General features: G+C 44.3%; 71 protein-coding genes (1 of these 71 running past the window's edge). 47 read left to right on the top strand and 24 right to left on the bottom strand.

Annotated elements, in window-relative coordinates:
- Together vmeY and vmeZ are read left to right on the top strand one after the other, a co-directional pair.
- Positions 1-1,098: the 3' portion of a multidrug efflux RND transporter periplasmic adaptor subunit VmeY gene (vmeY, locus tag R7O03_RS00355; protein WP_054574704.1), read on the top strand. 30 nt of this gene lie to the left of the window's left edge; 1,098 of the gene's 1,128 nt are visible here — the last part of the coding sequence; its start codon lies beyond the left edge, outside the window; the stop codon is at positions 1,096-1,098.
- A gap of 8 nt (positions 1,099-1,106) precedes the next feature.
- Positions 1,107-4,259, top strand: coding sequence for a multidrug efflux RND transporter permease subunit VmeZ (gene vmeZ, locus R7O03_RS00350; RefSeq protein WP_017635194.1), 3,153 nt, complete (start codon positions 1,107-1,109; stop codon positions 4,257-4,259).
- A gap of 89 nt (positions 4,260-4,348) precedes the next feature.
- Here the strand turns inward: vmeZ and R7O03_RS00345 are convergent, their stop codons facing one another.
- Positions 4,349-6,118: a methyl-accepting chemotaxis protein gene (locus tag R7O03_RS00345; protein ID WP_262628466.1), complete on the bottom strand. Its 1,770-nt coding sequence runs from the start codon at positions 6,116-6,118 to the stop codon at positions 4,349-4,351.
- A 100-nt stretch (positions 6,119-6,218) separates the two neighbouring features.
- Entirely contained in the window at positions 6,219-6,632 is a 414-nt protein-coding gene (gene arfB, locus R7O03_RS00340) for an alternative ribosome rescue aminoacyl-tRNA hydrolase ArfB (protein ID WP_017635196.1), read from the bottom strand.
- A gap of 76 nt (positions 6,633-6,708) precedes the next feature.
- Here arfB and R7O03_RS00335 point away from each other — a divergent pair, with 76 nt between their 5' ends.
- Positions 6,709-7,311, top strand: coding sequence for a beta-phosphoglucomutase family hydrolase (locus R7O03_RS00335; RefSeq protein ID WP_017819896.1), 603 nt, complete (start codon positions 6,709-6,711; stop codon positions 7,309-7,311).
- 88 nt (positions 7,312-7,399) lie between these two features.
- Here R7O03_RS00335 and R7O03_RS00330 read toward each other — a convergent pair whose 3' ends face one another.
- A complete protein-coding gene (locus R7O03_RS00330; protein ID WP_005373499.1) occupies positions 7,400-8,392 on the bottom strand; it encodes an OmpA family protein in 993 nt (330 codons plus the stop codon).
- A 459-nt stretch (positions 8,393-8,851) separates the two neighbouring features.
- Between R7O03_RS00330 and aroG the strand changes: the two genes are divergently transcribed.
- The 3 genes from aroG (at position 8,852) to R7O03_RS00315 (ending at position 13,008) form a co-directional block, all read left to right on the top strand.
- Positions 8,852-9,904, top strand: a complete 1,053-nt coding sequence (aroG, locus tag R7O03_RS00325) for a 3-deoxy-7-phosphoheptulonate synthase AroG (RefSeq protein WP_005389030.1) — start codon at positions 8,852-8,854, stop codon at positions 9,902-9,904.
- 159 nt (positions 9,905-10,063) lie between these two features.
- Entirely contained in the window at positions 10,064-11,236 is a 1,173-nt protein-coding gene (locus tag R7O03_RS00320; RefSeq protein WP_165439081.1) for an MFS transporter, read from the top strand.
- A 209-nt stretch (positions 11,237-11,445) separates the two neighbouring features.
- Positions 11,446-13,008, top strand: coding sequence for a methyl-accepting chemotaxis protein (locus R7O03_RS00315; RefSeq protein WP_054574701.1), 1,563 nt, complete (start codon positions 11,446-11,448; stop codon positions 13,006-13,008).
- A gap of 141 nt (positions 13,009-13,149) precedes the next feature.
- Here the strand turns inward: R7O03_RS00315 and tkt are convergent, their stop codons facing one another.
- Both tkt and tal read right to left on the bottom strand, forming a co-directional pair.
- The gene (gene tkt / locus R7O03_RS00310; RefSeq protein ID WP_053349254.1) at positions 13,150-15,141 is read right to left on the bottom strand and encodes a transketolase; all 1,992 of its coding nucleotides are present in this window, start codon (positions 15,139-15,141) and stop codon (positions 13,150-13,152) included.
- Positions 15,142-15,266: 125 nt separating this feature from the next.
- Complete coding sequence (tal, locus tag R7O03_RS00305) at positions 15,267-16,217, bottom strand: transaldolase (protein ID WP_005373488.1); 951 nt, start codon at positions 16,215-16,217, stop codon at positions 15,267-15,269.
- Between the two features lie 466 nt (positions 16,218-16,683).
- Here tal and R7O03_RS00300 point away from each other — a divergent pair, with 466 nt between their 5' ends.
- Positions 16,684-17,685: a sugar-binding transcriptional regulator gene (locus R7O03_RS00300; protein ID WP_005387670.1), complete on the top strand. Its 1,002-nt coding sequence runs from the start codon at positions 16,684-16,686 to the stop codon at positions 17,683-17,685.
- A 165-nt stretch (positions 17,686-17,850) separates the two neighbouring features.
- On the opposite strand, the gene R7O03_RS00295 is transcribed toward R7O03_RS00300, so the two are convergent.
- The 5 genes from R7O03_RS00295 to moeA form a co-directional block, all read right to left on the bottom strand.
- Positions 17,851-18,681, bottom strand: coding sequence for a sulfurtransferase (locus tag R7O03_RS00295; RefSeq protein ID WP_318131271.1), 831 nt, complete (start codon positions 18,679-18,681; stop codon positions 17,851-17,853).
- Between the two features lie 129 nt (positions 18,682-18,810).
- Positions 18,811-19,311, bottom strand: coding sequence for a hypothetical protein (locus tag R7O03_RS00290; protein ID WP_137282758.1), 501 nt, complete (start codon positions 19,309-19,311; stop codon positions 18,811-18,813).
- Between the two features lie 12 nt (positions 19,312-19,323).
- Positions 19,324-21,429, bottom strand: coding sequence for an LruC domain-containing protein (locus R7O03_RS00285; protein ID WP_318131270.1), 2,106 nt, complete (start codon positions 21,427-21,429; stop codon positions 19,324-19,326).
- Positions 21,430-21,605: 176 nt separating this feature from the next.
- Positions 21,606-22,355 (bottom strand): molybdopterin-synthase adenylyltransferase MoeB, encoded by a 750-nt coding sequence (gene moeB, locus R7O03_RS00280; RefSeq protein WP_318131269.1) that lies wholly within the window; start codon positions 22,353-22,355, stop codon positions 21,606-21,608.
- Positions 22,356-22,364: 9 nt separating this feature from the next.
- On the bottom strand, positions 22,365-23,600 hold the full coding sequence (gene moeA / locus R7O03_RS00275; protein ID WP_318131267.1) for a molybdopterin molybdotransferase MoeA: 1,236 nt from the start codon (positions 23,598-23,600) through the stop codon (positions 22,365-22,367).
- 288 nt (positions 23,601-23,888) lie between these two features.
- Between moeA and folE the strand changes: the two genes are divergently transcribed.
- Positions 23,889-24,542: a GTP cyclohydrolase I FolE gene (gene folE / locus R7O03_RS00270; RefSeq protein WP_005373478.1), complete on the top strand. Its 654-nt coding sequence runs from the start codon at positions 23,889-23,891 to the stop codon at positions 24,540-24,542.
- Between the two features lie 45 nt (positions 24,543-24,587).
- Here the strand turns inward: folE and R7O03_RS00265 are convergent, their stop codons facing one another.
- Both R7O03_RS00265 and clcA read right to left on the bottom strand, forming a co-directional pair.
- Positions 24,588-25,535 carry a TDT family transporter gene (locus tag R7O03_RS00265; protein ID WP_005373475.1) on the bottom strand — a complete coding sequence of 316 codons (948 nt, stop codon included), beginning with the start codon at positions 25,533-25,535 and terminating at the stop codon, positions 24,588-24,590.
- 261 nt (positions 25,536-25,796) lie between these two features.
- On the bottom strand, positions 25,797-27,200 hold the full coding sequence (gene clcA, locus R7O03_RS00260; protein WP_005373473.1) for a H(+)/Cl(-) exchange transporter ClcA: 1,404 nt from the start codon (positions 27,198-27,200) through the stop codon (positions 25,797-25,799).
- 491 nt (positions 27,201-27,691) lie between these two features.
- On the opposite strand from clcA, the gene R7O03_RS00255 reads away from it, so the two are divergent.
- Positions 27,692-28,270 carry a hypothetical protein gene (locus R7O03_RS00255; protein ID WP_171346108.1) on the top strand — a complete coding sequence of 193 codons (579 nt, stop codon included), beginning with the start codon at positions 27,692-27,694 and terminating at the stop codon, positions 28,268-28,270.
- On the opposite strand, the gene R7O03_RS00250 is transcribed toward R7O03_RS00255, so the two are convergent.
- Entirely contained in the window at positions 28,251-28,664 is a 414-nt protein-coding gene (locus R7O03_RS00250) for a helix-turn-helix domain-containing protein (protein ID WP_005387686.1), read from the bottom strand. The genes R7O03_RS00255 and R7O03_RS00250 overlap by 20 nt on opposite strands.
- Positions 28,665-28,759: 95 nt before the next feature.
- Between R7O03_RS00250 and R7O03_RS00245 the strand changes: the two genes are divergently transcribed.
- From R7O03_RS00245 to R7O03_RS00225, 5 genes are all read left to right on the top strand, one after another.
- The gene (locus R7O03_RS00245) at positions 28,760-29,668 is read left to right on the top strand and encodes an aldo/keto reductase (RefSeq protein ID WP_005387688.1); all 909 of its coding nucleotides are present in this window, start codon (positions 28,760-28,762) and stop codon (positions 29,666-29,668) included.
- 367 nt (positions 29,669-30,035) lie between these two features.
- Positions 30,036-31,040 (top strand): response regulator, encoded by a 1,005-nt coding sequence (locus R7O03_RS00240; RefSeq protein ID WP_005373466.1) that lies wholly within the window; start codon positions 30,036-30,038, stop codon positions 31,038-31,040.
- Positions 31,040-31,477, top strand: coding sequence for a PAS domain-containing protein (locus R7O03_RS00235; protein ID WP_005373463.1), 438 nt, complete (start codon positions 31,040-31,042; stop codon positions 31,475-31,477). Before R7O03_RS00240 ends, R7O03_RS00235 begins: the two co-directional genes overlap by 1 nt.
- Before the next feature lie 86 nt (positions 31,478-31,563).
- The gene (locus R7O03_RS00230) at positions 31,564-33,105 is read left to right on the top strand and encodes an NAD(P)H-hydrate dehydratase (protein ID WP_206225650.1); all 1,542 of its coding nucleotides are present in this window, start codon (positions 31,564-31,566) and stop codon (positions 33,103-33,105) included.
- 436 nt (positions 33,106-33,541) lie between these two features.
- On the top strand, positions 33,542-34,585 hold the full coding sequence (locus R7O03_RS00225) for a GMP reductase (protein ID WP_005373458.1): 1,044 nt from the start codon (positions 33,542-33,544) through the stop codon (positions 34,583-34,585).
- A gap of 146 nt (positions 34,586-34,731) precedes the next feature.
- Here R7O03_RS00225 and R7O03_RS00220 read toward each other — a convergent pair whose 3' ends face one another.
- The 3 genes from R7O03_RS00220 to R7O03_RS00210 all read right to left on the bottom strand — a co-directional run bounded on the left by R7O03_RS00220 (position 34,732) and on the right by R7O03_RS00210 (position 38,566).
- Complete coding sequence (locus tag R7O03_RS00220) at positions 34,732-36,021, bottom strand: linear amide C-N hydrolase (RefSeq protein ID WP_017635214.1); 1,290 nt, start codon at positions 36,019-36,021, stop codon at positions 34,732-34,734.
- 439 nt (positions 36,022-36,460) lie between these two features.
- Positions 36,461-36,787 (bottom strand): hypothetical protein, encoded by a 327-nt coding sequence (locus R7O03_RS00215; protein WP_005373454.1) that lies wholly within the window; start codon positions 36,785-36,787, stop codon positions 36,461-36,463.
- 87 nt (positions 36,788-36,874) lie between these two features.
- Positions 36,875-38,566, bottom strand: coding sequence for an FAD-binding oxidoreductase (locus R7O03_RS00210; protein ID WP_005373452.1), 1,692 nt, complete (start codon positions 38,564-38,566; stop codon positions 36,875-36,877).
- 283 nt (positions 38,567-38,849) lie between these two features.
- On the opposite strand from R7O03_RS00210, the gene R7O03_RS00205 reads away from it, so the two are divergent.
- Positions 38,850-39,323: a DUF1842 domain-containing protein gene (locus R7O03_RS00205; protein WP_005373450.1), complete on the top strand. Its 474-nt coding sequence runs from the start codon at positions 38,850-38,852 to the stop codon at positions 39,321-39,323.
- A gap of 134 nt (positions 39,324-39,457) precedes the next feature.
- Here R7O03_RS00205 and R7O03_RS00200 read toward each other — a convergent pair whose 3' ends face one another.
- The gene (locus R7O03_RS00200) at positions 39,458-42,631 is read right to left on the bottom strand and encodes an AAA family ATPase (RefSeq protein WP_262631800.1); all 3,174 of its coding nucleotides are present in this window, start codon (positions 42,629-42,631) and stop codon (positions 39,458-39,460) included.
- Positions 42,632-43,498: 867 nt separating this feature from the next.
- Between R7O03_RS00200 and R7O03_RS00195 the strand changes: the two genes are divergently transcribed.
- The 4 genes from R7O03_RS00195 to R7O03_RS00180 all read left to right on the top strand — a co-directional run bounded on the left by R7O03_RS00195 (position 43,499) and on the right by R7O03_RS00180 (position 56,266).
- A complete protein-coding gene (locus R7O03_RS00195; RefSeq protein WP_053307255.1) occupies positions 43,499-44,797 on the top strand; it encodes a hypothetical protein in 1,299 nt (432 codons plus the stop codon).
- A 7-nt stretch (positions 44,798-44,804) separates the two neighbouring features.
- On the top strand, positions 44,805-45,752 hold the full coding sequence (locus R7O03_RS00190; RefSeq protein ID WP_224721233.1) for a formyltransferase family protein: 948 nt from the start codon (positions 44,805-44,807) through the stop codon (positions 45,750-45,752).
- Between the two features lie 146 nt (positions 45,753-45,898).
- Positions 45,899-46,513 carry a phage tail protein gene (locus R7O03_RS00185; RefSeq protein WP_262634895.1) on the top strand — a complete coding sequence of 205 codons (615 nt, stop codon included), beginning with the start codon at positions 45,899-45,901 and terminating at the stop codon, positions 46,511-46,513.
- Positions 46,514-46,633: 120 nt separating this feature from the next.
- Positions 46,634-56,266 (top strand): Ig-like domain-containing protein, encoded by a 9,633-nt coding sequence (locus R7O03_RS00180; RefSeq protein WP_318131263.1) that lies wholly within the window; start codon positions 46,634-46,636, stop codon positions 56,264-56,266.
- Positions 56,267-56,780: 514 nt separating this feature from the next.
- Here the strand turns inward: R7O03_RS00180 and R7O03_RS00175 are convergent.
- Positions 56,781-58,184: a PLP-dependent aminotransferase family protein gene (locus tag R7O03_RS00175; protein ID WP_005373437.1), complete on the bottom strand. Its 1,404-nt coding sequence runs from the start codon at positions 58,182-58,184 to the stop codon at positions 56,781-56,783.
- 360 nt (positions 58,185-58,544) lie between these two features.
- On the opposite strand from R7O03_RS00175, the gene ampC reads away from it, so the two are divergent.
- On the top strand, positions 58,545-59,696 hold the full coding sequence (gene ampC, locus R7O03_RS00170) for a class C beta-lactamase (protein WP_318131262.1): 1,152 nt from the start codon (positions 58,545-58,547) through the stop codon (positions 59,694-59,696).
- A 94-nt stretch (positions 59,697-59,790) separates the two neighbouring features.
- Positions 59,791-60,435 carry a CatB-related O-acetyltransferase gene (locus R7O03_RS00165; RefSeq protein WP_031781261.1) on the top strand — a complete coding sequence of 215 codons (645 nt, stop codon included), beginning with the start codon at positions 59,791-59,793 and terminating at the stop codon, positions 60,433-60,435.
- Between the two features lie 335 nt (positions 60,436-60,770).
- Here R7O03_RS00165 and R7O03_RS00160 read toward each other — a convergent pair whose 3' ends face one another.
- Positions 60,771-61,766 (bottom strand): M23 family metallopeptidase, encoded by a 996-nt coding sequence (locus R7O03_RS00160; RefSeq protein WP_318131260.1) that lies wholly within the window; start codon positions 61,764-61,766, stop codon positions 60,771-60,773.
- A 253-nt stretch (positions 61,767-62,019) separates the two neighbouring features.
- On the opposite strand from R7O03_RS00160, the gene R7O03_RS00155 reads away from it, so the two are divergent.
- The 4 genes from R7O03_RS00155 (at position 62,020) to R7O03_RS00140 (ending at position 80,872) form a co-directional block, all read left to right on the top strand.
- Positions 62,020-72,561, top strand: coding sequence for a tandem large repeat (locus R7O03_RS00155; RefSeq protein ID WP_318131259.1), 10,542 nt, complete (start codon positions 62,020-62,022; stop codon positions 72,559-72,561).
- A 767-nt stretch (positions 72,562-73,328) separates the two neighbouring features.
- Positions 73,329-75,041, top strand: a complete 1,713-nt coding sequence (locus tag R7O03_RS00150) for a hypothetical protein (RefSeq protein WP_262592103.1) — start codon at positions 73,329-73,331, stop codon at positions 75,039-75,041.
- A gap of 3 nt (positions 75,042-75,044) precedes the next feature.
- Positions 75,045-76,124 carry a hypothetical protein gene (locus tag R7O03_RS00145; RefSeq protein ID WP_053349232.1) on the top strand — a complete coding sequence of 360 codons (1,080 nt, stop codon included), beginning with the start codon at positions 75,045-75,047 and terminating at the stop codon, positions 76,122-76,124.
- The gene (locus R7O03_RS00140) at positions 76,124-80,872 is read left to right on the top strand and encodes an OmpA family protein (protein WP_318127429.1); all 4,749 of its coding nucleotides are present in this window, start codon (positions 76,124-76,126) and stop codon (positions 80,870-80,872) included. Before R7O03_RS00145 ends, R7O03_RS00140 begins: the two co-directional genes overlap by 1 nt.
- An 80-nt stretch (positions 80,873-80,952) precedes the next feature.
- Here R7O03_RS00140 and R7O03_RS00135 read toward each other — a convergent pair whose 3' ends face one another.
- A complete protein-coding gene (locus R7O03_RS00135) occupies positions 80,953-82,584 on the bottom strand; it encodes a sigma-54-dependent Fis family transcriptional regulator (RefSeq protein ID WP_054574684.1) in 1,632 nt (543 codons plus the stop codon).
- Positions 82,571-85,249, bottom strand: a complete 2,679-nt coding sequence (gene tssH, locus R7O03_RS00130) for a type VI secretion system ATPase TssH (protein ID WP_213966689.1) — start codon at positions 85,247-85,249, stop codon at positions 82,571-82,573. The genes R7O03_RS00135 and tssH overlap by 14 nt, the downstream gene beginning before the upstream one ends.
- Positions 85,250-85,705: 456 nt before the next feature.
- Here tssH and R7O03_RS00125 point away from each other — a divergent pair, with 456 nt between their 5' ends.
- The 13 genes from R7O03_RS00125 (at position 85,706) to tssG (ending at position 101,249) form a co-directional block, all read left to right on the top strand.
- Entirely contained in the window at positions 85,706-86,224 is a 519-nt protein-coding gene (locus tag R7O03_RS00125) for an Hcp family type VI secretion system effector (protein ID WP_005373415.1), read from the top strand.
- A gap of 72 nt (positions 86,225-86,296) precedes the next feature.
- Entirely contained in the window at positions 86,297-88,375 is a 2,079-nt protein-coding gene (gene tssI, locus R7O03_RS00120) for a type VI secretion system tip protein VgrG (RefSeq protein ID WP_262592105.1), read from the top strand.
- A gap of 2 nt (positions 88,376-88,377) precedes the next feature.
- Positions 88,378-88,860, top strand: coding sequence for a hypothetical protein (locus R7O03_RS00115; RefSeq protein ID WP_025767908.1), 483 nt, complete (start codon positions 88,378-88,380; stop codon positions 88,858-88,860).
- A 111-nt stretch (positions 88,861-88,971) separates the two neighbouring features.
- Positions 88,972-90,297, top strand: a complete 1,326-nt coding sequence (locus R7O03_RS00110; protein WP_253657229.1) for a hypothetical protein — start codon at positions 88,972-88,974, stop codon at positions 90,295-90,297.
- The gene (locus tag R7O03_RS00105; RefSeq protein WP_213914913.1) at positions 90,278-91,270 is read left to right on the top strand and encodes a DUF2169 domain-containing protein; all 993 of its coding nucleotides are present in this window, start codon (positions 90,278-90,280) and stop codon (positions 91,268-91,270) included. Before R7O03_RS00110 ends, R7O03_RS00105 begins: the two co-directional genes overlap by 20 nt.
- The gene (locus tag R7O03_RS00100; RefSeq protein ID WP_054577790.1) at positions 91,263-92,207 is read left to right on the top strand and encodes a hypothetical protein; all 945 of its coding nucleotides are present in this window, start codon (positions 91,263-91,265) and stop codon (positions 92,205-92,207) included. Before R7O03_RS00105 ends, R7O03_RS00100 begins: the two co-directional genes overlap by 8 nt.
- A gap of 237 nt (positions 92,208-92,444) precedes the next feature.
- Positions 92,445-94,445, top strand: coding sequence for a serine/threonine protein kinase (locus tag R7O03_RS00095; RefSeq protein ID WP_154204263.1), 2,001 nt, complete (start codon positions 92,445-92,447; stop codon positions 94,443-94,445).
- Positions 94,432-96,006: a type VI secretion system protein TssA gene (gene tssA / locus R7O03_RS00090; protein ID WP_154204264.1), complete on the top strand. Its 1,575-nt coding sequence runs from the start codon at positions 94,432-94,434 to the stop codon at positions 96,004-96,006. Before R7O03_RS00095 ends, tssA begins: the two co-directional genes overlap by 14 nt.
- Before the next feature lie 26 nt (positions 96,007-96,032).
- Positions 96,033-96,539 carry a type VI secretion system contractile sheath small subunit gene (gene tssB / locus R7O03_RS00085; RefSeq protein WP_005373381.1) on the top strand — a complete coding sequence of 169 codons (507 nt, stop codon included), beginning with the start codon at positions 96,033-96,035 and terminating at the stop codon, positions 96,537-96,539.
- 8 nt (positions 96,540-96,547) lie between these two features.
- Positions 96,548-98,023: a type VI secretion system contractile sheath large subunit gene (gene tssC, locus R7O03_RS00080; protein WP_005373378.1), complete on the top strand. Its 1,476-nt coding sequence runs from the start codon at positions 96,548-96,550 to the stop codon at positions 98,021-98,023.
- A gap of 61 nt (positions 98,024-98,084) precedes the next feature.
- Positions 98,085-98,495 carry a type VI secretion system baseplate subunit TssE gene (gene tssE / locus R7O03_RS00075; RefSeq protein ID WP_005373376.1) on the top strand — a complete coding sequence of 137 codons (411 nt, stop codon included), beginning with the start codon at positions 98,085-98,087 and terminating at the stop codon, positions 98,493-98,495.
- Positions 98,496-98,505: 10 nt separating this feature from the next.
- The gene (tssF, locus tag R7O03_RS00070) at positions 98,506-100,254 is read left to right on the top strand and encodes a type VI secretion system baseplate subunit TssF (RefSeq protein ID WP_017633756.1); all 1,749 of its coding nucleotides are present in this window, start codon (positions 98,506-98,508) and stop codon (positions 100,252-100,254) included.
- Positions 100,251-101,249 carry a type VI secretion system baseplate subunit TssG gene (gene tssG, locus R7O03_RS00065; protein WP_042523537.1) on the top strand — a complete coding sequence of 333 codons (999 nt, stop codon included), beginning with the start codon at positions 100,251-100,253 and terminating at the stop codon, positions 101,247-101,249. Before tssF ends, tssG begins: the two co-directional genes overlap by 4 nt.
- Before the next feature lie 54 nt (positions 101,250-101,303).
- On the opposite strand, the gene R7O03_RS00060 is transcribed toward tssG, so the two are convergent.
- Genes R7O03_RS00060 through R7O03_RS00050 form a run of 3 tightly spaced genes read right to left on the bottom strand, consistent with a single transcriptional unit; the run spans position 101,304 to position 106,518 of the window.
- The gene (locus tag R7O03_RS00060) at positions 101,304-101,756 is read right to left on the bottom strand and encodes an Lrp/AsnC family transcriptional regulator (protein WP_005373369.1); all 453 of its coding nucleotides are present in this window, start codon (positions 101,754-101,756) and stop codon (positions 101,304-101,306) included.
- Positions 101,757-101,787: 31 nt separating this feature from the next.
- Positions 101,788-105,177, bottom strand: a complete 3,390-nt coding sequence (gene tssM / locus R7O03_RS00055; protein WP_318131255.1) for a type VI secretion system membrane subunit TssM — start codon at positions 105,175-105,177, stop codon at positions 101,788-101,790.
- 27 nt (positions 105,178-105,204) lie between these two features.
- Complete coding sequence (locus R7O03_RS00050; protein ID WP_005386112.1) at positions 105,205-106,518, bottom strand: type VI secretion system ImpA family N-terminal domain-containing protein; 1,314 nt, start codon at positions 106,516-106,518, stop codon at positions 105,205-105,207.
- A gap of 503 nt (positions 106,519-107,021) precedes the next feature.
- Between R7O03_RS00050 and R7O03_RS00045 the strand changes: the two genes are divergently transcribed.
- The 9 genes from R7O03_RS00045 to R7O03_RS00005 all read left to right on the top strand — a co-directional run bounded on the left by R7O03_RS00045 (position 107,022) and on the right by R7O03_RS00005 (position 115,240).
- On the top strand, positions 107,022-107,621 hold the full coding sequence (locus R7O03_RS00045) for a hypothetical protein (protein ID WP_318131253.1): 600 nt from the start codon (positions 107,022-107,024) through the stop codon (positions 107,619-107,621).
- Positions 107,622-107,630: 9 nt separating this feature from the next.
- The gene (locus R7O03_RS00040) at positions 107,631-109,124 is read left to right on the top strand and encodes a type VI secretion system-associated FHA domain protein (protein WP_262634405.1); all 1,494 of its coding nucleotides are present in this window, start codon (positions 107,631-107,633) and stop codon (positions 109,122-109,124) included.
- A complete protein-coding gene (gene tssJ, locus R7O03_RS00035) occupies positions 109,117-109,617 on the top strand; it encodes a type VI secretion system lipoprotein TssJ (protein WP_005386118.1) in 501 nt (166 codons plus the stop codon). Before R7O03_RS00040 ends, tssJ begins: the two co-directional genes overlap by 8 nt.
- Before the next feature lie 11 nt (positions 109,618-109,628).
- Positions 109,629-110,954 carry a type VI secretion system baseplate subunit TssK gene (tssK, locus tag R7O03_RS00030; protein WP_005373357.1) on the top strand — a complete coding sequence of 442 codons (1,326 nt, stop codon included), beginning with the start codon at positions 109,629-109,631 and terminating at the stop codon, positions 110,952-110,954.
- Positions 110,951-111,742 carry a type IVB secretion system protein IcmH/DotU gene (icmH, locus tag R7O03_RS00025; RefSeq protein ID WP_005386120.1) on the top strand — a complete coding sequence of 264 codons (792 nt, stop codon included), beginning with the start codon at positions 110,951-110,953 and terminating at the stop codon, positions 111,740-111,742. Before tssK ends, icmH begins: the two co-directional genes overlap by 4 nt.
- 147 nt (positions 111,743-111,889) lie before the next feature.
- Positions 111,890-113,407: a PAAR-like domain-containing protein gene (locus R7O03_RS00020; protein ID WP_318131252.1), complete on the top strand. Its 1,518-nt coding sequence runs from the start codon at positions 111,890-111,892 to the stop codon at positions 113,405-113,407.
- Entirely contained in the window at positions 113,404-114,156 is a 753-nt protein-coding gene (locus R7O03_RS00015) for an AHH domain-containing protein (protein WP_033906417.1), read from the top strand. Before R7O03_RS00020 ends, R7O03_RS00015 begins: the two co-directional genes overlap by 4 nt.
- A 7-nt stretch (positions 114,157-114,163) precedes the next feature.
- Entirely contained in the window at positions 114,164-114,730 is a 567-nt protein-coding gene (locus R7O03_RS00010; RefSeq protein WP_047008198.1) for an imm11 family protein, read from the top strand.
- Between the two features lie 21 nt (positions 114,731-114,751).
- Positions 114,752-115,240, top strand: coding sequence for a hypothetical protein (locus tag R7O03_RS00005; protein WP_085569118.1), 489 nt, complete (start codon positions 114,752-114,754; stop codon positions 115,238-115,240).
- Positions 115,241-115,343 lie beyond the last annotated feature (103 nt).

Raw genomic sequence — 115,343 nt, 5'->3', positions numbered from 1 at the left:
GCGGCTACAGCAATCCTCGCTGGATGCGGGGAAGCTAATAATGCCCAAACGAAAGGTCAAGCGCCTCTCGTAGTGACTCAGGATGTCACGGTTATCGACTACCAACCGAGCAAGTCTTATATCGGTCGCATTGAAGCAGTAGAAGATACCAATATTACCGCGCAGATTTCTGGCTACTTAAAAGCTCGTCACTTTGAAGAGGGGCAAATGGTAGAAAAAGGGCAGCTCCTTTACTCTATCGAGCCATCTTCTTTTGAAGCCCAAGTCGCGAGTGCTAAAGCCGCACTTGCACAAGCTAAAGCGGCGCTAAAAAAAGCCGAATTAGATCATACTCGAGGTAAAAACTTGTTGCCTCGCGGTAGTATCTCTCAATCTGAGTTTGATGCTTTAACAGCTGCACTTCTTGGTGCGAGAGCAGAGCTAGAAGCGGCAAATGCTCAACTTAAACTTGCTGAAGTTAACCTTTCCTATACTCAAATCCGAGCACCTTTTAGCGGACGTATTAGTGATACCAAAGTGAGTACGGGTGATCTGGTTTCTCCGTCATCTGGCGTGCTGACAACTCTGGTGAGTTTAGATCCAGTTCATACCTCATTTAGTGTGAGTGAGCGTGAGCGTTTAGCTATGGGTATGGATCAAGTAAAAGGTGATGGCTCGGCTGAATCAAACCGCGTTGAAGTTCAGCTTGAACTGGAAAATGGACAGTTTTTTGAGCATCTCGGTAAGCTTGATTTCTTAGGTAATCGTATTGACACCAAAACGGGTACGATTGCTATGCGCGCGCTCGTTCCAAACCCAGATCAGAAGTTACTTCCGGGTCAGCACATCAAAGTGAACTTGAGAGATAAGAATACGAAGGACGTTATTGTTATTCCACGACGTGCCGTTCAAACTGACTTAGAAGGTGACTTTGTGATGGTGATGGCTGAGGGAAATGTCGCAGAGCGTCGTAACGTAGAGCTTGGCCCTCAGGTTGAACAAGGTATTATCATTCGAGAAGGGCTCGATCAGGAAGATACAGTTATTACACAAGGCCTACAACGTGTGCGTAATGGTGTAGAAGTGCGCCTTCAAGCACCTGCTGAAGATAAGCAGTAGGGGGCACTATGTTAAGTCGTTTCTTTATTCAGAGACCTAAATTCGCGCTGGTTATTTCGATCATATTAACGCTAGCCGGCGCGATCTCACTGGCGATTTTGCCAGTGGCGGAGTACCCACAGATAAGTCCGCCATCAGTCAGCGTTTCGGCTTACTACACTGGCGCGAGTGCAGAAGTTGTCGAGCAGGCCATTGCGGATCCCATAGAGACCTCAGTCAACGGCGTTGAGGATATGATATACATGTCTTCAAAGAGCGCGAACGATGGCTCTTACAGCCTAAACGTCACGTTCGATGTCGGCACCGATCCAGATATGGCGCAAGTTAACGTGCAAAACCGCGTGTCACAGATTGAGTCAAAACTGCCTCAAGAAGTTCGCATGGTTGGTGTGACGGTGAAAAAGCGTTCACCTGACTTGCTGATGGTGCTTAACTTCTATTCACCTGATGGCAAATACGATGATCAGTTCTTGATTAACTACATTAACTTGAATGTAAAAGATCAGTTGGCTCGTGCGAAAGGTATCAGTGAAGTTAACGTGATTGGTGGTGGCGAATACGCAATGCGTGTTTGGTTAGATCCTGAAAAAATGGCCAACCTTAAGCTAACCACGTCAGACGTATACGCTGCTTTGGCTGAACAGAACGTCCAAGTTGCGGCAGGGCGTGTAGGTGCAGCACCATACAACAATCCGCAAGAAGTTCAGTTTAACCTTGTGACCAAAGGTCGCTTGGAAAGCGTGAGTGAGTTTGAGAACGTAGTCCTTCGAGCTAATCCCAATGGCTCTACGGTTTATCTGAAAGATGTTGCTCGCGTTGAACTAGGCAAAAAGTTCTACGATGGTAACGGTAAGTTCCGTGGCCAGGACGCGTCAATCGTTGCGTTGTCTCTTCAATCGGATGCGAATGCGTTAGAAAGTGGTCAGGCCGTCATGGAGCTCCTTGAAGGCTTGAGCAAAAACTTCCCAGAGGGAATGGAATACGAGACCAGCTACGATACAACCGTGTTCGTATCTGAATCGATCAAAGGGGTAGTAAAAACACTGATTGAAGCGATTCTATTGGTGATTGCTGTAACTTACTTGTTCTTGGGTAGTGCGCGTGCAACGTTGATTCCTGTTGTCGCGATCCCCGTTTCTCTGATTGGTACGTTTGCCATCATGCAGGCAACGGGCTTCACCATTAATACGGTTACTTTGTTTGGCTTGATCCTTGCGATTGGTATCGTGGTGGACGATGCGATTCTGGTTATCGAAAACGTCGATACTACCATGGCGAAAGACCCAACCATTTCACCGCGTAAAGCGACGTTGCTAGCGATGAAAGAAGTCACGGGACCAATCATCACGTCGACCTTGGTTCTACTTGCGGTATTCATACCCGTCGCCATGCTGCCAGGTATCACCGGTATCATGTATCGCCAGTTCGCTTTGACCATCTGTATTTCGGTTGTGATTTCATCCATCAATGCATTGACGCTGTCCCCAGCACTTTGTTCTCTGGTATTGAAGCAGGGTGGGGGCAATACCGCTAACTGGTTCCAGGCTTTCAACCGAGGCTTAGAGCGCATCACTACGCGTTATGGCCAGATCGCTGGTTTCTTGGTGAAGAAGTCTTTACTGCTCGTGACGTTCTTTATAGTTGCTATCGCAGCGGTCACTTTCTTTGCGAAAACCACCTCTACAGCGTTTGTTCCTCAAGAAGATAAAGGCATTTTGCTGGTTAACGTACAGCTACCAGATTCAGCCTCTTTATCACGTACTGAAGAAGTCACCAATGATTTAATGAAAATGATCGGTGAAGAACCTGGTGTGGATGGTGTGACGGTTGCGAACGGTTACTCGTTTATGACAGGCGCAGCAGCATCAAACGGTGCTTCTGTATTTATCAAATTGCATGACTGGGATACTCGTAACTCGCTGCAAGGAGAGCACTCTGCTAATGCTATCGCGGCACGTATTAACGGTCGAGCGGCGACAGAGTTACCTCAAGCGGTTGTTTTTGCGATGGGACCACCAGCGGTTCCTGGTATGGGCGCTGCGTCTGGTTTTGAGTTTGTGCTTGAAGACACGCTAGGGCGAAGTCGTACCGACTTGTCGATGGTCATGGGAGAAATGATCCAAGCGGCTAACCAAGCGCCTGAAATTGCCTACACGTTTAGCACGTTCCGCGCGAATGTTCCGCACTACTACGTTGATATCGATCGTGAGAAAGCGCAGCAATTAGGTATTTCGCTGTCGTCTATTTTCCAAACCTTGCAAGGCAACTTAGGTTCGCTTTATGTGAATGACTTCACCATGTTTGGTAAGAACTTCCGCGTAACCATGCAAGCTGATAGTCAGCATCGTAGCAGCATGGAAGATCTAGAGCGTTTCCATGTTCGTTCTTCGAACGGTGATATGGTTCCGTTAAGTACGCTAGTGAGCTACGAGCAAGTGTTTGAGCCTGATGTGGCGTGGCGTTACAACATGTACCGCAGTGCTATCATTCAAGGCCAACCAGCTCCGGGTTACTCTAGTGGTGATGCGATTGCCGCAATGGAACGCGTTGCTGCGGAAGTTCTTCCGCAAGGGTACACGTATGAATGGACAGGTATGGCTTATCAGGAAGTGCTTGCGGGTAACCAAGCCATTTATGCGTTTGCGCTGGCTTTGATCTTCATTTACTTGTTTATGGTGGCTCAGTATGAGAGTTGGAGTATTCCACTGGCTATTATTTTGGTGGTCCCAGTAGCAACGTTAGGTTCCTTCCTTGCGTTGAATCTAACTGGCACGCCGCTTAACTTGTATGCCCAAATTGGTCTTGTCTTGCTCATAGCCTTGGCGGCGAAAAACGCAATTTTGATTGTGGAGTTCGCCAAGCAAGAGCGTGAAGAAAAAGATGCTGATATCGATAGTGCAGCGGTTAAAGGAGGCACGTTACGTTTCCGCGCTGTGAATATGACCTCTTGGTCATTTATCCTGGGTATCTTCCCGCTTATCTTTGCCGCTGGCGCGGGGCACGTGAGTCAAAACTCACTCGGCGTGTCGCTGATTGGTGGTCTATTGTGTGTGCTTCTAGCAGGTACATTCTTGATCCCAGGCTTCTACGCTCTGGTGCAAAGACAGCGTGAGAAAGTTCATGGCGGCAACACCAAGCTGGTTCCTCTTGATGATGAGTAATCACATCCGAAGTGCGCAGTAAGCACGAAGTGACAATTGAAAAAAAGCCCGAAGCAATGATTGCCTCGGGCTTTCTATTTTGAAAAGGGTTATTTTAGCGCAGTTTTGAATTGTGCAACGGCTTCATCCATATCATGAGCTTGAGCAGAGACAGAGTTCACTTCATGCAAGCATTCCTGAGCGGATTGCATGTTATTCTCAGATATTGCGTTTAGCTCGGTGATTGAACCGCTAACTTGGTTCATCACGATACCTTGTTCTTCAATTGCTGAAGCTATGCGCTCCGAATTACCTTGAATTGAATGCATGTCAGTAATGATCTGTTGCAGGCTAGAATCCAGTTTTTCAGAAGCATTAAGTGTTTGTTGCCCTTGATCGTTACATTGATCAATATCAGCAACAACTGTAGACATTTGAGTTTGAATGTCTGCAACGACCCGCGTGATTTCCTCTGTGGATTGATGAGTTCGGCTAGCTAGGGCGCGTACTTCATCGGCGACAACTGCAAACCCGCGGCCTTGTTCGCCTGCTCGCGCGGCTTCAATTGCTGCGTTGAGAGCTAGTAGGTTGGTTTGCTCTGCAATCTCTTGGATGATGTTCACGGCACCACCAATTTTATCTACATGCTGATTCAGCGAGCCAATCGACTGCTGGCTGTTTGATAAAATCGTGGTTAGTTGACCGATGTTGGTTACCGTCGCCTCAACAACTCCTCGACCTTGTTCGGCATTATTCGCTGCCTGATGTACGCCTTCTACCGCAACTGATGTGCTTTCAGAGATTTCACCTATTGTGGCAACCATTTGCTGAACTGCCGTCGCCATTGATGCAGTGTGGTCAGTTTGAGTGTGGAATTGCTCCATAACGCCTTCTAACTCACGATGCATATTATCGGTACTTGCAGTGAGTTGCGCCGATTTTTCTTGGGTACTACTAATTAGATGCTCAAGCTTATCCAATAGGTCATTGAGGTGATGACTGATATCAAATAGCTCGTCTTGACCTTTCAAATCAGATCGAAGTCCCATGTTGTTCGTTTCGCTGATACTTCGAATGGTGCCAAGTAAGCTATTCACTCGCGTATTGATTGAACGTGAAATTTGCCAAATCAATGCGAAAATAACGACTAAGATCAGAGCTGTAATGACCTGCTTGATGGTCGACATTTGTTCATCACGTTGTGCGGCAGCAGAGCTAAGGGCTGTGGAAAAGGTTTCAAATTGCTCTTCTACGGCATGGGATAATGCGCGAGTTTCACCGAGTAGGCCTTTGTCATAAGCAACCCCAACAACTTGCTTTTGGGCCGCCAATTGCTTACCTGTTTTGATAAGCTCCGGAGCATATTGCCCCTCAAGCAAGTCACTATTGAATAGTCCTGCTTTTACCACAGAGTCAAAACGGACTAATGCCAATAACTGCTGGTGGTCTGAACGTTGTTTAGCTTCTAATAGTGCTTGTTCGTAACCGGCGAGAAGCCCACTCTTTGAATCAAGCCCGTATCGTTGGTAAGCGCTGACCAGATTCTGAAAGCCCCTTTGGTATGCGAGCAAGTCTTGCTTAAATTGTTGACTGGAAGGTAATTCATTACTCTTGAGTATGTTCGCAAGCTCTTTTTCTGTGTCTATAAACTTGTCAACATTGGCGTCAAACTTATTTAGATATTTGTCATTACTACGCAGTAGGAAATCTTTTTCATTTCTGCGTAAGTTGAGTAAGCGTATTTCTAGATCACCAACGAGTTTGATGGCGTGATTAAGATCATTGCTCTTATTTTCAAAATGGGATGACGTACCCAAAAGGGCCACGATGCCTAAAATGGCGATAACTCCGAGGAAGTAGAGTTTTTGCCTAATAGTCATATTGTTGTTTCCTGAATAAGTAACTAAAAAGAGAAATCCAATGAGATTTCCAAGGGCTAGCAAACGTTGTTCAACTAACATGTCGAGAAAACGACATGCACTAATACAGCACTTTTTTACGTTGCTGTTTTTTCGCTCCGTGCTTGTTTTTTGTATCAAGTCGTCGGCGTTGAGAAGCGCGGGTTGGTTTCGTTTTAATACGCTTCTTCTCCTGTAAAGCGGCAGCTTTTATCAATGCTTGAAGCCGATTTAGGGCGTCTTCCTTATTTTGTTCTTGTGTCCGAAATTGTTGCGCTTTGATGATGATCACGCCATCTTTACTTATACGACTATCAGAAAGTGCAAGTAATCGCTCTTTGTAAAAGTCAGGTAAGCTTGAATGCCGGATATCAAAGCGCAGGTGTATAGCGGACGCTACCTTGTTAACGTTCTGGCCACCATTTCCTTGAGCTCTAATTGGGGATAATTGAATTTCCCACTCTTGAATTGTGACGGAGTTCGAAATTTTGAGCATGATAAGTAAATGCCGGTAAGGACGATTGAAAGAGCTGATAAATTAACATTACAGATGCACAAATAGAAGAAAAGACATGAGCACGATTGATTTTAGACCCTATGAGGGATTCATATTTGATATGGATGGTACTCTAATCGATACCATGCCAGCCCACTTGGCAGCTTGGCAAGCAACTGCTGAGCGTTTTGATTTTCCGTTTTGTCAGGAGTGGTTTCACAGTTTAGGAGGGATGCCGAGCTTTAAAATTGTTGAGGAACTAAATCGTGTGCATGAGCTTTCATTAGATCCTAAAACTGTCGCGACATTTAAAATGGAAACATTCGCTGCTATGGAGCTTCATGGTGACGTTATTCCTTGCACGAACATCGTGTTAGAGGAATATTTAGGCCATAAGAAAATTGCAGTCGGGACTGGCAGCCAACGAGAAAGTGCCATGCGCTTATTAAGCCATGCAGGTTTATTAGACAAGTTGGATGTTGTAGTAACCGCGAGTGATGTAGAGAACCATAAACCCTTTCCAGATACCTTTTTGGTGGCCGCGGAACAACTCGACTTGGAGGCGTCACAGTGTCTTGTGTTCGAGGATACTGAGTTGGGGAAGCGAGCGGCGCATGCAGCTGGTATGGATTGCGTTATGGTGCAAGATAATGAGTTGATCTTTTTCCCAAAACCATAGTGGCAATATCCCTTAATATGAGATCAAAATGGGGTGCAAATGCACCCCATTAATTTTTACCACATCATCGATCATGAATCATAGATGCTTATTCTGGTTGAACTAGCTCTTGGTATTCAAATGAAGGTACCACAACTTCTACGCGACGGTTTTTCTCACGACCTTCGCGAGTGCTGTTGTCAGCAACTGGGTTTTCTTCACCCATACCTTTAACTGTCAAACGATCTGAACCAATGCCAGCTGCGGTTAGGTAATCAGCAACAGATTGAGCACGACGCTCAGACAGTTTTTGGTTGTATGCCGCAGGGCCTGAGCTATCCGTGTAACCAGTAATCTCTACTTGAGCTTGAGGATATTCGTTCAAGAATGAAACAAAGTTGTCCAGACGTTCAGAAACGGACTCTGTTAACTTAGCACTATCGAATTCAAACGTACCTGTACCGTACTCTTCTTTGTGCACCTTGCTCATCATCACTGGTTCTGGATCTGGCTCGATCACTTCTTCCGTTACAACTGCTGCAACAACTGGAGCTGCTGCGAATTTGTAGTTAACACCGATACCAAAGAAGTTAGCATCCATGTCGTCCCACACGTCGTCAGACATATCTTGGTAGCGTTGGTATTCAGCGCGAACACTCCAGTTTCTATCGATCGAGTATTCAGCACCCAAAGAACCTGTTGGGACAAAGTCTGTTTCGTCATCAGACATCATGTAAGCACCACCGATCTTAGCAAATAGATTCCAAGAGTCGTTTAAGTGCCAGTTGAATTTAGGTGCAAGTGTTAAAGCCGTTAGATTGCCGTCAATCGTATTAATCGTATTAGCCCCTGACCTAGAGTTTCCTTCATAGTCGCCTAAGAAGTCTACGCCGTACTCTAGCCCGATGATATCGGTAAAGTCATAACCGATATGTAGTCCTGCACCGAACGCTTCATCATCACAAGGGCTATTTAGATAGCAAGCGTCGTCAAGTGTAGTCATGCCCACTTTGCCCCCGATGTACATTTCAGCTTGAGCAGAGTTTAAAAGCGCGCTACTACCAGCTACCACTGCTGCTACTGCAATTGCTACTTTGTTCATAATGTTTCCTTGTATTGATTGCATATTAACTTCTACTTCGTTTTATCAAAAAATTAGAAAAAACCAGCGTTTATAAGAAATTAGTTTAATATTCTAATCATTTCATATCAAGCAACAATATATTTGAACTTGATCAACATTTACTACCCAAAAATACCTCACAAACTTCTGATATTTCTTACATTGTAGTAAAGATTTTTTGGTGCATAAGAAAATTGATGATTATTTTGAACTTTTTTTCGTAAACTTTACTTTACATTGTGCGCGGTGGTTAACAGGTGGTTTTTATTTGCATTTATTTGCAAAAACTGATTGCAAGTCTACGCCTAAGCCGATAAGTTACTTAAACGCTAGACAGAAAATGACCACAGCCCTTGATGCTGCTCGCTTTGTGAACAATGTTGCAATGAGTTCAGTTGGTAAAAATGGGGTCGGAAATAAAACCAGGAAGTAGAAGTAATGTTTCAAACTGATGATGTAAGAATAAATAGAGTAAAAGAGTTATTGCCACCTGTTGCAGTATTAGAGAAGTTCCCAGCGACTGAAACCGCTTCTTCGACCACTTTTGATTGCCGTAACGCCATTCACAATATTCTTGAAGGAAAAGACGATCGATTACTCGTGATCGTTGGCCCGTGTTCTATTCACGATCCGGCTGCCGCGGTTGAGTACGGCAAAAAGCTAAAAGTACTACGTGATGAACTGGGCGAGCAGCTTGAGGTTGTTATGCGAGTTTATTTTGAAAAGCCGCGTACGACCGTTGGTTGGAAAGGCCTTATCAATGACCCTTACTTAAATGACACCTATAAGCTAAATGATGGTCTACGTATCGGACGTAAACTTCTTCTTGATCTAACCGATATGGGCTTGCCAACGGCAAGTGAATTCTTAGATATGATCACACCTCAGTACGTGGCGGATTTGATCAGTTGGGGCGCTATCGGTGCTCGTACGACAGAATCTCAGGTTCACCGCGAGCTAGCTTCTGGTCTTTCTTGTCCTGTAGGTTTCAAAAACGGTACTGACGGGAATATTAAAATAGCGAGCGACGCGATTCGTTCTGCAAGCGCTTCCCATCACTTCCTTTCAGTAACAAAATACGGTCATTCCGCGATCGTAGAAACCGCTGGTAATCCAGACTGCCATATTATTCTACGTGGCGGTAAAGAACCAAACTACAGTGCAGCACATGTAGCTCAAATTAAAGATGAGCTGGACACTGCAGGTCTGCCGAAAAAAGTGATGATTGATTTTAGCCATGCTAACAGCTCGAAGCAGTTCAAGCGTCAAATGCTGGTGTCTGATGATGTATCCGAGCAAATCTCTGGTGGCGAAGAAGCCATTTTTGGAGTGATGATCGAGTCTCATTTAGTTGAAGGTCGCCAAGACTTAGTGGATGGTAAAGCAGCCACTTATGGTCAGTCGATCACTGATGCATGTATTGGCTGGGAAGACACGGAAACGGTACTTCGTCAGCTTTCTGATGCAGTAAAAGCGCGCCGCAACAAGTAAGCTCAACAGAAAAACTTTTTAAAAGCGAAAAGTGAATAGTGAAGAGCCAGAGGTACTATGCCTCTGGCTCTTTTTGTTGAGAATTACTCTCATATCTTTCTATTGTTTCTGCTTTCCTATATGTTATCTGTATACGTTGTAACCAAAAGGAATTTGGAATTGAATCGTAATGTATGGCTTCTATCCCTCTGCCAAGCCTTATTAATGACAGGGAATATTTTACTCATATCTGTTATTGCCCTTATTGGCAAAACACTTGCGCCGTCATCAAGTTTTATCACATTACCAGTTGCATTGCAGTTTTTGGGACTGATGGCCGCGACAATTCCTGCGTCGCTAATTATGGGCAAGTTAGGGCGTCGCCTTGGTTTTAGCCTTGGTAATGTCATTGGCATTTTGGGTGCTAGTCTAGCGACGTATGCATTAAGTCAACAAAACTTCTATCTGTTCTGCATGTCTACGTTTTTGCTTGGTGTTGGTATAGGTTTCGGTACTCTATACAGGTTTGCTGCCATTGAAGTGTGTGAAGAGTCGGCAAGGCATAGGGCGATTTCGATATCTATGGCGGGTGGGGTGTTAGCGGCGATCCTTGGGCCTAATCTGGCCGTGTACTCGCAGCAGTGGTCAGATGATGGCTTATACATTAGTGCATTTGCTGTGCTTGTCGTGCTTTATATAACCGCGTTGGTTGTGCTACAAACCATTCGTTTTCCACCTGCACACACGCAGGCGCTACACGCTAAGGCGGATAAGCTGAGAATGATTATTCGTCGACCTAATTTCATGCTGGCCGTTATCGCGGCAATGGTTGCGTACGCGGTGATGAACATTTTAATGACAGCAACTCCTTTAGCGATGATTGGTTGTGGCTTTGATTTTGATAAAGCGGCGGGAGTGATCGAATGGCACGTGTTGGGTATGTTTGCGCCTGCGTTTGTCACGGGCCGTCTGATAGAGCGGTTTGGCGCTAAGAATATGATTTTGGCGGGTGGGTTGCTATTTGTTGCTTGTATTGGAATTAATATACATGGAGTGTCTATATGGCATTTTAGTCTTGCTTTAATCCTGTTAGGAATAGGGTGGAACTTTATGTTTATCGCAGCAACCGGGCTGTTTAGTCAAAGCTATGAAGCGAAAAACAGAAGCAAGGCTCAAGCGTTTAATGAATTCTTCGTGTTCAGTTGTGTCACCATCACCGCATTACTATCTGGTTGGCTTGAGTCTACCGTAGGTTGGCAGAATCTTAATCTGTATGTTCTTCCATTTGTGTTACTCGTTATCGCGATGTTTGCGTTAAAAACGAATAAAAAGCCAGAATCACAAACCGCTTAATTAAGTCTTAATATATAACCCGGCCTATCGTGTCGGGTTTGTTTATTAGCTCAAATCAACAATCTCCTCTTTATGTTTTTATCGATAATGTGAATTCCCACAATAAAAATGTCGATTTGATAAGACTTTTTATCTAACTTTTTGTAATAAAAATAAAAATCCTGTATATATCTTGCCGAAAATCAATAAAAACTAAAGAAGTTTCGTCTATGTCAGCCAATATTTCTCATAAAGCTCAAGAAACTCTCGTGAGGGAGTCTGAGGAACTCGTCTCAACAACGAACTTACAAGGTGTTATTACATATTGTAATGAAGCCTTTTGCCGCGTTGCTGAATACACTCACGAAGAACTTGTCGGTCAGAACCATAATATAGTTCGTCATAAAGATATGCCTAAAGCCGCTTTCGGTGATATGTGGGCACGCCTTAAACAAGGTAAAGCCTGGCGTGGAATGGTTAAGAATGCCACTAAGTCTGGCGGTTACTATTGGGTTGATGCTTATGTCACCCCTATCTACGAAGACAACCATGTTGTTGGGTATCAATCAGTGCGCGTGAAACCAAAGCGAGAGTGGGTTGATATTGCGACAAAAGCCTACAAAAGCATGCGTGCTGCAGAGAAGTCTGGCCGAACTTGGTCGTTGAAAATCAATGAAACCATTCGCTATGCGATTCTACTTGGTGCACTAACCGCACCTGCAACCGCATATGCGTTGTCTGTTGAAGGGCCGTTGGCTTGGCTTGCAAGTGCGTTACCTGCAAGTGTTCTAGCTCTGTTATTCCGCCAAGAGTTAATTGATACACCTCAGCAACTTAAAAAGTTACAAAAGCAATATGACAGCGTAAGTCGCTTGATCTATTCTGGTAACACGGCATTTTCGATTGCCGATTTCCATATCAAAATGCTATCCGCAAGAATTCGAACCGTGTTAGGAAGGATGACTGACTCCGCATTGCCTTTGCAGCATTGCGCCGAAGAGCTTAGTCAAACAACGGCAGAAGTCTCGGCTGCATTAAATCAGCAAAATACCGATATTCATCGTGTGCGAGATGCTACCCAAGAGGTGGAGTCGTCGGCAAATTCGGTTTCTTCGAGTACCAATGATGCCCATATGTTGATTGATGATACATTGAAGTCATGCTTGATGGCGAAGGAGACCATCGATCAAACGCACACCAATCTAGCGAAGTTAAGCCTTCAAGCTGAAAAAGCGACGGAAACGACGTATCAACTGAGTGATCAGGCGCAGAAGGTGAACCATTTGATGGAAGAGATTGGTGGGATCGCAGAGCAAACCAATTTACTGGCACTCAACGCGGCGATTGAAGCGGCAAGAGCAGGGGAGCAAGGTCGTGGTTTTGCTGTTGTAGCTGATGAGGTCCGCGCGCTTTCTGGGCGAACATCCAATGCAACTGAACAAATCCAAGCCTCTATCTCCACTATGTTGGCAACGATTCAAAGTTGGCAGAAAGATATTCTGGCAAACAAAGAGCAAACCGATGCCTGTTCTCAAGTAGCAGAACAAAGCGCGTTGCGTTTGTCTGAAGTTGAACAGATGATGCAAACCATGAGTGGGCTGATGGTTGATGTAGCAGAAGCGGCGAATAACCAGTTAAAGCTATCTAGTGATGTAAACCAGCACATTCATTCTATTGCTTCGACCGCAGAACAAAACTTGGCAGCAACACATTCAGTTGAGCAAAATAGCCGACAGTTGAAAGACCAAGTACAAGATTTCTATCAGCTCGCACTTCGATTTGAAGACAAATAGTCGTAACGAAAGTTGTGATGTTTATGTCCTGGCTGCGTTTATGCGAATAGGAGCCAGATAAAAGAAAGCCCCGCCATTGCTGGTGGGGCTTTTCAGTTTTCACATTCGCAATAGAGAAAACTGACTACCTTTTTACTGCAATTACGCGAGTAGCTCTTTTGCTGTGTTCACTACGTTTTCAGTTGTGAAACCAAACATTTTGAATAGTTCGCCAGCTGGTGCAGATTCACCGAATGAAGTCATACCGATGATGCGACCGTCGAAGCCTACGTACTTGTACCAGAAGTCAGCAATACCTGCTTCAATTGCGATACGTGCTGTTACGTCTGATGGCAGTACAGCTTCACGGTAAGCGGCGTCTTGTTTGTCGAATGCGTCTGTTGATGGCATTGAAACAACGCGTACTTTCTTACCTTCAGCAGTTAGCTGTGCTGCTGCTTCTACTGCTAGTTCAACTTCAGAACCTGTTGCGATAAGGATTAGCTCTGGCTTGCCTTCGCAATCTTTCAGAATGTAAGCACCTTTCGCGATGTCTGCTACTTGTTCTACTGTGCGCTCTTGTTGCGCAAGGTTTTGACGAGAGAAGATAAGTGCTGTCGGTGCATCTTTACGTTCAATCGCTAGTTTCCAAGCTACAGCGGACTCAACTTGGTCACATGGACGCCATGTGCTCATGTTTGGTGTTAGGCGTAGCGATGCCATTTGCTCAACTGGTTGGTGAGTTGGACCATCTTCGCCAAGACCGATAGAGTCATGCGTGTACACTTGGATGTTCTGAATTTTCATCAGTGCAGCCATACGCATTGCGTTACGTGCATACTCCATGAACATTAGGAATGTTGCGCCGTAAGGAACGAAACCACCGTGTAGCGCGATACCGTTCATGATCGCTGTCATACCGAATTCACGTACGCCGTAGTGGATGTAGTTACCAGAGAAGTCGCTTGCTTCTAGAGACTTAGAACCAGACCACATTGTTAGGTTAGAAGGTGCTAGGTCAGCAGAACCACCCATGAACTCTGGTAGTAGAGCACCAAATGCTTCTAGAGCATTTTGAGACGCTTTACGTGATGCAATGTTTGCTGGGTTAGCTTGAAGATCAGCAATGATTTGGCTTGCTTTCTCTTCCCACTGTGCAGGAAGCTCACCGTTTACGCGGCGTTTAAATTCAGCTGCCAGCTCAGGGTACGCTGCTTCATAAGCTGCAAATTTCTCGTTCCACGCTGCTTCCTTAGCTGCGCCTGTTTCTTTCGCTGACCATTCTGCGTAGACTTCTTGCGGAATTTCAAAAGGACCGTGCTCCCAACCTAGTTCTTTGCGTGTTGCTGCGATTTCTTCTGCACCTAGTGGCGCACCGTGACAATCGTGTGAACCAGATTTGTTTGGTGAACCAAAACCGATGATAGTCTTAGTACAGATAAGTGTAGGACGTGGATCCGCTTTCGCTGCTTCAATTGCTGCGTTGATTGCGTCAGCATCGTGACCATCGACTGCAGGGATTACGTGCCAACCGTAAGCTTCGAAACGCTTAGGTGTGTCGTCAGAGAACCAACCTTCAACGTGACCGTCGATAGAGATGCCGTTGTCATCCCAGAACGCGATCAGCTTGCCTAGACCTAGAGTACCTGCAAGAGAACATGCCTCGTGCGAAATACCTTCCATCAGACAGCCGTCGCCCATGAACACGTAAGTGAAGTGGTCAACGATGTCGTGGCCTTCTTTGTTGAATTGCGCTGCTAGCGCTTTTTCAGCTAGAGCCATACCAACCGCGTTAGTGATGCCTTGACCTAGCGGACCCGTTGTGGTCTCGATACCTGGCGCGTAACCGTACTCTGGGTGACCTGGGGTTTTTGAGTGAAGCTGACGGAAGTTTTTCAGATCGTCGATAGACAACTCGTAACCTGCAAGGTGCAGTAGAGAGTAAATCAGCATTGAGCCGTGGCCGTTAGACAGCACGAAACGGTCGCGGTCTGCCCACTCAGGGTTTGATGGGTTGTGGTTTAGATGAGAGCGCCAAAGAACTTCAGCGATGTCAGCCATACCCATAGGTGCACCTGGGTGACCAGAGTTAGCTTGTTGAACACCATCCATGCTTAGCGCACGGATTGCATTTGCTAGATGTTTACGATCCATAGTGATTACTTCTCGATATTTGATTTAAATAGAGGGAACTCGCCGAAACAAGTTCAAATAGAATTTTTTGAAAATAGTGCTGATGGTAAAAGCGAGTAGACGGGCTACTCGCTTTTGGTAAGCAATTAAAGCTTAGCTTCGATCATCGCTTCTAGTTTGCCTTGGTCAACGGCGAAGTTGCGGATACCTTCAGCCAGCTTCTCAACAGCCATTGGGTCTTGGTTATGTTCCCATAGGAACTCTGCGTGAGTCATTGGTGCTGGACGCTCAGCTGCGCCTTTAGAATCAACTAGTTTCTCAACTACTTCACCCTCAGCTGCTTCTAGTTCTGCAAGTAGAGCAGGAGCGATAGTTAGACGGTCACAACCAGCTAGTTCTAAGATCTCACCGATATTACGGAAGCTTGCGCCCATAACTACAGTTTTGTAGCCGTATTCTTTGTAGTAGTTGTAGATCTTAGTTACAGATAGTACGCCTGGATCTTCTTGAGCTTCGAAGTCACGGCCTTCTTTCGCTTTGTACCAGTCCATGATACGACCAACGAATGGCGAGATTAGGAATACACCCGCTTCTGCACAAGCACGTGCTTGAGCGAACGAGAAGAGAAGCGTTAGGTTACAGTTGATGCCTTCTTTTTCTAGGATCTCAGCTGCGCGAATGCCTTCCCAAGTTGAAGCCAGTTTGATAAGGATACGGTCGTTAGTGATGCCAGCATCGTTGTACATTTTCACTAGTTGACGAGCTTTCGCTACGCTGCCTTCCATATCGTAAGATAGACGAGCGTCTACTTCTGTAGAGATACGACCTGGGATAGTTTTTAGGATTTCTTTACCGATGTTTACTGCAAGCATGTCACAAGTATCTTGAACTTGTTGAGCTTTGTCGTTGCTCTGTGCTTTAGCGTATTCGATTGAAGCATCGATTAGAGGTGCGTACTCTGCGATTTGAGCGGCTTTAAGGATAAGAGAAGGGTTAGTTGTTGCGTCTTCTGGCTGATACTTTTTAATTGCATCAATCTCGCCAGTGTCTGCTACTACAGTCGTTAGTTTACGAAGTTGCTCTAACTTGTTGCTCATAATCGATCATCCTATTTAAATGGGCTTAAGCGTGATTTTTGTTATCACAGCTTGTGCATTTGCAAGCGAGTTAGCTAACCGTCTCATCGCATTTAATGAGACATCTGCTCAGCCAACTACGGAAAATTTCGTTACCGAACAAATGCTATGAACATTTGATCGATAGCTGAGTAAATGATGTGTCCATATTTATCCTATCTATGCTGAAAGTCAATCGCTGAAATGGACTTATAGTGAACTTCATCAACGTTTTTTTACTGTGTGTTTAGTGGTTAACCCAAATAAACGTTTGCCCTTATTGTTCAAAGCTTGAGCGTTGTCCAAGAGGGTAAAAAATTGTAGTGAGAAAATGTTATTGCGATGAGCAAATGTAGCGTTTAAATTGATAAAGAACATATGCTAAGTCAATGAGCATATGTTCACTTATTGCATACAATATCGATCCTCTTAAAGGGCGAGAGAAACCATGAGCAGTTCTAATCAAGATATTTCCATTGAAAACACGGATTTGTTGACAGAGATTTCCGTCGCGTATTATCAAGACGGTGCGACTCAGGAAGAGATATCGAGAAAATTTGCCATATCACGCGCAAAGGTCGGGCGAATGCTCAAGCAGGCGCGTGATGAAGGCATTGTTGAAATTACCGTTAAATACCATCCGGTGTTCAGCGCCAAGATTGAACAACGTTTGATCGAGCGATTCGGCGTTAAGCGCGCGCTGGTTGCTCTTGATCAACCGAATGAAGAAGCGCAACGACTACAGGTATCGGGATTGGTGTCCAATTATCTCACTAGCACGCTCAAAAACGGCATGGTGGTGACGGTCGGACAAGGGCGCAACGTGTCGTCTGTCGCTCACCATATTGGTGTTATTACGCCGCGTGACTGTAAATTTGTGTGTGGCATTGGTGGTATTCACCCGCGTGGCGGTATGTATAACGCCGACCATATTTGTCGTCAGTTGGCGAAGAAATATGGGGGAACCTCTGAAACCCTTTATGCGCCGGCATACGCAGAAAATAGAGAACAGAAGTTGGCCTTCATGCAAAATGCAACCGTGAAACAAACGCTCGACCTAGCACGTAAAGCCGATGTTGCTTTGGTTGGTATTGGTGACATGAGCGAAAACAGTTACATGGTCGACTTAGGTTGGTTTACGCCTGATGAAGTGGTTCAGTCGAGACTTCAACAAGGTGTGGTAGGGGATTTTGCAGGTTATGACTTCTTTGATATTCACGGTAATGTAGCGAACACGGTAATGAGTGACCGAGTAATTGGACTTGGTATTGAAGAGTTTCGGCCGATCTCGGAAGTCATTGCGATCGCAGCTGAGAACAGCAAGCCACTCGCTCTACTCGGAGCATTAAGAACTGGAGCGATAGACGTGATCGCCACGAGCGTTAGCAACGCATTAACCGTGCTCAACTTAGATGAGCAAATGCACGGCAACGCGACATCTGAACGCTAACGGAAATAGTCGGCTTTTGATGTAGTCAGGCTATGAGGGGTGACAAATCACTCATAGCCAGTTTCTATTTCGAAATGACAAGTTTGGTTTAGAAGCTGCGTTTAGTTTATTGGAACACATCATCTTTAGATAAACGTAAGATACTTTGTTAAACAGACACTTGTCTTAACACTCGATAGGTAGAGAGTGGTCTGCACCCCATTCGGTCCAAGAACCGTCGTACACCGACAGGTTGTCCAGACCAATTTGATACGCCGCGAGTAATAAAATGCATGCGGTTACACCGGAACCGCAACTAAAAATAATCGAATTGTCACTATCTATCGTTAGTGCGCTAAATATCTGTTGCAACTCTGAATTTGGTTTAATGTGACCGTTGGCCAAGAGTTCTTGAAACGGTAAGCAAACCGAATTTGGAATGTGCCCACTACGTAGACCTTCTCGTGGCTCAGGCACTTCACCAAGGAAGCGAGCTTTGGCTCTGGCATCGATGATATTGGCACTTTTATTGGTTGAATGAGCAAGAACATCTTGTGCATTCAAAAAGGCATTTTGGTTGAGCTTGCCCGCAAAGTTGCCTTCTTCGCTTGGTTGCGATAGGGCACTTTCGGCAGGGAGTCCTGCTTCAATCCAAGCTGGAAGACCGCCATTTAAGACTCGGACATTGTCATGCCCCATGGCTTTGAACATCCACCAAGCTCTTGGTGCCGCTAAAGTGCCTGAGTTGTCATAAACCACAATCAAGTCTTCGTTGTTCAAACCGAGTTGTTGCGCACTTTGGTTGAAGCCTTCTTCTGTTGGCATCATATGCGGTAGGGAGGAGCCGGGTAAGCAAAAGTCATTGTCGTAATCAAAGCGTAAAGTATTTGGAATCCACTTATCTTGAATCTTTTTACCTTCACAAGGGATTTGAAACGCAATACTAGCGTCGAGGAGCTTGACGTTAGGTTGGCCGAGAAGGCTATTGAGTTCATCAGTACTAATCAGTGCGTGCATTGTCTTTAGTTTGCTAGGTGGATAATCTTACTGTTTTACAACAAAAAAATCGCATGTTCAAAAGAACGATGCGATTTTTAAGTTAAAGATTGAAGATTTGTTCTGAAAGACAGCTTTCGATTTACCCAGTTACATGGTCCAAGTGTTGTCTCCAGAAGTAATCACTTTCTGAATTGGGTCACTACCGTCATAGAACCAAATTTCAACAAGTAGGCTACCTTGGCTATCAGAAACATTAAAGTCGACATTTGCTGTACCATTGTTGAGTGGAACCGATGCGACTTTGCTTGGGTATTTTGCATCGTAGTTACCTGAACTGTTCTCGACAAACTCTTTGTACACGCTTAGGTGTGCTCGTTGTGAAGAGAAACCACTGATGTCTACATTGAGCGTACCTTCCGTCACTGGGTTGTAGCTAAAGCCATCTGGTACTACTAGATCCTGCATGGTTGCATCTTCCACTGTTACCGTTGTCTCTTCTTCAGTAGTTTCTTCCTGCTGGGTAGTATCTTCCTCTGGCACCGTGGTTTGGGTTGGTGGAGGTGGTGTACTGTTACCACCTCCGCCGCCACCGCCTCCGCCACAAGCTGTTAGTGCTAATCCCATGATGATTGTGATAAGTGCTTTCATAATGTTATCTCCCTATGGAATGTAGCATTTGTTAGGTGTTGGAGCGGTGTGCCAATCTGTGCTTAGTTCGCCACCAGACTCAGCCCAAGCTTGGAATTGAGGGTATGCATCGACCATGTCTACACGCTCTAGCGGCCAATCCCAATCTTCTACTATCAACAGTGCCCAAGGTAAGTTGTTTGCTGTTTTGAAGTACACACCTTGTGCAGGGTCACTTGCATCGACGCCGACACCGAAGAGGTTTTGGTCATCAAACTGTTCTGTTGGTGCTTGGTCTGCTAAGTGAACTTCCCATTTACGACCTGGTTGGAAGGTAATCCCGTCGCCATGGTAAGTGCCCGGTGTTGCAAAGATGAACGGGTCGTATGGCATGGCTTGAATCGCTGAACGGTCAGAGCCTTCAGTGAAGTAAACATTCAAGGTAAAGGTGAGTGAAACGTTATCATCACAGCCAGGCTCTGTGCGGAAGTAGCTACAGCTGCTCGCCGCGTGTGTGCTTAAGTCTTCACTGATGATGAAAATTGCTTCATCAGAAATACTTTCCAAGCCATTAGATGCTTGTTCTACACCATTGAAGGATAGCGTTGTTAATCCGTTTTCAATCGAGCTTCTCAGTACACCCGGTAGTCGGATTGCGAAGCCATTTTTGTAACTTGCGCCGTAAGCCGCTAGGTCACCAGTAATTTGAATATTCTCAACATGACCAGCAAGACTGGTTTCAGTGATGCGGAATTTCACGACCACATCGTTCATGTCGTAGTCTGCGGTGTATGGCCAATTATCTTCATAAGCCACGGTGGCGTAATCTTCTGCACTCGGGAAATATTCCACTGAGTAGCCATTACCAGTGATAGTAATTGGGTAATCTTCCACCTCACCAGACGTCGAACCACCATCGTAGTTTAATCCGGTTTGTTGGCTGAAGCGGAATCGACTCCAGCTTGAACCTTCCGTTGCAGCGGTTGAAACGACAAACGGTAGGGGATTATTACCCGCAGACAGTAATTCGTCAGTAAAGACTTGTTCGCCTTCATCATCAAAGTCACCATCGCGGTTCCAGTCAAACCATGCTGATAGGTAGCCAGAAGTAGAAGCGGTGACATTCACAATTGAGCTTAAGCCTGGATCAAGTGCGGATACAAAACCAACACCATCTTCATCGGCTGTGCCCACAGAGTTATCGTTTGCCTGTCCGTCGGCATCACCATCTGGAGCGACGGAACCAAGCCAAGTTACACCGTCCACTTCGTGACGAGGACCGTTTGACGCAAGTGTTGTGTGGTAGCTGTCTGGAGCATCACCGAAATCAATTGGCTCGTCTTCGTTAATCACCGGAGCATTTGCACAACGTGCACCGTCATTTTGGCTTGAGCTTGGACCGTTGGATACAAACTCAACCGCAGGAACGATACCTGCTGCGATATTGGCTGCGTTACCTTCCGAAAGGTCAACGCGATAGATTTTGCCATCTTGGTTACGTGACACGTAGTAGTTGCCGTTTACATCGAAGTAGCCAGCACCAAATGTGCCTTTCTCACCTGTGTCACCTATCGCAGTTGCGCTACCATTTGATGGGTTGAACTGATACAGCACTCCAGAGTTATTGTCGATGCCGTAAAGGGAACCGTCACCGGGATGGAATGCAAAGTCGGTTAGGTTCACAGTCGCAGTAGAGCTGATTTTCACGATGCTCAATGTTGCATTTGGATCAGAATCGAGCGGAGAAAGGTCAATGGAGAAAAGTCCTTTGCCTTTGCGATACAAGTAGTAGACGTGGTTGTAAACGTCACCTACGTAAAACGTGTGGTCGGTAGGAAGACCTGAAACATCAAGCGTCGCTGCTTGGAAGTCTTGACCAAGACGAACAATCTTTTTGTTTGTGGTGTCGTAGCCGTAGATATAACGGTCAGTGAAGTTAAAACCTACCCCGTTAATGCCCGAAGCCAAACCTGTGTCGTCCTCTAAAAGAGTCGTAGAACCTGTAACCAAATTGACGCCATAGATTTGAACCGGGGTTGATTGGAATAGGTATGCTTTGCTTGGGCATGTATCAAATGGCGCCGCTTGTGCGTAAGCGCTCGCTATTAGAGACCCAAGTAGTAGTGATGTCCTTTTCATAATTCGCCCTCTCATTGGTTCGTGATATATGCAATGAAAGGAATGTGCCAAATTTTAAGTTGTTGAATTTTATGAAATTAAGATTTGTAAGAAGAGGGGTTTTAAATCTGATTGTCAAAATGAGAAAAAAGCCCAACATCGAGTTGGGCTTTTTGGGAATGATTATAGGTATTGAACTAACTACAAACCGGACAGGAGGGCATTTTCATCAGATTCATTTCTCGCCAAGACATGCTGAGCGCGTCCAAAATCAGAATTTTGCCTTTCTTTGGCTGGCCGTAATCAGCAATCACTTTAATCGCTTCCATCGCTTGTACTGCGCCAACAATACCCACAACAGGAGCCATGACTCCAGCTTCGACACAACTTAACGCACCGCTGCCGAAGAGGGCACTTAAGCACTGGTAACATGGTTGCGCTGGGTCATCATAAGTAAACACACTCACTTGGCCTTCCATGCGAATGGCCGCTCCTGAAATTAGCGGTGTTTTGGTCGCAAAACATAGGCGGTTAAGTTGATTGCGCGTATCGACGTTATCTGATGCATCGACAACAATAGTGTGTTGCTTAATCAGGCTCTCTAACGCGGTATCATCAAGACGTTTTGCGATGGTATCTACGATAATGTGCGGGTTAAGCTCGCGTAGCGCATCGGCCGCCGACTCTACCTTCTTACGACCAATATCCGCATCGTGGTGCAGCACTTGGCGCTGAAGGTTAGACAGCTCGACGATATCATCATCAATCAGCGTGATTTTACCGACACCAGCCGTCGCCAAATATTGGCTTGATGCGCAGCCTAAACCGCCAGCACCAAGCATCAATACCGATGCTTGTTTGAGTGCTTCTTGTCCTTCAAAGTCAAACTGACGAAGAATGATTTGGCGGTTGTAACGCAACATTTCCTGATCGGAAAGAATATCCACAACGTCTTCCTAGTAAAGGGTTGAGTTGAATAGTTGAATCTGAACCGTTTCGCCCACTTCAATTCGGCCGCGCTCACGTTCCAATACAACAAAACAGTTGGCTAGGCTCATTGAGCGGAATGCACCAGAGCTTTGGTTACCGGTTGTTTCAACGACAAACTTGCCATCTTCCAGTGTATAGATACCACGTTGGTAATCGGTACGACCTGGCGCTTTTTTAAAGGCGGTTTTGGTTGTTGCCGGAATAGACTCGGGTGCTTTCCATTCGGTATGGCCTGCAAGTTTTGCCAGCATTGGTTGAACAAGCACGTACATAGTTAGCACGGCAGAAACCGGGTTACCCGGCAGACCACAGAACCAAGCAGTGCTTAACTTACCAAACGCGAAAGGTTTACCCGGCTTGATTGCTAGCTTCCAGAAACCGATTTCACCAAGTTCTTCAAGAATGTCTTTGGTGTAATCCGCTTCGCCCACACTAACACCGCCTGAGGTCACAACCACATCTGCTAATGTTTGCGCTTGTTCAAAGGTCGCTTTTAGAGTCTCTGGGCAATCTGGAATGATGCCTAGATCAACGGCTTCACAACCGAAGTTCTCGATAAGCGGTTTAATACCGTAACGGTTGCTGTCGTAGATTTGGCCTTCGTCTAACGGTTCGCCCAGTGGTTTAAGCTCATCGCCAGTAGAGAAGAAAGCAACTTTTGGCTTACGTACTACTGTCACGTGGCTAACACCAAGAGACGCAATCATCGGAATATCACGAGGTGTCAAACGTGCACCTTTTGCCAGTACGATATCGCCTTGCTTGATGTCGTCACCTGTTGGGCGGATGTTGTTTTGTGGCTTCACGTCGGTTTGGTTGAACTGAATGCCAGCATCCGTTACTTCTGTGTTTTCTTGCATGATAACGGCATCACAACCCTGTGGGATTTTTGCGCCAGTCATGATGCGAACACAGGTACCTTGAGGCCATTCACCTTCAAAAGGTTGTCCTGCAAATGATTTACCTGCCAGAGGCAATACAGAAGATGACTCAAGATCTTGAATGCGAATAGCGTAACCATCCATTGCTGAGTTATCGAATGGCGGTACGTGAATAGGAGACAGGATGTCTTCTGCCAGTACAAAACCGAGTGCGTCAGCAAGTGGAAGAGAAAGCGTTGTTTGGATAGGTTTGATTCGCGATAGCATTTTGTCCATCGCTTCTTCAATTGGCATCAAGCCAGGTGCGTCGCAGCAGCCCATTGAGAAAATCCTGTGTTCTTTTGTTTTGTGGCAACTTTACCATAAAAAGGGGACTGAGTAAGAATGTCCACCTATAAAATATGGGTGTAATTATTCAAAAATCCGAGTATCCTTGTCAGCCATCCGAAAGGGGTAAAAAAGCCCGCGGAGCTCAATAAAATCAGCTCAGTACCTATATTTGATGTGACTTGGTGTAAAGACACGAAACTGAGCAACTCAAAGCGAAAAATATGAATGCAATTTTGATTGGGTTTGTATTAAAGCGGAAGTAACAAAAGAGGAAGTGGAATGTCAGGTCTTAGCGAGTCAGCGAAGTTAGTAAAAGAAGCGCTAGAGCAACGCGGTTTGGAAACGCCAATGCGTCCAAACAACGTAAGTCGTGAAGAGAAGAAAGAGAAGATCGAACACCACATGCGTGAGATCTTAGGTCTACTTCAACTTGACCTTACCGACGATAGCCTAGAAGAAACCCCACACCGCATTGCTAAGATGTACGTTGACGAAATCTTCTCTGGTCTGGATTACTCTAACTTCCCGAAAATCACGGTGATTGAGAACAAGATGAACGTGAGCGAGATGGTTCGCGTGAAGGACATCACAGTGACCAGCACTTGTGAACACCACCTTGTGACCATCGATGGCAAGGCGGCTGTGGCTTACATTCCACGTGGCAAGATCATTGGCTTATCAAAGATCAACCGTATCGTTCGCTTCTTTGCACAGCGTCCACAAGTTCAAGAGCGTATGACACAGCAGATTCTTGTTGCACTTCAAACGTTGCTTGAGTCTGATGATGTGGCAGTGACGATTGACGCAACACACTACTGCGTGAAATCTCGCGGTGTGATGGATGCAACCAGCGAAACGACAACAACAGCATTGGGTGGCATCTTCAAAAGCAACCCAGCAACGCGTGCCGAGTTTCTGCACGGTTTACGTTAGGTAACCAAGCACTATTCTAAGAGGATGGCAAACGCCATCCTTTTTTTATGCTTGTTTAGAAAATGACTTCATGATTTCTGGCCAATACATTTTGACGTAACCTGCCGATACCCAAACAACCAATACAGTCGCGATACTGAGCTCTAGAAAACCAAAGTCGTGCAGCCAGTGCCAGTGAGGGTGCGATTCGGCAAAAAAAGAGGTTAAGCGATGCATTGCGATAGCGCTGATCACGGAAGGAAAGGTTACTGCCGCGATAGAAGGTTGAAACTTCAAGCGAAGTAAGCGGAAGTAACATAAGTAGATCAATAAAGTCATAGTGATGGCGATCCCTGCCAATGCGCCTGTTAGTATCGGATCAGGTAAGGGAAAGTTCACCAAGTATGCTGCTAATGACAAGTTTACCGGCGCGGCCATAATCGCGAGGGTCGGTCTTGCTCGCCTTGGTAGAGAGCCGAAAAACACTAAGCGATACAACACGAGTGGCAGCATGAAGAAATAAATGCCGATGCACATCATCGCTAATGTTTCGGAGAATAAGTTGTGACCTAGTTGAGAACCGGCTAGTGAACTACTGATTAGCCCCACCGGATAAAGAAACCAACTCGGTACGATATTGGACATTTTGAAGTTCATTAGCTGAAAGCTAAAAAACAGCACCATCATAGTAAAATGCAGCAAAAGCGCCATAAACCAAAGTGGATAAGCGATGATAGGTGCTACAGCGGCAAGATAATCTGCAAGGATCAGTAACGCCATACTCATTGGTGCCATTAAACTACCACTCAGTGGGTGACGAATGTCGACCATGAATAATCGTGGATTCGCGGCATATTTTATGAGTACAGGGGCGAGTAAAAGTGCGCCGAGTGACGCCAAAAATGGGCGTATCGGTTCACCAATCTCAGGAACATAGAGTGCCCAAGCTTGCCCTAAACCTATCATACCTAGTGCCAACGCGGCTTGAGACGGCGGGACACTATAAAACTGCACAAGTCTTCTCCAGTTCAAATCTACTCCATTTGATTTTTGCCTGAATGAAACAAAACATGACGATTTGGATGAAATGCTCTATTTAAGTAGCGAATACTAACAAGTATGGAGAGGGGTTTCTCATGAAAGGTGGTGAGCAAATATCAGAGAATGATAATTTTGTGAGTTTGGTATCGAATATTTGGGAAAAGATGTAAAAATGCAGAGTTTATCGCTCCAAACCCTTCGATAGTCTGGAGCGAAGTGATAACAAAGAGAATGTTATGTTGATTGATTCTCCGGTAGATCCTGTTGGCGTAACTTTTCGTTTTTGATTGTGCGATGCAGCAACTGGCTGTAAATAGGTTGTCCACCCAACAATTGAGCAATAATCACAGCGCCCAAACAAGTAATGATCAATGGCAGGATTAAGTAGTAGTTATTCGTCATTTCAATCACTAACAGAATACCTGTAATCGGTGCACGTACCGTTGCAGCAAACAGGGCACCCATGCCCGCAATCGCAAATACACCAGGCTCGATATCAAGCGCAGGGAGCAAGACATCAGCACTTGCTCCGAACGCATAGCCAAATAAGGTTCCCAGAGCAAGCATAGGTGCAAAGATGCCTCCCGGCGCACCAGAACCAAAACAGAGCAGGGTTGTAATTACACGACCAAAGAAAAGCAAAACTAAAATAGATACCGAGTAGTTACCGTTAGTAATGTCAGGAATAAGGCCGATACCACCACCAGTTAGTTGGGGTACGTACAAAAGAAGCAAACCAAACACGCCTCCCAGTAGCGAACCCACAATCAAGTAGCGCTTACGATCGTTTTTGTGAATTGCGACAAAACTGTCTTGTGCCACGGTAATCAGTTTATTGAAGATCACGCCAAACACGCCAAACAATGCGCCAAGCAATAAAAACAGCCATAGGGTTTGAAGCTCTGGCGACTGGTATTGCGGCATAGTGATAACGGCGTCTTGCCCGTTGATGGCGCGAAACACTATGTTCGCCATAATGGCAGAAATGATCACTGCGCGAATTGAGATCAAAGAGTAGCGAAACTGAGGTCGCATTTCCTCCACAACGAACATAATGCCTGCGAGTGGGGCATTAAAAGCCGCAGCCAAACCGCCAGCAGCACCAGAAGCGAGCAGGGAGTGGCGGGTATCGTCATCCTTTACCCGGAATATATCGGTCACCATTCGACCTACAGCACCACCCATTTGAACGGTTGGGCCTTCACGACCCAGCACCATACCTGAGCCAAGTGCGCCCATGCCGCCGAAGAATTTTACTGGTAGAACTCGCCACCAGCGCACTGGACGAATATTATCCATTGCCCCTTCGATTTCAGGAATACCAGAACCTGCCGCTTCTGGCGCAAAGCGGTGCACAAGAAAATAGCCAATAAAAGCTAAAAGTGCGCTAATGAGAACCGCTGCCAGCCACAACGGTAGAACATTACCAATTTCGCTTCTTAACCATTCTGTTCGTGTTTCAGAAACGAAATGAACGGCAAGCTCGAAATACGTACCGACAAAACCAGCCAACGTACCCACAATGGCGGCCATAATGAGAACAGAAAATGGTGTTGACCCTCGAGAGACAAACTGGTTAATCGCATCTTTCGGTACGTGCGCCAACACAGATTTCACAATTCTCTCGCGTTTGGTCATTAACAAGCTCTCCTGTTGCTGGGGGAAGGGACGAAAGAAAGTATACGCTTCGCAGAGTCTAGACCTAATCAATAAAGATGCAATTTAGCTTTTCACTATTGAGTGTTTGAAGTGTCGCGATATTATTCATTCACTCAGATTGTGCTATTGCTCTCATAATTTAGGGTAAAAAACTTGTTTTTTGAGAAAAATGAACCATGCTTTAAATGTAAAGCAACATGACTGCTTCAGAAGGAGGGATGTGAGGTTTTACACACAATTTGGATGGATTCAAACCCTACGGTAAGTCCTCGTTTTATGTTCGGGATGCATCAATAGACATCGCCGATTCGCACACTCACGATTGAGTAACGAGGTAGAGGCGCACGCACATGTGCGCCTTCTTAATTTCTGCGTCATAACTTTCATCACCACCTACAACTATTTTTCTCTTGAACATTTTCTTGCAGTTAGTAATGTCTTAGTTCGATGTCAACCAACTAGAGCAGTGCATGCGCTTTTATCTTCGACTCTTACTTTCTTTATGTTTTTGTTCGGTAACGTTTCCGGCACTTTCAACGCCGAGCTGGTGGCAAGACACGTTGTCAGCTATGCCATATTCCAATCTAAAAGAACGTATAGAAAAAAGTGGGAGCTGGTATGGTTGCGAAGTGCAGCTGCTAGACAGCTCAACGTTTATCAGCGCATTTTGTTTGGATGATTTTTCGTACTACCACCAGCACTTGTATGGTGAAGTAATTTTGAGAAGAGAAAGTGCTCAGTTCTCGTTTCTCACTGAATACGAGTGGCAGCGTCTGAATGACTTACTTCTCAACTTAAGAAAGGATGGGTTAGTTTTACGCAGAGTTACTATCGGACAAGAACACTATGATGTCGTTGAAGCTCTGGAAAAGAAATCTTCCGAACTTGTCGATAAAGAAGTTATTTTGTTGATGAACCGCTATCCGCAAGAAGCGATTCGAAGTTTGCTTTGGGTAAAACCGGACGAGTTTCTGACGCCATCACCGTCCTTAAATGTGCACTTGCGCAGTGATGGCGAAATTATCGAGGTCAAAGTGACTCGTTTTTAGATTCTTTATGGAGAGATAGGAAGGTCGCCATTGCAGATTCGTCCAAAAAACCATCCGATTTTTTGTGAGCGCGCAGGTATTGATAGCCTGCGATTAGCTTGCGGTGTAGCTCTTCTGCATCGTCTGACAACGGCTGATTCATAACGTGTTGAAAGGCAAGTTTGTACGCATCCATATCCACGACTTCAGCACGGCGATATAAATAACCACATCCCGTTGCTAACCATTCGAGAGAGCAATTGGCGCGCATTGCAATTTGATTTGCTTTGGTTAGGCTAGGTTCACTGCCTTTAAGGTATTTGCGTATTAAAGCTTCAGACACATCGACGCGTCGAGCGAACCCGCTGATGCTTTCTTCTCCGATCAGGGTGGCTAGGCGTTGGGCAAAAGACATATTTCGTACTCCAGTTCGAATTGCGAAAGTTTACCCGTTGAGCCGGTACGAAAACAAGACTACGATGAATGCAGATCAATTGAAGGAGAAAACCCATGGTTGCAAAAGTAGTAACTGCACCAAAAGGCCCAGAGTTCTCAGAGCTGGTTCAAGGATATTGGCGTGCAGTTGAGTGGGGAATGACGGCTCAAGAGCGTTTGTCATTCCTCAAGCAACACATTGAGTTAGGCATTACGACAGTCGATCACGCCGACATCTACGGTAATTACGAGTGTGAGGCGTTGTTTGGTGAAGCGTTAGCTTTAGACAAGAGTGTTCGTGAGCAAATTCAGATCGTGACGAAATGCGACATCAATTTGTGTGGCGATAAAACGCCAGAGCGTAAGATCAATCACTACGACACGAGCTCAGCACATATCTACCAATCGGTGAATAACTCGCTAGAACGTTTGAATGTGGATGAAATCGACGTACTTTTAATTCATCGTCCTGACGTGTTAATGGATGCGGACGAGGTTGCAGAAGCATTTTCTGAGCTTCACAAAGTCGGCAAAGTGAAGCACTTTGGCGTGTCTAACTTCACTCCACGCCAGTTTGAACTGCTGCAATCTCGCTTAGGTAAGCCGTTGGTTACTAACCAAGTGGAAATCAACCCACTTAACTTTGAGGTTGCTCACGATGGAACGCTTGACCAAATGCAAATGTTGCGTACGCGACCAATGGCTTGGTCTTGCCTCGGTGGAGGTTCAATTTTTAGTGGTGACAGTGAGCAAGCTGTTCGTGTCCGTAACGAATTAGAAGCAATTCGTGAAGAAGTGGGCGCAGCGAGTATTGACCAAGTAATTTATGCCTGGGTACGTCGTTTGCCATCTAACCCTATTCCAATCATTGGCTCTGGTAAAATCGAGCGTGTGCAAACTGCAGTTAATGCATTGAACATCGAACTTACTCGAGAGCAATGGTATCGCGTATGGGTGGCTTCTAAAGGTCATGGTGTGCCATAGAATTGATATCTTATCGATGAAATTGTTATTAAAGGCATCCTCTAGCAGGGTGCCTTTTTAGTTTTAGCGCGTTACTGTTTACCCATTATGGAAATGGAAAGAATGAAATTCGAGCAAAAATGGGCTTTGGATGTTAGCTGCAACTTTTTGCTTACTTTGGGTGGAGGAGTTTTACCCATGTTTGTTTTATGTCACTAAACAGCGAATGTGATGCTTGCTTTTTAGTCATTTTGTTCACTCATTCATTCATATTGCGTATGCTTATTGAATAATAAAGAAATAAAAAACTCGTCAGTTTTCTCGTATTACATGCTGTAACAATCTGTTAGACTCCGGCGCAGATTGTGGAATATAAAAAGGTGATTGAATGTCTTTTCCCGTACTCATCTGTGATGATTCAGCGTTAGCACGCAAACAGATGGCGAGATCACTACCAGCCACATTGAATGCCGATATTACGTTTGCTATCCACGGAAAAAACGCGCTAGAAGAACTCGAAAAAAACGAGTTTAAATTGATGTTTCTTGATTTGACCATGCCAGAAATGGATGGCTTTGAAACACTAGAGCACATGCAACGGTTGGGGGATAAAACTCCGGTGGTTGTTGTGTCGGGGGATATCCAACCTAAAGCGAAAGAGCGCGTGTTCGCACTGGGTGCAAAAGCGTTTATTCAAAAACCGATCGCCAAAGATGAACTCAAGAAGGCGCTTAAAGAGTTGGTCGAGCCAGAACCTCGTCCTCAAATTATCACGCCTGTCTCTATTGAGTTACCGATTTTACGTCGTCGCGATATTTACATGGAAGTGGCTAACGTTTCAATTGGTCGAGCAGCCGATGCATTGGCGCGTCACTTTGATGTGTTTGTGCAACTACCTCTGCCGAACGTCAATATCTTTGAAGTGAGCGAACTTCACATGGCCCTACGCGACTTGGCGTCGCATGACAACGTATCGGGTGTTTGTCAGGGATTTTGTGGCGAAGGTATTGCTGGCGAAGCGCTAGTGATTTTGAGTGATTCAAGCGTATCTGATCTCAAAAAGTTGATGAAAGTACCAGCAGACAGCGAAGAGCTAGAAGAGCTTGAGCTGCTAATGGATATTTCTAATATTTTGGTGGGGTCGTTCTTAAATGGTTTAGGCGAGCAGTCTGAAGTCCGATTCTTCCAAAGTCCACCAGTACTCCTTGGTCAGCATATCTCAATTGACTCGATCATTGAATCTACAACTGGAGCATTCAGCCGCACGATGACATTCGAAGTGAGCTACAACATTGAAGGAACGTCGATTCGTTGTGACTTGTTGTTTATGTTTGTGGATGAATCCTTGCCGCTGCTTGATAACAAACTGTCTTATCTAATGGAGGAGTTCTAATGTTGAATATGCCAGCAGAGTTTGAACAATTCCATTGGATGGTGGATATGGTACAAAACGTTGACATGGGCTTAGTGGTCATTGATCGAGATTACAATGTACAGGTCTGGAATGGGTTTATGACTCATCACAGTGGTTTGCAGTCTCATGATGCGATAGGTCGTTCTATATTTGATATCTTCCCTGAAATCCCACAGGAGTGGTTTAAATTAAAAACAAAACCAGTGTATGACCTAGGCTGTCGCAGCTTCATCACATGGCGACAACGACCTTACTTATTCTGCTGTCGCAATGTTCGACCAGTTACGCAGCAAGCGGAGTTTATGTACCAGAATGTTACGTTGAACCCAATGCGCACACCGACTGGAAAAATCAACTCGTTGTTTTTGTCTATACAAGACGCGACGGCTGAAGCTCTGATGTCTCAGAATCAATAGCGATAAAAAACTTTCTCAAAAGCCAAGGTCCGCCTTGGCTTTTTTGTATACTTATAATTGTGTTTCCCAATGCGTAGAACGTGAATATGGACTTTAATCTCGCCCTAAAACTCTACACCGCAGAGCAAGTAAAAAACGGTGAAACGCTGGCTGCGCAAATGGCTGGTGTTTCTATGTATAGCTTAATGCAACGCGCTGGTATGGCCGTGTATGAGCGCTTTTTACATCTGTATCCTAAATCAAAAAATATCTTAGTGATTTGCGGTAAAGGGAATAACGGTGGCGATGGTTACGTATTTGCATCTCTTGCGAAACAAGCTCAACTCAATGTACATGTTTTCCAAATTGGTGATGTATCTGTGCTAAAAGGTGATGCTTTGCGCGCATACCAAGACTGGCAGTCAATCGACGGTGTTAACAATGATTGGGATGAATGGAATACCGCATTGCTAGAAGCAGATGTGATCATCGATGCCATGTTAGGCACTGGTTTAAGCGGTGAGGTTCGTTCGGAGCATCGTCGCTATATTGACCAAATTAATCAAATTCATACCCCTGTGATTGCAGTCGACGTTCCTTCTGGTCTGTGTGCTAATACAGGTGCAGTTTTAGGTGATGCTATTCGTGCCGAGCATACTGTAACCTTCATTGGGGTTAAGCAAGGCTTATGCACTGGACAAGCGAGAGATCGAGTTGGCGAGCTCTACTTTTGTGGTTTAGGCGTCAATACTAAGTTTGATACTATCGAAGTAGAAAGTGCATTAGGTATTGATCATCAGGTTGTTTCAAGATTAATGCCCAAGCCAAATCCAACGGTCCATAAAGGTGACAACGGGAAGTTGCTTTGTGTTGGTGGCAATCAAGGGATGTCTGGGGCGATTCGTTTATGTTCCTCCGCAGCGATTAGAGCCGGAGCGGGTTTAACTGCCGCAATTACTCACACGAGTAGCCTTATTCCACTGCAGGTTGGTTGCCCAGAAGTAATGAGCCAGAGCATCACCACTGACTTGCTCAGGGATACTGAGAACGACTTAACTAAACGCATACGCTGGGCTGACGTATTAGTGTTTGGTCCTGGCTTTGGAGATGATGAGTGGGCTTATCAAGCCTATCAATATCTGGCTCAAGAGCAGAAACCTAAAGTTGTTGATGCTGATGGCCTCAATATTCTAGCGATGCTGAGCCAGCGATGCGATGGCACTCTAGTGTGCGACAACCATCGAGTGATCACGCCGCATCCTGGAGAGGCAGCTCGACTACTAAATGTAACCATTCAACAAATAGAAAGTGACCGATACTCTGCTGCAAGACAACTGCAAGAGCGTTATGGCGGTGTAGTGGTTTTAAAAGGCGCGGGGACGCTTATTTACGATGGAACGAGAATGTACGTCTGTCTAGCGGGTAACGCCGGAATGGCGACGGGGGGAATGGGAGATGTGTTATCTGGAGTCATTGGTGCATTACTAGCCAAAGGTTTAGCAATTTCTGTTGCCGCACGTTTAGGTGTGGTACTTCACAGTCATGCTGCTGATATAAACGTGAGTCAGAATGGTCAAATTGGTCTTTTGGCAAGTGATGTCGTTAGCACTCTTCGTACCGCTATCACCCAAGAGCTCTATCGAAATTAATTAGATTTCATGCATTGCTGAGAAAATTGGTCGATTTTTTTGAGTACTTTTTTACGAATTAGCAGGGCATCTTAGTATTAGGTGATTGAGTTTTAGGCAGATTTGAGAGGTGATGCGTTTTAATTTTTAAGATATGACGCAAAGGTTTGCGCAATGGGTTAACTTAAGTGCTTTCTCAAGTTGTTGATAGTTATAAATAATAAGAGGTTTTGGTGACTTGGGGAGCGTTTTTGATATGCGATTTTCGAGATGGTATCACAAAAAAAATTCAAATATCAGACTTGTAGGAAATAAATCACAGCCTATAATGCTGAAAACCGGAGCGTCTGCCAACGCTCCGGTTTTTTTGTGTCCGAAGAACAGTGAACTCGTCTGCCAACGAAATCACTACGCACTCTGAAATGACACATATACATATGAATCAAGGAATTACACAATGCGTATCGAACAAGAACTTAAGTTAGGTTTTAAAGATGTACTGTTTCGCCCGAAACGTTCTACCCTTAAGAGCCGTTCTCAAGTAAATTTAACCCGCGATTTTACATTCAAGCATAGTGGTCGTCAATGGTCTGGTGTGCCAGTAATCGCAGCAAACATGGATTCGGTTGGTAGCTTTGCAATGGCTAAAGCGCTGGCTGAGCATGGTGTAATGACCGCTGTTCACAAACATTACACGGTAGAAGATTGGGCTGAGTTTGCTAAATCAGCAGATAAAGTAACCATGAATAACGTTATGGTGTCTACGGGAACATCTGACGCAGACTTCCAAAAAACCAAAGACATCATGGCACTTTCAGATGAATTTATTTTCATTTGTATCGACATTGCAAATGGTTACTCAGAGCATTTGGTCGAGTATGTTGAACGCGTGCGAGCAGAGTTCCCAGACAAGGTCATTTCTGCAGGCAACGTGGTTACTGGTGATATGTGTGAAGAGCTAATCCTAGCTGGTGCAGACATCGTTAAAGTGGGTATCGGCCCAGGCTCAGTTTGTACAACTCGTGTAAAAACGGGTGTTGGTTACCCGCAGCTTTCTGCAATCATCGAGTGTGGCGATGCAGCGCACGGCCTTGGTGGCATGATCGTCGGTGACGGTGGTTGTTCTTGTGCGGGTGACGTAGCGAAAGCATTCGGTGGTGGCGCGGATTTCGTAATGCTAGGCGGGATGCTAGCGGGTCACGAAGAGTCAGGCGGCGAAGTGATCGAGAAAGACGGCGAGAAGTTCATGAAATTCTATGGCATGTCGTCGAAGAGCGCGATGGATAAGCACTCAGGTGGTGTCGCTGGCTACCGTGCGGCCGAAGGTAAAACCGTATTATTGCCATACCGTGGTAGCGTTCACGGCACTATTCAAGACATCCTTGGCGGCGTTCGCTCAACTTGTACATACGTGGGTGCAGCAAAGCTTAAAGAGCTAACCAAGCGTACTACATTCATCCGCGTTCAAGAACAAGAGAACAACGTGTTCGGTAAAGAGTAAATCGACTGAATGTAACAAGTGTAAAAGCAACCATACGTTATATCTATAGCAGATAAAACTATACTATATGCAGCTATGAGCCAGAGTGAGATTGATTTCTTACTCTGGCTTTTTGCTTCTCATTTGTTTGCGCTTCAAAATTAACTCTAAGCGATTTTAATAGTTGGTCGAGATTCGACTTGTTCAAACGGTAATGATGTTGTAACTGGCATGAGCTGTAAAACGCTTGAAATCTGACAGTCTCTATTTAACCCAATATAGTCTTTGACATTAGCGACTCGCCAAGTCATGTCTCCGTAAGTACGCAGATAGAACGCGGGTGATTGATGACTGTTATGTCTAATAACGCTCCATTGGGTAATATCACTAAAAAAGACTTCAGGGTTATCGGATGTCTCAAACTCATTCGCCATGATGCCCAAAGGTATATCAACGCGATTAAGTAGCTTTTGTCCGAGTGAGAAGGCTTCGTCGAAGTTAGTTGGTTGTTCGCTTAACTGCTTAATTGCATAGGTTTGTACAAATCGAGACGGCGGTGTTGGGTCGGCGGGTAGACCCATCAAGCCAGCGCCATTGATTGATTGAAGTGGGCCAGGCACTTGGACATGACGTTGCATGGTTGCTTCATTGTTCGGTTCTGGGTTGTAGTTGCGCAAATTGGAAAAATAAGAGAGGTGATTGACATGCCAATGGTAATTTGGGCAGTTAGTCATTACTCCAACGTAGGAGTGGTCCACAACCACTTTATAATCATCAAAGTCGTATTCGGTACATTGATAGCGTGCTTGCTGATTTTCCTCTTTGCTGAACATATCGCTTTCTTTGAATGCTCGATAGATATGCATATTACCGTTAAGAAACTCAATGACGGCACTGTCATTATTTGCATCGTGAATCACGAAATGCTGGTCCAAAGCCATGTTGTCACTCTCTGTTTCACCAGTTGAAATAGTCGAGTTAAACACATAAACGGGGTGGGTGGTGAAGTAGGTCACCATCTCGTCCACAGTATTAAACGTAGACAAGATAAAAGTACCAAACAGGCCGCTGCCTAATGCAAAGGCATCATCAGGGATGTGAGAGGTCGATACATTTTGATTGAGAATGGGCAAGTACAGTGACCCAACAGAAAGGCCAGATTCATTAATGCCATCAGCTGTTAAAAGAGGGTTATTATACCGGGTAATGGCGTTGCAGTGTATGAAGCTCAACTCTCCCTGCCAATTTGCTCGAAACTCACATTCTTTACTGTGACGTTTTGGCGGCTGACCATTGAAAACACGGTCGGCTTTTCCGTCGGAAGTAAAGGTCGTAATTTGGTAAGTTTGTTGGGCTCTAAACCAAATCTCGGTCTGAAGGTTAACTGCAAACTCCATGGTTCTAGCGGATAAGGTTTGGTTGTTGCAACCATAATTGATATTAACATCTGTACACATAGCCATGCTTTCCGTTGTTTATCTTGAATGATGAATATCCAAGAAACCCTCTTAATCAAATGCTTAGAGATTACGTGGATATAGATGAATTGCGCTTTAATAATGGTTTTAGCCATTGAGATAAGCGCATGCTATTAAGTTAAGCATTCAATCAAAAAACGTCAGTAGCAGTTTAGTATCAGTTAAAATTGATATAAAAGAGATGAACTAAAGATATTACTTTACCTTATAATCACATGATACATATTGTTAATATCATTTTGTCTGATTTTATATTGAAATTATTATATATCTTGATGATTTAACGTGAAGGAATAAAAATTACAATATTTAGAATATGATTGAAAATGAAGGTAATTTGCAATTTAAATGCTGAGAAGTGAAACTGCCCGAGAAGTTGTGCAACTGTCTCGGGCGAAGTGATGAATCAGGTGAGCAGCTATAAAGTTTTCTCACAAGAACCGCTAAGTGGTGGAGATATTTTTAAATTATCATTAAAGATTTCTACAACGACGGGGCCTTTATTTTCATCTTTTGCATAGTATGCACAGGACTTGTCCCCAGTATAGGTTTTACCTGCCTTTTTGAAACTGTAATACCAGGAGTCATGGGTAGCGGCACCGGATTCAAAACTAGCAGATTCAGATTGTTCGCCAATATTCAAGTCGAAATGAACCTCCATTTCCGGAGAGTCTTTAAATCTCACATATCCGGTGATTTTATCGTTGGAGTTATTTTTAACGTAAAATGAACCCTTAGTTGTCATAATTTTTCCTCTTTTTTAATTTCTATACGTGATAGAACGGCCAAATGACGTTCTATTAATATATGCTTTTTAAGATGCATATTGATGTTAAATGATGGTCTTATTAGTTCTAAGGTGATTAAACTTATCCTTAGCGTATTTTTCTTTTATACCGATTAAGTCGCGGTAGCTTCGATCAAAATAAACGCTTGTCGGAATTGCCGGATCTTTAAAGCTGATGAAGGCACCATAGGTTCCCGGTATATCAGCTTCTCTGGCTTTATCAATCCAGTCCATGGCTCTGTTTACATCAACAAGTACTGGGTTATTTTGTAGTTCTAGTTTTTGCTTTATCTCTTCATTCCACCAGGTTTGGTATTGGACTGTATATTGACACTGGCGGTAGGGGAAAGATATGTCTTCAAGGTCGTCTGAGTGATGATAAAAACCGCCAGTGATCGCCCCTAAGGTTACGTAACTAAATAGCCCTTGATCGCGGTTTTCTGGCTTTATCAAAGGTGAAGTTAAGCTTTGCAAAAGTGCAGTATAGCCTTCTGGTTTAAGACCTCGCTCTGACACCAATCGCGAAGTGATTTTGTGAGGTGCTGGGGCGTCATAATCGGGAGGGAAAGGAGAACCGTTTTGACACAAAGAATCGCGCCCCCATGTGCTCATCAGGGAGTGATCGTATTTCTTCCCGTCAAAGTCAGTGCCATGTGCTTCATAGACTTGAACTAAATCAGGGAAGCAAGCGCCAAATTGAACGGCTATAAATTGGTGAAGATCTTGTTCTGTTCCTTCCCAGTAGCCATACATGGTGCAGTGATGGCTGATGGTTTCAATATCACAGTGGTTAGATGATTCAGGCAGAGCATCAATTTGCAAGTTGGTGCCAAGAAGTTTAGGCGTATCGAGGCTTTTTATAGCCTGCTCCCAATTTTTTAGCACATCTATGGTAGGGTGCGTTGGTATTGGCTGAAGCATACCGTTGATTTTTGGATAGAGGTTCCACTGAAGCTCGAAGCGGTGGATCTCTTTGGGTAAAGGGAATGTTTTTACGCGTAGCTCGGTAACAATGCCATAGCTCATGCCTCCGCCGCCTCTTAGTGCCCAAAATAGGTGAGGGTTGGACTCTGCTGAGACTTCTGTGATCGTACCATCACCCAATACCACGGTTGCACTCACTAGGTGCTCACAACACATGCCGTATTTTCGCGTCCAAGGGCCCCATCCTCCGCCTTGAATATAGCCAGTCAACCCAACTGTGGCACAGGTTCCATGTGCAATCATTCGATCATGCTCTGCAAGTTTTGGTGTCAGTTGATAGAAGCGATAGCCAGCACCAATGGTGGCAATATTGTCACACAATTGGAAGGTCTTAATTCTGCTCACGTCAATCAAAATGACGTTGTCACCACTGCATTCACCTGCGTGATCATGCCCTCCTGAGCGAACACGAATCGGGAGATTGAATTGAGTTGCTGTTAGATAGGCTTGCTGAACTTCTTGCGTACTTTCGCACATGACAATGACAAAGGGTTGGTGTTGATAGCGAGTATTGAAGATGAGTGACTCGACTTGATATTGGTTCAAACCGGGAACCGGTGAAACCGTGTTTTCAAGAGGTGTCAGTAATCGTTCTTTAGGAAAACCGCACTTATCCATTTTCTGAATAAACAGTTTGGCATTATTGACTGAGATTGAGTACGCGCTAAGTACAGCGAGGCGTTGTATTTGAGGGTTAGGGTGCTGTTCTACCACTTGGTTTTCTTTAGTTCCCTGCATCCATTCATGTTCCATTATTTTTTCCATTTGGCTTATGTATTGAATAGTTGTTCAAATATTAAACCAAATGCATACATTCACCATATCAGTTTGGTATCAGTTGTTCTGTACAAATCGCCAAAAGCATCAGCGAGAGAGCAACAATATCTGGTTGATGAAAAGAACGATCGGCATCTGCGTGACCGTGGATAATTTATGTAGTCAAGTAGATCTGAGCCTAAATTGATACTGAACCAGAATGACGTGTTATCTACATTGAATGGGTCACTAACGACAATAAATTCAGTTGGAGAACACAATGAAAATGGACTCAAAAGAATCACAAGCAATTTTTACTGCTCATTATCAAATTGGTAACGGCTTACCTGGAGGAGTGAGCTTCGATGTTAATCTACTCGTGGCCAGCGAAGACAAATCAATAGTGGGTAAAGGACATATCTTTCAGGCCGTTAACCCACCGTTAAATGTGGTGTCTGATCTCAATGGTAGTTTCAACTATCAATGCACGATGCGTGATTGTCATATCATGGTGACGTTGCAGGGCTACCAGCCTTATCTAGGCATTGCTCCTTTAGGAGCTGATCTTCATAACGTAACGCTCAACCTCCTACTTAATGATGATTGGAAGTCAGGCGTGGCATTCTATCGATATAAAAATAGTTCAGGTAAATGGATTGAAGCAGCAAATCAACGCGTTACTCTACTTTTGCCTGAGCATGTTCCTAGCATCGAGAACTTTAAGGTGGAGCAAAATGATCTTGCGCCAGCATAAATCTCATCAGCGATGACACTGTGCCAAAACACAGATATTCGATGGTTTCGAATATCTGTGTTTGACGAGGTAAATCGAGTAAACACGATGACTTGACGGTGCAATTAATCGACTTTCTTCGTTTATTGAATATTTCATGGTTGAGTAGATGTGGAGAGCCAATGGTCGAGCTCATCAACACTTATTTGAGCCTGATTCAGTTGATGCTTACGCGCGGCCTGATTGAAGTTTAACAACTCAGAGACGGAGCTGGACTGGTCGAGTAAGGCAAGCATCAGATTCGCTTGTTCAATATAAAAATCACCCCATGGATGCGGATCTTCTTGGGTGAAGTTAGACAGCTTATCGCGATATTTTCGAAGTAGCGTAGGCTGCTTATACTGCCACGCTACTTGGATTCCTTGTTGGTAAAAGCGTAAATAGTTATGACCAACACAGGTAGATTCTAGCCAAGCCTCACCAGTGCGCAAAGCGGAAAGGGCCGTTGATTCATCGCCACAAATAAGTGCCTTGGTAGATACGAGCCAAGGACCAATAAAATTGTGTAGCTTATTGATATGAACAAGATCTAGAGCCGTGTCGATGTCCGAAAGGGCTTTCTCCTCTTTTCCCTGATACCAGTGCAATCTTGCACTGGACTCCAAAAGAAAAGCGACAAATCGATGAGCATTAAGCTGTTTTGAAAGTTGTAGAGCGGTCGAGATTTCGTTTTCAGCTTGCACCAAGACATTACGGTCGAGAAAGATCCATGCAGCCGTAAGCCTAGAAACAATTTCTGCTCGGCGGTTTGCCGTGAGATAGGCAAGATTCGAGGCATGCTGAGCCTGTTTTAGTGCTTCGTCAGATTGCAGTTGATAGATCATCACTGTTGCCAGCATGTAGCGATTAGCAGTTTCAATCGAAAGCAACTGATGCTCTTCACACAGTTGCAAACACTCGGTTAAGTGCTCGTATGAGCGAGCCATTTTTCCTTGTGCGTAGGCACAATCACCGAGGCCGCCAAGCGATTTTGCTTTCGCGCGAAAACAGTTTGCTCGTTGACTGTAATCTAATGCAAGTAAATGTTCTTTCTCACATTCGTCTAGCTGCCCAGTGGGGAACAGCATATTACCTCTCATCGAGTGAATTTCACACAAAGATTTATTTAACGTCAGCTTTTCGCACAGGGCTTGGGCTTGGTCTAAAATCGACATCGCTTGTACAAAGTTGTCGGTTAAACGGTAGGGGTTAATGAGGTCTAAATAGTATTGAACACGTTCAGAATCATTTTCTGTGTGATGAATCGCTTGCTCAAGAACCTCAATACTCTCTTTGATGCGTCCCATCGAATACAGGCAGTTTCCTTTCATATTTAGTGCATACGCCATCTGTGCTTTAGGTGACTCTTTAATAGCGTATTCAATAAGAGTCAGTGCTTTTTCAAATTGATAATTGCTCAGGTAATGTTTGGCGGTCTGGTCAAGAACAGTAAATACACCTTCGCCCTTGGCATGATTGATATGGACTGCATATAAGAACCGATCTCGGTTCTCATACCATTTTGCGCAGGCCATGTGTATTTTTGAACACTGTGACTTGTCTATTTGACGGAAAACAGCATTACAAATCAAATCATGATGGAAAAGGTATTGATCGCCATTGAGTTTTACTAAGCCAGCGTCGACTAACTTATCTGGTACGTAGCCGGGAATTCGAGTGATTTCACGCAGTTGCTCCAGTTGAAAGTACTGCCCCAACACAGATGCAGTACAGAGTGCTTGGCGATCTTGGGCTGGAAGTTGAGCTAATTGTATCGAAACTAAATGTTCCAATGACTCCGGAACGTCTTTATCAAACTGAGAACAAAGTAGTGTTTGGCGTAAGTATAGAGGATGGCCTTTCGCAAGCTTTATACAGTCATTGATATGTTTATTCTGTTGGCATGTGATTGAGCAAGCTAACTCGTAAGACTCTTCAGATGATAACTCCCTAAGTTCGATTAGATTCACGTTGGCAAACCAAGATTGTTTGGAACTAAGTCGTTTTTGCTGCCTAAACGTCAGAAAGAGTAAAATATTGGTGTTTGTAATATAAGGTAGCAGTGTCTCAAGAAATGCCAACATTACCTCGTCGGCCCAATGGACATCTTCAACAATAATCAAATGCGGTTTGCTGGTCTGCCGTTGTTGAATTAAGAAAGGGATAGATTGCTCTATCGTTTGTTTCAGCGTTTGGAACTCCATTAAGTTCAGCAGCTGTTTTTCTGATTCGTTGAGTGTTACCCCCATTAACCAATAAAGGCAGAGATGGAAAGAAGAGGGAATTGATGACTCGACAGTCTGCTGACGAATAGAATCATCGGTATCTTCACGAGTAAATGAACAAATTGCCCGAGTGAATATATTTTGAGGGGACAAGAGATCAGCACTGCCATGATTCAGGATTTGAATCTCTGTGGTTAAACACGAAGAACGACTCAAAGACGAAATGACCTGGTTGAGTAGGCTGGTCTTTCCTATCCCTGCGGTACCAGTAATACAATACGTTTGGCCTGCTTCTTGTTTTTGCCATCGCTTGATTCCGCTATTCAATGTTTCTAGTTCAAGTTTACGCCCTACGAAACAGTCAGTATGGTTTTGGTGTAAGGATACAAAATGCCAGTTGTTGAAGTCTGGCTCTCCTATTAGAAAAGGTTTTATTGGTCTGGCACAATTGGACGAGATAAAGCAAGGACAAGCAGCTATTTCTCCCCAAGGGATTTTAACTAGGATTTCATTGATTGGGGTTATCGCATTCGGATGTTCCGATAGCTCAGTGATTCGATGCATGTATTTCACATTGATAAAAGACCGAATCGAAGCCGAAAGAGCAACCTTTAATTGAAGGGCTAGTTGTCGAATTCGCTCAAAAATATATTCGTCCGATTCCTGTAAAGACCAAGTAAGAACAAACGTTCGGTTTTGTATTATGGGTGTAGTGTTTTGGCTGAGAAGTAAGGTTTGCAGAGCCTTTGCGGTCAAATCACACTTTGCTTCGATTGCAAAAATAAAAAAATATGGTGGTGATGAAGATACATTTGTAAATAATGGTTCTGAGGCCCGATCTATTAAAAGGTCCTCTACGGGGACAGAAAAGTATTCCGCGAGATTGGATGCGGTACGATACAGCACATTCGCCCCAGACTCTGCTCGCTTTATAGAAGCAATAGATACGACAAAACCCTGTTGAAAGCATTCTTCCGCCAGTTTTTCTTGGCTCAGTCCTAATTTCTTTCTCAGTTCTTTGAGTCGTAATACGTTGAGTGGAATTCTTCCATCCCTATTTGCCATATTTCACTCCGTTGTAACGTATAGCTTTTCCCAGTAAACCTGAATCGATTGGATATGTTGAGTGAATAAATTTATCTTATTTCACCACATATATAATACTAGTAGTTAAAATGTTATATACGAAAATGAAATGGGCATTTTAATCTTCAAACCACCTTAATTCATTGTTATATTAGTGGTGTTTTTTATTAATAATTTTGATATTTATTTTTGTGAGTTCATGTTTTTCTTAATAAGTTTTTTGAAATATCTTTAAACTTATATCTTTTAAAAGATTGCACACCTTAAACTTATATTGGACTTCATTGAACTTTAAAAATTAAATTCTTTAATTTTAGAGATATAAATTGACAATCTTATTTTTAGTGTTTTTTTTGATCTCTATTCTGGCTAACTGATTTTTTCTAGTCTATAAATCAAATATCGGCAATTTCAAAATAACTGCCGAAAAAATTATTTTAATTTCAATATTATAAATAGTTGGCTTTATACTATGGATATTGGCTTTTTCTGCCTGTTAAAAGGCTTTCATATTACACCACACTTGAGTGCCGCGCTTACCTCTATTAAGGAGACTGCGTGGCTGCCATATGTCAAACGATCTTGCCATCGAGGGGATTGGCAAGCGCTTGCTTTAGAAGAATCACATCGAAAGGCCTATTACCCTAAGTATTTACTACTCTCTGAATTTACAGGATTAGAACTGTTTTTATCTCAATTTTTCTGCCCAATTTTGTCAGTACGGTTTATGAAGTTAGAGCCGGGAGCTGAGATATTGTAACGCGGACCTCTGGCATATGTTTTTCTCAAGTACAGGTGTGTTACATCATTAACTACTGCTACAGCGGCAAGTGAGGTTCATGAATTATGCAAAAAGGCTCATCTATAGAATTCTACCAGCAACGTCCTCAATCTCGTGAGACGGTCGGTGTTGAAGAAGTGCAGCAACAAACTCAACAGTTTGGTTTTGCTGAACCCGAAATGGATGAGCTGCTTAAGTACTCATTACGGACTCAACTTGAGGCTATGCTCCAAAACCAACTCAGCACGGCTGAACGCCAACGGCAACTGAAAGAGAGTTTCGCTGCGGCAGTTGAGCTCGTATTGAAGGAGACGAAAGTTGAGCACCGAACACTGGTGCAAGCCTTTCAGAGCATGTATGGCAACGCTTGCCAATCTCTTTCTCTGGCTAAACTCACTCAAGAGGAACTGACCCGACAGTACATTTCCACGTCTGGGCTGGTGATGTCCCCACTTAACTGTAAACACACCATCAAAGATGTGTACCGAATTAAAGGCTTTGCGTGTGGTATAAACAAAGCTATCCAACATATGCTTGCCAACAAGTCACAGGTTAAAGTGCTTTATCCAGCTTGCGGCCCCTTTGCACCATTGCTGCTGCCTTTACTTGCTCACTACAAACAAAGTGATCGAATTAGCGCAGAGCAGCTTCAGGTGACACTAGTAGATATTCACCCCGGAGCCATTAAAGCACTCAATCAATTGATCGCGGATCTCGATATCGCAGACTACATTGAAGCCTTAGTGGAAGAAGATGCTACCCAATTTTCGCCAACTCAAACGTTTGATCTCCTGATACTTGAAGCGATGCAGCATGGCTTTAGTCGGGAAGGGTTCCTCAGCATCGCGAAACATTTGGTTCAATATTTACATATTCAAGGCGAAATGATCCCCAATCAGGTATCTGTGCGCGCCATGATGGTCATCGGGGAGACGGAATTTAATCAACAATGGGAAAAAGCAGAGTATGCACATTCCAACCATTGCCAGCCGGAAGCGATCGATGATCGAATTGATCTGGGAGAAATTCTTAACGTCAATAAAGCCATGTTGCTCAGAAGCGAGATTTTTGAGCTAGATGGTGGAATAAAAATGCTGCAAGGCAACACCATTGAGCTGCCGAAAGATGTGCCAGATATGGCAAAACGTATCCTCGCCATTTACAGCCATATCGATACTTACGGAGATGCGATGGTCGGACAATACGACTCTGGTATTACCCATCCTAAACCCGACATGACTTTTTATGTGGATGCCAAGCCCAAAGCTGTTGAACACCATTACTTTGAAGCGAAGGGAGGGGATAAGGTCAGTTTCTATTATCAGTTAACCGGATTGCCAGGTTTTGTCGCCACCCATGGATGATTTCGATATGCAGCAAAAATACGTCGTTTTTACAGGAAGTTGTTACGCCTTGCCCATCATTCAGTTGTTGGCACAACAGCATAAATTGGCGGGCGTGGTAGTACCGGAAGGAGAACTAAATCCTGACTTACAGCAGCTACAGAGCTATCTGAGCGCTCAATCGATTCATATTGCTCAGTATACCGCCAATGACAGCAGTGCTTTGATAGCGCAACTCGATGTTTGGCGAGTCACGGATGGCGTTATCTATTTGTTCAGGCACATAGTTCATTCCTCGCTGTGTCAGTTTTTCAACGGAAACTTGTACAACATTCATCCGGGAAAGCTGCCCGAGTATCGAGGCCCGATGCCTCTCTATTGGCAATTAAGAGAGGGTTTAGACACCTTTAGCCTCACCCTGCATCGTCTTGAGGCATCGGCTGATTCCGGCGCTATAGGAATGGAGTTAGAGGTACCATTTCACCCGTTTGAGACCTTAACCAGTGCTCAGCAAAAAGCGTCACAAATGACGGCTAAGCTGATGTATGACTTCCTCATCGCGCAACAAAAGCAAGGGCTGGTTTGGCGTGAACAAGTATCAAACCCCAACGAAGTGGCACGAGCAGTAAACCAACATGATCTGCACCTTCGTTGGAACGTGCAAACGAGTCGCGAAATCGTCAACTTAGTGCGAGCAGGCAATCATGACTTCGGTGGTGCGATGTTGAGCTTGCCAAGTGGTGTAGCCAATGTTTTGCAAGCAAGCGCAATGGAGACTTCTTTAGTCGGTGTAGAGGCGGGGAGAATTCTCGAGATCAGCCCACAACATGGGTTACAAGTGAAAACGTTAGATAGCGCCATATCAATAGATGTTATTGCTACACCGCAAGGCGTGTTTTCGGGTTATCGCTATGCGCAAATGGCTGGGCTAGATGCTGGGATGTCATTGCTCCAGCACGCTTCTGCTTGTGAGTAAATAAATATCTCAATACGGCTCTTTGCGGCAGTGATGAAGCCCGTAACGGTATTTAGTAATGCGAGATTGGAAAGTTTTAACCAACCACACCAATTTCGTTATGGGCTGGTTTTAACTTAAGTGTATACGTTGAAAGGAAGAACAGTATGGCTACAGAACCGTATCTTGGGACACTAACCGCATTTGGTGGCAATTTTGCAATTAGAAATTGGGCAATGTGCTCGGGGCAAATGCAGGCAATTGAAGATAATCCAGCGCTCTTCTCTCTAGTTAGCACTCTATACGGAGGTGACGCCCGAACTACCTTTGGTTTACCTGATTTGCGTGGCCGCAGTCCAGTTGGTGTAGGCACACGACCTGGGGGGATGGATTATCATCAGGGAGAAAGATTGGGTACTGAACTGGTAACTATTGATATAACTCAAATGCCAGCACACTTACATACGGCAATTTTTACCCCTCTTGGCACTTCTGCACCTGCAACAGGCAGGATGCAGGTTGCTACCAATGCTGCAAATACACAGGTACCCGATAGTAATTCGTATATAGCGCAAAACTCTACCCCCGGGTTCTATAAACCGACGTTTCAGCAACCAGATTTGACCGAGATCGAAGGCTTAAGTGTGTCTGGTAGTGGCTCGGGCGGAGGTACTGTAACTGTGACTGAAACAGGCGGTTCAATGCCACTTAATATTCTGAGCCCGGTATTGCCGATTAATTGGTTAATTGCCACTGCGGGAGTATACCCACCGCACAGCTAATCAACCAAGAAAGAATTGGCTGAATCTTTAGCTAATCCTTTCCTATAAAAAAATTAAATATTTAAGTTGATTATGATAACCCGGCCATGTTGATAAGGCCGTCATCTTCAGGAGAGGAAAATGAGATTACATCGTCAGGTTGCGATCGCAATTACAACAGCATGGGTGTTCTCAGCGTTTTTTTCCGGTGGAGCCTGGGCTGCACAGCAAACGATTAACTACTCTAATGGTTCAGGTTCCAATTTTAGTGAGGTGGAGACCGGCGTCACAGGGGGTATGCCCTCAGTCACTCTTACCAATGCAGGTACTGTATCTATGGTATTAGATGCGGGCACTAGCTCGGATGGCACTCCGTTTACTGGCCTAAATGACCTCGGATTTGTAGCTGGTGTTCTTTACTCAAATACCATGATTAATGAGTTCAACAATCGTGGCTTCCGCTTTTTTGAGAAATCAAGTACTAACTTCAGTTTCGACGAAATTACCTATATGCAGGGGTCGGCCCGAGACTCAGATAAAACGTATCAACTTGTGTTAACTGGCTTCTCTAATGATATTCAAACAGTGACCGAAACTGTCACCTTGCCAAAAGGTGGTGAAGCAAACTCAGGGTTACAGGACTTGTTTACCCTGACCCGTGGTACAGATTTTAATGATTCGGCATGGCAGGACGTTGATACAGTGACTATGGCGTTTACCCGAAGTCCGGGTGCTGACTCTCGTTATCTTATCAGAAGTATCAAGATTGATGACGCTGCGGTTTCAGACTCTACCGCGCCTACTTTTGTCAGTGCGAGCTCAACTCCCACTGATGATGCAACCAATGTTTCTGTTAGCAACAACATCGAGATTGCCTTCGATGAAAATATTGAGCTGAAGAGCGGCAATATTACCATTCGTAATGTTACCGACAGTCGCGACTTTGAAGTATTTAATGTTGCCACCGAAAGCGATGGCACAACAACATCACCAGGCGCTGGTCGCATCAGTGTTACCAACAATAAAGTTTACTTAAACCCAACCAGTGATCTGGCAGGGAACCGGACCTACGCCATTCATATTGAATCCAGTGCCGTGGCTGACAGCGCAAATAATAGCTTCGCTGGGATCAGCGATGATGCCACATTTAACTTTACGACAGTCGATACCACGCCAAATGCGCCATCTACACCCGATTTAGATGCTAGTTCGGATACCGGGCCATTAAATACTGATAATATTACCAGTGACACTACACCAACGTTTAGTGGGACTTCTGAGAGTGGATCGATCGTTACTTTATACAGTGATCAAGTCGGTGGAGGTGCAACGGTTATTGGCACAGGCACTGCTACTGGAGGAAACTGGCAGATAACAACCAATGAGTTGGCGTCTGGTATTACACATGCAATAAGTGCTAAAGCGTCTGATAGCGATGATAATGTTAGCTCGGCATCCAACGCGTTAAGTGTCACCATTGATACAATAGCACCATCCGTAGTGAGCATTACCACGCCGATTGAGGCTGACAGTATCGTCAACGCTGCAGAAGACAACGATGTGTTGATCGCTGGCTCCGGCGCGGAAGCAGGCAACAGCGTGACCGTGACTATCACAGACAATAACAGCTCTGTCAGTCGTACGGTGACGGCCGACAACTCAGGCAACTGGACGCTGAGCGGCAGCGAGCTGGATGTCAGTGGCCTGAACAATGGCACCCTGACGGTGTCTGCAACCCAAGCAGATATAGCAGGTAATATCTCCACCGCAGCTAGCCAGAGTGTTACCCTAGACAATGCAGCCCCATCAGCAGTGACCATCACCACGCCGATTGAAACCGATGGTATTGTCAATGCGGCAGAAGACAACGACGTACTGATTGCTGGCTCCGGCGCGGAAGTAGGCAACAGCGTGACCGTGACTATCACGGACAATAACAGTTCTGTCAGTCGTACGGTGACGGCCGATAACTCAGGCAACTGGACGTTGAGCGGCAGTGAGCTTGATGTAAGTGCGTTTAACAACGGCACCCTGACTGTGTCTGCAACCCAAGCAGATATAGCAGGTAATACTTCTACCGCAGCCACCCAGAGTATTACTCTGGACAATGCAGACCCATCTGCTGTAATCATCAATACGCCGATTGAAACTGATGGGGTCGTCAATGCGGCAGAAGACAACGACGTACTGATCGCTGGCTTCAGTGCGGAAGCAGGCAATAGCGTGACCGTGACTATCACGGACAATAACAGCTCTGTCAGCCGTACGGTGACGGCCGACAATTCAGGCAGCTGGACGTTGAGCGGCAGTGAGCTTGATGTCAGTGGCCTGAACAACGGCACACTCATAGTTGCTGTGACGCAATCGGATACGGCGGGTAATACCTCCAGAGTGACCACCCAGAGCATTACCTTAGATAACGCCGCACCATCAGCTGTGACCATCACTACACCGATTGAAACCGATGGTATTGTTAATGCAGTGGAAGATAACGATGTGTTGATTGCTGGCTCCGGCGCGGAAGCAGGCAACAGCGTGACCGTGACTATCACGGATAACAACAGCTCTGTCAGTCGTACAGTGACGACCGACAACTCAGGCAACTGGACGTTGAGCGGCAGCGAGCTGGATATCAGTGGCTTGAGCAATGGCACCCTGACTGTGTCTGCAACCCAAGCTGATATAGCAGGTAATATCTCCACCGTAGCCACCCAGAGCGTAACCCTAGATAACGCAGCGCCATCCGCTGTTACCATTTCCACGCCGATTGCAATCGACGGTATCGTCAATGCGGCAGAAGACAATGATGTGCTGATTGCTGGCTCCGGCGCGGAGGCTGGCAATAGTGTGACCGTGACCATCACGGACAATAACAACTCAGTCAGTCGTACGGTGACGGCCGACAATACCGGGGCTTGGACGACTATTGGCAGTGAGTTTGATGTAAGTGCGTTTAACAACGGCACCCTGACGGTCGCGGCGAGCCAGAGCGATGCGGCGGGCAACACCTCCAGTATAGATAGCACAACAATTACGTTAGATAACGTGAGGCCAACTGTTTCTTTGAGCAGCTCAGACCTTGATTTGATCTCTGGCGAAACGGCGAGTATCACGTTCACCTTAAGTGAGTCCTCAAGTGACTTTACTGAGTCAGATGTCACCGTCACTGGCGGCAGTTTGTCTAACTTTGCGGGCAGCGGTGACAATTACACGGCCACCTTTACGCCGGATAGAGACAGTACAAGTACAGCGACGATTAACGTGGCGGCAGATTTCTTTACCGATGCTGCCGGGAATAGCAACACTGCTGCGCCTCAACTGTCTATAACCGTTGATAGTTTAGTGCCGAGTGTGACTATCTCCAGTGATAAATTGGCGCTGAAAGCGGACGAAACGGCGACCATTACCTTTACCTTAAGTGAAGCGTCGAGCGATTTTACCGAGGCGGATATCACGGTTAGTGGCGGTACTTTGTCTGGTTTTGCTGGCAGTGGTAGCAGCTACACTGCGACCTTTACACCAACGGAAGAGAGTGCGACGAGCGGTACTATTGAAGTTGCCACAGGCACATTTACCGATGCCTCTGGTAACACCAATAGTGCAGCTACACCACTTTCCATCAGCGTCGATACTGTGCTTCCAACCGTTAGTATCACTAGCTCCAGCGCTGCGTTGAAAGCGGGTGAAACGGCAACACTCACGTTTACCTTGAGTGAAGCCGCAACTGATTTTTCCGAAGCCGATGTGACCGTGGCTGGAGGAACTCTTTCTAACTTTGCGGGCAGTAGCGCCAGTTACACGGCTACCTTTACACCTGCAGAAGAAAGCACTGAGGATGCAACTATTGATGTTGCAGCCGAGAAATTTAGCGACGCAGCTGGCAACCTCAATACAGCAGCGACTCAGTTGTTGATCTCAGTGGATACGGGGATCCCGACTGGACATAGCATCAGCATTGATCAGGAGAGCATTAACAAAACCAACGAACAGGCGATGAGCTTTACCTTCGCAGCAGCTGAAGTGAACGCGATGTTCACTTATAGCGTGACCGACGGTACCACGACCATTGACGGCGCTAGTCAAACAATTTCTTCGGAGACCATGCAAGTAACGGGCATTGACGTCACTATTTTGCAAGAGGGGACGTTGACAGTAAGCGTGGTGGTAACCGATGCCGCAGGCAACGCATCTGATGCAGTGACGGATACTGTGACCAAACGCTACGATGTCGCGCCAACGGTAGTTGATGATAGCTTCTCGACTGAGGAAGATACGGCGAAACAATTTAATCTGTTAGCCAACGATTCCGATGTTAATGATGACATGGTCGCTTCTTCTACAACGATTAAAACGCAACCAATTAAAGGTCAGGTGTCGATCAGCAACGGCGTTGTTACCTATACGCCAAATAATAATGAGACAGGCACAGATAGCTTTACCTATACCGTGAAAGATGCCCTGCTGCAGGAGTCGCAAGAGGCGACAGTGACCGTCACTATCATGGCTATAAATGATGCGCCAGTCGCTAAAGCGCTGACCATCAACACCGACGAAGATACCGCAAGCGCAGCAGTCAGCGCGCGTAGTCAAGCGGAGGATGTTGAAGATGGCATCCCAACGGGTGATTTATCGTTAGTTAGTTTGCCTCAAAAAGGACAAGTAGCCATTGATCAAACTGTAGGCACTTTTGTATATACGCCGAATCCGAATGAAAATGGTAGCGATAGCTTTACTTACACGATCGCAGACAGTGAAGGCGGCGTTTCTCTTGCGGCCACGGTCAGCGTCAATATCGGTTCCGTCAATGACTCACCAGTAGCGGAGGAAGACAGTTTTACTTTTGATGAAGATATCACATCGACACTCGATATTTTAAGTAACGACAGTGATATTGAAGATGGGTCATTCACCCCGAGTAGTATTACCCTGCAAGATCTTGGTCAAGGAGAGGGGGTATACAGTTTTGCCACGGTCAGTGTCAATGTCGATGGGACCTTAAAGGTTGTGCCAACAGCGAACGTTAATGGTCAACATAGCTTTACCTACATGCTAACCGATAGTGGTCAAGCAGTCTCAGTGCCTGCAACCGTCACGCTCAATATTACGCCAGTGAATGATGCCCCCGTTGCTGTTGATAACAGTGCACAACTACTAGAGGGAGGCTCCTTCGAGGTCAATGTATTAGGCAATGATAGTGATGCCGATGTTGGAGACAGTTTTGAACTCACTAGTGTCACAGTCGTCGATACGCCAGCACATGGCAGTGTGAACGTGACGGCGTCAGGAGCGATTGTTTACAACCCCAATGAGAACTACTTCGGTGAAGATAGCTTCACCTATACGGTGGCAGACTTAGCAGGTGCTGTATCTAACGCCGCAACAGTGACCATGACAGTAACACCAGTCAACGACGCACCAATGGCGCAAGCACAGTCACAAACGCTTGATGAAGACAATAGTTTGGTGATCACGCTGGTTGGTTCAGATATTGATAACGATGATGACACTCTGCAGTATCTTATCACTGAGCAAGTCAGTCATGGCGTGCTAGAGCAGTTGACCAATAATAGTTGGCGCTATACACCAGAAGCGGACTTCAATGGCTCCGACTTCTTCTTGTTCAAGGTCAACGACGGTGATCTCGACTCGACAGAGGTTCGTGTCGATTTGACGGTTAATGCAGTCAACGATACACCAACCGCGACCGATATCAGTGCTACGGGAGAGGAAGAAATACCGCTGACCATTACTTTAAATGGTAACGATGCAGAAGGCTCATCTTTGAGCTATCAAATTGTAAAATCGCCAGTCAACGGTAATGTTACCGTCACAGGCAATCACGCGGTTTATACGGGTAACAGTAACTTCTTTGGTCAGGACAGTTTCACTTACAGCGTAAGTGACGGAGAACTTACCTCTGGAGTGGCGTTAGTGACCATCACGGTGAATAACGTTAATGACGCGCCAGTGATTACGGGTACCCCATCGGCGCAAGTTGATGAAGATAGTGTGTATCAGTTTGTGCCCGCGGCATTGGACAATGACCCAGCGGATACTCTGACCTACTTGATAGCTAACAAGCCACCTTGGGCTACATTTGACAAGACAACAGGAGCGCTTTCTGGCACGCCAAGTAACCGTTATGTGGGGACTTATCCAGGTATCGTGATTAGCGTATCCGATGGCACTATTTCTTCCTCATTGTCAGCTTTTTCGATTACTGTGACTAACGTTAACGATGCACCCGTTATCTCTGGTTCACCAGCAACACAAGTGAATGAAGACAGCACCTATCTGTTCACGCCACAAGTGTCAGATGTTGACAGCCAAGCCTTCACCTTCAGTATCGTGAACAAGCCATCTTGGGCTAGCTTTGATGCATCAACAGGCACGCTTAGTGGTACACCAGATAATGGTGATGTTGGCAAATATCAGGGCATTGTTATCTCGGTTTCTGATGGTCTCACGACCACAATGCTCAATAGATTCAGTATTGTGGTTAACAATGTCAATGACGCGCCAGTGATCAGTGGCACTCCTGCTCTTACCGTCAACGAAGGCAGTACGTACCGCTTTGCGCTGCAGGCATCGGATGTTGATAGTAGTAGCTTGAGCTTTTCAATCCGCAATAAACCATCATGGGCAACCTTTGATAGAGCAACTGGGTTGCTAAGTGGTACGCCGGAAAATGAGCATGTTGGCAGCACCAATAATATTGTTATTAGTGTCTCAGACGGTGAGCTAAGCACATCTTTAGCAGCGTTTAGCATCACGGTAATCAACGTTAATGATGAGCCAGTGGCGGTTAATGATACCTATGTCTTTACCGAGAGTAACGATGGTAGCTACTTATTGGATGTACTCAGCAACGACAGCGATGTTGATCTAGATACATTACAACTGGAATGGGTTAAACCTACATCTGGAACGGCAACGATTGTGGGCAGTCAAATCCAATTGGTAACGACCTCAATTGGTACAGTGGCAGTGCAATACAGTGTGAAAGATGGTAACGGTGGAAAGGCCACCGCGAAAGCAATCGTGACAATTAAAAGTGCGAAATTGGACGCACCAACAATAGCCGCACCTTCAGATATCGAAGTGAACGCAACTTCGCTCTTTACTAAAGTTGCATTAGGCTCTGCTGTGGCACGAGATAGTACAGGCAAGCTATTACCTGTTTCATTGGTCGACAGCACGACCTTTTTCCGACCTGGAACTAATACGGTCTATTGGCGCACTCAAGACTCTGATGGAAACGTCGCTGAAGCTAGTCAAACGGTAACAGTGTATCCACTGATAAGTATCTCCAAAGATGCGCAAACCACGGAAGGCACCAATCATAGCGTATCGATACACCTTAACGGTCCTTCGCCGAGCTACCCAGTAATCATACCTTATACGGTTTCAGGAAGCACGGACAGTGATGACCACACGCTCACCTCTGGTGAAGTGGTGATACCTAGTGGTACCGAAGGCAAACTTTCGTTCGAACTACTTAATGATGGACAAAATGAGGGCGTTGAAACCTTAGTGATTGATCTGGACAGCACCCTTAATCTAGGTAGTAAGCGTCGTTACACCTTGACAATCTTTGAAGAGAATGTGGCTCCGAAGGTCACGGTAAGTGTATCTCAGGCGGGGGAGCAGCGGAGCCAAATTGAAAATGGTGTTGAACCGGTCACAATCACGAGCAGTGTTAGTGATGCCAATATGTCCGATATACACAGTTTCAGATGGAGTAGTGATAGCGATGTACTTAACCAAGCGATTGCGGGGCAGATGTACAGCGAAACATTGACTTTCTCTCCGCAATTACTGAGTTCAGCGATTTACAATTTGCAATTGACAGTTACTGACAATGGCACTCCACCATTATCAGTGACACGGAATGTCTATTTAGAAGTGGTACAAACATTGGCGGAGCTCGGGAGTGAAGACAGTGATGGCGACTTAATCCCGGATGATCAAGAAGGTCATAATGATAGTGATGGTGATGGTATCCCTGATTATCTTGATGCAATTTCTGACTGTAACGTAATTCAACAGGTTGTGTCAGAAAAAGATCGCTTCCTCATTGAGGGGCAGCCAGGTGTCTGTTTACGCAAAGGAATAACCATTCTGACTAACGCAACAGGAGGAGCTTTATTGCTGGATGAGGAGCTTCCTAAAGATATCAACATGAAGAGCATAGGGGGAATCTTTGATTTTGTAGTAACTAATTTGCCGCTGCCCGGCCAAAGCTATCAATTAGTTTTGCCTCAGCGTTTACCTGTTCCAGCAAATGCAGTGTACCGAAAGTATAACGCTGAACAGGGGTGGATAGACTTTATTGAGGATGCTCAAAACACGGTTTCTTCTAGTGCTGGCGAGGCTGGTTATTGTCCGCCACCAGGGCACAGTTCATGGTCACAGGGTCTGACTGAAGGTGACTGGTGTGTACAACTTACCATTGAAGACGGTGGTCCGAACGATGATGACGGATTGGCTAATGGCAGTGTCGTTGACCCTGGCGTCGTTGCCGCTCGTGTAAGCAATAATACACTCCCTCAAGCGATTGACGACAATGCGTTTGTTAGTCTCAATGGTACGGTGACGATCGATGTATTGAGCAATGATGCTGATGCTGATGGTGATGGGCTGAAGGTAAGTCGCGCTTCTGTAGATATTGGTAGTGTTAGTGTGGTTGATAACAAACTAAGTTATGTCACTCAACCACAGTACTACGGGGAGGCTTTGATCACTTATAGCGTAACGGATGGTAATGGTGGAACGGGATCGGCGAAGGTGACGGTAAATGTGGTAAACAGTCAGAATCCGAATGCGGTGGACGATAATATTACCACCGATGATCGTACCCCTGTCACGGTTTATGTCCTTGCTAACGATACCGATCCGGATAACGACACATTGAAGTTGGTTTCAGTCCAAGCGCAGTATGGGCAGGCGGTCATGAATGCAGATCAGAGCGTGACCTATACCCCTACCTCAGGGTTTGAAGGCAATGATGTGTTGACATATATCATTCAGGATAGCCAAGGCCTGCAAGACGCGGGGAAAGTTATAGTGACCGTTAAGTTGGTAAGAGATGTAAAGGTTGAAAATACTTCAGCAGGATCATTGGGTGGCATGGTGTTGATGCTTTTGATTTTGTTAGGAGCCATGCAACGTTATGGAAGAAACAGTGCTTTAGCACTAATTGCTGTGTTTAGTTTTAGTAGTCAAGCGGGTTGGTATGTTGATGTTCAAATGGGGTCAAGCCATGCAGATGAGCGTGATGCTGTTAAAGGTGATAACGTAATCTCTACTGACAACACCGGGCTCTATCGCTCTGTCGGGTTTGGATATACTTTTTCTGAGCAATGGTCTGGAACTATTCGTTATATTGATATGGGTGAAGGTAGTGCTACATTGCGTAGTGCTACTACTTCACCAGAAGACTATCACGCCAATGTCGCATCGATAGCACCACTCCTTGTTAAGGGCATGGGCTTCGACATCGGTTATAAGTTCTGGCAATACAATTCATGGTCCGCAAAACTGAGTTTGGGGGGCTTGTTCTGGGAAACCGATATTGAAAGTACGTATCAAGGCAGCAAGATAACGACGGAAGTGGATGGTTTTGATGGATATATTGGTGCAGAAGTTGGCTACAACCTCTCAGATAATTGGGAGATCGGTGTCCAAGGCGCTCGTTATTTTTTACATGAAAATGATGTTGATATAATTGCGCTACAACTTCGTTATTTTTTTGAGCCGTTAGCAGCGTATTAACTTATGGTTTGGTATTTTTCGATAATTTATATCCCAATTGCTCATGAAGCGGTATGGTAAATCACTGGAGATTAATGTCGTGATTGTGCTCTTTATTATGTAGGTCAATAGTCTATAACAAATCCTTAATTACCTTGAAGTCTTTTCTTCTTTAACATCTAGCGAAAGATAGTGTTTTGATAGAGTGTTAAACAGAACTTACGGTTCGATATTAGAAAAATAAGGTTCATTGAATGCTCGATGTGAACTTAACTTAAAAGAAGATGATTTACGCAATAGGGTTGTTGGTAGTGCTGCAAATGTCAGCGTGATACGTCGCTTTACTTTGAACCTAGTACGTTTACAGTCGAAGAAATATAGTGTTGGGGCTGAAGCCAAACCAAGCGTGTCAGAGCGACACAGTTCGTATTGAACCCTTATTGGGTTGAAAAGCGTTCCACGCTGGCTGTCGCCCTGATGCTGATAACTGCGACGATAAATTGATACCGAGCAAAACGATAATTTTATATCTGTTTTAATCCAATATTGATTGAATAATATCAAATGCTTTTTCTATTTTTTGGGTAGGAATAATGCCAAATCCAAATAAGAGGGCATTAGAATGATTGTTGATAGAAAAATGCGATGATGGGTAAACCGCTACATTTGATGAAGCAAATTTATTCATCATTTGTGTCGCGCATCCCGATACTTCAGCTGCTATATGCAATCCACCTTGGCTTGGAATACGTTGTAAGCAATCTATGTTGTCAATTAATTGAGTTAGCTTATTATACCTTTCGCTGTAGATTTTATTCATATTGAGTAAATGGTGAGAGAAATGACCGTCACGCATGAATTCGTCAAGTAGGATTTGAGACACTACAGATGTACTTCTTCCCAAGTGCCATAACATATTTGAAATTGGCTCTATTAAAGACTTTGGCGGAATCATATAGCCAATGCGTATGCCGGGAAATAGTATTTTAGAGAAACTGCCTATCATAACGACGCAGTCATTTTTGTCTTGTGACTTGAGAGCTTTCTTACTGGTATTGAGATAGTGATATTCCGAATCATAATCATCTTCGATAATGATTGCGTTATTAACTTCTGCCCATCTCAGCAGTTCTAACTTCCTGTCAGCTGAGTAGCTAAAGCCTAAAGGGAACTGATGACTAGGCGTTGTATAAATAATTTTGGCATTAGAAGGGATTGATTCAACGACAACACCTTGGTCGTCCATCGGCACGGAGCCTATTTGCGCGCCAAGTAATCGAGCTTGATTTCGAAAAACAGGATATCCTGGATCTTCCGTCGACACGAGATCCCCGGGAGAGAGTAATGTAAGGAGAGTCGTCATTATTGCCTGCTGGCACCCTTGAGTAATGATGATGTCTTCAGGGTCACAGATTACGCCTCTCGAGTGTCTCACATACTCGCAGATAGACTCTCGTAAACAAGCTAACCCTTGTAAATCACCGCCATGTGCAAACTCTGGAGTTAATGCATTGAGCCTACTCAGTCTTGAGTGTCGCCAAATATGCTTTGCTATTCTCTGATGATCAGGAACGCCTAAAGTGAAGTCATAGTCTAGATTCTTTGGTGCGATGATCTCTGGCTTCTTCGATGCGTTAGTGCCAAACACCCCTAGTTGGTAGTGTTTTATTGGTCTCTTATCTTGATTCACCGTTTGTTCTAGAGCATTACTTACGTACGTGCCAGACCCTGCCTTTTTTACTATCCACCCCTCGAACTGAAGTCGCTCATACACCGAAATGACAGTGTTTCTTGCTATGCCTAACTTTTTCGACAGCATGCGAGTTGATGGTAATCTCTCATTTGATCGTAATCTGCCTTCTAATATCCCTTGGTATATCTCGGAGTAAAGTTGTTGGCTGGTGACTTTTCCAGTTTCGAAGTGTAGTGAAAATGGCATCGTTTTCTCTGTAGACGTTGAAAAGTGGTTCTAAAGCGTTGTGAGGATGTGGATCTGTATATACCAAGTATATCTACCTAGTATACCGTTATCGTGATATGGAGAAAGCGTAATTGAGTACACTATTTCCCCATTTTGGAAACGGATGTTACTTACATTCGTATCTAACCGGCCTACCTATCAACGGTGATCAGGTTTAGACCTGTTTATATCGCACTAAAAATTTGAAGACACAGTGTTATTCATCGAGGGTTAACGATTGGAGTTCTTCAAGTCAGGATTACTTTTATATAAAAAGTTAAAAGCCTTGGAATAAACTAGAAATTAATTATAAGTTAAAATTAAAAAATTGAGGGTTCAATGAAGTTAAACAATGCCTTGCTGGCCATTTTATCGCTCACTTCTTTCGTCACGTTTGCGAAAACGGAGTTAACGGTTAGCAGTCAATTAAAGAGCGTAGTTGATGAATGCGCTAAAGGATTAATCAACGAATACGACATTCCGGGGTTGGCTGTTGCAGTAACGATTGATGGTAAACGTTATTTTTATAATTACGGTTTGGCTGACGTAAGTAAGGGGAGTTTAGTCACCAACGACACAATTTTTGAACTCGGCTCTATCAGTAAAACTTTTGCTGCTACTTTGACTGGGTACGCCCAAGAAAAAGGTAAGCTAGACATGGATGACAAGGTCAAAGATTATATTCCAGAATTAGAGAATAGTGCTCTGGGTAATACCAAGCTAGTTAATGTCGCCACCTACACTGCAGGTGGTCTACCATTGCAATTCCCTAGCGAAGTAACGAACGACGCTGAAATGATGCAGTACTACAAAACGTGGAAACCGGAGTACGAAGCCGGTACTAAGAGGAAGTACTCAAACCCTAGTATTGGTCTATTTGGCTACATCGGTGCCTTGAGTATGAAGTCAGACTATACGGAAATGATGGAAACCGTCATCCTGCCTGAGCTCGGTATGACCAATACCTTTGTCGATGTACCAAAGGATAAGCTTAACAACTATGCTTTTGGTTATAGTTCTGAGGGAAAACCCGTTAGAGTTAATCCAGGTATTCTTGATGCACAAGCCTATGGTATTAAATCAACAAGCTTAGATATGCTTCAATATATCGAAGCAAATATGGGTCAAGCGCAACTTAATACTGATATAGAAAATGCGCTAGAGAGAACTCATACTAAGTATTTTGATACCGACACGTTTACACAAGCCGTAGGATGGGAGGGTTATGATTACCCCGTTTCACTTTCGCAATTATTGAAGGGTAACTCCAGCGATGTAATTCTCAAAGCTAAACCGGTTCAAGCAAGTGTATCTGGTACTCTCGGTCGTGACGTTTGGTATAACAAAACGGGCTCAACAGGTGGCTTTGGGGCATATGTCGCGTATGTACCCTCTGGAAAAATAGGCATAGTGATTCTGGCGAATAAAAACTACCCTAATGCAGAAAGAGTAGAGGCTGCTTACCATATTATTAGCTCAGTGGTGAAGTGAATTTTAGTGGTAATAGGCACTACGTAATTATTAGAGCTTATTTAGATACATACTATCTGCAGTGTTTTATTCGATAGTATTTATAGGAGTATTCATGAAAACTAAGCATTGGTCTAAGGTGACTTTGCTACATGAAGCTGTTACGAACCCAAATATAACGATTAAAGGTAAACATAGTTATTACAGTGATTGTTGGGACGCCGGTTTTGAGGAGTCTGTTGTAAGATATCTACAAGGCGATGAGTTCAGCCGAGATTGGGAACCAAAATGGAAGATTGATAAGTTACATATAGGTGACTTTGTCTGTATTGCAGCGGAAGTTGTGATTGTTATGGGGGGAAACAGTACACATAGAGCTGATTGGTTCTCCTTGTACCCATTTATGGACTTTATTGAAGAAGCGTACGTCGGGAAAGGAGATACTCATATCGGCGATGGCGCCTGGCTCGGTATGCGATCCATGATAATGCCGGGTGTGACTATCGGAGAAGGAGCAATCGTTGCGGCAAACAGTGTGGTGACGAAAGATGTTGAGCCTTACAGTATGGTTGCGGGTTCACCAGCTAAGCATGTCAAATATCGCTTTTCTCGAGAGACGATAGACGAACTGCTTGCTCTTAGGATATATGATTGGCCTGATAAGAAAATCGACAGCCTGAAGAGATTTTTATGTTCAGACGATTTAGAAGGGCTGAGAAAGGCAAGCGCTGAATATGATAGAAACCATTCAGTGTCGTGACAACGTCACCATTTAAAAGGTCAGAAAGAGGCCATTGTTGGGCCTCTTTGTATTAAATATCTAGCCAATACAATGAGTAATCATTTTATTCTTTTATTGATTTTTTATGTGAATATGATAATGGCGCGTACCACTTGCGTTCAAGAACAAGAGGACAACGTGTTTGGTAAAGGGGAAACCGATGGAATATCGGGAAACTATAATTATTAAGAGCCGCATGTAGCGGCTCTTTTTGATCCTGAAATTGGTTAGTGGCGACAGACTACGAAGCGTTCAGAGGGTTGCGAGGACTCGCTTCAGATAAATGAAGAAAGAGCGAATCGAAGTGGATGTTGTTACCTGTTTGACTGCTCATACCGTTGCCATTCCGCTGTTAATTCTGCTTTTTCTTTTCTCGCTGCAATCAGCATTTCTATATTTACGTCAGTGTTTGGGTGCCTTTGAATGTATCGCTCGTAATCAACCGGAACACCATTGATGTGCAGTTCAAGATGTAAATGCGGCCCTGTTGTTCTTCCTGTGTTACCCGTTTTCCCTATCACTTGTCCTCGGCTGATCTTCTCACCAACATGGACGTTGCGCTGAGATAAGTGTAGGTAGCGTGATACAGAGCCATTTGTGTGGCGGATATTAATATAGTTGCCCGCAAAACGGTTGTAGCGGGACTTTAAAACGATGCCATCAGCAATACTACGAATCGGTGTACCTACAGGTGTGGCATAATCAGTGCCTAAGTGCGGAGTCGTTATATTGGTCACTGGATGTGTTCGCTTTAAGTCATAGTCAGAGCTCACTCTGTAGTTTTTATCAAAGGGTGAAGAAAACATGAACTGATTATTTATCGACACACCATGCTCATCAAATACGTTACCATGCTCATCAAATACGTTACCGTGACCATCATTGATAATAAATAAATCAGTTTTACTGCCTAAATAGTAAAAAGAACTAATGTAAGTTTCATTTTTACTATTTAATTTAGTTCTTAAGATAAAGTTATCACCTCTTTTAATAGAGTCAATAATATTAAACTTGCTTTTGATAAGTGCTAATAGCAAGTTGATCTCTTTTTGACTCACTCCTGATTTTAATAATGAAGCGACAAAAGAGTATTCAACAACACCGATAGTGATTTTTTGCCTACGAGTCTTCTTTTTAATTGATGGCTGCACATTCTCACTTTCGAATTCTAAAGGCTTGATGGTAGGTAGCCTATCCACAGGAGTGAGGAAGTAGTGAGAAAGCGATACGCTAATCAATATGATTAACGCAGTAGTGATAAGGGCTACGGTAGGAGCTTGCACACTCCTTTTTATTATTAAAATAGTCATTAGTTTTGTTGGTTTATCAATACTGACAGTTGTGCGTAGAGTATAATATTTTAAATAAAAACTAGCATTAAAGCATGAGTAATTCCTCTGTTTTAACTAAGTTAATGATTATAGGATGTAAAAATAATTTTAATAATTCAGTCAAAGTGACGGTTGGCTTGGTGTTTATGCCTATTTTGTTGGTGTTAATGTCACGTTGAGAAAATATTTTTCAATAATATAATCTCGGGAAAATATATTTTGCCAAATTACTATGTTCGCTAAAAATACGCTGAAATTAACATTAGGTCTTACGCTTACATCTCTTTTATTGAGTGCATGTGGTGGTGGTGATGGAGGAGACAACACACCTCCAGCTAGAAGCAAAGGAAGCATTTCCGGTATGGTGTTTGACGCCCCAGTCAATGGCGCCAAGATTGAGGTTTTCGAGTTCAAAAATGGAAACTTAGGTCGGAAGTTGGCTAACACGACGTCTGATGCCTTCGGAAACTATCTGCTAGAGTTTGAATCGTCGTCAATGCCTCTTTTTGTTGTTGCAAAAGAGGGGAGTTATACCGATCCGTTTACAAATGAAACGGTATCTGTGAGTAATGCGAAGACACTTAAATTTGAAGGTGTTGTGAACTTTAAAGAGGGGAGTGAGCAAAAGTTAATGCTTACTCCGCTGTCGAACTTGGCAGCAGGCTTGGCAAAGTACAAAATTTCTCAGGGGGCCACAGATGAGAGTGCCTTTTCAACCGCTTTGGATAGTATCAATAGCATGTATGGTTTTGACGTAAATGAGACCAAACCTATTGATATAACCAAAGGTGGGCAAAGCAGTTTTGCTAGTGCTGGGCATCAATACGGCGCTTTATTAACTGCATACTCGTCTTACTCTTACGATCTTATAAAAAAATACGGCAACAGCGATAACGTCTACACTTCAATGCATTTCGCTGACATCCAATATCGGGATGTTATTGCAGATGGTGTTCTTGATGGTCTTGAAGTGAGTCAGACTTCAGGAGCAGTGACTCCCCTCAGCTTTGGACAGAAAAAGATAAACAGCGACGTTTACACACGTGACTTATCTCAGCACGTTTTGATCGTGGTAAACGACCCAAGTATCAATATTTCTGGTACTGATGCTGCCGACTATGTCGACTTTAGTAAGAAGCTTAATGACTTAGGTACATATGGCAGTACAGATGGTGTCATTCCACCGCGAGATGGGACGGAGATCGATACCACAGCGCCTATCGTGACACGCATTGACCGTGATGTACTTGCAGGCACCGATAAAGTTGACCTAAAAATTGTTGATGATATCGGTGTAGAAGACGTATCCGCCTTTATTCAGTATCAGATTAATGGCTCTTGGTCTGGTGAATTTCAATGTAACGACATACAAGATTTTGGAAGCACATTCTGTTCGGTTGAATTTGATGATTTTGAAGTTGGCCTTCGAGAGACCAACGTTAAAGTTAACATTAATACCAAAGAGATCGATAGTGTAGATATGAACCCTGCCACAGGGCTCTCAAACGTAACAGCAGCACGGTTAGTCTTATATACAGCGGATGTACTGGGTAATGAGTTAATTCCAGGCAGCCATTCGGGTCTTCATATCAACTTTGAATGGGATAACGATGCGCCTGTTATCGATATTACATCGGCGAGTGCAATTAATAACCAACTTAAAGAATACGTTCTGAAAGGGGTTGTAAAAGAAAGCTCGCAAGAGATTAGTTCGGTCAGTATTTCATTTAAAGATGGCTTACATGAGGGCGTCACATGTTCTCCTGTCACTGTAGAGTCTGGAAATGCTTGTGAGTTTAGTAAGGCTTACCCAACTGATGAATTCCTATCTACGACGGTCTTTGAGGTTCGAGCGAAGGATAGCAAAGGGAATACGGGCGCTGCGCAGCATGCAGTAAGTCGTGACGATCAAGCGCCAGCACAGACGATAACCTATCCTGAAGGTACGTCAATGACGTACGTAAATGTGGGTTTAGATGGTGAACGAACCACTTACGATGGTATCTACTCTCAAGATACGTACACCCCAGACAATGTTCAAGCAAGCCGCGATTTCCTGAAGATTGACTATGCGTACGCAAGTTTAGGGATTCAGAACTCATTAAAAGGGATAGATTTTAGTAACTTCAACGCTAATTTATTGAAAGAGAATAAAATCCCTTATGTTCGTGTGAAAGTTTCAGACGTAAACACCGATACGGTTTTAGGCTCCAACGCTAATAAGCTTAAGCTCGTCGTCAAGTACTACGTAAGCCAAAACAACGATAACAACTACTCACTTCAGCAAGTTATTGACACAACCGCATCCGATGACGATTACATCGCAAAAATTCCGCACGAAACGCTGTTAGATAGCAATGGGCGAGTAGAGGATGTCATCTATTACATTCCTTTTGTAAGAGATATTTTGGGTGACAGCTTTAAATCGGTATCAGAAAACAGTAGTCAAAAGTTAGTCATTCAAACCGTCGATGAGTCTGATAACGAAAGCACTCCAAGAGAAGTATATTTTAGAAGTAGCTTTGACCTACCAACCATAAAAGTGGTGACACCATTTATTGGTGCGCGAGCTCAACTTGAAGGGTTGAGCCCAAGTGGTGAATTCACTTCACTTGCAAGTTGTACCACTATCCAGCAACTGGAAAGTGACCAGTCCATGGCTCTTGACGTAGCGAGCTGTGAAACCACAACTGACGTAGTGAATTATGATTTCATGCGTGTTCGTTTAATTGGTATCGAAGGCAGTGAGCCATACTATTACCAATGGAAAAGAGATCCAGGGACCAAGAAAGTAACGGTTGACTTAAACAAGGCCAATATTGGTGTGTATTTTAAGCTCAAAGGTTCTCAAACTTACTATATTACTGAACTATCGACATATCAGACTGGTTTGTTTGATTTCCAGTGGGATCAAGTGACAGCGGGAGAGAAAACTTCAGAACGTGCGATTCAAATTCTTGATGAGGTGCGCTACGCGTTATCAGGTACGAATAACAACTCATTCTTTGGGTTTGACCCAACGGTTGTGTCTTATGCAACCAATGAAATGCTTACGACTAAAGCGATTCCAGACAAGCCATCAAATGACTATCTACACCGATTCCTTGTTGAAGCAATTGATAGTATTGCCGAGATAATGCCAAGAAATAACTCATTAGATTTTGCATCTGCTATTTACGATGATTTTAGCTACGATGGAAAAGCAAATGGTGTAGGGGCCGGAGGAAGTCAAGTTACGCTCGATTCTTACACGTTTGGCGCTGAAACTTACCGAAAAGATCTGGCGCAATCGTATTATGAAATCATGGCGAGCAAATACGGTATTGAGACCAATATCGCGCAGCTCTATGCTGATGATATTTCGATGGCTAATCCTGACTTAAATGGTAAGAACATTTTTGATACAGAGGGTAGCAGTATCGATACCTTGCCGCCGCAGCCAAAATTAACCATTGAAAGCGGTAGAGAGACGATGGTTGGTAATAGGCTTTATATCGCTGGCGAGGTTGTTTCTAAAATTGTCCTAGACGATCCTTCTGGTATTGTAGGAACCGACGCTCACGGCCCGAAGTTTAGCACGATGTGGTATCAAGCCAATGAGCCAAATATTGAAATACCACTGGACATCAACATCGTAGAAAACTCAGACAGCAGCAATGCTTATCGAAAAGAGTACTTCTTCACCCTTAACTCCCAGTCTAGTGAACTAAAAGATATTATAGAGTTTGCCGTGGAGACCAGTGCTATGGACCCACATGGCAATGCGTATGGTTATAATGGTAAATCTCCGTTTATAGAATCGGTGTTTATTGATAACGATTTCCCTAAGGCCAGTTACCTTCCACCCAATGATGTCGATGGTAAACCTGTAGAAAACGGTATTTATTTAAATGCGAACAATACTCATGAATTAACCTTCAAGGTTGAGGATATTGTTGGTGATAAGCTTGCCTCGAGGGGCCTTGTTTTCTACCAGCAAACCGGTGAAAAAGTAACATACACACCAGAAAACTTTGCAAGTAACTCGAAAGACGCGTTTAAAGTCAAACTATGTACGGGCGAGATATGTTCAAATCAAGGCTCTACGATTTATCCTGGTGATGGAGATTGGTTAGTTGTTGCAGCAGCAGAGGACAACTTAGGTAACTCCGTTTCAGAGTTAACTAGCACCGCTCCGAGATTCAATATTCGTATCGACTCTGAAGCCCCTATTGTAAAAAGTGAGCAGGTTCAAAGCCGTTTAGGTGGTAGTAACCAATGGGCACCTGTCATTGATTGGGGGACGTTAAGCTCTGGCAATAACGTAAAAATAGATTTGCGCCGCGGATCTGGTCAGGCTCTGACATTAGAAAGCTGTGACCCTCTAACAGAGGCGTGTGACGTACCATACCTAGTTGGTGAACAGCCTGACGTCAAAGTCCAACTGGTTTCAAAAGCATTTGATTACGATGAATGGAATGAGTTTTACGTCACTGCGACGGACAACGCTTACCCTGCCAATGTCAGTACAACAGGGAAATTCACATTCCAAGTCGATAACAAAGGCCCTGAAATCATCCTAAATACACCTTGGGTTGAAGACACATTGTCCAAAGAGAACTATGTCATAGGGCGTGAGTTCAACGTGCGATTTAAATCCGTAATAGACGATTCAGACCTTGAGCAAGTCTCGCTGTATCAAAGTGGTAAAGATTCGCCAATTAAGACAATTGTGCCAACGGATTCATCTAAAGAGTTTGTCATGTCTCTTATCAAGAGTGACACAGATAAAATAGACATTTCTGAAGATGAAAAAACAACGTCATTGTATGTAAAAGCAACCGATATTTATGGTTTTGAGTCTAGTTCTAACACGCACAAGGTTATTCTTGATCGTGATGGGCCAACATTAGGCTTAAGTGGTTTCAATGCGAATGACTACTACTTAGGTAACTATGTCTTTGACCTAACGGCGCTAGACCTAAATGCAAACGGTGATGTTTCAATTAATGGCGTAAATCGAGAAAGCCTAGAGTATTGGACGTTTAGCGATCTGGAACCATTACCTGGCTCTCCCGGTACAAAAATCAATGAGGATCTCAAAGTGAGCCTTGGTGATTTAGGTACGGGTACACACAAGGTTCGTTTAAAAGGGTCTGATGTTCGTGGCAACACAACCTTAACCAGTGATGAGCAAGATTTTACCGTCAAAGTGTACAACTCAATCCCGCAGGTGACGCTGGCGATGAGTTACACGGATGGAACGCCAATTACAAACAACACCATCTATCAAGATGGAAATATCGTACTGACGCTTGATATTGTTGATGATAGTGGCGTTGATCGAATTGACTCAACTTATAGATTCTCTGGAGAGCAAAACGGGACTAACTTTACGTTCTCAGAAACCGCAGATGGCACTTGGACTGCAACGTTGCTTTCTACACAAATTGCCAAAGATGGTAATTATGAACTTGATATCAAAGTTTATAACAAAGTTCGTTACCTTGATGAAAAAGACCGAAAGGTTGGAAAAGTAAACCAAACCTTTAGCGTACAGCGTGAAGGCGTGGTTCTAACAGTTGAAAGCCCGCTGGACTTCCAAAATTACTTATCTGATGGTGTTCTTGATGTCACCTTTACTACATTGAGTGCGGTCAAAGCCAAAACGTTAGAGTGTTGGGTTCGTGAAGAATACAACTCTCTAGATGCGCCACCAACTAATGAGCAACCAACTTCTGGTGTTATCAACGTATCGCAAGAACCTTACAGTTGTAGTGTCAATGTTGGGCAAAACATGACCAAAGCACCTGTTACTTTGATCACTAAAACCTTGGGTACAAATGGGCGTGAAACGATCAACAAGTTCAATTTCTCGATGGTGGATATTGATGCACCGACAGTCGTAGATGGTAACTCATACAGTTTTAAAGGAAGTGATGTTTGGTTTGATGAAGCTTTGAAGAAGAAGATGCTCACATTTGAGCTCTCTTTCAATGATGCTTTATCAGGCGTGAATACCGAAAGTTCAGATGAATATCCAAAGTTGGTTCGTAATCTTGGCAACAAAGCTTATACACCAACGACTTGTGCCAAAGGTGTTGGAAATATCAAGTGTACGTATTCTGAATCCTATGCCGATATTATTGATGGCCTGAGTACAACTCAAGAATACAAAATCAAGAACTTATCTGATTTAGCAGGAAACTTGACGCCAGAGCACGATCTACTGCTTGAATTACCTAAAGGTTCGGTAGTCGTTGAAATTACTGATCCGGTTGGAAACACAACCATTAATGGTCAGCAGCTTGTCGCCAAATTCAGAATTAAGCTGTATGAAAACTCTAGACTAGACAATGTGATGGCCAGGTTTGGAACGGAATCCTACAACTATAAAGATAATCCGGAGAAGTTTGCACAATTAGAGGTGTGTGCAGATGATCCAACCTACAAGTGTTCAACATTTACAAGTGAACTTCCTAGCGATGCGGATGGAAAAACGATCAGGACAACGATTACCGCAACGGATGTGTGGTCGAGAGTCGGTGAAGCGACCGTTGATATTAAAGTTGACAACACATCTCCAAGTGTTGGCGATGAGATTATCGTAACCGAATCGCCAACAAATCCTGATAATGTTCGTTTTCGTTTTGACATAACGGACACTGGTAGCAGCCTGGCAACAGTAAACTACTCGGTTTTAAACCCGAGTTATCAAGAAGAAAGAGTAGAGGATGGGAATGGTTCATCTACGTACTTTGAACTACCGAAATCTCAGTTAGAGGGGCGTGGTTCAATCACAGTAGACATCAAAGCGACAGATAGCGTCGGACTGTATTCTGATATCAGAAAAGTCATTGATATTAGTGTTCCTAAAGTCACAGTTGATTTCGATGGAATTACGAGTTTGCAGGGTGGGAAACTGTTTTTAACCAAGGCAAGCCAGCCGTTTACGGTATCTACGGTGGAAGGAGAAAGAGTGAAAGCTTCACAATATTCTGTGGAGCTTATTCCAAGCCTCGGTGATTCCTTGCGTTACTCAGGTGATGTTATCTCATCTAGTGGTAATGGAATGATGAACTTTGCCGTCGATAACCAAGGGTCATATACCCTTAAGGTGACGGTGACGGACTCAGTTGGAAGAGAGAATACAAGCTTTGAATTACTAGGCAAAAGTTATGATGGAAAGGTTATCGAATCTATTGTTGATTATGACGCTCCAAGTATTTCGGGCTTAAGTGCTAATCAAACCTCTAAGGTGCCGACAAACGATAAGTATCAACTAGAAATTAGTGCATACATTACAGATAAAAATTTAAATCTCGTCACGTCAAAAGCGGTGAGTGGTGGTAGCACAGTGGTTCCTCAAGCGATTACTGAGCCGACAACCGAAGCGGGGCCTTATGTCATCAGCTATTTGTTACCGAAAGGCGATCATACGATCACGGTGGCAGCAACAGACAAGGTGGATAACAAGAGTGAAAGTTCTATTGATGCGCATGTGGAAGCGGCAACCGTTCCCGGGCTAAGTATCTCTACCGCCTCAAGCGCCCCTCTTTTTGGAGGCGAAGAGATTACGCTTGCGTTTAACTTTACAGAAGAAGTTACGAACTTTGATATCTCAGATGTCCATCTTGTCGCTAGTGATAGCGGTGCAACAGGAACGTTAAAACAAGATACTTGGTCGACTTCAGATAATATTACGTGGACGGTTAACTATGTCAGCCCAGAAAAACAAGATAAAAACATAACAATACAGGTAGAGGATGATAGCTACCAAAGTACCAACACCATTCCTGGAAAGGGAAGCAGTTTAAGTATCGCGGTTGAAGGAACCTTACCAAAACTAACCAATGTGACATTTAACCCCGAGCATCAGAGCGTGGGGCAAAGCGTGAGTGTCTCGCTTGAGTTTGATAAAGAGCTCCAAGAGGCGACCGCTACGCTTGGCGGCAATCGCATTAGTTCTCTATCAGCAACGGTAGATAAAAAGGTCTGGGTTGGTGATGTACAAGTTCCGAGCACCGCGCTGTTAAGTGTCGACTTGGTTGTTAGTCAGTTTAAAGATTTGACTGGCAACATAGGTGAGGATAACACCGCTCACGAATTGCCGATCACGCCAACCTTAGCTATTACGCCAGTGGGCAATGTGGATGAAACGCATGCCACCAAGCTACAATTCGAAGGTACGTCGACACGTTTTGATGGCCAGTCCCTGCGTCTTGAAGTGAAAGCCCAAGGCAGCGCGACGGTACTAAAAAGCAGCAGCGCGACAGTACAAGCCGGTGGCACTTGGACCAGTGACGCGATTGATATGAGTCATCAAACCAATGGCACTTATACCGTGATGGTGACGGGGACGAACTCAGCGGGTATTGAAGTGAGTGAAAGCCAGAGCTTTACACTGGCGCAATCTCTGCCAACACTGACTAACGTGACGTTTACGCCTGAGCACCAAGCCATCGGCCAAAGCGTGACGGTGACGCTGGAATTCGATAAAGATCTGCAATCCGCTGTGGCGGAGTTAGGTGGCACGACGATCACTTCATTAGTGGCAACCGCGGACCCAAGTGTTTGGACTGGTGATGTGGTGGTACCAAGCACGTCAGAGCTGAATGTGACGTTGCTTGTTCGTGACTACCAAGACTTCTCAGGGAATACCGGTAGCCAGAACACGGCTTACTCCATGCCGATCACACCAACCTTAGCTATTACGCCAGTGGGTAATGTGGATGAAGCGCATGCCGCCACGCTACAATTTGAAGGTACGTCGACACGTTTTGATGGTCAGTCCCTGCGTCTTGAAGTGAAAGCCCAAGGCGGCGCGACGGTATTGAAAAGCAGCAGCGCAACGGTACAAGCCGGTGGCACTTGGACCAGTGACGCGATTGATATGAGTCATCAAACCAATGGCACTTACATCGTGATGGTGACGGGGACGAACTCAGCGGGCATTGAAGTGAGTGAAAGTCAGAGCTTTACACTGGCGCAATCTCTGCCAACGCTGACTAACGTGACGTTTACGCCTGAGCACCAAGCCATCGGCCAAAGCGTGACGGTAACGCTGGAATTCGATAAAGATCTGCAGTCCGCCGCGGCGGAGTTAGGTGGCACGACGATCACCTCATTAGTGGCAACCGCGGACCCAAGCGTTTGGACTGGTGATGTGGTGGTACCAAGTACGTCGGAGCTCAATGTGGCGTTGCTTGTTCGTGACTACCAAGACTTATCAGGGAATACCGGTAGCCAGAGCACGGCTTACTCCATGCCGATCACGCCGATCTTAGCCATCACGCCGGTGGGCAGTGTGGATGAAACGCTTGCCGCCACGCTACAATTCGAAGGCACGTCGACACGTTTTGACGGCCAGTCCCTGCGTCTTGAAGTGAAAGCCCAAGGCAGCGCGACGGTACTAAAAAGCAGCAGTGCAACGGTACAAGCTGGTGGCACTTGGGTCAGTGACGCAATGGATATGAGTCACCAAACCAATGGCACTTATACTGTGATGGTGACGGGGACGAACTCAGCGGGCATTGAAGTGAGTGAAAGCCAGAGCTTTACACTGGCGCAGTCTCTGCCAACGCTGACTAACGTGACGTTTACGCCTGAGCACCAAGCCATCGGCCAAAGCGTGACGGTAACGCTAGAATTCGATAAAGATCTGCAATCCGCCTCAGCGGAGTTAGGTGGCACGACGATCACCTCGTTAGTGGCAACCGCGGACCCAAGTGTTTGGACTGGTGATGTAGTGGTACCAGACTCGTCAGAGCTGAATGTGGCGTTACTAGTTCGTGACTACCAAGACTTATCAGGAAACACCGGTAGCCAGAGCACGGCTTACTCCATGCCGATCACGCCGACCTTAGCCATCACGCCAGTGGGCAATGTGGATGAAACGCATGCCGCCACGCTACAATTCGAAGGCACGTCGACACGTTTTGACGGTCAGTCCCTGCGTCTTGAAGTAAAGGCCCAAGGCAGCGCGACGGTATTGAAAAGCAGCAGTGCGACGGTACAAGCCGGTGGCAATTGGACCAGTGACGCGATTGATATGAGTCACCAAACCAACGGCACTTACACCGTGATGGTGACGGGGACGAACTCAGCGGGCATTGAAGTGAGTGAAAGCCAGAGCTTTACACTGGCGCAGTCTCTGCCAACGCTGACTAACGTGACGTTTACGCCTGAGCACCAAGCCATCGGCCAAAGCGTGACGGTGACGCTGGAATTCGATAAAGATCTGCAATCCGCTGTGGCGGAGTTAGGTGGCACGACGATCACTTCATTAGTGGCAACCGCGGACCCAAGTGTTTGGACTGGTGATGTGGTGGTACCAAGCACGTCAGAGCTGAATGTGACGTTGCTTGTTCGTGACTACCAAGACTTATCAGGGAATACCGGTAGTCAGAACACGGCTTACTCCATGCCAATTACACCGACAATACACCTAGACGTTATCAACGATGTTACTGGAGTGGAAAGCGTGACAGTAAGTGGCAGCAGTGAACGGTTTGAAGATGGTGAGTTCATAGATATCAAAGCAGTCGACGCTGATGGTGCAGAAGCCACAGGCATGGCTACCGTGCTTTCAGACTCATGGACAACTGATTTAGACCTTTCAGGACTGAAGGAGGGGGTAGTGACGATTTATGTAAATGGTACCAACAAGCTTTCCACCTCTGCCGAAGAGGCTCAAGCAACATTTAACTATGATCGTTTCGCAAGTACAGCCTCCTTAGTTGCTGTTTACAACCGATATTTTAGTGAGAACAAAACTTTAAAAAATGCGGCATAAATAAAGCGAGCGTTTAGCTCGCTTTATTTCTTTGGGACTTTTTGTGATATTCATCAAAATAATTGCCTTTATTGATAAGTTACTCGAATTAATGAATCGTCTTAATACAAGGCTGAATAACTATAATAACTAGGCCAATGTTGCTTTTAGGTGTGTATGACGTGATTGTGATGGTCGCTCGGCAGGTGCTGTGGTGAATGTGTCGCGTTGAAAATCTTTTTAAATATTATATATTTACGCTCGTTTCTATACTCTGAGTATAGTGTTCTGCATGAGGTCGATGGGTAATACCTCACCTCTTTAACTCGCGATGAAGCAAATTTAATCCTAGCAAGCTTCAGAGCAGTTACTTTTGTGAGTGCGTAATGCGCTCACCTTTTTATTTAAACTTCCTCAGTAACAGTCAATTTGTTGTTTGTTGCTGAGGAGGGCACCTCATAAACTTCTGAATTTCCTCGTGCTTACCTGAAGCGCACGTTACTACGATTTTTGTTAACTTCAGTCCATAAATTAAATTTTTTTAGATAGTAAGATTTTACCATTTTGACAGAGTGGGTGATGTTACTGGCTTTTATTGTGGTCAAATCGCATGTTTTAATAGTAAAAATCACCATTTTTTTGGTGTTTTTGATTTCGGGCGATTTTTCTATCTCGTTGAAAATAAATGGCTAAGTAAGTAGGATACGCAGACCAAATCGTACTTGTAAGCCTTATCAGCTTAATTGTCACCGCAGCCATATTTACGATGTTGGTTGTGGAGAATTCAAATGCATTTAGTTTGCAAATTTATACCTAGCTCGAAGCTATCCTCCAACGAGCTATCTTATGTTCTTACACCGGACGAGTGTATAGGACAGCTTTCGCGTTTGCGAAATTCAGATGACATCCTTAGAAACCTCCCTAAAGAATTGGCGCAAAAGATTTCCATCTCTGCCAAAAAAACAACCAGCGCATTACTAGCTGCTATAAGAATCGAATTGGGAAAAGGCAATTGGGTGTCATTATCTACCGTTGCACGTCGGTCGCCATTGACGGACTCTCAGCTGCAAAGCTTCCCTAGACTTAAATCACTCGTTGACTCTGTACCTGCTTCGAATGAAAGCAAAGCTTTTAAAGCAGGATACAAGCAGGTTACCGACGATGTTGCTTTAGTTCGTAGTTACACGCATGTCCCCTCTGAGCCAAGCCCAGATCAAAAAATCGTTGTCGAGTTTGCAGGGCAGTGGTCTAGCAACGCGGCATGTTTGATGTTGGGAAAAACCGAAGCTCAAAAAGAAAAAGTGACTGTAGGCAAGGCTGATACAGAAAACAAACACCGCAGCCTCGCGACATTTAAAGATCTCGAAGCTGAGGGCAAAACGCTCTATATCAAAATCCCTTGCACTGACCAGCCTCAGCCAATCCTGCTTAAACTCGCCGAAGACCTGCAACCCGTTGATAAAGAAACTCAGATGGATGAGTGGGATAACGTGTTAGTGCCTGTGCTACCTATGCTAGAGGGCACAAATGGACATGAGTTGGTTGCAGAAGGTTATTTCTATGTAATCTGGAATAACAAAGTTTGGCGAGAGGTTGAAGTTACAACAAAAGGCTACTTTGCTGATGTCGATTTAGAGTACTACAGAAATAATGATCCTGAATCCTCGATGAAAACACGACATGTCAACATTGATGGGGCAAACCTTGTACCAGACTACTATATTGGCGAAGAACCATTTGAGATTTATCAATCCGGTCAGAAAGTGTATTCGGGACATCTAAGCCTTGATCAAGGTGCTAGGGTATTCCGCCTTGTAGATGAGGAAGTAGATGTTGTTTTTCCAGAATTAGATATTGATCCTATCACTGTTAAAACGGCGCTAAGCCCTTATAAAGCTGGCAAAGATGGTTTGCGTATTGCACAAGGTGTTCCTCTACCGCATATTTGGGTGCCATATAAAGTCGCGGGAGAAGTACAAGAATGTTATATCCATTATTCCGAGTTGGCTTTGACAAACACGGAACTGTCTGAGCTAGAGAGTGATCCTGCTTCAATTGCTAAGTCTCTTTCAGAGTTGCAAATATACTCCTCATCCCAAAGCTTTGATAATGCGGGTGAGAATATTATTCCAGTTTCCGGTACCGCATCGACAGGGACTGGCAGTGGAATCATCAACGAACATAAAGAAAGCAATATCGCGGGGCTTAAGTTGGCTCCAAGAGGCGCTTTGCCTTCTATACGTTACCTTCACGAGCCTTTGACAGATCAACCGGACGATTTCTTTGGGCTTCGTAACATAGAACACGATTGGATTCACAAATCGTACTTTCGTTCAGCGATGAAAGACGACGATGGTTATATGACGCTGCGTTTTGCATTCCCGCCGGCAGAGGTCAAGAACGTCGATATTGTTCGAGGTGTTCATTCGAGCCTCTCCACCGGTAGCCAACGTCTTGTTGTTGTAGAAGAAAATGTACCCATTTCAGAATTGCTAGGTTAAACCATGAAAAAAATACTATTACTGTTACTTACTGCTTTATCGATAGCGGGTTGTAAAGATGACGGCCGCACTTACGTGGGTGAACATAACTACTACACCATGGAGCAGAGCAAGGTCCGTAAATCTGGCTCTGCGACTTATCAACAACGTGACTTTCCTCGTTACTTTATCCATCGTGCCAAAGAATGGCCAAGGGAAGATTTAAACGACGCGAGTTCTTACGATTTGCCACGCGTTCAGTTTACTTGGGCAAACTTATCAGACGATCAAGGATATGGACCAGACCCAATGTACGATGAGTACGAAGGGCGTGTAAAAGTTTGGAGTATGAAGACCGATGGTACGGACCTGCGTTTGGTGACAGATTTACCCTATCTTGGAAAGGCATCCAGCACTCGATACAAAACCAGTCGCTCACCAAATAATCGTTACGTTGCACTGAACTCCGGACCTGACATACATCTTTTTGATTTAAAAGAGCAAAAATTAATTGACTTGCCGCATCGTTTAGCTGGTATTCCGGGTTTCCTGTGGGCGGAAGATAGCAGCTACGTTTATTACCGCACGGGTAAGGTGGGGCGTGTGGTGTATAAGTGGGATATTGCTAAAGGTGAGGCGGAAAAAACGGATTTACAAATATTCGGTACAGGATTTATAAAAGGCGGGTTGATTTATGAGGTGGGAGATGTTGGAGCTGGAATCATTGATGAAAAGACTCATGAGCTTGTAAAATTGGTTCAATGGGGGAAAAAGTTACCTGTTAATAAAGCAAAAGCGCATTATACGGCGATCAGTCCAGAAGGGGACATCGTTTGGGCGGCTAATCGCAACTATCACAATGTGTTTGTTGTTGATCTAGCAAATGGTCAACAGATTGAGCGTGATGGGGCAATGCAATATGCCATCGGTCTAAAAAATCGTTTTTCTTTGACGAATTATAACGCGATGCTGATGTCAGTACAGAACAACCAGACAAAACAAGCGTGGAGTTGGTCTCCGTTGGGTTACAGCCGCACAATAGATCCTGCCATTGTGTATAACCTCTCCGCAAACCAAGGTAATTGGTTTAAGGAGGAGAACTGATGGCTTTCACATTTGATAATGAAGTCTATCTGTTTGGTGCTTTTTTTGAAGGAAAGCAAGTTGGGTTAAGTAGGGCATTCCCTGACTGGCATACCCAACCAGATCTAACCGAAGTAAATGAGCTAGCGGGTAAGATTCGTCCCATTCCTTTGACCCCGGTGATTGTCAATGCCTTGTCGGGAGGCGAACCCGCACTGTGGGGCACCACCAAAGAGGGAAAATTGGTCGAGTTAGGTTTAGGTGAGCCACCGCAAACAGGGGGTAAGCAGCCTTTATCGGGAGAAAAAGTCGATTCTGAAAGTTCAGTGCCGAGAGATGTCGACAATTACGAAGTGCTCAAGTTGGGCAACCGACCGGAAGGCCTCAGCAAAGGGAAAAACTATGAATTAAGTTTTCCACCATTACGTTTGTTGGCGCAGATGATTGCGTCGCAGAATGATCCAGAAAGTACGGGGGGCGCTAAAGATCTGGCAAGCCTTGCTGAAAACATTAAGCATTTTGCTCAGTACATTGATGATGGGACTAACGAAACAAACCAAACGGGTGTGCAGTTCCAACTTACAGAAATTGCCCTTAGTCAACTTGCTCCTGCGTATATTGGTGGCGATCTCACAGCAGAGCAACAACGCTACAACGATTGGTTGCAGCGTCAGAAAAAAAGAAACAAACCCCTGAAAGGTTTTGTTGTGCCAAGGATGCACAGCTGTGCTGTACTGTTCACAGACAAGCTTTATGGTGGCGCAGAGGTCTCGTTGATTCGCCCAGTTCAAAGTATTAAAGCGGGTGATATAGAAAATGCAACTGAAGAAGTTATCGCTGAAGCGACGGTCTCGGTAAAAGAACCTTTGTGGGTGACAAAAAGGGAAGGTAATACAGTTTTACCAAGTGCATTGTTTAACCTCGATCCAAGCCAAGTTGAAGATGGTTTTTATTTGTTGCGTATCCAATTTTGGGAAGATGAATGGTTAGCATTCGATGAAACACGTAAGGTGTTACCCGAAAGTGTACTGAAGGCCAATGTCACAAAGCAGTTCATGAAACACCCTCAAACTGATGTGGAGCAGAATGTATATACTTATGAACTGCATGAAAAACTGACGTTTATCGATACAGCGGGCATTGGCAAAATGGCGTGCGTGTGTGGTGACATGATCACCTTAGAGGAAGCGCTCATCCAACAATTTCCTAATCAGCTGCCATCTTATTCAGACTACGCGACGAAGGGGTTAACCTATCAAACTACGCAAAAGCCGGGTGTCGCGCCGTTATCTTTGCATGCTGCGATCAACAAAACCTACGAATCGTTGAGCAGTGACTTTCTCTCTATTGAGGGCGCCAAGCTTTATGGTCCACCTGCAGAAATGGCGAAAACCATCGGGCAGGCGCTATGGGAAAACAGTGAATCGGGGGCCTTACCTCCATTTCTGATGAGTGGTATCGCGTTACATTCGGCACTTGCCGCAACCAGTGGTGTTAAAAAGAGCGTCAGCCTTGCAAAGATTTTTGCGCGTAAAGAGCTAACGCTGAAACAAGCACAAGCGTTAGTGTTTAGAAAGCATGTCATCGATATTCCTTATATCAAACGTGCTTTTAAAACGGCAGGCCCAGAGTCAAAAATCATGCGTGGCGTTGGACGTTTAAGCAGTGATTTTTTGAGCGGAACAAATCGCGCGCTACCAGCAATTGGAGTTATCGCAAGTGGCAAGGAAGCGTTCGACCAATATTCGGCGTTCTCTGAACAAATTAAAAATGCGAAAGAAGCGCAAGAAACTTTAAGCAAATACGCTGAAAACTATCTTTCTTCTTTAACGTTTGTTCGTCGCTTTGATAATCCAGAACATTGGCAAAAAAAGGCAGAAACGGTGCAGGAAGCACTTGGTAAAGAAGGGAATGCTCAGATCTTTGCTGATGGTCAAGGGGTCGTTGTTCGAATGAACTTCAAGTTTAACTCTGCTGAGTTTGAGAACGAAGTTCAAGCGCTACACATCGACTATAAAATCGTCTGCGATAGATTGCGTCAACTTTTATCTGACAATTCTGATTACCAAGTCGCCATTATTGGCCATGCAGGGCCAATAGGAACGCATGAAAATAACTTAAAGATATCTAAAATGCGTGCGGATGTAGTTAAAGAGGCCATCCTCGCCAAAACAAGCAGAGAAGAACGAGCGAACCTAGAATCAAGGTTGTTGATTGAGTTTAAGGGTAAGTCACAACTGATTGATGATATCGACGGTTATGCCGATGTAAACGACAGATCAGATACTGCGGATATCGCTGTGAACCGACGTGTAGAGGTTAGGTTGATCATCCCTGACTTTGCGGTTTCCCTACCACCGAGCCGATCTGGAACGATGGCATTAAATCGCGCGCATCAAATTTGGGAAGGGCATCAGCTTGCGGCAAAGGAAGCTCAAGATAAGTTGATTATTGCTGCCGTTGATGCAATGGCAAGCGTCGCAATCTGGACGCCTGCCGCACCAGTGGCTGCCTATTATTTTGCCGGTAAAGTGGGAGCAGATCTTTTGGGCGCTGCAACTGATTTTTATGGCGACCTTTTTGGTGATGCGACGTTTAAGGAGATCAAAGCTCAGTACAATAACAAAAGTATGCTAAAAACGCTCAGCTGTATCAATAAAGAGCTTATCTCACTGTATAAGGGGATCAGTCAAGATCTTCAACCTCAGGTCATTGATGCTGTTGGCTTAGCTGACTTTCTCAAAAAACAGGCGAATCATGATGAGTTGTTGAAGCGCTTTTTGTTGCGCTCCTATGCTTTGAATTCTTTGATTGAGTTACTAACGCTTCTCCGCGCTAAGTGGAGCCTGACGGGGGACTTTGATGATTTCATTGAGGATTATCGAGTTGACGAGTTTATTCAGCTGTATGTCATGAGTGATAACTGGGAAATTCCAGTCAATGATGGTAATACACTGGCCCTGAACTGGGTAAACCGCTTTAAAAAATCTGGTTTGTTCTCTAAATCAGATGCCAATAGCTCGTTACAATGGAGTTACGGTGAAAAAATAGGGGGGGCATTTAATACGGGATTCCCTGTACAAACACGTCTATTCTTGGACCGAAAATCAGATGAGTCCTTGCAAGAAAGAGCTTCTATCCGAGAAGGCCTAAAGGCATTTTGTCACGACTTCAACTTAGCTACAGTAGAACTTGGGCATGATGATATAGAGTTCAGCCGCTTGCTGGTTCAAGACGGTGCTAAATGGACGCCATATGTAGAGTGGGCATTTGCGCAGAATGGACGAAAGCTACGCCCACAAACTCGCGTGAAACTACAGGTAGTTTTAAAAGACAATGTCTCATCTAAAACACTGTTTTTACAGGAGGTCGCTTATCGCGCAGCCGTTGTTGGCTTGGATTCTCACGGGCCAACCTTTGATGTATTGTTCACCAAAATGGATGCCTCTCAATTCGAAGATCCTGATGGAGCGATTAAAAAACACTTTGATAGTAAAGGTGCTAAGGATAAGGAATTGCATGGTCTTGAATTTGAGCCAACATATGGATTTGGTGAGTTTTTAATCCATGGCATCAAGCCGTTATGCCCAAATGTTAAAGTCATAGATGAGGTGAAAGCCTTCTTTACAGGTCAAAGCGTGTTTGAATATGTTCGAGACACCGGTGCTTTTGAGCAGATGAGATATGTCTTCTCACTAGGAGGACATGATTTGCTAGCGGGTAAGTTAGAGGGCTTGGGTACATATAAAAATTACACTCTAGATATTACTGAAGTTAACTTTGGTATCGATGGTCAAAGCCCTGCACAAGAAGCGAAAAACTTTAACGGTCGAACATTGGAAAAGACGAAACTCACAGACACTGACTTTTTGATCGAAGAGTTTGTCATGAGTGAGTCTGCATCATCTCGAGACAGTACACCGAAGGTGATCGATGGCAACCTTATTATTTTGCCTGGTGTTGAAATTGACGGTGACCTTGCTTGGGGTGAAGGCAACGCAAATAAGCTGATAAACCAAAATTTTGATTGGTCGAAAGAGCAAAGGTTTTCACTTTGTTTTGCGGTGTTGGGGGATGAACGTGCGAGTGACGACTACGATACAATGTTACTCAACGCCATTGAGTGTGGGGTGAAACTGCAGATCAAAGATGGTCCAGTTAAAAATGACGTGATGTATTATGCCGGGGTAGTCAACATTCATTCTCGTCTTGTTACCGAGAAGTCAAATACTGGGTATAATGGAATAGAAACAAGAACCGTTTTTGATCTAGAGCTTGACGATAGCGGCGCGACTAAGCGTACAGGTCTGGAGCAAAGCGCCGTTCAATTTATTGATCAGAATGACGCGAATTTCTCCCGTTTATTAACTTCAAGCGAGAAAAAGTACCTTTATATCATTCGCTTTGAGTACTCTTATGTGTCGCCTACAGGCAAACTAGTTAATGGTTTAAGACCTTTTGGTGATGTTTTAGATGGTAATGATCTAAAACCTATCAAACTTGAGCTGGCTTCATTTGAACAAATGGATGTAAGTGAAGGTTATGAACTACCGAAGTTTGAGCTTCAAGTTCCTGCGGTGAAAGACTTCATGACGGGTAAGCCATGGATAGAAACGGTTGAAAAGGAAAATGCGACAAGTGAGGCGAATCACTTACACTGGAAAAACCTAGGGGTACAGAACGAGCAGAAAGGATATGTTGAGAATTGGATAACGAAACAAGCGTCTTCGCTCAATGCTCCGGAAATAGCTCTTTTACAGGCAAAGTAACATACAAAAAAACCGCCTTCGGGCGGTTTTTCTTTTCTTATGACTTCATACTGAATTTAGAAGTTTCTTTTTAACCCCCATCAACCCGCTGCAGAAATATCGTATTTCTTCATCTTATGGTTGAGAGTGCTCATTGGAAGCGCCAATTGCTCAGCGGCTTTCTTGGTGTGCCAATTGCAGGCATTTAAGCAATCGATGATCACTGTACGCTCGTATTGGCTAACGACGTCTTTAAGGCTCTTTGAAACGTCTTCTAAATCCGCTTGTGCTTGCTGCTCGTAAGTAGGTTGCTCTGGGGTAGATGAAGCTGCTTTCATGTCGATACTTGGCACACTTTCTGGGATTTGTTCGCCAAACTCGATGTGAGTAATAGTTTCAAAATCGGACAGTAGCACCGAGCGCTCAATGATGTTCTTAAGCTCACGCACGTTCCCTGGGTATTGGTAGGCAAGGAGCTGTTTACGTACGTTGGCACTTAACCCTGGTGCTTGCGGCAAACCTAGCGTGTTGGTGGTGTGTTGCACGAAATGTTCGGCAAGGGGAATAATGTCTGACTTGCGAGCTCTCAATGGTGGTAATGTAATAGGGAACACATTCAAACGATAGAACAAATCGGCACGGAATCCGCCATCTTTGATTTGCTGCATAAGATTACAGTGGGTTGCGGCGATAACGCGAACGTCCACTTCAATCTCTTTGCTAGTGCCGATTGGGCGAACTTTACGTTCCTGTAGCACACGCAGCAATTTTGCTTGCAGTAGCATTGGCATATCGCCAATTTCATCTAGGAAAAGCGTGCCGCCGTTGGCTGCTTCAAACAAACCGACTTTGTCTTTGTCCGCGCCCGTGAATGAACCTTTCTTATGCCCAAACAGTTCAGACTCTAACAACTGTTCGGGAATTGCCGCACAGTTTTGTACGATCAAAGGCTGTTCTGAACGGTTAGAGTTTTCGTGAATGTATTTCGCGATCACCTCTTTACCTGCGCCCGTTTCACCACGCAACAGAACGTCGACAGGAAGAGATAGCACCTTATCAAGACGATTCAAGACATTGAGCATTTCTTCGCTCTCTGCAATAGGACCTTGATAGGCTTTCTGAGTACGTTTTTTGAGCTGAGTGTTCTCGCGCACTAGGGCTTGATTGTCGGCATTGAGATTTTTAATCACTTGCCCATATTGCTCTAACCAAACGGCTTGACGAATGTTACTCGCTGCCATTCGACAAAACTCAGTCAAGGCTGCCTCGTTGTCAATGACATTCAAATCGAGTAAGACTAACAGCCCAATGGTTTTGCTTTCGCTATCAATCAAAGGCCAAGCCAGTAAGTTCTCGCTTTTTAGTCCCAATGTCTGCTCTGTTTGATAAATGCTTTCACAGTCGTAGCCGTTGTATTTGTATAACTCGTTAATCAACACCACTTCACCATTACGAATCGCAAAGTTAAATGGGTCGTTCTCACTGGCTGAGTCTAGCTGTAATGCTTCCCAAGGGTGGGAAACGACGGTTTTATCGTTGTGGTGAGCGGTACTTGGAATCAACGCCTGTCCTGTCTGGTCCAAAACATAAATGATGCCGTGCTTTGCTAAGGTCATTTGTCTCGCAGCGGTCAACACGGCATCCAATGTTTGGGTAAGCTGGCTGCGATCAGCCAAAGATTGGCTGATCGCAAGTAGGGCGTTGCTAAGTTCGCTATGGTTAGCTGAACGCATAGGTCAGTGTTCCTTGCTCATCGACAGAAACTGTGATTTGCGTGTGTGAATCATCCTTATCATGCACCAATAGCTGTGTCGATAGCTGAGGCAGTAACTGACGGTTGATGACCGCGTCGATGTTACGCGCGCCCGTTTCAGCAAGGCGACAGTTACCTAGTACGAACTCAACCAAACTTTCTTCGTAGCTCAGAGACAACTTGTGATGGCTCTGTAGACGCTGAGAAACTTTGTTCAGCTTGTGGTGAATAATTTCTGTCATTGCTTCATCAGACAGCGGAACAAATGGTAGTACTGACATACGTGCCAACAGCGCCGGCTTGAAGTGTTGGTTCAAAGTAGGGCGAATAGCTTCTGCGATGATGTTCGCATCGATGTCTTTGGATTGATGAACCAAAGATTCAATCTCGTGCGTCGCAAGGTTACTGGTCATGATGATCAGCGTGTTCTTGAAGTCGATTGTGCGGCCTTCGCCGTCGTTCAGCGTGCCTTTGTCGAACACTTGGTAGAACAGGTTCAACACTTCAGGGTCGGCTTTTTCCACTTCATCAAGAAGAACAACAGAATATGGACGTTGACGAACCGCTTCTGTCAGCATGCCGCCTTCACCGTAACCTACGTAACCCGGAGGTGAACCAATTAGGCGTGATACCGTGTGCTTCTCTTGGAACTCAGACATGTTAATGGTCGTCATAAAGCGCTCACCACCAAACATTTGATCAGCGATCGCACGAGCCGTTTCGGTTTTACCCACACCACTTGGGCCAACTAGCAGGAATACGCCTGTTGGTGCGTCTGGGTTACCTAGACCAGCTTTCGCAGTTTGAATGCCTTCAGACAGTGCATCGATAGCGTATTCTTGGCCTTTGATGCTTTGTGTTAGGCTTTCTTTCAGTTTTAGCGTGGTTTCTGCTTCGTCTTGAAGCATCTTACCCATTGGAATACCAGTCCAGTCCGAGATCACATGGCTGACTTCATCTGGGCCCACTTCAAAGTGAACCAGTGGGTTGCCATTGCGGATTACATCTAGCTGTTCTTGGCAGGCCGAAATGGCAATGCGAACGGCTTCTTCATCCATTTCTGCATATGGAGAAACGTCTTGCTCTTGTTCTGAATCTTCGTCTGCAACAAGCTCTTCTTCATTTGTTTCGCCAAAGACCAGTTCATGTAAGCGAGAGCGTAGAGCAATCATCTCTTGGATCTGCTCTTTTTCTTTGTGCCATTGCGCTTCTTGTTCTGCTAGCTCTTCTTTCGTTGTTTCCATTGCCAGTTTTAGGTCTGGAATGTTAGCAAGGCTGTGCTTGTCGCCAGTTTGCTGCAGAGCGTCACGCTCAAGAGCTTCTAGCTCGCGCTGTTGAGCTGCAAGTTCTTGCTGCAGAGTCTCAACAGAAGCAGGAATGGCATTAAGGCTGATGTTCACTCGTGCACACGCCGTATCTAGTACATCGATCGCTTTGTCTGGCAGTTGACGGCCAGAGATGTAACGAGCAGAAAGCGCTGCCGCAGCAGTGATAGCATCGTCACGCACGTAAACGTTATGTGACTTCTCGTATGCTGGGCGCAGACCACGAATGATCAATGCTGCTTGCTCAGGAGACGGTTCGTCGAGTTTCACCAATTGGAAACGACGTGCAAGGGCAGGATCTTTCTCGAAGTACTTCTTGTATTCCGACCATGTTGTCGCAGCGATGGTTTTCACTTCACCACGCGCTAGGGCTGGTTTTAGCAAGTTTGCCGCGTCGCTGCCGCCCGCTTGGTTACCACCGCCAACAAGGGTGTGTGCTTCATCGATGAATAGAATGATTGGAGTTGGTGAGTTTTTCACTTCATCCAATACTGCGTTTAGGCGTTTTTCGAATTCGCCTTTTACGCTTGCACCAGCTTGCAGAAGACCCATGTCCAGGCCGTAAAGCTCAACACCTTTGAGGTTGTCTGGTACGTCACCTTGTACAATCTTAAGTGCCAAACCTTCTACTACTGCGGTTTTACCAACGCCCGGTTCACCAACAGCAATAGGGTTGTTTTTACGGCGACGAGCAAGAATGTCCACGATTTGGCGGATTTCTTGGTCGCGGCAGAAAACAGGGTCGATTTCGCCTTTGCGTGCTTTACCAGTGAAGTCGGTTGTGAACTTGCTCAGTGCTGAACCATCTTCACGAGCTTGTGTTTTCTCTGAAGTAGCAACTTGCGCCTCAATAGAGTGGCTTGTTAGCTCTGCAAAGTTACGCTTAAGGCTGTCAGGGTTTACCGCTTCAAGGATAGAGGCGTAACCATGTTGGCCGTAACGGAGAGGGTTACTAACAAGAGTAAGGAGTAGGGCACCAGAGCGGATTTGTGTTTCGGATAGATCTAAAGAAGAAACCAGCCAGCTTTCTTGTAACCATTCGATTAATAAAGCAGAAAAAACAGGTTTGCTGCCATTTCCTTTGGCGTTGGTGTCGAGTGTGGATCGAACCGATTGTCTTAATAAGTTCTCAGAACAATCAAAATGACTTAATAAGACGTCAAAATCACTATTTGGCCTTTCTAATAGACTCAGTAAATAATGCTCAATTTGAACTTCGTTTGCTTTTTCAGAGACTGCAAGTGCAGCGGCGTCTTCTAATGCTACTTTTGCAATCGGGTGTAGACGCTGAATTAATGAAGAAAGGTTTATATTTATCATAGCCATTTTATTCTTTAGAGGAAAAGAGGTAGCGGCTATTATACTAAAAGTGATTGCGTTCTTTTTTTATCAAGATATTTTGACTATCGTTTGTTGGTTATTTTTAATGATTATTGTGACATTAATGTTTGTGGTTATTTTAATGGCGTTGTTATTCTAAATTAATTGATAGTAAAAGTGTCGGATTTATTAGTTTTAATGACTTTATTTACACAGTTTTATATGGTTATTTTCACTTTTTAAAGTTAGAACAATTTATTATTATCTTAATCCAACTTTTTGGTTTTTTATCCAATAAATTGTACTCAAGATATTAGTGAATAATGTCTTAATTTGTTTAAGTTGTTGTTTTTATTGTATTTTTAAAGTTGGCACGGACTTTGATTATACCAAGTAGTCGCGGTGATAAGCGATTTGGTGATTTAAACAAAACAGATTTTAGAAAAGGAAATAGCGATGCCAACTCCAGCATATATGTCTATCCAAGGTGAGACTCAAGGCCATATTACTAAAGATACTTACTCTGCAGATTCAGTAGGTAACACATGGCAAGAAGCTCACGTTGATGAGTTCCTAGTACAAGAACTTGATCACGTGCTAACTGTTCCACGTGATCCACAAAGTGGTCAGCCAACTGGTCAACGTGTACACCGTCCACTTGTTGTAACTAAAGTTCAAGATCGCTCATCTCCACTACTATTCAACGCACTAGTATCTGGCGAAAAACTTCCTGAGTGTGTGATCCGCTTCTACCGCACTTCAGTTCAAGGTAAACAAGAGCATTACTACTCAATCAAATTGATTGATGCGCTACTTGTCGATATCCAAACTCGTATGAACCACTGTCAAGACGCAGCAACAGCTGACCGCGTGACAGAAGAAGTGCTTAAGTTCACTTACCGTGCGATCGAAGTAACTCACGAAAACTGTGGTACTGCGGGTAACGACGACTGGCGTGCTCCACGCGAAGCTTAATTGCTCGTCGCGTAAAGATTCAGGGCCAACGATTGTTGGCCCTAATTCGATTATTTGTATCAGGTAAAAGATATGGTGAATGACGTAGAATTTAAATTTGAAGTGCCTGGATGTGGGCATGAATTTCGGGTTGAGAGCTTTCATGTTCATGAAGAGTTATCTAAGCCTTTCCACATCAATCTCTCATTACTTTCACTTGATCCAGATATCTCGTTCGATGAGTTAATACGTAAAGCAGGAACATTGACACTTTACGGACAAGGTGTTGGGGCTGCGCGTGTGTTCAACGGCGTGGTGAATGAAGTTCGTTACTTAGGGACTGGACGTCGTTTTTCTCGTTATCAATTAGTCTTGGTTCCTCAAGCTTGGTTCTTATCTCAGCGCCAAGATTGTCGTATTTTCCAGCAAAAGTCAGCGCAAGACATCATCACAGAAGTACTCGATGATGGGGCAGTCACCGATTACCGATTTGAAGTGTCGGGTACTTATCCTCCAAAAGAATACGTTCTGCAATACCGTGAGTCTGACTTGCATTTCGTGCAGCGTATGATGGCTGAACACGGTATGTGGTATTACTTTGACCATAGCGATTCAAATCATACGATGGTCATTGTCGACAGTAATGACGCGATTGCACCTTTGATAAGCTCGCCACTAAATGCTTCTTACATTGGGCCGATTGTTTATCATGCCGATGGTGGCGGTGTTGCCGATCGCGAACATATCTCTGATCTCGAGTTAGTTAACCGCGTTAGAACAGGACAGGTTACGTACACAGATTACAACTACGAACACCCTAAAATTCCACAAGAGATGACACAGGCTGGCGAGCTAGACCAAGATCTCAAGCAGTTTGATTATCCTGGACGATACGTCGACCCGCTGATGGGTCAGGTGAGAACCACGGAGTGGATGTCGGAACACATAGTCGATAATCAACAAGTGGAAGCAACGAGTGACGTAATGCGCTTAGCATCTGGTTACAGCTTTAACGTCAGTGACCACCCGCGTTCTGAGATTAACCGCGATTACCTCATGTTGTCTGTAATGCACACAGGTCAAGATCCGCAAGTGCATGAAGATGAAGCGAGTGGTATGCCAACCACTTACTACAACCAGTTCTCGTGTATTCCACGTGATGTGGTGTTTAAAGCGCCTAAACTAGCGGCACCAGTAGTGGATGGCCCGCAAACGGCGGTCGTTGTAGGACCAGAAGGTGAAGAGATTTACACCGACAAGCTTGGTCGAGTGAAAGTACAGTTCCATTGGGATCGCTACGGTGATAACAACGAGCATTCAAGCTGTTGGATTCGTGTAAGCCAATCCATGGCGGCGCCAACATGGGGCGCAGTTTATTTGCCGCGTATTGGCCACGAAGTCGTAGTAACTTTCCTTGAGGGGGACCCAGATCGTCCGTTAGTTACGGGCGCAGTTTACAACGGTTTGCATTTCCCACCGTACTCTTTGCCAGAAAACAAAACTCGTACCACGTTCCGCACGCAAACGCACAAAGGAACAGGTTACAACGAGTTGAGTTTTGAAGACGAAGCGAACCAAGAAGAAGTCTATATTCACGCTCAAAAAGACATGTCGACCAAGGTGCTCAACAACCGTTACCGTGATATCGGTCAAGATGAATTCTTGAAGGTTGCACGTCACCAAACGAATGAAGTTCATGGTGACCATAAAGAAACCATTCATGGGCATAAAACGACAAAGGTAAACAGTACGTTTACGGAGACAGTCGAGCAAGACGTTACCGTTACATACAACGCGAACGAAGCCCAGTATGTGAAAAACAATTCTGACTTAGAAATTGGTGATAACCGTACGACTAAGATCGGTAAAAATGATGACTTAGATATTGGCGAAAACAGTAACCTTACTATCGGTGCGTCTAAGAGTTCAGATATTGGTGCGGATGATAACCAGACGGTTGGTGGCAACTTAACGGTATCAGTGAAAGGGAACACCGCTTATAAAGCTGATGGTGCAACGCAAATTATCAGTGGCGACAAGATTGTATTGAAAACGGGTGGTTCCTCTTTAGTGATGAACAGTGATGGTTCAATAAAGTTATCAGGCTCGGCTATTACGATCGAAGGCAGTGACAAAGTCGTCGTGAAAGGTGGCAACGTAGTGGTTAACTAACAATGGAAAAACAACCTCTTACAACAGAAGTAATATCAGAGCAGCAAGCCGAATCAACGGCTTGCTTTTCGCGTTTTGGAAGAATAGTGGCTATCAATGAGTCTACGGGCAGTGTGCGAGTTGATTTTGATGGTAACCCATTTAAGCAGCCACTCACTGCGAGACTAGGACGTGGCTTTCGTCGTTCTGAACTGCAAATGGCTATCGATAATCGATTAAGTTGTCGAGTTGAGTTTTTGAACGACGACTTAAGCTTGCCTCTTGTGACGGACATTTTCTTCTCCATTCTGGATGACTCTGACGAGTTTGTATTGCGAGCGAAGAAGATGGTTATCGAGACAGAACAAGAGTTGGTAGTCAAAAGTGGTGAGACAGAAACTCGCTATAGCGGGCGCGATGGACGAATTACCACTAAAGCGAAGTACGTCACTTCTCAAGCAGAAAAAGCACAAAAAATTCAAGGCGGAACGATCGCAATTAACTAATTACTTCGCGTTAGCTAATGGTTTTGTGTTAACAAGTCACGCCAAGTGAGCTAATTACTTCGAGTTAACTAATTGCAATCGCGTTATGGCACGCTAATAACGGATAACTAGATGCGACAAAGAATCGGTGTCGAGCACCTAAAGGCACCCATAACCAATCAAGAAGTCGAAGGCGCGTTAGCAAAAGCTGAGCGCGCTGTGAATGACCTTTCCCAGTTGCCAGTAACATGGCTGGATTTCTGTAATGAAAAGCTGTCCATTGCTTCTGAAAGTATCGGGTTTTTAATCAGGCAGCGAGTTCAAATTCACAAAAGGGGTTATCCAAGTCGTGAGTTGGCGTATCTCAAGCTGATCGAACGCCAAATTGAAGAACTGAAGCAGGTGTACTTGTCGTTTTATCGGCTAGCACCGGGGTTGATTCATCAGTTAAGAGGCCAGGAGCCAGAAATTTACAGCTGGCTGATGCTACAGGGGGAGTTGGGCTCAGAGTTGGATAACCTTTTGTGCGGATTGAGTTTACTCGAAGATATTGACGCTAAAACTGCAATGGTCATTGCCGTACAATCTCCGGTTGAATCTATGGATAGTACGCTTTCGGAGCTTATTGAGGGTAATGCGACATCCAGTGCGTTTTACTTTGAATGCTTACGTGTACGTCAAACATTAAGTGTTTCTCTCATCAAGCGCTGGCACAAAGCCAGCATCATTAGCTCTCAAGTTGCTTTGCCACTGCTCGCTTTACAAGACGTAAAAGAGGGGATTGATTGGCTTAATGACAATGCAGGCAGCGAACAATATCTATTTGAACGTTTGATTACCAAACGTGACAGAGGCACTTGGCTCCGTCAGTGCTTTGGCATCGAACCAAATGGATTACCATCAGCGCAAGTGCTCACTTATGCCAAGTTACTTGAGTTAAAAGAGTTTGAGGCGTTTGATATCTCTTCTTCATTAGCACCTGTTGATTTTGCGCTGGGTGGTGATTGGAAACTGGTGCCCCAAATCATCGAGCACTTGGAAAGTCTGGAGGAAGGTGAAGCTGAGGGTGAAATTTGGCTTCAAGCCTTGTATGTCGTCTACGGAAAGCTTCTTCCTCTGAATCCGCAAGATGTTGGTGTCGAGTATGAATGGGAAGAGATTGTCGATCTGCTCAATGAGTGGGTGGAAGATGAAAAATATATCCAAAATCTACCAAGCCGCTTGGGTTACGCATTGAGCTTCGAGTCTACGTTAGCTGCGATGCAAGATTCTAACGTTGATGTGCTGTTCCGCGATTGGCTATGGCGTCAACTCTGTATTCAATCCAGAGCCTACGTGCCTTGGGATATGGCAATGCCGATTCATCAACAAGACTGGAACTTTAACAATTTAAAGGCCGCACCTTCTGCGAGCGAACGATTCAACTTAAGGAATAGCAATGCAGTTATGGGATATTGAGGCGCACCCTGAGCTATCACTCAAAGGTCGTTTTCAACGTGACGAAAACGGCGATGAAGTCTGGGTTGTAGTCGCCAAACGCACATGGCAATTCGATGGTGTGGTTTGGCACGAATTAGGTGAAAGTGAAATCTTCGATGATCCCCAATATTTGGGCGAAGAAGGCTTCTCTGCGATGAAAGTTGACCACGAGTTCGCGTATACCAAAGAAAACACAGATGTACTTGTTTACGGCAAAGCGCGCAGCTACGCGAAAAAGCCAGTGACATACCAAGAGTGTCGTGTGCTGATTGATGGTCATATCGATAAGACTCTCGCTATTCACGGGGAACGCGTATGGGTTGAGCATGCTGGCAGTATCACGCTGAGCAATCCAGTCCCATTTATTGAAAAAGACATTGATTACACTTGCGCGGTAGGCGGTGATTTACGTAACCGAATAGGTGGTGGGGTTGCCGACTCCAACAAAGAATTGCTTGAACAGAAAGTGCCCTCGATTTTTTATCCCCGAGAGGACTGGAGTGCCGCCGCGAAAAAACTACGCGTTGCGGGGTTCGGGCCAGTGCCTCCGTTCTTTGAGTCGCGCCAGAAGCTGGCCGGCACGTTCGATGACGATTGGATTGAGAATCGCAAGCCAATGTTGCCACTCGATTTTGATAAGCGGTTCTTCCAAAGCGCGCCTATTGATCAACAGTGCAAAGGCTTCCTTCGTGGGGGGGAGCGTTTGATGATGAGTGGCTTTTGTCATGATGACACGCTTTCATTTCGAATTCCTAAAGAAAAATACCGTGCGATCGCGACGTTCAAAGATCAAAGTTATCAAGCTGATATGGCGATGTACACCTTATTCGTTGATACGGAAAAGAAAACTATATCAATCAGTTACACCGCTGCGTTTCCTTGTCAGGGCAAGGAGCATTTGTTGGTGTCGACATCGATCACTAAGCTGGAAGAGGTAAGCGAGCATGCATAATTCAACAGGCCGTTACGTGCTAGGGATGGAAGTGATGACGCCAACCGGTATGAATTTAGATATTGCTAGTGCAGTTTCGTATGCTGACTTAGGAAGATTCGACCAATGTGTAGGGGATGATGGTATCGAGCGTTTTACTTACGCCAAAATCGAATACACCAAAGAAAGTGAGCAGTTTGAGAAAACGTGTGAGTTAATCACCCACTTGCTTGATTCATTGTTAGCACAGTTACCACGTTCATTGAGACCAATACCTTTGCTTATAGCGGTGCCTGCGTCTGTTTCACTAGTAAAGGTGCAAGAATGGCTTGGTGAAAGTAACTATGCTGAATTTCTCTCTGTGGTGAATGCTGTTCATGCCAGTGGGCCTAGTTTCGTTCTCCAGGCCATGAAATCATTGGATAAATATGATGCTATGATGTGTATCAGTGTCGATTCCTTGGTGAGTTCGATGCAAACACTCATCGACGATGCGATGGTAATGAGTACCAATAATCCATGGGGCGTTATTCCGAGTGAGGGTGGGGCGGGTTTAATTCTTTGTCGAAGAAATACCGTAGAAACATTGAAACTTAAGCCTCAAGCGCAGCTTGGCTACATTGATACGGAATTAAACACTTCAGACCGAAGAGGCATGTTTCGACTTGTTCAACGTGCGAGTAAAAAGCTCGATTTATTTGGTGAAGTGTATTCCGATATGACGAACCTGCGCATGCATTCGGAAGATTACGGCTTTGCTCTGGGGGCTAAAGCAGAACGATTCACGAACCCAGAACAACCGCAGTTTATCAATGAGTTGTGGGGCACAATGGGCAGTTGTTCTTCTCTCGCTTTAATTGCCTTTGCGGTCAGAGAGCACCACTTTAAGCAACCAACTACGTTGTTAATGTTCGACTTTCATGGTGACAAAGGAGTTCTCCAATTACTGCAATGTTAGTGGGCACTCATCGATCAAATGGCAATGAAAATATACTCATATTATTAGGTTGAAGTTTGTAACACGAAAAAGCGTATAACTCATGCAGTGAAAGCGTAAGTAAAAAGGTCTAATAAGTTAGTAATAATAACTAAAATAATAGGCTTACTGTTTGTTTTAAATACCAACCTTGATACAAGTACGTTCAAGAAAATATTATTCAACTCTAATAATATTTATTCTATGAAAGAGTACTAAGTGTCTAATAATCAGAGTACAGCCAAAGGATATATCGATCAGTTGGTTGTTAAAGCTATTGAGAAAAAGAAACTGAATGAGCAAAGGCTAGCAGAAAAAAATAAGCCGAAGCTTGAGTACGTGCTTTTTTCACAGTTTGATGTATTAGACAAGCTTCCTTCTAGAAATGGTAAGACAACGGTTTACCATCTTGCAAAAAAAGGGCAGCCAGAGAAGCAAATCTGTTGCAAAGTTATCAATGATGACTCGCCAGAATTTGCGAGCAAAATGTTGATTAACGAAGCGAGCAGGCTGGAGCTTTCTCAACACCCTAGCGTGGCTAACTTTGTAAAAATCGGCAACGAATTCGAACGCCCATATTTGATGTACGAGTGGATCCAAGGTGAATCACTGGCAGAAAAAATGGAGCGTCATTCTTCTAAAGGCTTCCGCCACGACCACATCGCTTGGTTGGTGTATCAACTCGCTGGCGCTCTAGAGTTTATGCATACAAGAGGTATCTGCCATCTTGATATTAAACCATCTAACGTATTAGTGAGTGAAGGCGATTACGTTAAGCTCATTGATTTCGGCGCTGCTCGTTACATTGGAGAGACAGAACCTTACGCAGAGGCAAGCTTGAGCTACGCTTCCCCTCTTTATATAGAAACTGGCATCGCGGAACCGCAAGATGATGTTTACTCTCTCGCTTTGCTCGCTGGACATCTATTTTTAGGCTCAATATTTGGTGATGCTTGGAATAAGCAGTTAAAAGACCGAAAGCGTCCGGCTTTGATCCCGGTTCATATTTGGAAATTGCTGAAAGAAGTCATCAACAAACCAAGAGGGCATGGCTATACCGCTATTTCTTTTGCTCAACAGTTAGCGCGAATCGATACGCAATCAATTAGCTCAAATTCTAACGCACCAATTTTCAGTAGCTTGCGTAACGCGGACTTGCTGCTTACACACTGTAAGCCAAATGATAAAACGGCGTATGGTCGCTTTAAAATATTAGAGGCGAGCTTAGTGTTGAGTGTGCTGGCAACAGCAGGAAGTTATTTGTATCAACAGAATAAAGATCAATTGGATGCCATTTTTTCCCGAGGTGTCACTACTGTAACTCACGTTATTACGCCCTCTGAAACGGCTTCTTTTTTGGCTCAGCCTCCATGGAAAATCAAAGAAGAATTGTCTCAAGCTACTCAGAGTATTGATATGACAGAAGCTTATCGAACAGCATATCAAGCTCAGCAGTTAAGCCTCTCGAATTTATATGAAGAAAAACAGGCTCAGTTAACGTCGTATCAATCGTTAGCGGATGGCTTACCAATGGCATTAGTCGAATTACGTAAGGAGCTTGTCACCTTGCGAGAAACCCTTGTTCGTGACGGTGCTCTGTTTCCATATGCGGATGAGGCGTTGACTAAAGTGATGTCTGGGTTAAATGTCGCGTCTATCGATTCCATGAAAGTATCTGCCATAGCTGGCAGTCGAGATAAGCAGATTGCTCGCTTAATTTTAGATGGTGAAGCTAAGCTCGCAGAAAATGAAATGAAAGAGGCATGGTTGTTAAACCAGTCACAAGCCTATTTTTACAACCAAATCTTACCAAAGGCTGTGATGGAAAATATTAATTACTCCATCGATAAACATGCAGAGGCGCACTTTTACACCAAAGCAATTGAAGAAGCCGAATTAGCCAAAGCCTACTTCGGTAATACGCCAGAACTAGACAAAAAAATAAAGGATTTAATCGTCGCAAGAAGCGAATTTATTTTGTTTAGCACCGTGATGGAGCAATCCGTTTACGACAAACAAAAGCTACATGAATCCCTTGCCGATTTAGAACGGAATGCACCAAGTAAATTTACAGAAATCACGAAAATTCTAGATAGCATGGCGTCGGATGCGATTGAGCAGAGCCATCGATTATCTAAGCCAGCAAATGGCGCAATTGCGGTAGCGCGTGCGTTGAGAGATTACTTGACTGAAGGAGACGTGAATTTTGTCCAACATTGATATCGATCGTCTGCTTAATCCTATTTCTGATGAATCTCCAGTGGGAAACGATGCCCGTTACGAGTTTTGCTATGAAATGATGGAGTCCGAAGTGAAGAAATTCGGTTCCTTGTTTGGCGAAACAGTAGATTGGAGCGTGGTAAAAACGCACGCGACTGAAGTTCTAGAGCACCACAGTAAAGACTTAAAAGCCATTTGTTACCTCGTTCGCGCGCTAACAGAAGAGTTTGGTCTGCAAGGCTTTGAACAAGGTCTAAAGCTGCTTAGTGAGGCGTTAAGTCGCTTTGGCGTTGAATTGTATCCTTCGCGAAAGCGGGGTCGAGATGGCGCAGTCGAATGGTTGAACCATCAGTTTAAACTGGTCAGCAGCAAGTTAGCGAAAAGCGCTCAGTCATGGGATTTGGTATCAAACTGCATTTCGACTATTGAAGAAGTGCAGCGCCAGTACGACGAGGTTTACCAAGACTCAGAAGCGGATTTCTTTGAGATTCGCACTCAACTCAATGTCTTATCTCAACAAGCGGTGGCTGATGAGCAGAGCGATGATGCAGTCGTTAACGTCGAACAAGCGGCGCCTGCACCAGCTACGCAGCCTGCTGCCGAAGAAACGCCAGCGCAGAGTGAAGTGCAAACCGCACCGGTGAAGGCGGTTCCGCCGGCCCCTAAACCTGCGCCAGTTAAGAAAGCGGTAGCAAAAGAAGTCGATGTCGATACGGACTTCTCTTCGCCGACGGCTTCTAAGCGCACCTTGAAGAAGGTTGCGGAAGTCATGCTTCATGCGAACCCAAGTGATCCGCTGGCTTACCGGATTTATCGTCATCTGACTTGGGATGACATTGATGGTCTACCCGACCACCAAAATAATCAAACGCCTTTGAGCTTGGCAGTGTCGTCCGATCAACAAGCGGAATACCGAGATAAAGCTGACCAAGAAAGCGACATCGACACCATTAAGCGTTTGGAGCGCACATTAACGGATGCGCCGTTTTGGCTGACGGGCCATTACTTCGTGTATTCGATGCTTAATAATTTGGGCTTTGATGATGCAGCGCTTGCTGTGAAACAAGAAGTGACGCGTTTTGTTGAATCGCTAGAGGGCATCGAGCACCTCTCATTTAAGAATTCTATACCATTTGCAGATGAAGCGACCTTGAGCTGGTTATCGACTCAAGATACTACTTCTTCGACTTCTCAACCCGTTGTTCAAACGGTTGTGATTTCGCAGGAAGACTCGCTGCCAATGGAGGATATCACTCTAGAAAATCTAGGGGAATGTGCCGCAGAGCTTGCCCGCAAACTTGAGCTGGATAGCTCGGGACGTGGGCAGTTCATGCTGTATTTACAATTGATAGCAGCTTACCAGTCTGTTGGATTATACCCGTTGTGTTTGCCGTATCTTGAGAAGGGGTGGGAAGTACAAAAAGCGTTTAATCTCGAGAGCTGGGAACCCCACTTATCGTCACAGTTAGAAGACCTAATTCGAAAAACACTCCATCGGTTATTTGGAAGCAAGGATCTTCTACCTGAGAAGTATGAAGAGTGGAAAGCAATTTACGACTAATTAAAGAGTTAGATAAGGAACGAATTATGTCACGTGACGGCTCGGTGGCTCCTAAAGAGCGAATTAATATCCGTTATGTTCCAGCAACTGGCGATACGCAAGAAGACGTAGAGCTGCCGCTAAGCATGATGGTAGTTGGCGACTTTACTGCGCGTGCAGATGAGACACCAATTGAAGAACGTACTCCAATTAACATCGACAAAGACAACTTTAACGAAGTGCTAGAGGGCATGTCTCCAAACGTTAAAGTCAACGTTGAAAACCGTCTTTCTGATGAAGAAGGCGGCCAGATTGGTGTTGATCTGACGTTCCAAAATATGAAGGACTTCTCTCCTGAAGCGATCGCGAAAAGTGTACCTGAACTAAACAGCCTACTTGAGCTTCGCGAAGCCTTGGTTGCACTGAAAGGTCCTCTAGGAAATGTTCCTGCGTTCCGTAAGAAGATCGCATCGGTTCTTCAAGATGAAGAAGCGAGAAAGAAACTGTTGGATGAACTAAGCATTGGCAACGACCAAGACGCGAAAGAAGAGTAAGGGATATCATGTCTGCAGAAGCACAAGCGCCAGAACAAGAAGCAGCCTTAGTTGAATCAGGCTCACTTCTGGATAGCATTCTTAACGAAACACGTTTAAAGCCAAGTGATGAAGGTTTTGACGTTGCAAAACGAGGCGTAGAAGCATTCATCAGTGAGCTACTAAGCAGTTCGAACACAGAGAAAGTCGACCAATCTCTGGTTGATCTGATGATCTCTGAAATCGACCAAAAATTGTCTAAGCAAGTTGATGCAATTCTTCATAACGAAGAAGTTCAAGCGATTGAATCAACGTGGCGTGGCCTTAAGTACCTGGTTGATCACACTGACTTCCGCGAGAACATTCAAATCGAACTGATCTCTGCGAAGAAAGACGAAGTTCTTGATGACTTCGAAGACGCTCCAGAGGTGGTGAAGTCTGGCCTGTACAAGCAAATCTACACACGTGAATACGGCCAGTTCGGTGGTAAACCTGTTGGCGCCGTCATTTGTGATTACGCTATGTCTGCCTCGTCGCCTGACATCAAACTGATGGAATACATGGCGAACGTAGGTGCAATGTCTCACGCACCATTCATCACGTCTGCATCGGCTAAATTCTTTGGCCTAGACAGCTACGAAGAGCTGCCAAACCTAAAAGATCTGAAGTCTGTATTTGAAGGTCCACAGTACGCGAAATGGCGTGGTCTGCGTGAGCACGAAGATGCACGTTACCTAGGTCTATGTACGTCTCGCTTTATGCTACGTACGCCTTACTCTGTTGAAGATAACCCAATCAAGGCGTTTGACTACGATGAGCAAGTGACAGACAGCCATGATAATTACCTATGGGGTAACTCAGCGTACGCGATGGCGTCTAAGATCAGTGAATCATTTGCTAAGTACCGTTGGTGTCCGAACATTATTGGTCCTCAAAGCGGTGGTACTGTACAAGATCTACCGGTTTACAACTTTGAAGCTATGGGTCAAATCGAGACTAAGATCCCAACCGAGATCCTGGTTTCTGACCGTCGTGAGTACGAGCTAGCGGAAGAAGGCTTCATTGCGCTAACCATGCGTAAAGGTTCTGACAACGCGGCGTTCTTCTCTGCAAACTCTGTTCAAAAACCAAAAGTGTTTGCGAATACGCCGGAAGGCAAACAAGCTGAGATGAACTACAAGTTAGGTACTCAGCTTCCTTACATGTTCATTATCAACCGTTTAGCGCACTACATCAAAGTGCTACAGCGTGAGCAAATTGGTTCTTGGAAAGAGCGTTCTGACCTAGAAATCGAACTGAACAAGTGGATTCGTCAATACGTTTCTGACCAAGAGAACCCGCCAGCGGAAGTTCGTGGTCGCCGTCCGCTTCGTGCTGCGAAGGTTGAAGTATCTGACGTAGAAGGCGATCCAGGCTGGTACAAAGTATCGATGTCTGTACGTCCTCACTTCAAGTACATGGGCGCAAGCTTCGACTTGTCTCTAGTTGGTAAGCTAGACCAATAACCCATTACTGAAACCATCAAGCAGCCAGTGAAGACTGGCTGCTTTTTTCGTAGGACCGCACATGGAAAAAGGTTACCGTCTTTTAGAGCGGATCGAGCTAGGAGAACCAAAAAACTGCTACGAGAAAGTGGTGTCTCATAAGCATTTGATTGAATCCATTCACTCGCATCTTGCTGACTTGTTGAATACGCACTCCGGCAACGCAATGATCGACAATGAGTATGGTCTGCCAGATTTTAACGACGTACTTTCTAACAACACAAACCTCGTTCGCCATATTCAAAAAAACATCACGTCAACCATAGAACGCTTTGAGCCCCGACTGCTGAATGTCGAGGTTCATTACCGTGAAGACCACCATAATCCATTACAACTCGGCTTTGGTATTCGCGGCGAAGTTTCCCATAACGGCGGTAAAGTCCCAATGTCGATCGATGTCTACATGGGAACCGACGGCCAATTTAACGTTTAGTAGGTGCCACTTGAGTAACAGTAAATACTTTCAAGATGAACTCACGTATTTACGCGAGTCGGGTAGTGAGTTTGCCAAATATCATCCGAAGTTAACTCACTTTCTCTCTGAAGGAACTTTTGATCCAGATGTCGAACGATTGCTGGAGGGTTTTGCTTTTTTGACCGGACGCATCCGCGAAAAGATTGACGATGAACTTCCTGAGCTAACGCAATCTCTGATGACTTTGCTGTGGCCACATTACATGCGTTCGATTCCGTCTTTGTGTATTAGCGAACTAAAACCGCATACCGGAAGTGTTACTGAGAAAACCGTGGTGAAACGTGGTGCGGAAATGGCCAGCGAGCAGGTAGAAGGCACGCAGTGTTTGTTCCGTACTTGTTATGACGTCAATCTATACCCAATTACGATTACTAACATTGAACAAACTAACAGCCGCACCAGCTCGATGATTGATGTGACGTTATCGACGGAGCATGGCCTGGAACTGTCTCGTATCGGTTTAGATACGTTGCGTTTGCACCTGCATGGTGAGATTCATATTACTCGCACTGTCTTCTTATGGCTGTTCCGTTATCTAGATTACGTCGAGTTGGATGTTGGTGGTGGCTACAAACATCGTTTAGGGCCAGAGTACGTTAAGCCAGTCGGGCATGAAGAGGACGAGGCGCTGCTGCCTTACAGCAAAAACTCCTTTGCAGGCTACCGTTTGCTGCAAGAATTCTTCTCTTTGCCAGATAAGTTCATGTTCTTCGACATTAAAGGCTTAGAGTGGCTAAAAGGCATTCCGCAACGCAGCACGGTCAAAATCAAATTCCACTTTAAGCGAGCTTTGCCTTCAGAAGTGGTACTTAAAGATAAACACTTAAGGTTGCACTGCACACCTGCGGTTAACTTGTTTGAAAAAGACGGCGATCCAATCCGTTTAGAGCATCGACGAAACGAGTACAAGGTGCGTCCACAAAGTAACACTCAAGAGCATTACGAGGTTTATTCCATTGAGCAAGTGGAGAGTTGGAGTAAGGACGAACGCCGTCGTAAACCATTAATCGAATTTGAGTCGTTTGAGCACCAAATCAACCAACGTGATAAGCGAGAGTTCTACAAATCCAAAGTAGGTGAGCGAGTAAGCGGAAGAGGGTTAGAGCGCTATATCTCATTCCATACTCACAATGGCGACATCGCGGATTTAGGGACTGAAACAGTATTGATGAAACTGCAATGCAGTAACGCGGACTTAGCGGAGCGCCTGTCAGTAGGAGATATCACGTACGCGACGCACAAGTCGCCAACGTATGCGACGTTTAAAAACATTACTAAGCCAACACAGTCAGTAAGTCCTCAGGTTAATGGTGAACTTCAATGGCAGCTGATTGCCAATATGTCGCTCAACTACTTGTCTTTAGCGAATATCGATGTGTTGAAAGTGTTGCTCTCGACTTACGACTTCCATTCTCGTGTTGATAGACAAGCCCACCGCGCGTCGATTCATCGACTTGATGGCATTATTTCTTCAGAGATGAAACCAATCGATCGCGTATTTCGTGGTGTATCTGTGCGTGGTAACCAATTCAAGCTCGTGACGGACTCTAAGTTCTTCGTAAATGAAGGCGATATGTTCCTTATGGCCACGGTATTGAATGAATTTATCCGTTTGTATTCGAGTGTGAACTCCTTTACCGAACTAGAGGTGTTCGATGAAGCGACGGGCGAGGTTTACAACTGGGCAAGCCTAATCGGGCAGCAGACGATACTATGATTAACACACTTTCTGATAAGTCGAATGAGTTTAGTTTCTACCAAGCGGTGTTGCTGTTAGAGAAACACTACCAGCTGGAGCCAAACTCAAATTTTGTTGCCGTGGGCGAGAACAAATACTTCCATCAAGAGCGAATTGAGTTCAGCGTGTCGCCAAACCTGTGCTTTCCAAAGAGTGATATGGATTTTATTACTCATATGGAAAGAAACGGAAAGCAATATTCACGTATTGAGACGAACTTTCTTGGCTTGCATGGTTCAAGCTCGCCCCTGCCAGCGTCTTACACTGAGAAACTCGTCGGTCGTGATCCCGATGATAACCCAGTGAAGGATTTCTTCGACTTTTTCCACAACCGCTATACAAGCTTACTGTATCGTGTTTGGAAGAAATACCGATATCACGTGCAGTACAAAAGCGGGGCAAGCGATGCGTTTTCTGGGCGCATACTGCATTTGGCTGGTCTCTCTAGCGTTATGCAAGATTGTGAAGTCGCGGAGTTAGATCGAGCGAAAGTTCTGTCTTACGTGAACCAGTTATCTACGCGTACACGTTCACCTAAGCTTATTTCCGGTATTGTTTCGCACTACTTTTCACTGCCGAATGTGCGAATCGAAGAATGGGTTTATAGACGCGTAGAAATCGCTGAAAGCCAGCGTAACAAACTCAATCGTTCCAATTGTGTATTGGGGCAAAGCTTACACTTGGGACAAAGCATTGCGGATTTGAACGGCAAGTTTAACTTGTGTATCGACAACATTGATTTTGAAACGTTTAAGCAGTTTTCCTACGATGGTGAGTTACATAAGACGCTGGTGGGCTTGATGCGCTTTATTCTGCGTGACCCAATGTCGTGGGACCTAAAGTTGACAGTTAACCTAGACAGTATTCCAGAAAACAAACTGGGTAATGGAGAAGGGAACCAACTAGGTCAAACGTTCTGGCTTGGTAACCCAGGTGATAAAGACGCCAAAATTCGACTTATCGGAAGCATATAAGAAAGCCGCTCAACGAGCGGCCCTTTATGTTTTCCTCGAAGAGGTCAGAAAAGCTTAACGACTGATCGGCTGGTGCAGTACAACGGTAGTATCAAGCCTTTGAATGCCGTTAAATGATTCAATTTCATTACAAAGATGATGAATAGACTGCAGGTCGGGCGCTTCAATTAGGGCAATAATATCAAAGTTGCCACCAACAACGCTCGTTAAGCGAACCTCAGGGATTTCTTTAAGTGCATTCGTTACATCATTCTTCTTACCCTTTTCACAAGAGATCAGTAGATAACTAGCGGCTTTTCGCCCTTCATTTTCTACACGAATCTGTGCGGTATAGCCTTTGATAATACCGGTCTTTTCTAAACGATTAATTCTTTCTGCTACTGCTGTTCGAGACAAACCAATGTTTCGGGATAGATTCGCAATCGACTCTCGCCCATTCGACAATAGACTTGAAAGTATTTTTCGATCTAATTTATCTAAACCTTGTAAAGTCATGTTTGAAATCATGTGTTCTGCCTATTTTGTTTTTATATTGTTATTAAATCGACTCTGGGAGCGTAAAGTTATACAGCTCAGCAAGAGTGAATGGGTTTTTCTGTGTCAACGGAGTGATGCGTAAGCTCAAGTCCCTCCCTGACACTTTTATGTCACTGACAAAGCTGCCGTTATGAGTGTTTGTCAAGGTCGAGTCACCTAGCAATCTGTATATCGCCCATTGACCACTCTTATTTAAAACGTGCTGTCTGCCTTCATCGGTTACATCCTGGAGTGTGATACTAATATTGAAGTCACCATTTTGCGGTGGCCATGCCATTTCACGAATGCGGCTTGGACCGTGGTAGTAACTTATATTGGTATCTGCAATTTTTAAGCTCGCTCTAATCGCACTAGAATCAAGATCGAGTACTCTTGCACTAAACGGAATATGAACGCGGTTAGTGCTTTTATTAATTAATGTGTCTCGAATAACGTTATAGTTACGCAGTTGCACTAACAGAGCCGGAGAGATTGGCATCGTCTCGCCATCCACCTGTTTTGGCGTCCACAAATTGGTATCGTAGAACGGTGCAAAATTTTTCTGAATAAATGTGTCTAACAAACCACCGGAAGCAAACAGTAATTCAAAATCTTCAATTGAGATTTCCTCGGTCGCTGTTAGATCAAATGGGTATCGTCCTAGCCCTATCTCTTTAAACTTGGTGTAAATCTCGCTGTACCATTGGGTTTGAATGCCTTTAGCGGACTCTTTAATCATGACTGACCAGCTTTGTTGAACCACATCTAACAACCAGCTACGAACGGGTTCCGGTGATTTTTGGGCAATCTGTTTAAGTTTTATTAATGGGTCAGCTTCACTGCTGTTCATTCGATGCTGAGCTGCCGCTAGCGCCGCCATTTGCGGGTCAGGTGCATCAGCAATATCTTTCATATACGTGCGAACACGGCTTAACGCTGCTACGGTCTCATCCCAAGGAGTAGGGGAGTTTGGTGTTTCACTGACCTGAAGTTGGTTTAATAAGTGAAAAGCTTGTTCAACACGTTTCATTAACAAGTAATCAGGCTTAACTACTTCCTCTACTGCGTCTGATGCGGAGTCTGCCGCTGCCACGAGTTTCGGGTCTAGCTTTGAAATCAGAGCATTTTTTTCACCAACGGGTGAAAATTGTGTGTTGGCATAGACCTGCTTCAGTACGGTTGTCATTGGTGAAGAAGGACCCGAGATTAAGTCTATCGCGTTCGTTAGATCGCCGACATTGTCATAGTTTTGGACTTTTAGTTCACTCAGCGCATTGCGCCAATTACTGATGTAGTCGTCAGTATATTTTTTACGTACTTCCTCTTTGAAGGCTTCTTGTTCTTCACTAGTAGGAATAACGTGTTGTGACAGACCTAAAACCCAGTTGTCACTGATGACTTGTTGTGACATTAGGTCCACGCGTGGTCGATAAAAAGTGCTAAAACCAGTGGAGGTATAGATCTTATCTACGATCAAGCGTTCACTATCGATTGGTGTGTTGAATACATTGCTAAACTCAAAACCCACAGCTCGTTGCAGATCTAGGGTTCCTAAATCAATCGAATTTGCTTCGTTTAAAATGCCTGCATAAACGAGATCAACATTCGAATTTGCTAGCAATGAGCGACGTGTTGCGCGAACAAGATCCATATTGATATCAATTGGCTCAAACTGCGTGCGAAAGTAAGCGTCCAAATAGCGCATCGCCTGATTGACGACGTCACTTTGGTTGCTCAAATCGTTCATCATTTGGAGAGTTTGATGACGCAAAAAACGGATATCACGCTTTGTTGGATCGTTTAGCATTAGATACCCCTTCAATAGAGGTAAAGCGCGTGTAAAAGTGTTTTGATTTTGTGTCAGTTGTAGACGGTAACCTTTCTCAATGAGAGGTATCAACTGTTGAGCAACGTCCTTAAGTAATGCTTCGTATGCGATGCGAGTGCTTTGATCCAAACGGCTAATGTTGAGTGGTAATATCTCTTCATCCAAAGCCTTAGAACCTTTAAGCCACGCCCCATAAGAAGGCTCTATTGCTTTCGTCGCCTTCGCTAAAAGCTCATTGAATCTTGCATCTTGCTCCACTTGTGATTTGTCATCGATACTCAAGAGTTGATTCATCACATGTAAGTTACGGTCTAATGTCGTGAAAAAGAAGTAACTGCCCCCAGTAAGCAGGATAATAGAGCCGAGTATTGCCAAACGGCTTTGTCTCTGAATTAGACGAAGATACGTCTTGTTTTCGCCCGCAAAGTCGCTTTCCGGCAATATTTGTGAATCAATCAGAAAGCGAGAGAAATAAGGCGTTTCTGTTAACTGTGTATGCTCTGACGCGATAATAGGTAAGTTGAAGTAATTACTACAACTTTTTGCAAGTAAATTGTACTTGCGACCGCCTTGCAGACTCGAACTAAAGAAAATCTCACGGATGTCTAGTGAATAGACACCGTTGTTAACATCACATAGACGCTCAAGCACATAGCTGACTTCAGACTGACATAGCTCAAACTGCTTAGGGAAAGCGAGTATTGCTTGTTTCTCATCAATGTCCGTTGAATTAGCGGATGCATCTAGCGCATTACTTTCAAGCACTCTCACTAGATTTCGATAGCTATCGCGGTAGTACTCTGCAAATACACCTTTGGCTTCTTTTAGTGGGATAGAGAGGAACTCAACACGTGTCTTGAGAGAGCTAAAGTGCATGTATTCTTTAAAGCCATCTAACTTGTCTAGCTTTGACATAATCAAATAGATTGGCAATGCTGAAGACGTTTTAGAGTTGATGGTACTCAAGCGCGCCAATAACGACGAAATGGTGTACTCTTTTTGCTCTGGCTCAGAGACGATCATGAACTCGAAATCGGTGAAGAATAGACACCCAGAAAATGGCTTTCGAGGTCGATGATGAATAACTTCTTCAATGAACGTATTCCATAAAGAAGCATCACTGCTTGATACTTCCTGGAACACTAAGCGTTGGTCTGGTTTGATGTATACAGCGCTGTCAGATTCGTACCATTCAAAAAAGTCATTCTTAGCGGTTCTAGTGCGATCCATCGGTTTGATTGCACTAGAATTAAATAAAAATTGACGTCGCCCTGACCCTTTATTACCAAGCATCAGGTAAATTGGTTTCTTGCCTGAGTTAGCAAGAAGAGGCTGGATAACCATAGAAAGTGCTTCTTCCTCGGTTTCCAAATGTTGAGCTTTAGCGTTGTTCTTTTTCTTCAACCATAATGTGAATTGAAAAGTGACGTAAACCATGGCGATAGCACCAAGAGTCAGCCAAAGATAAAGTTGATCGATTTCGTCAAGAAAAAGCAGATAAATAGTGGTGATAATTGCAGCCACTAAAAACATCAATATAGTAGAAATCACCACTGGATTTCTAAACAGTTTTTGTTTGAACATAAGCCTAAAACTTCTTTAATTGTATTGTTATTTATTGTCAGTTTTTTCAGCTTGTAGCTGACTCAATTTATATAGGTAGATGTTCAGTAAAAGGGTTGCGCGGTCAATTTCCTTTTGCTGTGAATACTTTTCAGCGTATTCAATACGACCTAAAAGCGGGAATAACGAGTTACTGTATTCGTACGCCTTTTCAGAGTTCTTATCTACATTCTGTCTAGCTACGTTGGCAAACACCGTTCTTGCGTCTGAGAATCGCTTATAAACATCCATAAACTGGTCTTCTAAATGGGCGCTCTGTGTCAAAAAGTTTTGACGTAGCTGCTGTGCAGAAGACGAATCCGGATAGATTGCGATTAATTCATTGGTCAAGCTATCGAGCTCGCTGACGTTACTTACTTTTGCCGAGTCTAAAAACCAGTTATTCATCATAATATCGACACGATTAATGGCCTGCGTTTTCAATGACTGAGCATATTTTTTATTTTCGTAATCTAACGAGGCGACCAAATTTACAAGTTCATTAAGTGAAGCTTGATTAATTTTTTGTTCCAATGTTCGATAACGTTGTTGCTCGTACATGAAATGTGAACATATCGCAGTAACAATCAAACCAATAACGAAGTAGATCATAAATCGACCAGACTTTGCCGGTGATGCTTTCTCTTGGCTATTTAGGTTGGGTGATGACACCGGTGCCGGAGAGGGAGACACATTCACTTTAATTTCAGGTGCCTTCTGCGTTGCTGCAGGAGCGCTAGTGTTGGCTTGTTTTTTCTCGCGTAACTCAGCCGCAATTTGTTGTTCTTTTATCTGCTCAATCCATTGATTCAAAATACGGCGAATGCGACCTAATGACGGCGCTTCAATACCGTAATGAAGACGAAGCTCTTCCTCAATCCTCAAGCATAATTGATGTGCTGCCTCTATCAATGGAAGCTCTTCTGGTAACGCTCGATGCTTATTAATTCGTTTTTCAGTATGCTCTACCATCCATTCAATAGCGCTCATTCGTGCCTTTGACTTTGAATGCTCTGGATACGCGTTGAACCAATATACGACACACACATCAAGTATTGAGTTTAACCCTTCAACAAGGCCTCTTAAGCCGTCGTTATAGGTTGACGCAACGGTAAAGTAACAGCAACAACGTAGGTCTTTCGCTTGGGTACTCAAGATCTTTTTTGAGAGTGTTTGAACCGTTTTCCACGAGACTCTCCCTGTGACTTTATTCAGGTTGTTTATTTGACGTTTAATTTCGTCAAAATCCTCAGAACCATTAGGATTAGAGCCGCTTGGGTTATTTTCATCGATTGGTCTTCGAGCGAAGTCGGTAAAAAACATAAGGAAAGTTCCAACTGATCATATAGAAGTATTAAGTTATATAGGATTTCACTACTGTTATATTAAATTATAAGCAGTGCACATCTGCCGCAATTCTATAGACAAAATAAGCGGATTAGATAATAAAAATTCATTAAAAGAAATTAAATTACTTTTAGTGTGATCTTTGTTCATAATATTAATATCAATAGTTAGGTCTATTTATAAGAAGAAACTTATATATGAAGATGAGAACGTTGATTAAAAAGTAACTAAATTGTTATCGGAGATTACGGTTTGTTCAATTAGCAATCAAATTCTGTGACTTCTATTTAAATAGAAAGATTTACTGTCTCGTCACTTAATCTGTAGTCGGTTCTTTAGTTTTTGTTTGTAGGTAAAACAACCAACCTGATAGTTGAAATGTATTAAATTATAGGTGTTTTTTTAGGCTTATTGAAAAAGAGAATATAATTGATATCTTTCGCCTCTAAGTAGAATATCGGTTTTCCTAGAGGGACGAAATGCTAAAACCAAGTCAAATTGGGCTGATTTCAGCCATGTGTCTATTTTCTTCTGTTGCAATGGCAAAAGGGGAGCGATATGGACTCTCTACCAGTATGTTGACTATCGATAGCATTAAATACGATGAAGGTAAAAGTGGTGAGCAGGATACGCTTAGGTTCGGCTTGGTTCATACTCGTCCTATTGATGAAAACAATAACCGTTGGCGTTGGTGGTTAGGGCTAAACTATCTAGCAGAAGATATTGAAGCGCCAGCAAACGGCTTATATCAAGAAGCGACGAACTATGAACTTCGTGTTGTTCCTCAATATGCGTTGACTTCTTGGAGTGTTTTCACGCCATACGTTGGTGGGGGCTTGTCTGTCGGTTACTCGCAATATTCTAATCGCTGGCAAGTAGACCAAGAGGGCTATCGTTATGAGAGTGTTGAAGACATCGACCAGTTTGAGTTAGGTGCGGTTGTGACCCTTGGTACTGCTATAAAGTTAGGCAGTAATCCTGACGCCCATATACAAATTATCCCGCAGGCCTCTTATATCCTTCCGGTTGTAAATGATGGAATTGGTGGGCTTGAACTATCAGTTTCTTTGCTCTTTTGAGGTTCGTAAATGTACTCAAATCAGCTAGTTTTATTTATCTCAAAGTGTCCAGAGGAATACACCGGTGCAAAGCATATTGAAATGCCTGAAAGTGGTGGTTCGATAGGTCGTTCCCCAAGCTGTAGCGTGTCTTTAGCCGATCACAACCGCTTTATATCGGGCACTCATTGTTTGCTCAGCGTGTATGGAGATACCTACTATATAAGTGACGTATCAACTAACGGCACAATGGTAAATGGGAATAAAATACTAAAAAATCAACCCGTTGCGATAGTTGATGGCGACATCATTTCTTTAGGGCAATATGAGATTGGTGTTTCTCTTGAGCACGTTACCTCAACACTAGACATCGCCGCTGATATTGCTCCTGAGCGTGTATCTAGCGATCCTCTGGTTAGTCTAGGAGATGCGGTTGTCGAAGAGGAAGAAAAAGTCGGTGCCTTAGAAGATTTGTTTATGGAGACTAAACAGGATGACATTGATTGTCATGATCCTGTTGCTCACCTTAACTTTTCGATGCAGCGAGATGACGATTACTTAATTCGTGATAATGAGCGTACAGAATCTGAACAACCTAGAACCGTGGAAAGCACGCGTCAGGTGGTCGATGACAGTTTCAGCATATATTCCGAATTCGATCAGCCAAGCCTCATCCCTGAAGACTGGATGGCTGCGGAAACCAAGAGTAACGCATCAGTCAATGATGCATTAGCGCCAGAAAGCGGTAAGGCACATAGAGCCGATATTGCCTCAGCTGAGGTGATGCAACCTGGCACGGTAGCCCCAGATAGCACGATTCAAAGACAACATCGTACGCATAATGTTACTGAGATGGTCGTAGAACAGGCTAATACAGGGTCAAAATGGGAAGAGATGACCCAATCTTTTACGCCTTCTCCTAACACTAATCAGCAACTTCAAATACCTACGGCAGAGCATGCGATAAACACTACGACGAAAGCACAAGTCGATGCTGATGCGGCCGTTTGCTCTCAAGATATAGCGCAAGCGTTTTTTGATGGTTTGGGTATTCGAAATCCAGAGTTGATGACAAACGAGGCGCAGTTATTCAAGCAAATGGGCACTTGCTTGCGTTTATGTATTGATAACCTACAGAAAGAGTTGCACGAAGTGGAATCGTTAAAAGATGAGCAGAGTGCGAGTGAGGCTAACTCGAACATTGCAGAGCTAATGCTCACTTTGAATAGTCAGCAATTACTGGCTCCAAATGAACTGGTTGAACAAATGCTCGATGAGCTGAACGATCACCAAGTTATGTTTAACAAAGCACTGAATGAGCTCGTTTTAGAACAGTCAGAAACGAACGATCCCGTAGCATTTGCTAACAGGGTCGCTAGCCAGTCTTTGTTCTCAACTAAGTCAAAGCTGTGGGCCGAATACCTAGATTTCTACACTAATAATCGTCGCCTGCTTAATGAAACATCCTTAAAAGGGCTGATTAAGAAAAACTATAACAAAGTGATTAAGGGAAACCATGCGTAGTATCGCCGTATTACTCGGATTTGCCATGTTGTCCGGTTGTTCCATGTGGGATCAATTTAAAGAGTCCACTGGTATCACACCAGAAACTTCGTCGATTGAATTGGTTATTGAGGCATCACCTGTACTCAATGTGAGAAATGGGGGCCAGTCATCTCCAGTTATTCTTCGTCTTCACGAATTAAGTTCGCCAGTATTGTTCCGAAGCTTAGATTTCTTTGCCTTGTTTGAGAGCGATAAAGCGTCGTTGGGTGATGAGTACATCAAACGTTACGAATATCAAATACAGCCAGGTGGAAAAGTTCATGAAATGCTAACGCTAGACCCTGACACTCGTGCCGTCGGTTTTTCAGTGGCTTTTCGTGATATTGATGGTTCGTCATGGCGAAAAGTGGAAGTTATTGAAGAGAAGAGCGAGTACTACATCAAGCTCAAGTTAGAGGGCAGTGAGTTAATTTCTGATAACACTCGCGGCATTGAACAGGTTTACTTTTAAGGGATAGAAACATGTCTTTATACAATCCAGTTGTTTGGCAAGATGGAATGTTCATGAAGCCGCAGCATTTTCAACAACTCGATCGTTCGCAAAGTAAACTATCGAGCCTACTGAGTGCCAATGCATCGCCTTTGCATTGGGGAATTAAACGTTTAGAAATCAACTCTCAGTTACTAGCACTGGGTAAAATCGGTATTACTCGTGCTGAAGGTATTTTACAAGACCGGACACCATTTGAGCTTCCGTTGCTTGCTGAGCTGCCTGAAGTGAAAGATGTAGATCCTTCGATTGCCGATAAAGTCGTTTATTTGTGCTGTCCGTTACCATCGGAACGTTCTGAGTTGTTTGGTACCAAAAAAGACGGTGCGCGCTATACGATGGAATCTCAAGAAGCGGTTGACGCTTGTTATGATTCGGAAGACATGGCAAATATCGTCGTCGGTAAGCTTAACTTTTGCTTAATGTACGATCATGAAGATAAGAGTGCTTACACGTCTATTCCGATCTTAAAGATCTCAGAAGTGAAGCCTGATGGCAGCGTGATCTTAGATGATAGTTTCATTCCTACCTGTATCGATATTCATGCGTCGACAGTACTGAGTAAATTTGCGACCGAGTTTGCTTCTATGTTGAAGCATCGCGCGGAATCGATAGTCCAGCGATTAGGGGTGGTGGATCAACAAGGCGTATCATCGGTTTCTGACTTTATGCTATTGCAAGCGCTCAACCGATACGAACCCTTGTTTTGGCATTTCGCAAGCACAGAAGCTGTGCATCCTGAGTCTTTGTATCGAATTCTTCTTCAGGCAGAAGGTGAGCTTTCGACGCTGTGTTCAACGACACGCCGACCTATTGAGTTTACTAAGTACAATCATGGTGATCTTACTAGCTGTCTTTCTCGCGTCCTAGACAGTGCGAAAATGACATTGAGCGTGATGTCTGAACAAAGAGCAATTCCACTGACCTTAAAAGATCAGAACTATGGCATCAGAACGGCAGCAATCCCTGACAATAAGATCATTGATACGACAACCTTTATCCTCGCAGTTAAAGCCGACGTGACCTTGGATGTCCTGCATACCCAGTTTGTCAGCCAAACGAAGATCGGTTCTATCGATAACATACGTGACTTGATTAACCTTCAACTGCCTGGGATTGAGATTAAACCAATGCCAGTAGTGCCACGCGCGCTGCCGTATCACGCTGGCTACACCTATTTCGAGCTCGATAAAACGGGCGAAGAGTGGATGGCATTGAAGAACACTGCTGCGATTGCGATTCACGTTGCGGGCGATTTCGCTAACTTATCATTGCAACTTTGGGCCGTTCGTCTATGAGTTACGCAGAAACCGACGTCACCGTAGTCTTATTCCAACCAGAGCCTGGCAAACCAATGGAGGTAATGCCAGCGCCTGACTTATCGAGAAACATCGCAGTACAAGATCTATCTATCGACAACATGGGTATTAACCCGCTAGTGGACCAGTTCTCATGGTTGATCGCCAGTCTGTCTTGTATGTCTTCGATCCCTTGGCTTGATGACCCGATGCCATTTCGTGAACAAGTGGCACGTGAGATTCGAAAAGGCGAACGAAAACTTAATGAAATGGAGCTCGATCGTGCTTCGGTTCTTGTTATTCGTTACTGCTTGTGTGCGGCGATTGATGAATCTGTTTGTCGACAAGAGTGGGGGGCAAATAGTCACTGGAGCCAAAACAGCTTACTGTCTGAATTCCATAACGAAACATCTGGTGGTGACAAGTTTTTCGTTATTCTCGACCGCTTAAAAGCCGACCCTCGCAAATACCGTCACGTTATAGAGTTTCTCTATTTATTGCTTCAACTTGGTTTCCAAGGCAAGTACGGCCGTGAAGAGCGTGGCAACGAAAAGTTAGCGGAAATCGGCAGCACCATTTATCGATTAGTGCGAGATGACCGCCTAGCAGAACAAGAAAAAGTTTCTTTAATCAACCTTAAAGCTAAATACCTAAAGAAGCCGTTAAAAAGGGTAATTTCACCCAAGCTGACCTTGAGTCTTAGTGCGATGACGTTTGCACTTATGTATGCGGCAACCTACATCGTCATAGACTTAAAATTTCAGCAACTGCTTGAAATGTATAGATAACCAGAAATCTAAAATGAGATCTTCTGCCAGTTTTAAGGCTTATTGTGAATATCACTGGTCTTTTAGTGAAATTCACTAGTTATTTAGAGAGATTGCAGCTTGCGATCTCTTTTATCATTCAATCAATAAAATTCAAATGGATTGGTTATGGGCGTAACAGTTGGTGCGAATGGACTTTCGATAGTTCATAAAGGCTCAGGTGGTGAAGCGAATGCAACGCTCCCAGATGTTTGTTTAACTAAGGTCGGCAAGCCAGTCGTTCCTATCCCTTATGGCAACAATGCTAAATCAGCAGACCTTGCAGGTGGGACTACGACGGTCTCTATGGATGGCGGTAACAGTGTCGCTATCAAGGGCAGTACGTTCTCAAAAAGTACTGGCGATGCGGGCGGTGACAGAAAAGGCGTTGCCTCAGGCACGATAGAAGCCGAAGCAAAATTCATTTCAGCTTCACCAACGGTTAAGTTTGAAGGTAAGGGCGTATGTCGCCTGTCCGATCAAATGACCATGAACAAAGCTAACACTATGTGTTTGGGTGGCGCACAAAACCCATCGGTTTCTGTGACTGAAGAGCAGGAAGGGACGTATACGGTTGATTTGTACCTCTCTTACTCAGACGGTGAACCCGTTCAAGGCGCAACTTACACTCTCACAGATCAATCTGGCGCCGTATTTGAAGGAACATTAGACAACAACGGTAAAGCATCGGTTGGTGGTGTTGCTCCGGGTGAGTTTGCCATAGAGTACGGCGAGGACAGCCGTGATTTTATGCCAAATGTCCCAACCAAGACCAACCCGAACTTTGATCCAAGTGCAAACGCGCAGCTAATTATTGAAGAAGCTAAGCGTGGAGAAGTCGGTTTCTGGGAGAATGCGTGGAAGAGAATGTCTGGTGCTGCAAGCTGGGTTTGGGGCGTCATTCTTGGTGACTTTAACGATGATGCCTCCGTAGAACAGATTATTGCCAATACGGCCCTGACCATGATCCCTGTTGTCGATCAAGCAGCAGATGTCCGCGATTTATCAGCGAACATTATGACGTTGTTGAATGAGGAAGAACGTGAAAAGTCGGAAAACTGGCTAGCTCTTTCATTAACGCTTATCGGTTGTGTCCCGACATTTGGTAGTGCAGTCAAAGGCACTTGTAAAGTTGCGTTAAAAGGCGGTAAAGGAACATCAAAAGATACTTTGCTTGCTGTTTTAAGAGGCATGGGTAAAGGCGATCCAGAAAAATTCCTACGCACGTTAGATTGGATGGATTATGCAAAACAGACCAGCCAGATTGTTAGCGATGTTCTAAAACCTTGCATTGAAGTGGCAACTGAGTTGGCTTCACACGCAAACAGAATGGGTGCAGATGAGCTCGGTACGTATTTCTTGAAGTTAGCGGATGAGGTAAAAATCATCGATAAGATGGTACCGGATAAGCTTAAAGAAGCGATGGGCGAGTTTGATGACCTTTTTGCTCGAATTTTAGGTAAGAGTGAGAAAACTTACCCAGCAAAAGTAAAACATAATACTGGCGAGTCTGCACAGTCAGGAAAGAGTTCTGCGAAGGCAAATGAGGATAAAGGGACTAAAACAGTTCGTTGTAGAGTGTGTAAGCGGGCAATCGCCGATAAACGACATAAGAAAAAATGTGTCCTTCCAGGAAGGAAAAAATGAGTATGAGCAATAACGGTTTTTCTCGACATGTTTCTGGTGAAGCATTACTAAAGGCCAATCATATATTAGCTGAAAAATGTGATTGTCCTCTTACTGGACATCATCTGATTAGCTTTAATTTGTTCGAAAAGCTATCAACTCAGCGAACAGAACAGATGCGAAACAAAGAATACAGTTGGAACAGTTTAGACAATATAGTAATACTTCCCAGCAGTGACAAAGGTACGGCTAAAAAGGTTGCGTGCAAGTATCGATTGCCTTGGCATTCTAGCGGTCATACGGGTAGAAATACAGTAAGTAAACTTAATCTTAAGAGTGATGAACAAGTGTACTCTAATGCAGAGCCTACCTCGATGTTAAATGGAGGGAATCCAATGAAGAGGGCTAGTATGCTGAACAAAGACAAAAATAAGATTAAAGCATATCCTTCTAAAGCCTATCATAAGTTTGTAAAGCAAGAATTGCTAGAGACGTTGGAAAAGCTACACTGTGAAATGCCACCTCCTGTATATCGAAAAGAACTGAATGATCTTTCGGAAAGAATTTGTGACATGATAAGTGAATTTACGATATTGCTTCACAATACAGGAGGTGACTTTTCTCCAAAAGGAAATGGTTGTAGAAGCTCAGATTGTCAGCAAAGAACACACAAAAATACAACTTGGCCGGAGATAGAAGAAATATGGAGTGGACTTTTTTATAAGAAAGCCCTTAAGTTCAATTATCTAAAGGTTGCTAGTAAATTATAGGTTTGAGATGGAAATAGCATACATAAATGAAGACTTTAACGAGGGTGAATCATTATTTACAGCCGTTGATAGTCGGTCGTCTTTCTATGATGATAATGATTTCACTCCCACTTCTTGTATAAGTGAGATTGTGTGGAAAGATGATGATATCTATGAAATGGAAGCGTTAGATTTAATCAGAGGCGGTGCTTTTAATGTCACTAAGCCTATTGCTGAACTAATTATGAGTTTCGACCCATACGGTGTTGAAGTTTATCCCGCAAAATTAACCTGTTCCGGAGACGGAGTGTTAACTGAGCGCTACATAATAGCAGTAGATAACTTAGTAGATGTCGTTGATTATGATAAAAGCATAAAAGTGACTGACGTAACTACTCGTTTTTACTTATCTGATGAAAAGATCAAGGAACTTCCGGATAGCAAGAGGCATGTTTTTAAACCTGTCGGAATGACAAAAACGTTCTTCTCAATCGAGTTGTTTGAAGCGCTTGTCCGTTTAGATGAGGAGGGTAAAATAAACACTAGTATCGTTGCCTTTTCATTTGATACATCCGAAGAGACGCCCCGAGTCTAGTGTAAGTAGGTAAATATAATAATGACTAACTACATAGTTTTATCTAAACAATCTTTGACTGACTTCCCATTCCAGCAAAGCCCTAAGCCAATAGTGCCAGTTGAGCCTGATTTACTGCTTGAAATGACCTTTTCTCCAAAGTTATTTATCATCAGCGATATTGCGTCAAAAGTGGAGAAACTGGTCGTACACGGAGTAGAGTGGTTAGACGCTCGTGTCGATTGTTCTCCAAGCCAACCAACAGATGATCAAATTAAAGTTTACGAAGATTATCGAATGCCTTACATCCATCAAACTTATAAATTGACGGACAAAGAAAAACAATACGGCAAGTTAAACTGGTTAGACATCAAGTCAACGGAGTTTGATTTCTCTAAATTAGAAAATATTCCCTTAGAAGAACGATTAATATTTAAACTAGAAGAAGACTTTGGATTAGTTTTTATTCACCAGAGTGTGATTGACCTTCTTAAGAAAGACGTCAAAGACGTTTGGGTAAGGGATGTATAATTAATAGCGCCGAAAGGCGCTTTTTATTTTCAGCCCTAAACCACCTACTTCAGTAGGTGGTTATCATCCGTTTCGGCTTTGCCTGTAAAACTACTCATGCTAA

Origin of the sequence: Vibrio sp. Vb2960 (assembly GCF_033337665.1) — a bacterium.
Taxonomy (GTDB): domain Bacteria; phylum Pseudomonadota; class Gammaproteobacteria; order Enterobacterales; family Vibrionaceae; genus Vibrio; species Vibrio alginolyticus.
The sequence above is the reverse complement of the archived record's forward strand: the minus strand, read 5'-3'. Positions and strand labels throughout refer to the sequence as shown.

What these genes read in the sequence shown, in the direction of transcription:
- R7O03_RS00060 (WP_005373369.1), bottom strand. Translation starts at nt 101,756, where the DNA reads ATGATTTCAAACATGACTTTACAAGGTTTAGATAAATTAGATCGAAAA.
- R7O03_RS00195 (WP_053307255.1), top strand. Translation starts at nt 43,499, where the DNA reads ATGCAAAAAGGCTCATCTATAGAATTCTACCAGCAACGTCCTCAATCT.
- R7O03_RS00215 (WP_005373454.1), bottom strand. Translation starts at nt 36,787, where the DNA reads ATGACAACTAAGGGTTCATTTTACGTTAAAAATAACTCCAACGATAAA.
- R7O03_RS00345 (WP_262628466.1), bottom strand. Translation starts at nt 6,118, where the DNA reads ATGACTATTAGGCAAAAACTCTACTTCCTCGGAGTTATCGCCATTTTA.
- R7O03_RS00180 (WP_318131263.1), top strand. Translation starts at nt 46,634, where the DNA reads ATGAGATTACATCGTCAGGTTGCGATCGCAATTACAACAGCATGGGTG.
- R7O03_RS00115 (WP_025767908.1), top strand. Translation starts at nt 88,378, where the DNA reads ATGGAAAAACAACCTCTTACAACAGAAGTAATATCAGAGCAGCAAGCC.
- R7O03_RS00315 (WP_054574701.1), top strand. Translation starts at nt 11,446, where the DNA reads ATGTCAGCCAATATTTCTCATAAAGCTCAAGAAACTCTCGTGAGGGAG.
- R7O03_RS00295 (WP_318131271.1), bottom strand. Translation starts at nt 18,681, where the DNA reads ATGCACGCACTGATTAGTACTGATGAACTCAATAGCCTTCTCGGCCAA.
- aroG (WP_005389030.1), top strand. Translation starts at nt 8,852, where the DNA reads ATGTTTCAAACTGATGATGTAAGAATAAATAGAGTAAAAGAGTTATTG.
- tssG (WP_042523537.1), top strand. Translation starts at nt 100,251, where the DNA reads ATGATTAACACACTTTCTGATAAGTCGAATGAGTTTAGTTTCTACCAA.
- R7O03_RS00230 (WP_206225650.1), top strand. Translation starts at nt 31,564, where the DNA reads ATGGACTTTAATCTCGCCCTAAAACTCTACACCGCAGAGCAAGTAAAA.
- R7O03_RS00285 (WP_318131270.1), bottom strand. Translation starts at nt 21,429, where the DNA reads ATGAAAAGGACATCACTACTACTTGGGTCTCTAATAGCGAGCGCTTAC.
- R7O03_RS00220 (WP_017635214.1), bottom strand. Translation starts at nt 36,021, where the DNA reads ATGTGTACAGATGTTAATATCAATTATGGTTGCAACAACCAAACCTTA.
- R7O03_RS00205 (WP_005373450.1), top strand. Translation starts at nt 38,850, where the DNA reads ATGAAAATGGACTCAAAAGAATCACAAGCAATTTTTACTGCTCATTAT.
- R7O03_RS00300 (WP_005387670.1), top strand. Translation starts at nt 16,684, where the DNA reads ATGAGCAGTTCTAATCAAGATATTTCCATTGAAAACACGGATTTGTTG.
- tssE (WP_005373376.1), top strand. Translation starts at nt 98,085, where the DNA reads ATGGAAAAAGGTTACCGTCTTTTAGAGCGGATCGAGCTAGGAGAACCA.
- R7O03_RS00040 (WP_262634405.1), top strand. Translation starts at nt 107,631, where the DNA reads ATGTACTCAAATCAGCTAGTTTTATTTATCTCAAAGTGTCCAGAGGAA.
- tssC (WP_005373378.1), top strand. Translation starts at nt 96,548, where the DNA reads ATGTCTGCAGAAGCACAAGCGCCAGAACAAGAAGCAGCCTTAGTTGAA.
- R7O03_RS00140 (WP_318127429.1), top strand. Translation starts at nt 76,124, where the DNA reads ATGGCTTTCACATTTGATAATGAAGTCTATCTGTTTGGTGCTTTTTTT.
- R7O03_RS00160 (WP_318131260.1), bottom strand. Translation starts at nt 61,766, where the DNA reads ATGACTATTTTAATAATAAAAAGGAGTGTGCAAGCTCCTACCGTAGCC.
- R7O03_RS00250 (WP_005387686.1), bottom strand. Translation starts at nt 28,664, where the DNA reads ATGTCTTTTGCCCAACGCCTAGCCACCCTGATCGGAGAAGAAAGCATC.
- R7O03_RS00290 (WP_137282758.1), bottom strand. Translation starts at nt 19,311, where the DNA reads ATGAAAGCACTTATCACAATCATCATGGGATTAGCACTAACAGCTTGT.
- R7O03_RS00190 (WP_224721233.1), top strand. Translation starts at nt 44,805, where the DNA reads ATGCAGCAAAAATACGTCGTTTTTACAGGAAGTTGTTACGCCTTGCCC.
- R7O03_RS00245 (WP_005387688.1), top strand. Translation starts at nt 28,760, where the DNA reads ATGGTTGCAAAAGTAGTAACTGCACCAAAAGGCCCAGAGTTCTCAGAG.
- folE (WP_005373478.1), top strand. Translation starts at nt 23,889, where the DNA reads ATGTCAGGTCTTAGCGAGTCAGCGAAGTTAGTAAAAGAAGCGCTAGAG.
- R7O03_RS00045 (WP_318131253.1), top strand. Translation starts at nt 107,022, where the DNA reads ATGCTAAAACCAAGTCAAATTGGGCTGATTTCAGCCATGTGTCTATTT.
- tssB (WP_005373381.1), top strand. Translation starts at nt 96,033, where the DNA reads ATGTCACGTGACGGCTCGGTGGCTCCTAAAGAGCGAATTAATATCCGT.
- R7O03_RS00330 (WP_005373499.1), bottom strand. Translation starts at nt 8,392, where the DNA reads ATGAACAAAGTAGCAATTGCAGTAGCAGCAGTGGTAGCTGGTAGTAGC.
- R7O03_RS00110 (WP_253657229.1), top strand. Translation starts at nt 88,972, where the DNA reads ATGCGACAAAGAATCGGTGTCGAGCACCTAAAGGCACCCATAACCAAT.
- clcA (WP_005373473.1), bottom strand. Translation starts at nt 27,200, where the DNA reads ATGACCAAACGCGAGAGAATTGTGAAATCTGTGTTGGCGCACGTACCG.
- R7O03_RS00135 (WP_054574684.1), bottom strand. Translation starts at nt 82,584, where the DNA reads ATGCGTTCAGCTAACCATAGCGAACTTAGCAACGCCCTACTTGCGATC.
- ampC (WP_318131262.1), top strand. Translation starts at nt 58,545, where the DNA reads ATGAAGTTAAACAATGCCTTGCTGGCCATTTTATCGCTCACTTCTTTC.
- R7O03_RS00165 (WP_031781261.1), top strand. Translation starts at nt 59,791, where the DNA reads ATGAAAACTAAGCATTGGTCTAAGGTGACTTTGCTACATGAAGCTGTT.
- moeA (WP_318131267.1), bottom strand. Translation starts at nt 23,600, where the DNA reads ATGGGCTGCTGCGACGCACCTGGCTTGATGCCAATTGAAGAAGCGATG.
- R7O03_RS00145 (WP_053349232.1), top strand. Translation starts at nt 75,045, where the DNA reads ATGAAAAAAATACTATTACTGTTACTTACTGCTTTATCGATAGCGGGT.
- tssK (WP_005373357.1), top strand. Translation starts at nt 109,629, where the DNA reads ATGTCTTTATACAATCCAGTTGTTTGGCAAGATGGAATGTTCATGAAG.
- R7O03_RS00020 (WP_318131252.1), top strand. Translation starts at nt 111,890, where the DNA reads ATGGGCGTAACAGTTGGTGCGAATGGACTTTCGATAGTTCATAAAGGC.
- tssH (WP_213966689.1), bottom strand. Translation starts at nt 85,249, where the DNA reads ATGATAAATATAAACCTTTCTTCATTAATTCAGCGTCTACACCCGATT.
- R7O03_RS00175 (WP_005373437.1), bottom strand. Translation starts at nt 58,184, where the DNA reads ATGCCATTTTCACTACACTTCGAAACTGGAAAAGTCACCAGCCAACAA.
- tkt (WP_053349254.1), bottom strand. Translation starts at nt 15,141, where the DNA reads ATGGATCGTAAACATCTAGCAAATGCAATCCGTGCGCTAAGCATGGAT.
- R7O03_RS00240 (WP_005373466.1), top strand. Translation starts at nt 30,036, where the DNA reads ATGTCTTTTCCCGTACTCATCTGTGATGATTCAGCGTTAGCACGCAAA.
- R7O03_RS00235 (WP_005373463.1), top strand. Translation starts at nt 31,040, where the DNA reads ATGTTGAATATGCCAGCAGAGTTTGAACAATTCCATTGGATGGTGGAT.
- R7O03_RS00185 (WP_262634895.1), top strand. Translation starts at nt 45,899, where the DNA reads ATGGCTACAGAACCGTATCTTGGGACACTAACCGCATTTGGTGGCAAT.
- tssI (WP_262592105.1), top strand. Translation starts at nt 86,297, where the DNA reads ATGGTGAATGACGTAGAATTTAAATTTGAAGTGCCTGGATGTGGGCAT.
- R7O03_RS00225 (WP_005373458.1), top strand. Translation starts at nt 33,542, where the DNA reads ATGCGTATCGAACAAGAACTTAAGTTAGGTTTTAAAGATGTACTGTTT.
- R7O03_RS00100 (WP_054577790.1), top strand. Translation starts at nt 91,263, where the DNA reads ATGCATAATTCAACAGGCCGTTACGTGCTAGGGATGGAAGTGATGACG.
- R7O03_RS00005 (WP_085569118.1), top strand. Translation starts at nt 114,752, where the DNA reads ATGACTAACTACATAGTTTTATCTAAACAATCTTTGACTGACTTCCCA.
- tal (WP_005373488.1), bottom strand. Translation starts at nt 16,217, where the DNA reads ATGAGCAACAAGTTAGAGCAACTTCGTAAACTAACGACTGTAGTAGCA.
- R7O03_RS00335 (WP_017819896.1), top strand. Translation starts at nt 6,709, where the DNA reads ATGAGCACGATTGATTTTAGACCCTATGAGGGATTCATATTTGATATG.
- R7O03_RS00010 (WP_047008198.1), top strand. Translation starts at nt 114,164, where the DNA reads ATGGAAATAGCATACATAAATGAAGACTTTAACGAGGGTGAATCATTA.
- R7O03_RS00015 (WP_033906417.1), top strand. Translation starts at nt 113,404, where the DNA reads ATGAGTATGAGCAATAACGGTTTTTCTCGACATGTTTCTGGTGAAGCA.
- R7O03_RS00210 (WP_005373452.1), bottom strand. Translation starts at nt 38,566, where the DNA reads ATGGAACATGAATGGATGCAGGGAACTAAAGAAAACCAAGTGGTAGAA.
- tssM (WP_318131255.1), bottom strand. Translation starts at nt 105,177, where the DNA reads ATGTTCAAACAAAAACTGTTTAGAAATCCAGTGGTGATTTCTACTATA.
- R7O03_RS00150 (WP_262592103.1), top strand. Translation starts at nt 73,329, where the DNA reads ATGCATTTAGTTTGCAAATTTATACCTAGCTCGAAGCTATCCTCCAAC.
- R7O03_RS00200 (WP_262631800.1), bottom strand. Translation starts at nt 42,631, where the DNA reads ATGGCAAATAGGGATGGAAGAATTCCACTCAACGTATTACGACTCAAA.
- vmeZ (WP_017635194.1), top strand. Translation starts at nt 1,107, where the DNA reads ATGTTAAGTCGTTTCTTTATTCAGAGACCTAAATTCGCGCTGGTTATT.
- tssJ (WP_005386118.1), top strand. Translation starts at nt 109,117, where the DNA reads ATGCGTAGTATCGCCGTATTACTCGGATTTGCCATGTTGTCCGGTTGT.
- R7O03_RS00105 (WP_213914913.1), top strand. Translation starts at nt 90,278, where the DNA reads ATGCAGTTATGGGATATTGAGGCGCACCCTGAGCTATCACTCAAAGGT.
- R7O03_RS00050 (WP_005386112.1), bottom strand. Translation starts at nt 106,518, where the DNA reads ATGTTTTTTACCGACTTCGCTCGAAGACCAATCGATGAAAATAACCCA.
- arfB (WP_017635196.1), bottom strand. Translation starts at nt 6,632, where the DNA reads ATGCTCAAAATTTCGAACTCCGTCACAATTCAAGAGTGGGAAATTCAA.
- R7O03_RS00125 (WP_005373415.1), top strand. Translation starts at nt 85,706, where the DNA reads ATGCCAACTCCAGCATATATGTCTATCCAAGGTGAGACTCAAGGCCAT.
- R7O03_RS00155 (WP_318131259.1), top strand. Translation starts at nt 62,020, where the DNA reads ATGTTCGCTAAAAATACGCTGAAATTAACATTAGGTCTTACGCTTACA.
- R7O03_RS00255 (WP_171346108.1), top strand. Translation starts at nt 27,692, where the DNA reads ATGCGCTTTTATCTTCGACTCTTACTTTCTTTATGTTTTTGTTCGGTA.
- icmH (WP_005386120.1), top strand. Translation starts at nt 110,951, where the DNA reads ATGAGTTACGCAGAAACCGACGTCACCGTAGTCTTATTCCAACCAGAG.